Genomic DNA, 115,343 nt, shown 5'->3' with positions numbered 1-115,343 from the left:
TTGTCATTATGGTGTTTCAATTCTATATTCTGTTCCCCCTGTTCTGGACAGGAGCAAAAGCCATTCAGAGACGTATCCAGAACACCTCACGTTTCACGCCCATGCAAGTCATTATAGGACTAATTCTCTTTGCAGCAGCACTATATGCCCTGCTTATGCAATGGTCCTACTATAATATGGGGGGCTGGACAGAATCCATGTCTGAGCCTTGGTCAACGTTGCTGCAATATCGCTCCTATTCATGGGTGATGTACTGGTTTTACTTTTTACTGGGTGCCGTATGTGCCTGGTCAGTGGATAGCTGGAGGAGTTGGACCACGAAGATCCTGCCTTGGACGATCTGTCTGTTTATAGGGATGTATATATGGCTTGGTTACGATGTGCTGCGTGGGTCCGGGGATGTTGTTAATCTGAATATCTCCACCTATCTGAAACCAACCACATTCCTGATCATTATGGCTCAGATGTTTATGATGTATGGTTTCCTTGTACTAATGCAGGGAAAAGATACACGGTTTCAGCGCCTCTTAGCCTGGATTGGCCGCTATTCATTTGGTGGATATCTGGTTCATGCACTGGTGATCTACGCGATCGCTTATGTCACCAGACCGCTTCAACTCAGTGGATGGCATCTGCCTGTAACGTTGCTATCGTTCCTTGTAACCGTTGGTATTGCTCTTGCAATCAGTTGGGCGCTATCCAAGCTTCCTGGCTCACGTTTCACCGTAGGGTTAATGCGTAAACCACGTTCAACTCCCAATCCATCAGCTGCTGTGGACAAAAGAAATTCACCTGAGCGAACTCCGTCACCCGGCTCAACTCGCAGTCCGGGAACGAGTGAGCCGTTTTAGAATAAAGAAGAGCGTCCCCTCACGGAGACGCTCTTCTTTATTTTACTTCGCTCGAAGTTGATCGTCCAGGAACAGGTTCCTGGGGACCCGGGGCTGGATGCACGTTGCCCTTCTGATTCACAAATCTCTTCAGATCACCCGTTAATTGTTCCTTCAGCTTGTCCACCAGCTGCGTTTCACTAATGCCTTTTGCCTGAGCAATCTCAGCCAGGGATTTCCCTCCCTGAAGCTGCTCGTGCAGTTGAGCAGGGGTGACTCCAATAAACCGGGCAATTTCGCCCTTATCTACCATGGAACGTTTGCCATGGTGGGCAAATTCACGCCGCAAATCACGCAGCGGGGTATTAATGACCTTTTTCAACTTGGTATCCATGTCTGCCTTCGTGGCTGCAGCTTGCTCCTTGGTGAGACAACCTTCTTCCACAGCTTGATCCAAACGCTGTGCAAGTGTAGGCTTCAACTTCTGCAATAACTGCTCCTCACTAAGTCCCTTACGCTCTTTCGCAATCTGGGACAACGTCTTGCCAAGTTCCATCTGTTCTTTCAGATCCCGAAGTCCAATGCCAAGCAAGTCTGCCGTCTCACCAATCATGAACAGACCGTGTCCTGCCTGCATGCATGGCTTCGCTGGTTTGCCGGAGGAAGAAGCTTTTGACGCATTGTCATGTTCCTCAGCACGAACGGCTGGATCAGCAAATGCTACATGTCCTGTTGCTGCTGTTATAACTACGGCTGCCAATCCGGCTGCCATCCATGTTTTCCATTTCAAATTCATTTTTCTGCCGCCTTTCCGATGTCGAAATCCTGTGCCTTCCTAGTTTGGGCCTAAAATCCACTTTTTTATGCCATAAAATACAAAAAGTCATCATTTTTCTCACAATTGATCACAAAAAATCCTATTTTTTTCAGTTTATTTCCGCTATAATAAGTGTAACTTCATGATCTAGTCGAACAGTCCTGAATCACCTTATTGCAGGAAGGACGATATGTAATAATGCGGAAAGATTGGTTAGATCCGTTTAGATCCGATCTGGAGGTCGTGTTTGCTTCAGCGGAGCAACTCGTACGGGAATATCCCGAACCCTTGTCAGGACATGCATTAGAGCAGCTTCGTTCGGTTAATCCGCTGTTACGAGATTCGGGACACAGCTACATCGGGTACATCACTCCACTTTGGATGCAACACTCAGATAAACTACCCCCAGAGAAAGCACACCAATTAAGTACAGCCTGTCTCATTCACATGTTATATTTTTTGAATCAGGACGACGTGATGGATGAACAACCGGAGAATGCCACATTGAAGTTATCCCTGGGTAATCTTTATTACATGGATGCACTTCAATCTTACGCGGTATTATTCAATCCTTCCTCCACGTTCTGGGTCTATTTCAGACAATATGTAGTGGATTGGGCCGTGAGTGTTACGGGTGAGCATTCCATTGATTATTTCCAACAGAATCCCTTGTTGATTGCGCAAAAGGCTGCCCCTCTCCTCATTGGAGCTACTGGTGCACTGCTTCTGCTGAATCAGTCCGACCGGATCATCCCGGTGTGTTCTACCATCAACATCACACTCATGACACTCCAGATGACCGATGACTTCACAGACACGCAACAAGATGCTGTGCATGGAAACTACAACAGCTACCTCTCCCACATATCCGCAGCACTGAATCACAACTATCCAGTTCATCCTCTAAGCGAACGTATACATGACAATGTATACAATACACAACTCATGAACTCTTACGTAGACATTGCTTATCACTATAATCGTACACTAACATCGTCTAACTTAGGAAAATCGCATCTTGAGGCGTTTAATTCTTATTTATGCAGCACTTTAGTACAAGCTGTTCAGGACATTACACAACGGAAGAAACAGCTCCTCCAAGGTGGGTTTCATCACTGGATTAGCGAGCAACAATTGGGATTCTGAGCATAAAGACTAAGCTGATTCAGTTTAATTTTAAATATGAAGGGAATGTTGACGATGATGGTATCAGAGAAAACGTTGCATGAGGATATTATTGAAAAGGCTTGGACTGACGAGCACTTCAGACAACAATTGCACTCCAATCCGAAGCAGGCGCTTCGTGAAGCGTTCGGCATCGTAATTCCGGAGAACATTCAGGTACGCACTGTTGAGGAGCAGCAGAATGACTATGTGCTTGTCATACCTCCCAACCCTTCCAAAGTAAATTATGATGTGAATTGTGGGCCTTGGAGAAGTTAATTCGGGTGAGCTAATCTTGTAGTGTAAGAAATTAGGGGTAGGAACAAAAAAAGCCGCTGTATCCTTCTGTGAGTTCGTCAATCGACGAACTCGACAAAAGATACAACCGCTTCTGTTCCTACCCCTTTGGTGCTTGTAAAGCTGATCTGTCCTTGCATCGCTTCAACAATTCGGAATGTCACCATCATGCCGAGGCCCGTGCCTTTGATTTTATTGGAGAAATAAGGCTCGCCCAACCGGGAGAGTGCTTCCTCGTCCATTCCTTCTCCGTTATCCCTGACATGCACCTTAATCATTCCATCCTGCTTGTACGCCCAGATATCAATCTGGCCTTGTCCATGCAGAGCTTCAATACTGTTCTTGATAATATTGATAAAAGCCTGCTTGAACTTCGAGGAATTGCCTCGAATATATAGATCTGGCGGAATGTCGGTGGTGATTTTACCACCTTCCAGATTAGCCATCGGTACAAGAATGCCTTCAATATGATTGAACTCATCCGAGATATTGAGCGAGATAATATGGTCAAACTCAGGTTTGGCAAAGGTAAGAAAATCCGTTATGATGCCCGAAGCCCGATCAAGTTCTTCCAGTGCAATTCGCACGTACCCCTTGTTTTTGTTGTCTTCCTGTTCCGTCATAAGTTGCAAGAACCCTCTTGTCACCTGAAGTGGATTACGTACTTCATGGGCAACGGAAGCGGCCAATTCACTAATAATCTCCATCTTTTCTGATCGCTGCAACTCATTGTTGAACAGCTCCAGTTCCTTGGAATACTCTAGAACTTTAGTATGTTTTTCGGCAAAACGACTTCCGAGAATGGCAATCAACGAGATCACAAATGCAACCATGGACCATTTCCACCATAACAGATGATACGTCCCACTCCGCTGATAATACCACAACAGTTCAGCCACACTGATCAAGGCAAATGTACCGAATCCCGTTGCAAGCAGCATAGCTTCCCGATTTCGTTGCAGCGCTTTGGCGATGGTACCAACCAACAGGATTGTCAGCAGAATGACCAGCACAATGCCAACCACACGCTGTACGAGCAGATTGTAGAGGATCTCCCATTGCCCACCTGAAGTCACATAGATAAATAGAGAGAACACAGCGATAACTGAATATATGAATAGTATTTTTCGCAGTTTGGTGAAGATTCCATGCAGTCCTGGCCCGATTATCTGTTCAAAAAAATAACATAGCGCTGGCATACCCAGCAGCATCGCCAGATCAAAGACTACGGAATACAGGTCACCATATACCTGATAGAACGTATACAAAAATTGCGAGTACGTGATGATCATCGTGCCGATGGAACCCATCACAATGCATAGCGAGATCCATAATCCCTTATGGAATTTGCCAAGGAAGAACGTACAACTCAGCATCGTAATCGCTGTGAACACAAAGGTCGCGCCCAAAATTACATCAATAAGTCCGTTATGAATATATTTCTCCTGTAACGCGGCATAAGGTCCAACCTGAACAGTACCTTGTATCCCCAGACGGCCTTTTTCATTTTGCGACCATACATAGAGCGTGTCACCTGAATTTTCGCTGGATAAGGGCAGCAACACAGCATTATTATCATAATTGTAATGATAATTCTCGTAGACCTTGCGGTCTTCCAGATAAACAACAATATGATTGCCTTTAACGTTCTCAAATCGAATGGCTGAACTTTCCTCACTCAACTCAGGAATGGTCAGGCGAGTCCATAGAGAATTCGATCGATCCGTATTGCTATACTCTAATTTATCGCTGCCCTGCTTTTCCCATATCTCGTCTGCTCCCTTAACCTCACTGATGAACCCTTGATCGTCAACGTTCCCCCATTTTACTTCCCATCCTGTAATGGATACAGGTTGCTGAACCGCTCCTGTAGTTGCAAAGACTATCCCATGTGGCATGCCTAGAATAATCAATACACTCATCCATAAGATGACGATAGCTTTGGGCACATTTTTCATTCACAGCACCTCAAAGTTCTAATTTTCCCTATCTTAGATTCTCTCATTTATCATTCGCCACCGTTTGTCACGTCACCTTCTTGAGATAAAATGAAATTTCACATTTAAGTCGATTTATAGTCTTATTTCCATTTTATTGTTAAAGTTATTCAATTAATCACGCAGGTCTTCGAACTGGTTCACTATCATTTCCCGTTCTTTCTGTTCAACTTGACTGCGAAATTCAAGCCACTGCTCTGTCTCCTCATCATCATAGATGGTCCATATGTCGGAAAAAAGGAAATCCCGTAACTGGACAACTTGCCCGGACCATATACCGCCTACCCAAAACAAACCATCCGGACGACGGATGACGGTACGGGAGAACCCGGGTGTGGACGCCTTTTGCCCGATACGGATGCGTGTGATCATATTACCCAGTGTATACCAGTCCACATGAATCCCTCCCTTACATATTCAAGCTTCATCATAACATAGGCAAAACAGGAAAAGCTGTAAAAACGGTGGCTGCGATTCAATCCTTTGCTCCGGGTGTAATGGTTTCTCAAAGCAAACAAACACGCTAAGGAGATGATTACAATGAATGAGCCCCATCGTACGGTTGAGGTAGAACATAAGGATGTTCAGCATAAATCGGATTCAAGTATGGTCGCTTCCACATTTATTAAATATGCCGCATATATCATTATCTTTTTCGGATTTTTATACTTCTTGGTTAAATATGTATTCCCCAAATTCTAAGGCATTCATATCGTAGTGAACACCCGGAGATAATAACCTGTGCAAGATTACAACACTAGCGCTTTGGGTAACTACGGGTAAGAAGCATTTGGACAACCGACAATGAAAGGAAGTGTTACTCATGTCTGACAAACCAATTAGTAACGAAGAGAGCGACCGCTATTATGACCGTTATCAGAGGTCCCGCGATATTCCGCCAGAGACGGAAGTCCCGGAAGGCGATATGGATACCTTTGATGAAGTTTCCGGCAGACGGATTGTAACGGAAGATTCGGATCTGGCACCCGTAGCCGCAACCGCTGTGGATGAGCCGGAATTGGATTCACGTTTGGCAGAGACACCGCTGGAATCTGTACCGGATGCAGATCTTCTGCAACCAAACAGTCCGGTTGATCCTGCTGCACCCGATCCGGATGCGCTGCATGGTACCGACTTGCTTAATGGTGCTGGTGCAGATGCCAAACCAGAGAACGACATTCCACCGCGACATTAACAGCTGTTATGACATCCTGAATGAGGAGGTGCATACACGATGAAGGAAGATCGCCAAAAGCATGTGCATGAACCGGATAATCTCGTGACCGAACGGGATATTGACCCGGACTTCGGACTGTTCACTGAGGACTCCTTTCCCGAAGCACTTGAGGATGAGGATCAACGTGATGCGGTCGAGCATGCCATTCCCAAAGAGAAGGCTTCTCGTAAGCCCTCTTCGGATGACTAACTTATATAGATCCGTAGTAGACTTAAAAAAGATGACGTCTGTAATTTCACAGCGTCATCTTTTTTGTTACCTGTAAGTTCACTTACTCTTGGTGATTTAGCATCATCGCTTAGCGGAAACCTTACTTGCCACTGGCAGTTTGTGATCCAATCCTGACCACTTCGCTACAATCGCAGTGATGATCAATGCCACTCCATTAATAATAAATATTCAGCGTATCGGCAGCCAGCCCCCAAGTACACCACCAATAATCGGTCCCGCCATCGTCCCGATCTGGGCAGCGGATTGATTCAGACTAAAAGCCCTGCCCCGGAAACTCGATGCGGTAGCCTGCACAATCATGGCGTTAATTGCCGGAAATACAGCGGCAAAGAATAAACCATACACAAATCGTAAAATGCCGAATGCGATATAACCTGTTGTAAAGAACTGCAGAAGATTCCCTACAGCCCCACCAACCAGTCCAATGATCAACACTTTACCGTATCCAATCCTTGAACCAATCTTGCCCCAACGCGGTGCCATAATAACTGTTGCTACCCCCACCGCTGAGAAAATAATACCCGAGCTGAGTGAGGCACGATCCGGCTGAACGCCCATCTCCATCACATAGACCGTCAATAATGGCTCCAGAATCATGACGGAGAACGTACATATGCCCATCATGCCAAGCACCGTCATAAACAAACGATTCGCTCTTGCTTCACGAATGTCATCCATGACGTGGGAACGCGCTTTGTTCCGGTTGAAGTTCTCTTCTTTTACCCAGAAGGTTGCGATGATCGCGGAGACTAACACAACAATAGCCGAAAACAAAAATGCATTCCGGTTGCCATAATAATGACTCACCACGCCACCAATTAACGGTCCAATAATACCACCAGTGGCTCCTGCAGTGGACATAATACCAAGTGCATAACCAGTCTTCTCTTCAGGTGTATTTGTGCCTACCAGGGCAATCGCTGCTGGAACAAACCCTGCAAGCAGACCCTGGAACAATCGAACAACAATCAGCGAATACGGGTCCTGCACGAAATAATTGATTAAATACAAGACGGCAAGGCTGTATCCCGACCGGATCAGCATGGGCTTGCGTCCGTATTTGTCAGCCAGTGATCCCCAGAACGGAGACACGAGTGCACTCGCAAGAAACGTAATGCCAAATGCCAGTCCTGACCATAACTCCAGGTGATCACGAACCCCCAAGTCAGCACTTAGAAACAGAGGCAGAAATGGAATCGAGATCGAATAGGCGGTGCTGCAAAAAAATACACCAATCCACAATATGACCAGATTGCGCTTCCACGAGAAGTTCATATACCCGCACGCCCTTTCCGTTACTGACGCCGGGACTGCCGTGTATTGGAGCGGACGGAACAGACCCGTACGTCCCCGATGCGGAAGCATTTTCCTTATTTTACACCCATCATTCCATGAAGGCCATCCCTTGTTCACCACAAACACATGTATTACATTGCCATCCTGTCCACAAAAACGGTATGATAGTTGGGTAAATATCCAAATATGATTTGGAGAAAATATATAATGCAGAGATGCAAGGAGGAACGTTTTTATGTCTTTACGGTGGAAAAAAACAACCGCAGTATCGCTCGTTCTTGCGATGCTGCTTATCGTCATTAGTGGTTGCGGACGCCCTTCGAGTGGCGCTACAGAAACACCAGCTCCAGTTGAACCAACGGGTCCCAATCCGGTAGCTACTATTGAAATGGCAGATGGACAGAAGATCGTCATTGAGCTATATCCGGAAATTGCGCCCAATACGGTGAACAACTTTATTTCACTAGCGAATCAGGGTTTCTATGATGGCACAATCTTTCACCGTGTTATTCCAGGTTTCATGATTCAGGGCGGAGATCCAGACGGTAATGGTCGAGGTGGCCCAGGGTATGCCATTAAGGGTGAATTTACATCCAACGGTCACAAAAATCACCTGAATCATACCCGCGGAGTCATTTCCATGGCACGCGGAGATAATTTGGATTCGGCTGGTTCTCAGTTCTTCATCATGTTAGCTGACGCGGATCATCTTGATAATGCCTATGCTTCCTTTGGTAAAGTAACCGAAGGTTTAGAAGTCGTTGATGGTATTGCAGCTCAGAAAATAAGCAAAATCAAGGACAAACCCGATACCGATCAGGTCATGAAAAAAGTTACGGTAGACACCCATGGTCTGGAGTATCCAGAGCCGGTAAAAGTGCCTTAATCAGCAGCTTAGCCAAACAGATGAAACCTCATTTTTATATCTCGTTAATGAGTTAATGAACTGCAAAACAAACAAAAGCTCTGTCCTGTGCGTATCTCGCAAGGCAGAGCTTTATTTATTGATTTTAATGATAACGGTTACATATATGACTTTATAAAAAATGACCTCTTCCGGCATCATCCTCAATACATCCATCCCATCAAACGTAACCAGCCGATAATCGCAATCCATAACGGGCAGCTAAAGGCAACGCCCCATGCAAGCCCTTTCAGTAAACCACGGTTTACTTCCACGAACAACGACTCCTTTCTCCAGGGAATAGTCGCAGTATCGGTAATAGTATATGATTTTATACCCGTTTTCATTCGTCACGCAACCCTCGTTTTCCTGCTTTTGTTCCGCAGATTCATGGAATGCTTTACGGGAACCTGATATACTATGACTACTGTACGATAAATGGAACCTGATTCATGTTTGGAAAGGAGATTTTCCTATGGCAAAATCCAAAAAACGCACTCCTGCTCCCAAAGCAGCAGTAGCACAGGATAAACCCACAACACTGAAGGATCTGCTTAGCAGTGATGTGCTGGAGAAGCTGAAAGCTCAGGCGGATGAAGCCAAGGCTGCCGAGGCGGCTCTTAAAGAGCAGGAACGTCAGCAGGCAGAAGAAGCTCGCCAAGCGGAGCAGAAGCGCCGGGATAACGATTTCGAGTATTTGCTCAATAACAGTGCAATGGACTGGAAGAAACATAAGTAAACCAGGGCATGACCTGAGGGTGTTTCCTACCATTCACATGCCAAAATAATATTACAGCAGACAGATCATGAAGATGATCTGCTCACAGAACAGGGCCGCATTGCGGTCCTGTTCTTTTTGATATATACACATATGATTCACGCATCTTGAGCCGGGTATGTTAGAAGTAGAGCGTACAACGATAATCTAACTCATGGAGGGATCAGAGATGACAGAACAACGTTTGGAAGGCAAAGTGGCGATTGTAACCGGAGGTGGATCGGGTATTGGTCAGGCTACTGCTATTCGATTCGCCGAACATGGGGCCAAAGTGTACATGCTGGATCGCACACCCGAAAATGCGGAGGAAACCAAGCAGACGATTGAAAAGGCTGGCGGAGAAGCGTATGTGATCGAATGTGATATCTCCAAACCGGATAATGTGCAGAAGGCAATCAATCAGGCTGCGGCTGAAGCGGGTAAACTGGATATCATATTTGCGAATGCCGGCATTAACGGAACGATGGCCCCGATTGAAACGATGGAAATTGAGGACTGGGACCAGACGATGGAGATCAATATGCGCGGAACCTTCGCAACCGTCAAATATGCTATTCCTCATCTGAAAGAACATGGCGGCAGCATCATTATCACTAGTTCCATCAACGGTAACCGGGTCTTCTCAGGGATTGGTTTCTCTGCATACGCTTCCAGCAAAGCGGGACAAACTGCATTTACCAAGATGGCTGCACTGGAGCTGGCTCGTTATAAGATCCGTGTAAATGCCGTTTGCCCGGGAGCCATCGATACCAACATTGATGATAACACCTACCCGTCGGATGATCTGAAAGAAGTACAGATTCCTGTTGAATTCCCTGAGGGTCACGAACATCCGCTCAAGGGCGAACCTGGAACGTCGAAGCAAGTGGCGAACCTCGTTCTGTTCCTCGCTTCCGATGAAGCCTCTCATGTTACAGGTACACGAATCTACGTGGATGGTGCGGAATCTCTGCTCCGTGGATAAACATATAAAAGCTGGCCCCATTCAGGGACAACGCCCAAACATCCCGCAAGCGACCTGATCCAGTCAGGTTACTGCGGGATATTTTATTTATAAAGAGTTTATAATACGGCGCAGACGCAACTACAAGGATTATCCCTATACCGCGGAGCTTTTACCTTTTTTCACACGATGCTTCAACCGATCTGGAATGGCAAAGAGCAAAATGTACATTAGCGAGAACAAAACTAGCGCAAGTATCTCTTCCCCAAGGATGTACATGGGATACGGACCTAGCATATCCAGCACCGAGGGTGTACTCGGCTTGTGTCTCAAAAACATATAATTCGCGTCAAGCATGACATCTACAATGTATACAATTAGTGCTGCCACATTCACAAATATCATCGAACCTGCTACAGATCTCCAGCTAGGTCGCAGCTGTTCTACCCAGGTCATGTAGAGTAAAGCCAGAATAATGCAGGCATGAGCAACGAAAAATTGAATAAATCGAAAATGTGCATAACCATAACCCAGATTAGGAGTCAGGATCGCCATAAGGGCTCCGGCAATGCCTGCAAACAGCAGTGCAGTATGCAACAGTCGACTGCGTGTCAGTAGTAACAACGCCGATAATAGCAGAGACAGACTGCATAGTTCGAGTGGCAGTGACGTCTGCAGGCTCCATATCCCTCCATACACATACCAGAGCTGCAGCACGATTTCGGAGGCAAACATGATACAAGCCAGAACAATCCGCAGTATGCGGCGTGCCCTCTCTGACCATGATCGAAGATGGTGTCGAAGCAAAAACATCAGTACAATCAATGCTGTAATTACGCTAATTGAAACGATATGTGAAGTGGAGAACAGGATAAACGGCTCTGCATCATAAGGGTCCAGCCATGGTGGATACGCCATGCATCTCTTCTCTCCTTTACAAGAATCTCACCAACATTATCTCTCTTTAATGTTAACTTTTTCATTTTGCCATTGAATGAAAGTACTGTCCAGTTGGAATTCTAAATAAGCATTGTAATTTAAATATCTTTATGTTAAGATAAATTCAGAACCAAAACAAACGAAAAGTTAGTAACTGAAATAAAATATACCGTACTTAACAAACGTTCAACTGAACATTTACACTATCCCATTTCATCTAGGAGGAATTATTTATGCAAATCAAAGGACTTCACCACGTATCCGCTCTAACAGCACATGCCGATCAGAACTATCGTTTCTACACCAACATCATGGGTCTGCGCCTCATTAAAAAAACAGTCAACCAGGACGACGTGTCCGTCTACCATCTCTTCTATGGCGATGAAAAAGGTAATCCGGGTACCGAACTTACCTTCTTCGAGATTCCGATGGCCGGACAGACTCGTGAAGGGGTGAACAGCATATCCGGAACGTCACTGCGCGTTCCAAGTGATGCGGCACTTACGTACTGGCAGCAACGTTTTGACGAATTCGAAGTCCCACATGGAGAGATTGTTGAACGGGGTGGTCGTGCCACGCTTTCGTTCACAGACTTTGAAGGACAACGTCTGATTCTGGTCTCGGATGAAAATAATACAGGTGTCGCTGGTGGTAAACCATGGGATCAGAGCCCTGTGCCTGCCGAGTATGGCATTGTAGGCCTAGGCCCTATCCATCTTACGGTAAAAGATGCTTCCCTTACCGCGCCGGTTCTTACCGAACTGCTCGGTTTCAGAGCTAAAGGAAGTTACCCTGCCTTTACTCCAGGTCAACCTGATGTACTCGTTTTTGAATCCGGTGAAGGTGGCAGCGGCTCCGAGGTGCATGTTGAGGAACGGAATGACCTTGCCCAAGAGCGTCCTGGACGTGGCAGCGTACATCATGTTGCGTTCCGTGTGGATAACGAAGAAGAACTGAAACAGTGGGTGGAACGGGTTCGTAACTTCCAATTCCCTAACTCCGGTTTTGTAGATCGCTTCTACTTCCGCTCCCTGTACTTCCGTGAAGCAAACGGCATTCTGTTCGAACTTGCAACCGATGGTCCGGGATTTGATACAGACGAAGAATTGGAGCATCTGGGTGAATCGCTTGCTTTGCCTCCATTCCTTGAAGGTCGCCGCGCCGAGATTGAAGCCAATCTTAAACCGCTGGATACCGTCATTCGTTAATATTCGTAACAAAAAGAAAATAAAAAACGATGTTCACCAGGCAACTCTGAATACCGGATACGGTTCAGGAATCGCCTAGTGAATCATCGTTTTTTTATGTTTATGCTTGTCTTGCCCCTTCTGTAAGGTCGCAAACTTGCAGATTGTGTTTTACTTCGTCAGATACGATGTTGTGAGCGGTACAAACAGAGCCGAACCCGGATCTTCAGATACAATCTCTACATAGACAGCGTCTGTACCTTTAACATCCACATCTAGACTCATCATACCGCTTTCTGGAGTGATATTGAACTTTTTGAGTGTCGCGAGATCCTGATCATAGATATGAATCTCCTGATTTCCTTTCAGCGCGGCAAGTTCCAAGTGCAGAGAAGAATACTTTTTACCCGTATTAATCTGGATATCATCCCCCTGTTTCGTAGGATCATTATGCAGATAAACATCCTTGTAATCCTTGCCTTTATATGTGGTATCCTTAGGATCTTTGGTGTGCCAAGCGGTAGATCCCAGTACGGATGTTCCAAGTGCACTCAGCGTTACTTTTCCGTTGGTTACGGGCGCAGATCCATTCGTTCCGCCAATCAGGACGGATGAAGTTGCACTGTCATAAGTGATCTCTGTCCCAAGCAAAGATCCCACAGCACGCACAGGCAAATAAGTCGTTCCGTTGTAAGTGATAGGCAACACTGTTTTACCATTGGCATCTTTGGCTGTCACCGTGGCACCATTCATTTTTAGCGTAATCTTGCTGTTCAGATAGGCTTTAATCTGTTCCAGTCCTGTTGCTGCGAGTGCACCTGTGCCGATCCCAAGCGTTAATGTGCCTACCATCAAACCCAGTACAACCTTTTTCTTCATCAAAATCCCTCCTGAATGTTAAAATGATTTGTCCTTTATACATTTAAACGACTAAAGTGATAATGTCAATTGTTTCCTACGTTTTTAGTACACAGTGCCTATTTTCGGGCAGCACAAAACGAGGCTGTATGTCCCCATTTTTTTCAGCCTCGCCCTGTTTCCTACTCTCCGTATACGAAGAAAGGAAATATTCTTGTCAGATGTTCACTTAACTCCACACTTGAGAACTTTCAATTCCCGATGCACTACGATATCAACAGGATGATATCAATCAAAAGATTCATAATATTCTTCTTCATACACTTCCATGCTGTACTTCAAATCTACGGCCTTCCACTCGCCATCTTGATACTCATAAGTGAATGTCAGATCACCCGCATATAAAGCCGCACCGTAAGATCCTGCTGCTGATACGACAAGCTGGCCATCCTCTACACTGTAATAGGTTACTCCACCGAATCCCAACTCTTCGTTATATACGCCGCCACTCGTATCTTCCTCGATCCGTAAAGGTTCTGCTTGAATGCCATCAACGGCGACATCAACATCCACACGGTCTGATCTAACCGTAACTTTCGACTTCACATGTTGTTTCGCAATCTCATCCAGAGATTGCATCTTCATCTCTTCCAGCGTTACCGGATTAATGATACGTGCTTGTCCCAAATAAATACCTGTTCCATGACCTTCCGTATACAGAACAATAATTTCTTTCTGGCCGTCTCCATTCAGATCAAGCTCATGCACTTCGGGTTTGTAAGACCCGCCTTCCCCCTGCCAATCACTAAATTCTTGCACTTTGCCGTCCACTTCCAAAATCATTCCGTTATATATATATCCTGAACCCTCAACTTTCATAGGGTATAATCTGACGTTCTCATTCTCTGGAGCTACCGAAACGTATTCCTCTTTCACAGGAATGGATTCCTGTGTTGTCTTCGCTGTGTCATGCAGTTTATCTATATTGGAAGCCTCGACCTCTGCGGTCTGGCTGGATTGATCATCTATATTAAGCTGTTTTTGCGATTCATTCATGGTTCTGGCAGCCGAAGTTGTACTAATCGTAGCTACCGCCAAAATAATCATCAGCAGGATACCTGTCCAAGTTTTCAATATACTGGGCTCCTTTATCTGTTGTGATAATCCTATTATATCTTCATTTATCGCCTGCAAGTTGCGAATTTGTTAATCTTTCATAAAATAATCTTTACAAATTTTCGTTTTCACGAAAGAACGTTCGGCTTTAACCAGAATAAGCAAATTATCATGCCAAAACTGTGCTCCAAAAACAAAAAAAATCCCGAACACAGCTTAAGGCTGCATCCGGAATGCTTTGGTTTTGTCCAATAACCGATCGGTTAATTGTCTCAGTTCTTCAGCCGAGGATGAAATCTCCTCCATGATGGCTGTCTCTTCGTGTGCGGCATCCATAATTCGTCTCGCCTCATCCGAGAACGATCCAGCTTTCCCTTGGATCTTCTTCACATGACCGTGCGTTTGCTCCACGCGACCGGTCTGTTCTGCAATCTTGGAGCCGATATCATGTGCACCCTTCATAAATACTTCCACTGTACCTGTCAGTTCATGCAACGTCTGATCCACAGAGACGGTCCGCTCCGATTCATTAACCACGAGACCATGCTGCTCATGAGACAGTTGGGCTGTCTCCCTGATCCGCTCTTGCACACGACTAATCAACTCATTAATACGGTGTACCGATTCCTTACTTTCGTCTGCCAGCTTGCGGATCTGCTGCGCCACGACTGCAAAACCAGAACCTTCTTCGCCAGCTCGTGCAGCCTCAATGGAAGCATTCAAGGCAAGTAACCCAGTTTCCTCAGCAATGTTTTTGACAGACTGGGTAATTACCTCGATATCGGAGGCTTCCTTCTCCAGCAACAACATAATATCGCGGGAACGATTGTGCGACTCGGCCAGCTCGTCCATCCCTTTCATCAACGATGAGAAAGTCTGTTTTGTATGATCCACCGATCGTTCCATCTGACCGGACATCTCTGTCATGTCCATGGACTGGCTATGCATACGCTGGAAATCGCTCAGCATCTCATCCGCAGTGATCAGAGATTGATGGGAAGTGACCTTCTGCTCTTCTACGCCTACCGCAATATGATCCACTGCATCCGACATCATCTCGATCTGTTCGGCTGCCTGGGTAATCGCTTCACTCAGAGACTGTGCGTTCTGTGAAGTCGTTCTTGTACTGTCAGCAATATCATTTACAATGCTTCGAAGGTTAGAAACCATTGCGCGAAAAGCATCATATAATACAGTAAGTTCATCCTGCGTGCGTCGCTGCGGAATTTCAGTTGTCAGATCCCCCGCTGAAACCTGCTGTGCAGCCCGGGACAGGTGAACGATTGGACGAGTCAGCCAACGTGAGGCAAACCATCCCAGAATCCCGTTCCAGCATACTCCCATGATCAAAATGATCGATATGTATACCCAATTCGGAATATCTAATGTAATCCAGTCTTTGACAAAAAATATAAAAAAGCCGCTAGTTCCGTAGGTAATAATCGAAATCAGTACCAGACCTGCGACAGTCTTTGCTCCTAAAGTCCATTTCATGTGCACACCCCGTAGTCCTTTTTTCCTATTTTACCAATCAAGTACCAAATTTCATGTGATATACATCACTGAAAACGTTCTATTCCCCCTCATACTTGCCGTTCATGCATGACTTCTCTACCATATAGCGCATAATGTATAAGACAAGCTTGGATATCCCTAATTTTATTTATTATCGGCACAAGAGGCCAAATGATTTAGATTGGCATCCATTTTGCTTAAATGATATACTGAGTGCGCTTCAGCAACGCTGGAGCCGAACTATTTTTATTGATGCCACTGGAGGCGAACGAGATGTCTACTATGTCCACACGGACGGAGAAAGATTTTATCGGTGAAAAAGAAATCCCGGCTTATGCCTATTACGGAATTCAGACGGTACGGGCCGTGGAAAACTTCCCGATTACCGGCGTTCCGGTACACCGGGAGCTGATCACGGCTCTGGCTGCGGTGAAGAAGGCAGCAGCGATTACCAACATGGAGTTGAAGATGCTGCCGAGCAAGATTGGCGATGTGATCGTCATGGCGGCTGAAGAAATGATGAAAGGCCATCATCTGGATCATTTTATTGTAGACTCCATTCAGGGCGGTGCAGGCACCTCCATGAATATGAATATGAACGAAATTTTGGCCAACCGCGGGCTGGAACTGTTAACCAAAAGCAAGGGAGACTACTTCCATTGCAATCCCAATAATCATGTGAACATGTCCCAATCCACTAATGACGTGGTTCCTACAGCACTGCGCATTGCGGCGTACCAACTGTCGGAGACGTTACTCGCTACCATGAGAAGACTACAGGATGCGTTCCGTAAAAAAGAAGTGGAATTCAACGATGTGGTCAAGGTTGGCCGTACCCATCTTCAGGATGCCGTACCTATTCGCCTTGGACAAGAATTCGGAGCTTATGCCCGTGTCATCGGACGGGATATTGAGCGTCTTGAATTCGCCAATCGCCGCTTGCTTACCATTAACATGGGTGCAACTGCGGTAGGTACAGGACTGAATGCCAAACCCGAATATATCGTCAAGGTTACAGAGCACCTGTCAGCTGTTACCGGACTACCACTACAAACAGCTGAGGATCTCGTGGATGCAACGCAGAACACAGATGCCTATCTGGAACTTTCAGCGGCGCTGAAGGTATGTGCGGTTAACCTTTCCAAAATCTGTAATGACATTCGCTTGATGGCTTCAGGCCCGCGTGCAGGATTCAATGAATTGCGCCTGCCACCGCGTCAGCCAGGTTCGTCCATTATGCCGGGCAAAGTCAACCCCGTTATGGCGGAAGTCATTAACCAGGTATCCTTCCAGGTGATGGGGAACGACCATACGATCTGTATGGCGTGTGAAGCTGGTCAATTCGAGCTGAATGTCATGGGCCCAGTTATTGCGTTCAACTTGCTGCAATCGCTGAAAATCATGAATAACGGCATCGATGTTTTCACGCGTTATGCAGTTGAAGAGATGGAAGCTAACCGTGAGCGCTGCGAATTAATTATGAACCAAAGTTTCAGTATGGTTACGGCGTTGAATCCGCACTTAGGTTATAATGTGGCAGCTTCCATCGTGAAGGAAGCACTCAAGACTGGACTTTCCTTGCAAGAGATTATTCTCGAACGCGGATTGCTGACACCGGAAGAACTGGAAGAGATTCTTCATCCGGAACAGATGACTACACCAGGGATTGCCGGAGAACACTTCCTGCGTAATATGGAACGTTTGTAGATAATCAGGAAAACTAATGCAGCAACCCAAACACAAATAATTAACAAGAACCCTCGCAGACCGTTTATCCGGTTTGCGGGGGTTCTTGTATTCAGAGATGATAAGACGCCAGCTATTCGATTAAGCCCACCGTTTACGCTCAAGGGAAGGCAGAATCTGAAGTTCCTCCCTGTACTTGGCAACCGTTCTGCGGGAGATGACAATCCCCTCCTCGGCGAGCAGTGTGGCCAAATGACTATCCGAGTATGGACGCTGAGCCTGTTCCATGCGAATGATTTCTTTTAATCTACGTTTCACCGCTGATGCTGATGTTTTCTCCCCTGATGTTGTACTGATTCCCGAGGCAAAAAAAGCCCTAAGTTCATATACACCATGCGGGGTCTCAATGTATTTGCCGTTCACCGCACGACTTACCGTTGATTCATGCATGCCAATCTTCTCTGCAATAACAGCCAGATTAAGTGGTTTTAGCGCGGATGGCCCTTTGACCAAAAAGTGCTTCTGCTCTTCCATCACTGCCGTCAGCACACGTACTAAAGTCCTGCGCCGCAAGTGTACACTCCGAATGATAGCCCTCGCCTCTGCCACCCGGGTAGACCAGATTGCGTCCGGAGCCTCTTCCCTGATCCAGCGGAAGCACGCTTCATTCATCAATACACGAGGGTTACCTGCTGCATGCAAACTATAATGGACCTCACCGTTACGCAACCCAACAATGGCATCCGGAATAATGTAATGTGGCCGTTCTGTACATCCGATGGATCGACAGGGCTTGGGGTCCAGACGTGTAATATAGTCATAGGCAGTCTGAGCTTCCCGTGAAGTCATACCTAATCGACTCCCTGTTCTACTTGGGTGAAAAGGAACCAGTGCTTCCAATCCCGCTTCCACCATACGTTCAGCGTACTGAACAGCCAATGGATCGCGTCTGATCTGAAGCAATAGACATTCTTGCAGATTCCGCGCACCTACACCAGCAGGGTCCAGCGATTGGAGAAGCTCCAGTCCCGCTGCAATCTTGCTCATCGGAAGCTCAAGTGTTGCTTGCACCTCTGCCAGTTCAACCGTCAGATAACCATCATCATTAACGCACCCTGCCAAATATACGGCCATATTTTCCAATTCGTCTGGAATTGTCATCACTCGAATTTGCGCAATCAGCAATTGTTCCAGAGTAGGTTCGGCACCTTTGGCCTGAAGCAGCGGATCATAGGAACCATACCTGCGCTGATCCATTCGCCGCGGAATCCGGGCGAGGGGCGCAGCTTGTTCTTCCACCTCAAGTACTGGATTTTCCTCCGCCGCGTCCAGCAAATAACGGGTCAGATCCTGACCAGACATGGTTAGCAATTGAAAGGATTGTTTCATCTCCGGCGTGATGGACAGCCGAATACGTTGTTCCTGTACCAACTGAACACCTAACATCCGTTACCCTCCTTATGCCTTAGGCAATAAGCATCTGTGTTTCTTATACGAACAAAAGGATTTGCAGGGATAATAGCATACTATTCAAGTGAATGTAAGAAGTTTTTAGTCGGATCATGGGTTTCTGTCTAGTATTTCTCCGATACCAGCTTCGCCTGGGTAAACAACAGCAGATAGTCTCTTCCACCTGCCTTGGAATCCGTGCCTGACATGTTAAATCCGCCAAATGGATGTGTGCCAACCAGTGCTCCGGTACATTTCCGGTTGAAATACAGATTACCCGCAAAGTATTCGCGTCTTGCCTGTTCCAGATGTTCACGATTACGTGAGATTACCGCGCCGGTCAGACCATAGTCTGTATTATTGGCGATATCCAATGCATTCTGGAATGATTCTGCTTTGATGAACGCAAGCACAGGTCCAAAAATCTCATCCTGAGCAATCCGGGCTTTGGGATCCACATCGGCAATTATGGTTGGTTCAATGAAATAACCTTCAACGTTCCCTGTACCGCCACCGTGCACAAGACGCCCCTCACCCTTGCCGATTTCAATATATTCCGTGATCTTCGCATAGGCCTTGTCATCGATAACGGGCCCAACCTGACTGCCAACTTCAAGCGGACTACCCATCGTCAGTTTCTGTGTCCGTTCAATCACTTTTTGCAATACTTCATCATATACATCCTTATGAATAATGGCACGGGAACACGCCGAACATTTCTGTCCTGAGAAACCAAATGCCGAAGCGGTAATGGACTCTGCCGCGAGTTCCAGATCACTGTCACTGTCTACTACGATGGAATCCTTGCCGCCCATCTCTGCAATAACCCGTTTGATCCACTTCTGACCTGGAGCTGTTCGTGCTGCACGTTCATTAATTCGCAGTCCCACATCTCGGGAACCGGTGAAGCTGATAAAACGGGTAAGCGCATGATCCACGAGATAATCGCCCACTTCACTGCCTGGTCCTGGTAAAAAGTTCACAACGCCATCCGGCAGACCAACTTCTGCGAGCAGCTCCATAAACTTGGCGGCAATCACCGGAGTTGTGCTGGCAGGCTTCAAGACCACTGTGTTGCCAGATACCAGTGCAGCCGAAGTCATGCCTGCCATAATCGCCAGCGGGAAGTTCCAAGGTGGAATAACAACACCAACACCCAGCGGTATATAACTCAGCTCATTATCTTCCCCTGCAATCCGCACGAGAGGCTGCGGTTCACTCAGTCGCTGCATATCCCGTGCATAGAATTCCATAAAATCAATGGCTTCCGCTGTATCCGCATCGGCTTCAGGCCAAGTCTTGCCGGCTTCATAAACCATCCATGCGGAGAATTCATGCTTGCGACGGCGCATAATGGCAGCTGCTTTGTATAGATAACGAGCCCGTTCATTCGGGTCAGTATGTTTCCATGTGTGGAATGTCTCCGCTGCTGTCTGAATGGCCTTTTCGGCCAATTCCTGATCTGCCTGATGGATCGTTCCGACGACTTGATTCTTGGCTGCGGGGTTCACGGAAGTTAACGTGCGGCTGCTTGTTATTTTTTGCCCACCAATAATAATCGGGTATTCCTGCCCAAGTTCAGCTTCTACCTGACGAAGTGCGTCTTCAAATGCTTCCTGGTTCGCCTGGACTGCAAAGGGTGTGAATGGTTCGTTAACAAAAGGGATATTCATCAATGATTCCTCCTTCAGGATGTGGGATTCGCTGGCTGCTCGCCTGAATTATTTTGCATGTTACTCATCACCAAATATATGTAGCAAAATCCGTGCCAACTCCGGTTGGGATTGAAATATTTTTCTCGTTAAATTTAACTAAAGAAAATTCACACGGGCCACTCCGATGACAGAATAACCTTCCGATCGCTGTTATCCCCAGATTTTTTGATTCCTTTTTATAGAGGGAAAATCCGGGGATAAAGGCGAGCGCTCCGCTTCTTCAGGTTCTTTCTGTCCTCTCCGTTTTGTGTAAATGTTTAGTCCAATTTAAATAGATAATTTTCATGAAAAATAGTAGACCATCGCCAAATCTGGCACGTTTCTTGCTTGAATTAAGTTAGCACAATGCTGAAGGAGGAAACGAAAATGAGTGTGGGAACGGAAATATATCGCAAAACCTTATTAACCGTGGCAGGCAACAAAGCTGTAGAGAACCTGTCCATTAGATATGGTAAGAAGCTGGCAGGCAAATTTATTGCAGGAAACACCTTGGAAGAAGCTCTCGAAGAGATCCACATACTCAATAATAAAGGCATTATGGCTACACTCGATCATCTGGGCGAAGGCATCACCCGCCTGAGCGAAGCGGCATTGTACAGGGATGAGTATGTACGCCTGGTAGAAGGCATTGCACGTGAAGGCGTAGACTCCAACGTCTCGCTCAAACCAACCCAGATGGGCCTCGCACTTGACCCGGAAGAGGGTTATCGAAATATCCGTACCGTTGCCACACAAGCCAAATTGCATGATCTATTTGTCCGAATTGATATGGAGGATAGTCCATTTACTCAAGCAACGCTGGATATTGTCCGAAGACTGCACTCGGAAGGACTGCATAATACAGGCACAGTATTGCAAGCCTACCTGCATCGCACCGAAGAAGATACACGTGATATGATTCGGGAAGGCATCCGGCTTCGACTGGTTAAAGGTGCTTACAAAGAACCCGGATCAGTCGCCTATCAGAATACTTCTGAAGTCATTCATCAATTCAAAACGATGATTCGTAATCACCTCGATCAGGGTGTGTACACTGCGGTTGCCTCGCATGATGATCACATCATTAACTGGACGAAACAATACGCCAAGGATCGGGGAATCTCGCCGGATGCCTTTGAATTCCAGATGTTATATGGTCTGCGGATGAGCGAACAGGAACGTCTCGCCAAAGAAGGCTATCGCATTCGCTGTTACGTACCTTATGGCACCATGTGGTATCCGTACTATACCCGCCGTTTGGCCGAAAAACCGGCTAATCTCTGGATGGTCGTTAAGAATATGTTCCGATAGTCATTCTCCAACTGGATCAATATATATGAAAAAAGACAAAAGAAAACCATGTTGCCTCTTTTTTTCTGGGCACATGGTTTTTTCTGTACGAACACTTTAGCAGAGCATCCAACTTGACGAATGGTCTAAACAAAAGTTGACAACTATATAGTTAGGCACCATACTATATGTATGGACAATCAAAACAAATCAACAACTGATATGTACCTCATCCCTTCGTTAGTACAAACGAAGCGTCAGGTTGATCGCTATCAATTAGACGTGGATGCACAAGCCGTGCTTGTCGCATCCAGACTGATGGTAGCAGGAGCCAAACTTGGGCATGCTGCAGAAATCCATTTCTCCAGATTTGGTTTATCGACAGGACGATATCGTCTGTTGGCAGATCTTGAAGATCACGAAGGAGAAGAACTGCCCTCCCAACTGGCGGAAAATCTGGGTGTAACCCGTGCTACCGTAACTGGTCTAATCGAGATTTTAGAACGCGACGGACTGGTTGCTCGTCGGACGAGTTCCGTTGATGGTCGTCAGAAGTCAGTCATTTTGACCGCCAAAGGTGCGAAGAAACTAACGGATATGGCTGCGGAACATTTTGCCAGACTGGAAGCGATGGTTGGATTACTTACGATCGAGGAAAGGAGTGTGTTTCTCAACCTGCTGGGGCGTGTAACACAAGGTATTGCTGCACTTACAGATGAGTCACACGACTTCTCCGAACCAAAATCCTAGGAGCATAACGAAGAAAGGTGAACCGGGCTAGTTCAACTAGCCCATTTCCATCGCCATATAGTTAGGCTCCTAATTACTTATAGATGAAAGCAAATCAGTGATTTCTAAACAAAAAAGGAGTAGTGATATGGTTAACCTTAATGACCCCATTCCTTCCGAGGAAGCTTATCCAAACCGAGCTGCTAATCCTCCCCCAAAACCTTTTGTGCTGTGGCGTGAATTAATCCCGGCCTACTTGTCTCCTGCCATCATGGCAAGCATCGGGGGAATCGTTACCGCTGATGAAGTCCTTCAGTTACGAGCTTTAACAACGATTGGAGGGGCGTCTCTGCTTATGGCTCTATGGGCCGGACTCTGGCTTCGTAACCGTAAGAACCGCACACGGTGGGTGGCAAAAGCCCCCCGAATCATTGTCGTGGGCTGCTTGGCACTTGCAGGCGCAGGGTTTGGCTTGGTGGCGGCGTGGGGGATTTCTAATGTATTGCAGATCGTAAACCCGAGTTCTTCATGGGCTTGGTTGGATCATATTGGGTTCGATTTTCCATTGTCCGGTGCAATAGCTTGTACGATCATGACATGGCGCTGGCGAGCTTACATTATCAAATAAACAAGTTCATTATAAGGAGAGATTGAAACATGATTACTATTATTGGAGCAACAGGCATGATTGGAAATGTACTTTTGAGACGTTTGATGGAAAGAGGTATTCCCGTTCGGGCAGTAAGTAGAAAGCCGGATAAGCTTCGTCAACAAATGGCGGACTTGGCGTTGTCCGGGATTGAAATCTGTGCTGCCGATGCAAATGATTCCGAATCCATGCGCAGAGCTTTGGCGGGTACCAGTCAACTATTTCTAGCGTTATCCAACAACCCTAAACAAGTGGAACTAGAGACATCCATTATTCAGATGGCTGCGCAAGAGGGAGTCAAGCATGTCGTCAAAATATCCAGCCCAGCATATGACGAACGTTCACCAGTAACTGTAGCAGGCTGGCATGAACAAATCGAGCAAGCTCTAGTGAAATCCGGGATGACATATACGATGCTGCGGCCCTATGCTTTTATGCAAAATCTGCTCCGACTCGCACCAACCATTACAACTCAAGATGTATTCTTCGGCTGCATTGGAGATTCCCCGTGCAACTTCATCGATTGCCGAGACATCGCAGATATTGCCACAGAAGTGCTGACTAGAGACAAACCAGTGAACCGCATCTATACGCTTACCGGTTCCGAAGCATTCACTTATGCACAGATTGCAGATAAAATGTCCACCCTGTTCAATCGTCCGATCGTATTCTTCAACCTCAAACCCGAGGAGCTTCGAACGGATCTGATCGAACATGGACAGATGCCTCCTTGGCTTGCAGACCACGTTGTGGAAATTCAGACGATGTCTTCCGTTGTGCCAGAGAAGCCGGCGGATACGGTCCAACGCTTGCTTGGCAGAGCGCCGCGTTCACTTGATGCATTCCTGAGAGAACATCGAGATGCATTTAAACCAAGGCTGTAAACCAAGTTATACAATAACGAAAAGGGGCTCTCTCGCTCCAAGCGCTAACGACCCCACCGCATATTAAAGCGATAAACAAAAATGCTAAGTTTAACGAACTTCAGCGTTCTAGAGGATGGTTATGAGCTCTACAGGAATCCTAGCCGGTAATAATGTTTTTAATGAGAGAACTTAACTATTAATTAAGCTAAAGTCTAGCCACTCAAAAAGAGCGGCTAGACTTTATATTATGACTCTTTTAATGCGAAAATTATTAAAGTGAGAACTTCCCATGATTTGCGACCGAAGACTGTCAACCACTAATTATGAGATAGGACCACAATTTTAAATGTCTATTTTTCTGGACACACCCATTTATTATTTAAAAGTTAACCACTTAACTGTTGAATAAGAATAGAAGCATTAGCATTGGTCTGTGTTCCACCTGCTAGTGTTTGCAGACCAACAGCTGATGCGCTGGAATGATTCCGTAATGTCAGCACATCACCGGGAGCAGCCGTAATAATGACCATGCCTGGATTCGGTTGAGTCCCAGCTCCTGAACCATAGACACTGCCACCTACAGGGGCTCCGTTTTGATAAAGGGTGAATTGGTTTGCCTGCACACCTGCAACGTTGAAAAACACCGCATAGTCCCCGGCATTACCAATAATAATCGCAGCGGTATTGGGCGCATGAGTAATATTAGTAAGATTTTGGTTGCTGTCGAAGATTACATCCGCTTCAATAGCTACAGTTTGAGCTGAAGTATTAAAAATATAGGCATAAGAGGACAACCCTTGCCCTGCTGTACCGGTTGCTCCAGTGACACCTGTTGTTCCGGTAACCCCAGTGCTTCCTGTTACTCCCGTAATACCCGTGGCTCCTGTTACTCCGGTAGCCCCGGTACTTCCCGTTGCTCCTGTAACACCAGTCGCTCCTGTCACTCCAGTAGCTCCAGTGCTTCCCGTTACTCCCGTAATACCCGTGGCTCCTGTTATTCCGGTGGCCCCTGTAACGCCCGTTGCTCCTGTCACTCCAGTAGCCCCGGTGCTTCCCGTTGCTCCCGTAACACCAGTGGCTCCTGTCACTCCAGTAGCCCCGGTGCTTCCCGTTGCTCCCGTAACACCAGTGGCTCCTGTCACTCCGGTAGCCCCGATACTTCCCGTTGCTCCTGTAACACCAGTCGCTCCTGTCACTCCAGTAGCTCCAGTGCTTCCCGTTACTCCCGTAATACCCGTGGCTCCTGTTATTCCGGTGGCCCCTGTAACGCCCGTTGCTCCTGTCACTCCAGTAGCTCCAGTGCTTCCCGTTACTCCCGTAACACCCGTGGCTCCTGTCACTCCGGTGGCCCCGGTGCTTCCCGTTACTCCCGTAACGCCAGTGGCTCCTGTTATTCCGGTGGCCCCTGTGCCTCCTGTTACTCCCGTAACGCCCGTGGTTCCTGTCACTCCGGTGGCCCCGGTGCTTCCCGTTGCTCCCGTAACGCCCGTCGCTCCTGTTACTCCGGTGACCCCGGTGCTTCCCGTTACTCCCGTAACGCCCGTGGCTCCTGTTACTCCGGTGGTCCCAGTGCCTCCCGTTACTCCCGTAGCTCCTGTCACTCCAGTAGCTCCGGTGCCTCCTGTTACTCCCGTAATACCCGTGGCTCCAGTGGCTCCAGTTACACCCGTTGTGCTCAGCGTTTCTCCCAATAACTCCTGGGATACCAATCGGTGAGCCGCGACTAATTCGCCTGCGGCATTTTTACCCCATACGGATATTTGTGCTTCTGGAGCAGCCGTGTCTGAGGTTGAAAATACAAACTCAAAAGCATCAAAATTCCCATTATAAACTTTGGTTATGACCTGATTAGGTGATACATTGAGCAGTTCTTCTACATATAATGTTCTGACTCCATTAAGGTAATAGCCCCGAAGAAGCACTGTGAACACATCTGTCGCATTCCGGTTATCGATTTTGACCGTAACGGATTGAGTTAGTCGGATCCCCGTTATTCCTGAAATATTATTCTCAATGGGCCCAGTTGATAGAATCGCCATTTCATCACCCTCCTTCGATTGAATTCATTCATTTCAGTCCTTGGTATAGTATTATTCAGACGATACTTAATGGTGTGGACAAATTGAGAGTCAACATATAGAATCACTTAACCTGCCCAGTGAATGTGTTGAGATTAACGAACTGATACTGTCATGTTCATGAATGCTTCACTTTCGCTTCAGTTTGAGAGCGTATTCTAGTTGTACAAAACAAAATTAACCACTATTTCCGATTGTCTTATGTATGATTCATGTCAAAAAATCTATACACACTTCACTTTGAAAGCTATAATATGGATAACTATCTCACTCAAATATTTCCATTTACTCCGATCATAAAAGTTCCTTGTAACAGGTACAGTTCTGAAAGTTATGCCCTAACTGAGGTGATATCGATGAAACATTTACTTCCAGAATTAATGTCTTTATTGCGTACGGATATGGATGTTCTGGATACAGACCTCCCCACACTTACCATTCCGTCATCAACATCGTTGGTAGATGCCTTCTGCTTATTCGACACATCTTCTTATTTATTCATTCAGGATGATGGCCCTCTATTGGGATATATCGCCGTATCCGATGTTTTGCATGCCATGATGCATGCGCATCGCCTAATAGAAGCTTATTTTGAGACCACACTGGAGACAGCGGGTTCAGCTCTGACATTAATTAATGAAGATGCCAAGGTGGCCTACTGGACAACTGGCGCGGAGCATGTTTTTTCGATCAGCAAAAAAGACATCATCGGACAACCCGCAGCGGACTTTTTCCCTCCAGATCGGTTACAGTCTCTCAAAACGTTGTATACCGGCGAAACGGTCTATCGCAAACAGCATCAGCCACGGCCCGACCTCTTCGCCCTGATTAATGCTCGTCCTGTCCAACTGGATGGACATATTGTGGGTGCAGTTGCTGCCGAAGTGGATATAACAACCGAAATCCGATTACATCAGGAACTATTACATATGACCTCCAAAGTCCAGCACCTGGAGAAAGCCGTTGCTCGGCTACGTCCCGAATTAGATCCATTTGCCAGAATCAAAGGCAGCAGCCCGGTCATCAAGCAGTGCATGGAGACCATTCGCAAGATCAGTACCACCTCAGCAACCGTACTTATTCTCGGGGAGAGCGGCACAGGCAAGGAGTTATTCGCCAAAGCCATTCACGATCTCCGTGAATTGCAGACTGCACCGTTCATCGCTATTAACTGTGGGGCAATCCCTGCTTCCTTGTTCGAAAGTGAGTTATTCGGCTACGAAAAAGGTGCCTTCTCCGGAGCAGATCCCAAAGGCAAAAAGGGCAAGATTGAGCTTGCCGAAGGGGGTACTCTTTTTCTGGATGAGATCGGTGAGATGCCATTGGAATTGCAAGTGAAACTGCTTCGGGTGTTGCAGGAGAAGAGTTACTTTCCTGTGGGGGGAACGCGTATGAAACAGGCCAACTGCCGGATTATCGCGGCAACCAACCAGAATCTAATGAGTATGATTGCCCGTAATCAATTCCGAGAAGATCTCTACTATCGGCTGAATGTCATTAACCTAGTCATCCCTCCTCTGCGTATGCGCAAGGAAGATATATATGAATTAACCCAGACGTTCCTTCAAGAATTCTCATTGCTCTATAACCGTCATATTGAGTTGGTTCCACCTGAAGTGTTCAAGTTGCTGTTCCAATATGATTGGCCAGGCAACGTACGTGAATTACGAAATGTGATCGAACGCCTGACCATTCTGACGACAGATGGTGAGGTGAAGCAGGAATATCTGCCCGATACCCTCACTTCCCTCACCATGCAAGAACAGTCCGAAATTCAACTGGCATCCGGAATCCATTCACACGCCAACAACGAAAATCAGCAACGTCAGGATTCGGCGGGAGCAGAACAAGAACCTCGATCCGTTGCAAATGTGGACGAATTAGATACCTCGAATGATTCCGAACTTGTCTCAGGTGTTACCTACCAGCAAAAATTGGACACCTATGAGGCGCAACTTCTAATTCAATATCTGAAAGCAGCAGATGGCAACAAACGAACACTCGCCAAGCAACTTGGCATCTCCAGGGCAACGCTCTATAACCGCATGAAGAGGCTTGGTCTATGACCAGCCTCTTCATGTCTTCATTATCGGTATGATGAACGAATAGAACCCTACAAAATCCGCGCCAAGCGAGTCAGCGCTGTTCTGAGATGGCGATAAAATGTCGCCCGACTCATGGAACACGTCTGGGCTGCGGCAGTTGGATTGCCAGCATGCGTCCAGTAGGCCGCGTATAACAGCATCTGATCCTGTGGAGATAGGCCATGTACTCTGCCTTCCAACAGATCCATGACATACAGCTGTAACTGGATTCCATCCTTTACTCCTCTAACCCTGTCAGCATATTCATGTAATTCTCCCGGGGAACGAAGATCCCCCAACATCTTGCGAACATCCTGTTCAGTCCAGATGACACCATCCACTTCTGTTGTTTCCGGCTGTATACGATCTTCTGTTGATTTCGGATCAAGCAGAGACATGACCCACTCTCCGAATTGCCCGCTACGCAAATCCAAATCAAGTATGTCCGCCTGGTCCTCGAATCTGTCACAGACACGAGTGCGGGTTCTTCGCATCTGGAATCCAATACTTTGCAAAAATAGTTTCAGGTGAGGATTCGTTGCAACGAGCATCGCTCTCGCACCATCACCCAGTAGAGATAGTCGATCCAGTGCCATGTATCCCACCAGTTCTTCTCGTGTATAACCAGGCACATCATCTCTTGCCGCAGCCAGCAATGCAAAGTGAGTATCACTCTGATCCGGGTCATTCTCAAGCTCCTGTAGAGTGAAGCATTCATGCATCTCATTCGGAAAATACTTCAGTAGCAGCCCGCTACTTTCCCTATGTACTAGCACTGTAATGAACATGGCGATCGGCTCTCCAAGCTGGTCACGCATCAATACGATCCCTTCGGGATAACGGTGCGCCAGCTCATCCAGGAACGGGCCATAGGACACAGCCTGCCATGGTTCCACGCTGTACTCGCACCATTGCTGTAACAAGCTGTGCAGAGCGGGCAGATCCTCTTTTCTCATCGTCTCAAGAGGGGAGAACAGGGAATCACGAGACACGTCTGCGTACTTGCGGTATTGAAGCATCGATTCCTGACAGAGCAGCAGCATCTTTCGGGCGATTTGACGACGCTCATGAGCCCCTGCGTATTCATGTAGCAGTTTCAACAGCTTCGCAATCTTGATACGCAATGTCTGCAACCGATGTGGCTCACGCTGTCGAAAATCCCGTAGCAGATGTACCCTGGCCATGTCATGCAGTCCAAGACCATTCGGACCGGAACGAATAAACGACATCTGTCTCAGCATGTGGTAGTCTTCTTGCGTCACAGTCATGTCCAGGACAGATGATAACAATTCCTGATTGGCTGTCTCAATCAGTGTCAGTACCTCCACCATGGGATGTAGACGGGAATTCGTCAGTTCCAATAACAATCGTGCACTGATCATATGTGACAGTTCAGCCCATTCGGACTGTGGAAGATTCCTCCTCTGATCCGCAGCTTCTACAGCAAGGGCCAGCCCCAGCGGATGTCCATCGGTCATTCGCGTAATGGTACCTGCCATCCCCTGATTCAGAAAGCCTGCCACCGTGATGTATTCCGTAATCTCATCAACTGTGAAATGTTGAAGCCGCATCTGTATAAATCTCTGATGTAATCGGGGATGTGTCCGCCAGGTGGACGCCAGTTCCGGGCGTGATGCAAGAATGACAAGTATCCCTCTTAACGGAAGTTTGGATACAAAGACCTCCATGAACCAGCTTTCTAACAGAGCAAGCTCTTCATAATTATCCACGGCCAGAACCAATCTCTTCTCGATCGATGTGTCTCTCAGCAGACTCAATGGTCGCGGGTATCCTTCACTATCCATTGTTTCCAAGCCTAATGTAGAGGACAAATAATCCATAAAAACGGAAGGAGTTGCCCCACATGATCGACCATCCATCCATATTGCCGTCGCACCTCGATCCCGAGAGACAGATAACATCTCTGAAAGCAAGGAAGATTTACCAATGCCTCCCATACCCGTAATTGAAAATATGGTGAGTGGCGCTTCCGGATGATTGAACCACCGCTCCAGTGTCGTCAGTTCCTTGGTTCGACCAATGAAACGTTTGCCATCCTCAACATATTTGTCGTATTGAGCCTCACTACTGTTTCCCATATATGTCCTCCGTACTAGATACTGGTACTTTTAATATACTTTTTTCTCTCACAAAATTGAGACTATATTGAGACGCGCAATTGCATGTGAAGTGATAGAATCTTGTTAAAAGCCAATTTAATGGAAATATTCAAAACAGCGGACATGGAAACGTTTTTACAAGGTATACATAGACCCCTCCGCGCTACTTCTTAACATAATGGATCATTCCGCCAATCAAGCACAGCCAACATGTACATGAGCATTTACCGATCTCGAATTCATGCTTCCCTTTCATACCCTACTACCAGCCCGATATTCCAGGAAAGGCGGATTTGTGTGAGAATAAACCTCGATATCTGTAATCTGAGCGGACAACTTGGAATCAATCCTAAACGACTTAATGAATGGCTGCACCAAAGTGGCATTTCAATGGAGGACAATGAAGCAGAACAGGAAGGACGTCCCGACCGGTCGTCACCCCCGTATCGGCTGGCTGCTCCTTCTTCATTATCACTGGCACCTTCCTCCGGTCAAACGAAGCTTTATCGTGGCCGACGCTCCACTTCCACTCTGCAACGCCTGCCTACTTCATTACGACACACCCGGCGGATTAGTAAAAACTGCTAGACTGTGCTCAAGGTAGTGTAAGATCGATGCACAGTCTGTGTTGCATCCCTTTCACCTCATCAAGAGGATTGCCACTGTCCATTCTCAATCATCACGTGGGCGAGCAGCGCCATCTCCAGACAGATTCTTCTCCCTTGATCCATGTAACCTGGACCCATCAGTTCTTCCAGCTTCTCCAGTCTGTTGTACAACGTTTGCCGATGAATAAATAACTGGGCGGCCGCATCCCGTTTGGAACCAAAGTTCTGCAAGTAGGCATCCAACGTCTCTACCAATCGCAGGTGATGCGTTTGGTCATGTTCAATCAACATACCCAGGTGATCCTGGACAAAGGGTTGCAGGAAGGATTGGGGTAATGCCTTTAACATTTGATATATACCCATACGTTCGTAAAAGTGAACATGTTCCATCGAATCTACCGATCTCGAAACTTCGATCACCTGATAGGCCTCCTGAAGGCTCTCCGGCAGACTGGTCAAACGGCTGCGAAACTTGCCAAATCCTACATGAATCATAACCTGGTTCAAGTTACGGCTGGCAAACCGCTTCACATCCAGGGCGATTCCTTCCAGCAATCGCAGCAGTTGATGACGTGCAGCGGCCGTAACCGCTTCCTTCGCACAGCACAGATATACCTGGTTGTTCTTCAGCATAATCAGGCTAGGCAGATTGTTCTTCTTGAGCAGGGAACGAAGCAGGACAAGAACATCCTGATGATTCGCTTCCATCCTCTCCCGGCCCGTACCCTTCAATCGATGCTCAATCTCGATGACCCCTCCCGCAAACCAGTACTGTCCCTTCACCAGCAAACGAAGTCCCATTCGGGTCTGGGCCTGCTCCTCCTGATGGATGTTGCCATTCATCAGATCCTGGATCAGCTCGTTCTGATTGCGGACCATCTTCTCTTCAAGAAACTGGGAACGAAGCGTGAGCGCTGCCGCCGCCTTCGCCGTATAATCGAGCAACAGCTTGAGATATTCCACTGGAGCTGCGGGATGCACAATCATGCCTACAGCCGAAAATACCTGGCCAAAACAAACGACCGGATGACACAACAGAGCCTTCTCTTCGTCTATGTGGAACCATAATTCAGTATCCGAATCATTCAGATCCAGATGTTCTACCTCCTGTTCATACCAGGTATAGATTGCTTGCTCCATCTCCGGAGCAAGTTCGGGCACAAAGCTACCCGGCTCCATAGACGAGATGTACACCACCGGTTTTGCAGCGTATTCATGCAACAGGTTCAGCACAGCAGACATGTCCGTACTCTGTAATGTACGCTGCTGAAGCTGGCGGGAGTAGGCTTCCAGACTTTTCAGCAGTTGGTGCTGATGATTAATGAGTAGAGAGTGAATATCCTGTGTAATCTCGACAAAACGGACCGGTTGCTCAAATACGATTAGCGGAAACTGGTGTCTGTCCGCCAGTTCAATCAGTTCTTCCGGGATTCCGAATATGCTGGTACCAAACTCCACACACAGCCCGGCTGCCTCACTGCCAATGAGCTGAAGCAGATACTCTTCGCGCCCTTCTTCCGATTGAAGCCAAAGTCCAGTGGATAAAATAAGATCATGGGGGCTTACGAATGGAGATACATTGGTAATCTCCAATACATGAACCCAGCCAACCTGACGGTTCACTCCATCCTTCCCTGCCGCTAGTCGTGCTCGGCCAAATACCGGACGTGCAAGGATATCTTTGATCGTAAACACACGGTCATTTCGCAATGGCGATCCCTCTTCGTGTTATTTTTTCTTACATTATAATTCATGGACAAATGTCCTGAACAGTCTTTTTCGACAATATGTTGAGTTCAATTTCTAAAGATTAGACATCAAGTAAGGTGCAAAACGATTATCCAAGTCATAAACTTGTAGTATAAGCTAACAACCAATAAATGGACGAGGTGCATGGTGATGAGAATCGGAATTCCCAAAGAAATCAAGAACAATGAGAATCGTGTAGCAATGACTCCGGCCGGGGCTGCTGATTTCATCAGAGCCGGTCACCAGGTACTGATTGAACAAGGCGCGGGGATTGGCAGTGGATTCACGGATCATGAATATCAAACTGCGGGCGCCGAGATTCGGATGGATGCCAAGTCCGTGTGGAGCGAAGCCGATATGATTATCAAGGTGAAAGAACCGCTTGCCAGTGAATATGGATATTTTCGTCCGGGACTGATTCTGTTCACATACCTGCACCTCGCAGCGGAACCGGAGCTTGCCAAAGCCCTTATTAAAAGTCGGGTAACGGCTATTGCGTATGAGACGTTGGAGGTCAACAGTGCCCTACCCCTGCTCACCCCTATGAGTGAAGTTGCAGGCCGCATGGCCTCCCAGATCGGAGCACAGCTACTGGAGAAAACGGAAGGTGGCAAGGGCATTCTGTTGTCAGGTGTACCCGGCGTCAGTCGGGGGAAAGTAATCATTATTGGTGGCGGAACGGTGGGAACAAATGCAGCCAAAATTGCTATTGGTCTTGGCGCCGATGTGACCATCCTTGACCTGAATCTGAATCGGCTGCGCCAATTGGATGATATCTTCGGCAATCAGATCCACACGCTGGTATCCAGCCCGTCCAACATTGCAACAGCTGTTGCGGCGGCAGATCTGTTGATCTGTGCGGTGCTGATTCCGGGCGCCAAGGCGCCAACGCTTGTCAGCGAGCAAGTAGTTAAGACGATGGCACCGGGTTCGGTCATAGTGGATGTCGCGATTGATCAGGGCGGGATCGTTGAGACCATTGATCATATCACAACCCACGATGAACCGACCTATGTGAAACATGGCGTCGTGCACTACGCGGTGGCGAACATGCCGGGCGCCGTGCCGCGTACTTCCACGGTGGCGCTGACCAACGCCACCATGCCTTATGCGCTGCAGCTGGCCAACCACGGTGCAGCCGCCGCGATTCGCGGCAGTTCGTCCATTCACAGCGCGGTCAACGTGCTGAATGGACACATCACGTATGAGGCGGTTGCCCGGGATCTCGGGCATGCCTATGTTCCTGCGGGTCAGGCGCTGGAGAATACCGCCGCTGTCCAGTAATCTTGATATGATCGTTCCACCCGGCGCCTTGTCGCCAGGCCTGTGGAATGCAATAGAAGCGCAAGTCGGGCAGATGATGTTCCCGGCTTGCGCTTCTTGTTTTTTTTCACATATGAAATAACTCATTAGTTGGTATAAGGCCTTTAGTTTCCTACGGTTTGGGCGCTTCAGACTGCTCGCTCACTGCACACTTCGCGGAAGTTGCAATCCCGGCAGGACCGGTGCGATGGCATCGCTGTGAAGTAGGTGACGTCCTTGGGACGGTTGTAATACTCATCCTCCACGCAGGATCGCATCTCCTCAATGTAACGACCCACGTTCTCCTCCACCTTCCGGATATCCTCTTCTGTCGCTGTAAACTCCCGGTGTTTTCCGGTTAACAAGTACTCCACACGAAGCTCAATCTGCTCCAAAGGAATTCGGTAGTGCTCCCTTACATAGGACGCGTAGAGCATTAGCTGATCCGAGAAGTCATCTTCTTTGCCCGTCTTCCAGTCCACAATAACAATATTGCCGTTACTGCGTCGATACAATAAATCCATCTTCACATACACACGCGTATCGTGCAGCATCATGGTATCCCATTTCTCGATCTCCAGAATGTCCGTACTTGCTCGGGACAAGTCCTCCCACGTAAGCGTCTGGTACAGGTTACCGACACAGGCCGAAGCCCGTTCCTTAATCGTGGCGATCCGGTCATTTAACGTGTCATCCCCGTAATAAATCTCCGACAGCATCGTGCGATTCTTGGGGTTCAGCCGCCACTGATCCGCGTCCATGGATTCCACATACGCCTGATTCAGCAGCTTGCGTATCGTCTGTTCCAGGAAGTGTTCACGCGGTTTATCTTTGCCCTCTTCCCTGCTGCGTACCGCCGACTCACACATCCGATGCGCGAGGTCCCCAAAGACAAGATACAGATTGCTGAGCTGCTTCAGACGGTACAGACGAACCTGCATCTCATCAGCAGAGTCTGTCTTCCAGCCGTTATGGGCACCGTAATAATGATAATAATATTTGCGCAGGCACTCATCGAACATACTCGCCCGCGACTGCGAATAAGACCACTGCGGGTATTGTGCCATAAGTAATCTGCCTTTCTGTATGCCGAATCTGCATGAGATCCCTTAATGCTCACAGTATAAAGCCCGGGCAACCTTGCCGCAAGCGTGCTTCCGTTATTTTCTTCTGACGCAACCGTTTCCGATTCGATCCGTATCGTTTATATAGTAACATCACCAAAAGATGAAATTGCGGAGCAGAACGCATAATATACTCTATAGAGGGCAGCGAATCCGGGACCGGGATGTTAGTACGGTCTAGCCCGAGGCCAGTGCGGGCCCGGCGCTAACGAATCTCACACACCTTATCACGTGGATCATGAGGTTTTACGGAACTTAACGAACCCCAGACAAGCTAATTAGTCTTATTCGGTTGTAGAACATGTTTACTGCAAGCAAATGAGCCAATAGCGTGTCTCTGATTCGTTACATTTTCAGATCTGCCAATTTACGTGAAATAAGACTTACTCAGTTCGTTAGAAAATGATTATATGAAAAAAAATTGTACAGGCATATCCTAAAAGGAGGCACCACCCATGAATCGACCGGATTGGTTCCAGGCGGAAGAAGCATTACAACAGATCCAAGTCATCGGAAGCGACCGGAATGAGCTCGTGAACATCATCGGCGATGTAGAAGGATTGAATTGCATTGGCACAGGTACGGATGCGGCTGTATTTACGTATGACGGCTTGCCGCAGTATGCCTTCAAGATGTACTCGGATCATGCCTTGGACAAACTCGAAAATGAAAAACAGGTATACGAGCAGCTCAAAGGTCTGCCATACTTCCCTACCTATTACGGCAGCGGCCGGAATGTACTCGTGATCAGTTTTGAACCCGGGGATACCTTGCTGGAATGTTTGGAAAAAGGAATCCCCGTCCCCGAGCAGGTGATGCTCGATGTGGACGCAGCGCGAGAAGCCGTTCGCAGTCGCGGGCTGAACCCTCGCGACATTCATCTGAAAAATGTAATACTTCAGGATGGACGTGGGAAAGTGATTGACGTATCCGAGTATATCCAAGACGGCAATGACAATCGCTGGGAGCATCTCGTTTGGGCTTATCACAACATCTATCCACGGATCAAAGGAACGCCCATATCTCCACGCATGCTGCAAACGATCAAATGGGGATATAATCAGTTCGATCATGCCAACGTCAAAATGGACGACCTCGCCAAGAAAGCCAATCGTCTGTTCTCCAGATTTATGAAATGAGTATCCAAATTCACTTCAATTTAACCTAAATTCAGATGTTGCAGCTTATCCGGGTTACGCAAGATATAGATCCGCTCAACACAATCGTTTCTAAAAGCTAGGCTGACCACAGTCGGGAATGCCTCAGAGGGGCTGCTTAATACAAATCCTAGTTGTCCATTGACCTTGACCAGACGTACAATACCAGCGCTGTCCCCTTTAGATAAGAGCCCTTGAATGAACGCTAGCACCCGCTGGCTTGATGTAACGGGTTTAATTGCTGCCACAACTTTACCACCACCATCACTGTACAAGGCGACATCGTGGGAAAGCATTTTTAATAGTCCTCCCATGTCTCCACTCGACGTGGCTTGGAGGAAACGAAGCGCAAGCTGCTCGGACTGAACGCTGGGAGTCAACTCGACTTCCGGCTCGTCCTGGATTTTACGTTTAAGACGACTGTATATTTTCCGGCAGCCGACCTCCGTCTTGTTCAAGAAGTCTGCTATATCGCCATAATCAAATTCAAAAGCTTCTCGCAGAATAAATACCGCGCGCTCAATTGGGGTTAGCCGATCAAGCATGACCAGGAAGGCGTACGAAATCGTATCTTCCAGTTCAATCGTTTGAAGTGGATCATGTTCCACCGCTGAAACGGATTCTCGAGAAGCCTTATAATTTTGCACCAGAGGTTCCGGCAGCCATGTCCCGACGTATAGTTCCCTTTTTTTACGTGTTGATTTCAAGTAATCGAGACAACGGTTAGTTACCATTTTGCATAAGTATGCTTTCAGGTTCCGAACAGAGCTACCCTCTTTATGAATACCCTGCTGCTGTACTGTTACAAATGCGTCCTGAACCACATCCTCAGCATGAATGACAGATCCCAGCATACGATATGCGATAGAAAGAAGAAGGGGTCTATATGTCCTGTATACCAATTCAATCTCCATAATGTATTCCTTCCTTATCTATTCCTCTACCTTCTATTATCATTTGAGCAGCCCGTTTTGCGCTCGCCAGAGAGGCATTAATCAGCATCCCTTCATCCCCTACCCAATCGCCAGCAACATAGAGCCCCGGTCTTCCTGTGATCTCAGATCCAGGTCTACCCGAGAGACCTCCGTTCTCAGCTGTGACACTGCCATGTGAGACAAGCATTCGTGGAAGAAACCGCTGCTTAATGATATGCTCGCGCCACCCCGGCTGAATCAAATCGAGAAAGCCCTTTAGTTCGTCTTCATCCTGCCTTGGATCCGATTTTGATGATTCCGACAAATACTTCATCACATGCACAACTTCATATACAGGGTTCTCTGATAAGGAGGCCGCGGCGGAATGGTTGGAGTAGTACCAAGGATGATTTACGCCTAAAACAAATTTTGTTTTCGGTTGAGGCATCCCGGACACGACGAGATCCAGACATGCGGCTCGAACAGGAGTTAACTTGTGATACAGTTTGGCTTCAATGGGTGAAAGAGCAGGATTAAGCAGAGCTAAAGTATCCAATGGGCCAGCCGTTGATAAGAGGTGGCGAGTCGTCAACTGTGAACCATCTTTTAAGGAAACCATCATCTGAGGATAACTTCCGGCAATTTCTCGTACGACCGAGCTTGTGCGGATGGATACACCCGCCTGCTGAGCTTGTTCTGTGAGCCGACTAACGAGGAATTGCCAACCTCCATCTATATACAATACTTGGTTCTGTTTGAGTTGTTCAATGACGGCGCCAGCACTTACCTGATCAGGAGCATCGCAATAGGTGCTCAAACGAACAAGCGCAAATACGACACTACGTACACGTGGACTGGATACCAGGGTTTCCAGGTAAGTCTGCAAACTAACGTTATGCAAAACGGATGTATCTACCTTTCGGAGAGAACTGTAGAACCGAAGAAGCTGGCACTTCTCTCTCCATTTCAAAAACGATCCGAGCAAGAGCTGCGCTAGGGAAATTGTCTTATTCCCGCCGTTTGTTCCTTCAAACACCAAGGTATCTGGCGGTTTCGGTACTGATCCGATAGGTGTGACGCCTACCTCATGGAGAATGGGTAACGCTGCTTTACTGAGCGCATGAGCCCCCAAGTTTACGCGTGCTCCCGCAATCTCATTTGAGATAGCGCGTCCTCCGAGCTGAGCCCCTTTGTCGAGCAACAGTACAGTCTTTCCTGCACGGGCCAGATAAATCGAGGCGGTTAAACCGGCAATGCCTGCTCCAATGATGATAACATCCCATACTGGTTCATTATGATGCTCTGTCATGTACATCAATCCCCTCCGCTTAATGCATACATGACGATGAGCAGCGGACTTTTGTGACTCAGACTTGTTTCTTCATTCGCCCCCCGGAAGGAGTTACTCCCTTGTACTGTTTATATAACTTCGTAAAATAGTTGGCATTGTCGCAGCCTACTCTGGCGGCGATCTCCGTAATGGTCAGGCTACTGCCTTGCAGCAGTTGCTCTGCCTCACTCATCCTGCACCCGTTCACGTATTCTACAAAGGTACGTCCGGTCAGCTTTTTAAACATTTTGCAGAAGTGATACGCATTTAATCCCACATGACTTGCCGCTTCCGTAACAGACATCTTACCTGTGGGGTCCGCTTCAATCTGTGCAATCAACTGCTTGAAGCGTTCGCGGTTTGGAAAATACGATCCGACCGTTTTATCCGGTAGCTGTTGCGGCATAAAGGTTCGCGCAAGCAGGGTGAACAAGGCATGCAGCTTGGATTTCACCACGAGCTGATAAGCCGGGGGCTGTAACGCCATTTCCTCTACGGCTTCATTCAGCAAAGAATAATAGCCTGTGCAGGCTGTGTTTTCCTCTGCCGGTTTGACTGGAAATCTCACTCTTCCTTCCAGATACGGCGCGACATATTGCTCATGCACAGGATCATGAGTGAAATCATGGAACAGTGCACGGTTAACTACAACGGAATCATAATGCACATCCCCCTCATCCAGAGCATATCCGACATGCAATGTACCTCCAGGAATAATGATGACCTCACCTGCTCGAACCACATAAGGTTTGCTATCAATATGAAACAGCGCACTGCCCTTGCGCATAACAATCAGTTCGAAATGTTCATGCCAATGCAAATACAGAATACATTCTTCCGCTTTCATATCTGAACACCGATTTTGGAACAGCTGAAATGGATGTGATTTATGGTCAATTCGGGTATTTTCGTGAAGCGCTTTCAGATCCAGCACGACTTCTTCCCCCTCTTCACAAGATCCGACTATTATTACACAAGATTGTTTAGAGCCATCCCTTTAATCCACGGCTATAATGAGTGTGTCACGAAGTACTATAAGCCAATATTGGAGTGAAATACAACCATGAATAAATCATTACGAATCGGTACCCTTGTAGGCGGGCAGGACGCCGTCCGCGTTATCCCGCAGATCATGCAACACGGCTTCGAATCATTTAACCTGACCTTCTGGCAAACAACTGGTGATCTGGACCTGGCAGAGACAGCAAAACGTGTCCGTGAAATCGTAGACGAACAAGGTATTGTCATCTCCGCGGTGAGTGTATTTGGTAATCCGCTCACAGGAGCCGGAGACAACGCCGATACACTGGCAAGCTGGGAGCGAGTGATCGATCACGCACAGCTCTTCGGTGCAGATATCGTCTCCGGGTTCACCGGACGTTTGACCGATCAACCCATTAATGAGTCCATCCCCCGGTTCAAGGAAGTATTTGGTGAACTTGCACGCCGGGCAGCAGACCGGGGTGTACGGATTGCTTTTGAAAACTGTGATATGGGTGGAACCTGGCAGACGGGAGACTGGAACATTGCCCATAACCCAACAGCTTGGGAGATGATGTTCGATGCTGTTCCGGATGAAAATGTCGGCTTGGAGTGGGAGCCTTGTCATCAAATGTCCAGCCTGATTGATCCTATTCCACAGCTACGCAAATGGGCTCACAAAGTCTTCCACGTACATGGCAAAGATGCCACGATTGCCTGGGATATTGTCAAGGAATACGGTGTGCATGGCCCACGTGAATTTGTCTGGCACCGCACACCCGGCTTCGGGGATAACAACTGGGCAGACATTATCACCATTCTGCGCCAGAACGGTTATCAGGGCACGATTGATATTGAAGGCTGGCATGATCCCGTCTACAAAGACGAACTCGAAATGACCGGACAGGTGCATGCATTGCGATATTTGAAACAATGCCGCGGCGGCGATTTTGTGCCCAATCCGGTATAGGAAACCATCCGAGCTGTATAACACAATCCATGCAAAGGAGATGAGAACTTGACTCATCCTTATAGGGTAATTATTGCTGGCTGCGGTGCCATGGCAAACACGTGGGCGGACTATGCCTTGCAAAGGCCAGATACAGTAATCGTCGGACTGGTCGATCTGTATGAACAGACAGCCCTTGCTTTTGCTACAAGACATGGCCTCACCTGCCCCGCGTTCACCGATATCCGTGAAGCCATTCAAACAACTGGTGCAAATATCGTATTTGATGTCACGATTCCGGCGAGTCATTACGGCATTGCCATGACGGCCTTGAAGGAAGGATGTCATGTATTTGGCGAGAAACCACTGGCAGAGTCCTTCTCCGACTGCACAGATATTGTGCAAACCGCTCGCAGCACAGGACACATTCAAGCCGTCATGCAGAATCGTCGTTTCGATCCGCGTATCCGCGCCTACCAGCACCTCATTTCCGGCGGAGCTATAGGGCAGGTAGGTTACGCAGGGGCTGACTTTTTCCTCGGGCCACACTTCGGCGGATTCCGTGATCTGATGGATAGTCCACTGCTGCTCGATATGGCGATACATACGTTTGATCAGGCACGGTATATTCTCGGAGCCAACCCGGTATCTGTGTACTGCCATGAGTTCAATCCTCCAGGTTCCTGGTATCAGGGCAATGCGATGGCGTTATGTATATTTGAGATGTCCGACGGGTCCGTATTCAACTATCGCGGGTCCTGGTGCGCAGAAGGTGTACCCACATCATGGGAAGCAAGCTGGCGCGTAATCGGTGAAAAAGGAACCGCCATCTGGGATGGTCATGATGACATCTATGCTGAAGTAGTTACCTCGCAAAGCCTGGATGCTGATGGAAAACCATCCTTTTTCCAGCCAAGTGAGCGGATTGAAGCGGAACTGCCTGTCATGGACAAAACAGGTCATCACGGCTGTCTCGAAGACATGTTCGCCGCACTGGAATCCGGCCGACTGCCTGAGACCGATTGCAGTGATAACCAGTTCAGCATGGCCATGGTCCTCGCTTCCCTGGAAAGCGCCCACACAGGCCAGAAAGTCTTCATCGCCGATCTACTGAAAAACACATAGCAAAGCGCCTGTGTTTTTCATATCAAACAAAGCCCAACTGCAAAGTTCAGCAGTTTGGGCTTTCTTGTTTTTTTACCTACTCACCTATTCTAAAAATGATATCGTTCAAAAACAGTCGCGCTCGATAGTAAAAGTAGTGTAGGGGACGAAATCGATTCTGAAGAAGCAAAGTGTTCGCCTAAAAGCTTTCTGAAAGAAAGCTGCATCGGAAGCATACGCTTATCACCGGATTTCGACTTTACAAAAGTCGATCAGGAAATCCGGGGATAACAGCGATCAAAAGAACGATTCGTAACCGGAACGGCTGCTTCGCGAGCAGAGAGTTTTTTTTGAACTTTCATCATTTTATATAATCCCTTTTTTCATTGCCTTGTACACCAACTGCGAGAACAGGCTGTTGGACCAAGCAAACCATGGTCTAGTGAACGTGTTTGGATCATCGGCGTGGAAACCCTCATGCATATATCCGGTACCCGCATCCGTGTTTTCCAGTAGTTCAATCATCGCCAGCATTTCCTCGTCATTGTCTGCGGTCAGACCCTGCATCGATAGCGCCATGTGCCAAATGTATCCCGGAGGGGTATGGGGGCTGCCAATACCTTTGGCTACCTTCCCTTCATAATAGAACGGATTTTCCTTACTCAGAATAAATCGACGTGTGTTCTGATACACCTTGTCTTCAATCGAAGCATACTCCATATACGGTATGGACATCAGTCCAGGTGTGCCCGCATCATCCATCAGACAAAAGTTGCCGTAACCGTCCGTCTCATAGGCATATATCTGTCCATACTCCGGATGACGGTAAGTACCGTACAGGGAAATGCCATGTCGTATTTCTTCTTCCAAACGAGCCATTTGACTCACCAGCTGCTCATCCCGGAACACCCACTTCGCGATCTCCCCCATCTGGCGCAAGGTTACCGCAGCGAACATGTTCGCCGGAATATTATAATGAAAATCACAGGCATCATCACTCGGACGAAATCCGGACCAAATCATCCCCGTATAATTCACCGGCATACCCAATCCTTCATTACGCAGCGTATCATGGGCAGGACAATTACGGCGCATGAACCGGTAAGGTGATTGCTCTGTGTGATGCTGTTCTATCTCCCACAGGTGTACGATATTCTCCATTACTTTCTTGAAGCGCTCGTCAAATATATCCGTAAGTTCAGTCTCCTGCCAATATGCATAAGCCAACTTCATGGAGAAACAGAGGGAATCCAATTCAAACTTCCGTTCCCACACCCAGGGCGACATCTCCGTCTCATCATTGGCATCCCAATGCCATCCATTCGCTGTTTCATTGAACGCATTGGCATAGATATCCATATCAGCGTAGAACGTATGACGTTTGATCAGCCCTCCAATGATACGTTGCAACTTCTCATCATCCTTCGCAAGTGGAACATAATGCATAACCTGCTCTACCGAATCCCTTAACCACATGGCGGGAATATCCCCTGTAATCACAAAGGTTGTCCCATCCTCCAGTAGCTTCGTGGTCGTTTCCAGTGTATTCGGAAAACAATTGCGAAACTGAGTCAGCAATCTCGGTCGATGTTGCAAACGCTCGTCCGCCTCAGTCAGAATATCCTGCACAGCTTGCGGCAATTCCAGATGCGGCATAGGGATTTTCGGTAATCTGAACTGTTCCATGGATGTCGTCTCCTTATAACTATATTGTTATTTTTGTTATGATAATTTATAATAACATTATTATTTGTAAGTGTACTGTGTCAGAAGATGATCGTCAAATGAAGGAGTAATGATATGTCACGCAAAGTATCCATTCAGACGCTGGCTGACCAGCTCGGATTATCCAAATATGCCGTCTCCCGCGCACTCAGTGGCAAGACGGGTGTCAGTGAAGGAACACGCGCACGGGTTCTGGAACTCGCTCGGGCACTGGGGTATCGCCAAAGTACTCCAGGTACTAGCAATAGTTCTGCTACTGCAAACCATGCAGATCCGTCCGATCCACCGTTTGCTCTCATATGCATGAATCAGCTCAACCGCGGTGAACCCCACTACTGGCAACGTGTTCTGTCAGGCATGATCTCCGCCTGTAATGAGCGTGGTTGGCATCATGCCATTGTATCTCCCTCACTCGGAGTGACGGACGAGAACACCTCACCCGAAAAAGCTATTGCTCCTCACTTGGACTGGGAACGTTGTGCCGGGATTATTGTCATGGGAGCTTTCCCGCATACGGTTCTGCAACGACTCTCTCAGACGGGTCGGCCTATTATTTTGGTAGATCATCAGGAACCCCTGCTGAATTGTGATACGATCAGCCATGATAATCTGGAAGCTGGCATCACCGTGGCTAGATATCTAATGTCTCTGAATTGCCGACGGATCGGCCTCATCACAGATGATGGTCGTGCTGCCAGCTTCGCGCAGCGGAAGATCGGGATTGAGTTGGCCTTGAACCATTTCCATGTGGACACCAGTCATACGACCAGCCTCAGAGAATGGAATATTCCGTATGAGAACGGCGAATGGGTTAACCAATTGGCTACCACCATTCAAAACATGCCAGAGGACGAGCGCCCTGATGCCTGGATTGGTGTTAATGATGATATCGCCTTGCAGTGGATGCACAAATTAAAGGAGATGGGCATCTCCACGCCTAAAGATTGTCTTGTCATCGGTATCGACAATGTACATTCTGCCGTTACGTCCTCCCCGCCCCTGACCACGGTTAACCTGTGCAAAGAGGAACTCGGACAGCGTGCCGTTGAAGCTTTACAACGCCGGATCGAACGCCCGGGAACGCCGAAAGAGACGATTATGTTATCGACTACGTTGATTCCAAGGGAATCGGCATAATTCGGAAAAGGTACTGCTCTTTTCTGAAGATGAATTCGTTAGGTACTTGCTGTCCCATAAGTCTGGTGCATACAAAAGAGGCCCCGCATATTATGCAGGGCCTTTTTCGTATATTAGGCTTATATCCTTATATTCCTGTACATTCACACTTAAATCTGATGATCCATCCACCCATCCTTATATCATCCATTCGAAGCTTCATTTACTTCATGTCTGAGGAATTGTACTAGTGGTTATTTCAGCCAAGGCAGGCTATCGTACGACGGAAGATCCACTTCCCAATTCACATCACGATACTCTCTATTGACTACGGTTCTTTTCAAAGTGAATTTTGTACCCTTTTCTTCGTTAAACCCCCGAATTTTTAATTGCAGATCATCTTCAACGTATTCACCGTTATTATTAGGTTGATCCGGATAACCGTTCACTTCAACAGGATACTCTTTTCCATCCGAATCTACTGCAACCCAGCGATCACCCATGAAAGCATTTCGGAACGTCCCACTCCCCTTCAGAACTAGTGAATACCCTTCCTTTACATCAATCTTCGGAGGATCATACGATTCCATCAGTGGCTCGTACTCAAAATCATAGAATAATATTTTATCTCCAAGCTGTTCAAATTGTGCAAAAGTATAAAAATTCGTGTCCTTACGCCTCTTATTCAGGTCAACTTCCACTGATTTCTCTTCTTTCACCGGCAGGGTGTAACCATCCAGAACAAAGCGAATGTTCTTCGCATCTACCGTTACCAACGCAGGGTCCCATGTCTCTGACAACTTCAACGGCCCACCGTTCCTTAAGTCACTCTGATCTTGGAGCTGGAACTTGGCTTGACGGGCATCTGGTCTTATTCCATTGAAAATTCGATATTCATTTGTTTCAGGAATCTCAAGATGGTAGATGATACTCATATAGCTCGCCCAATTCTCATCAACTTTGGCACGAAGTTCATCATCCAGACTCACATTCAGGTCAAGCCGAGTTCCGTTTGGCGTGCGTACAAGCTGTGTCATATCAAGCTTTAGTCCTTCTGGCGTCGTATATGTGTTATCCATAGAATTTTCAACAGCCAATGATTTGGCTTTGGTCATATCGATCTTGAATTTGAAGCTCCAATCCACCGTAACATCTCTATCTTCGTAGGATTTCTTCTCGTAATCATAATATCTGCCCACATTTAAATTACGCAGTTCACCCCGCACGACCACTTGATCCGGAATTTCATCATGAAACTGGAATAACAATCGTTCAGTTAGAGGGCCCTTTGTTCTTGCATCTCTTGCAAGAGTGGCAACCTGTCGCCCCTCTTCATCCGTAACATGAATTCTCCCCAACTCAGGCAGAAACCGTGATACCCCTAATCCATCAGGTGTTGTTTGTTGCATGGTCATTACCATATGAGATCGGTCTACAAGCACGTCTTCAATTTTAAGCGTGTAGCCCTGGTCATTGATATTGATATCCGGATTAACCACAAGTCCAAGAGGTTTAAGACGTTTATAATCATCCGCAAAATAGGAATATTTCAATTCTTCAGGCACAGGTATGTTAGGCAATGGCAGACGATCTACAGCATTTACCGCGGGTTGCGCTGGCTCTGCTGTGTGATCAAAAGCATACCAGGCCCCTCCGGCAAGAATCACAACTGCCGCTGCGGCGATTCCAGTCCGGCGCATCCAATGTGCTCTCATAGATTTTTTCACGAATGGACTTTTTTCTTCCACACTTTCCATGGACACGCCATCCAGCTTCTGCATGACCTTAAGCGTGAAATCCGCATCCGGCTCCTCACGGAACAGGTGCTCTTCCCACAACCGATCTTCATCCTTTGAAATAGGCTTCATACGTAGCTAAACCTCCTTTGCGTTCCATTTGCTTCCTCAGCGTTTTTTTCCCGCGATAAAGGGCGTTGCGCACTTTGGTTGAACTCATGCCTGTAATGTCTGCAATCTCTTCATAGCTCAACTCGTTTGTGTACTTCAGTAATAACACCAGGCGATACGATTCAGGTAACTGTTCGAGCTGTCGATATATTTCACGCTGCATCTCTTTATGCAGCACACGCTTTTCAGGTGTTTCATTACTGACAGGTTCGATCCCCTGATTGACCGGGAACATGACGGGTTTCTTTTCCCGTATAAAATCCCGCATCCGATTCACCGCAATGGTATACACCCACGACGAGAAACTGCTTCCCTCCCGCCGCGAAGGGAGATAACGATAGATGCGAATAAACGTATCCTGAGCGAGATCCTGTGCATCCGGATGACTCGCGCCCATTCCGCGCATGATGCCGTAGACTTTATTTTTATATCGATCCACTAGCACGGAGAACAACTGCTTATCCCCTGCAACAATACGCTGAATAAGCTCCTCCTCCGGTATCTGTTGATTCATGTAATCCCCCTTCTCCACAGCTTCCATGCATGGTTCTGTACTATATAGACGGAAGCCGTTCCCGAAACCTCTCACTTTATCCAAAAAAAAGAATTCGCCCTTATCGCCAAAGCCGACTGGGTGAACTCTGCGTACCAACATTCTGTAATTGCCGCTGCACATTCTCTACAGGTTTGGTGGTGAACTTTATGGCAACCCGAATCACACATTCCGTGGTAGCCTCTTCCTGCTATCTTACCTTTCCTGCCTTACTTGCCTCCTAATCTTCCCTGTTCTTCTCCGCAACAAAATCAGCAAGCTGTGAATAGATCGCCACAATCTCATCCATCGACATGCGCACGAGTCCACTGGACGACGGAGCGACGAACTCCTGAATCTCCTTGACGACCGGGTCGTCCTGAAATCCCCATTGCACTTTGGCGCGCTTGCTGTACTGGGTGTACACTCCTTTTCCGACAAAACAGGCGATGTCTGGTCGGTATTCCTCCAGCTTTTGTCGTAAAATCTGTCGTCCTTCTGCGTACTCTTCCTTCGTAATATCCTCCATACCTCTGGTGGGACGGGCCACAATATTCGTGAATCCATATCCCAGCTTCAGCAACTCTCCATCCTCCTGTGCATCATATAAACGCGGGGTTAATCCCGACCGTTCAAGGATGCGCCAGAACCGGTTTCCTTTGTAAGCATAATGATGACCCGTCTCTCCAGACGTAATGCTCGGATTGAAACCAATAAACAATATCGATAAACCAACATCCAGATGATCTGGAATCATGATGGGAAGCCCCCTTATCTTTTTTAGCTAATTACATCTTTCGTGTGTGTATAAAATGATATAATAAGCAAAGTATTTTCGAAATCGGATTGAAATTTTCATGAAAAAGGAAGCTGAACTAATGATTGCAGACATCATGCTTGAAGTCGTCCTGCCCGTCTTTCTCCTGATCGCCGTCGGGTCCTGGATGCAAAAGGTGTTCAAGCTGGACTTGTACACCCTCGCCAAAATCAATTTCTATTGTATTACCCCCGCAGCCGTCTTTATGAGCATGTACCACTCGGATATGTCGGGCGAACTGCTTGGGACCGTGACACTCTTTTACGCGATATATGTATTGATTCTCTATATTGTAGGTTCTGTATTTGCGCGCTCACTTCGGATGAATAAAGGCATGAAGGCTGCTTTCAACAACAGTATTATGCTGGATAATGCAGGCAACTATGGACTGCCCATCAATGCACTGGTATTCCGCGGGGATCCACTCGCCTCTTCCATTCAGGCACTGGTCATGTCTTTGCAGGCATTACTGACATTTACCTATGGCGTGTTGTCCATTCAGGGCGCGAAGCTCAAAGGTAATTACCGTGCCGTGATTATTGGATTTCTTAAAATGCCTGTTCCATATGCGCTCTTGCTGGGGATTCTGTTACACATGTGGAAGGTTCCCTTGCCTACGTTCCTATCCATGCCACTGACCTATGCGCAGCAAAGTATGGTTGCCGTGGCGCTTCTGACGCTCGGAGCACAGATTGTAAAATATCCAATTCAACTGTACCGTCTTGATGTGTATATTAGCACATTTTTGCGCCTTCTGATTGGCCCGGCTATCGGGATTTCAATTGTGCTACTGCTTGGGTTGGAAGGTATCGCTGCACAGGCACTTATTATCGCTTCCGGTATGCCGACGGGTGTCAACGCATCCATTCTCGCAGAAGAATACGATAACGAACCAGATTTTGCAGCCCAGACGGTGCTAATCTCAACGTTGCTTAACATCATCACGATAACAGCACTGATTTCTTATGCCAAAACGTTCTGAAATGAAAAATAAGTCCATGACCCATGAGCAGGGTTGTGGACTTATTTTTGCGGTGCTGAAACTATGTTTCAAACGTCGTTCGTTCCGGGAACTTGCCGCCTTCCCTGAATAAACATCGTACCAGTCGCTGCGCGGCTCGGTTAAAGAAAAAACTCGGGCTTACCCCATCCACCTGGACAGGTTCCAGTTCCTTCACACTTTCCTTAATCTTATTCATCTCAATGAGCCCCATCTTTCGCTCATTCGGTCCGAAGCGATAAATAACCTTCTCATCGTCCTCCGTCTGTTTCACCAGCAGAATCACAGATGCCATACAGGTTACCCCCTATCGTTACGTTATGAGATTCCATTAATCACTTGCCTATTATAATTATTACCCAGATTCTAGTGGAAGGATATAGGACTTAAGTTAGTTATACCTAAATTAAATATCCTGATATAAAGATTCTCTGAAATGAGTCGTTAGGCTCACAAACACCGTGTTTACACTATCCCAATGGATAGTCACTGTCATGAAAGTGCGTACTGCCCAAGTCGTTTTTCTCCGTTTATACTAACCATATCTTGAATTTTCAAAGGAGAGAAACTTATGACTACAGCTCAAATATATAGCCACGGGGTCCCGTGGGAAGAGGCATTCAGCGTTGCTCAGGGATACAGCATTAACGGTACGATCTACATTGCAGGTCAATTTTCGCATGATATGCAGGGGACGTTTATTGGTGTCGATGATATTGAAGCACAGGTCCGCCAGACATTGGATAACTTGGATCGCGTGCTCGCAGGATTTAACGTGACCAAGTCGAACATTGCTGAACTGGAGATTTTTTTGGTTCACCCGCAGGAGCATCTTGAGCCATGTGTTGCTGTGTATAAAGAGTACATTGGTACTCATCGTCCGGCTGTTACGATGGTTGGGACATCTTGTCTGGCCTTCCCTCATCAACTGATTGAGATTCGCGCCGTTGCTCATACCGACTGATCCGGGTCATGTCAAAAGTTGCAGCGCCAAGTAAAATGGCCTGATGAGGTTTCGCTTTAACGAAGTTCATATACAAAAAAAAGCAGGTCGGATAAACTCCGAACCTGCTTCTTTATGAATTCTTATTCTTATTATTTGACTTTCACCGTCAGCGTATTACCAGAAGAAGTGAGGGATGCCCCAAGCCCTTCTACCAAAACTCTGAGGGGAATGTACGTCGTTCCCTTAATTTCTTTGGGTGCTGCCTGTAGGGTGACTTCTTTCCCGTTAACCTTCACCTTTTTACTGCCCAAGGTAAAGATTAGCTTGTACTTGTCTTTGGTAACGGTAATGGTCTGAGTCTTACTGTCCCAAGACGTTTTGGCTTTCATTGCTTTGGCCATCTCACGCAGAGGTACGAGATTCGTGTTATTCATTATAATTGGAGACTCGGTGAAAATAACCTTGGAACCATTCACCTTCACCTGAATAGCAGACTTGATATATTCTGGTTTAGGAGTGGCTTTCTTTTGGGTTGCCGTTGAAGACTTATTACTTTTCTTGGTACTTCCTGAACTGGATGAACTTGAAGAGGAAGATTTGGAACTCGAAGAAGAACCTCCGTTGTGATAATGATATTCCCCTTGTTTCAGCCCCCATTTTGCACAGTTGGTTCGACAGGTATGTCCCCCATTTGCATCTGTTCTTCCCGGATGGGCAGATGCAACAGTAGCAAAAATCATAAAAATGGCAAGCAAACTGCTTATTAATTTGATACGCATACGGATAACCTCCAGCAATTAGTTTGGCCAGAGTATCATACCATAATTACCCATACAATATAGGTTAATAACAAAATTTATTTTCACATAACAGTTTACAAACGCGGGTCTACTCGCTCTGATTCTAGCGAAAGCGTCGCCAGCACGCATTCATGAATTCGTTCCACTGGCTCTCTGCGTATAAAGCGCTCGATCCCCTCCATGCCCAAAGCACTCTCCATTAAGGCGTGACGTTCTTTTTTGGACGTTTTGCGTTTACGAAGCCGGGACAGATTGTCGGGTGCCAGGTAATCCATACCATAGATGATGTGCAAATATGCACGTCCTCGTACTTTTATCGCAGGCTGGATGATTTTGTTGCTATTCCAGGCGCGGAATGTTTCGGGTTTGATCACAATCCCCTCATGTCCTTCCGCCGTAATCTCATCCCACCAACGAATGACATCCGCTTCATCTGCCTCACTTGCGATCACGCGATATTCCGTCTCCATCATCAAGGTCGACATCCGGGCGAACTCACGGTTTTGTTCCATATGCCATTCATGTGTTTGCTCCCAAAATGCTCCCGTGCTATGTGCAAGTGTATGGAACGGCGCAATCCGAATGTCCCCGATATCATCCACATCCCAGCAGTATTTCTGGAATACATCGCGGAACGTTTCGGCATTAGTGAGTTTACCTACTGTTTCCTGCAACCACTCCTCTACGTTACGACCTGCTGCTTGAGCTTCGCGCAGTTTGTCCAGCACCGTAGAGCGATCCATCATGGAGGCTTCAGCCACATGTGCATATTGTGAAGCAATCAGCTCACGCGCCTTTAGATTCCAAGGTACAATCTCCGCATCGAGCAATACAAACTCCGTCTGATGACGATCAAAATAACCGTCTACGGTCAAGTCCGCATGTAATCTGGAAAGCACATCTTGCTCTGTCGAAGGGTCAAAAAAGGATCGGCCCGTCCGGGTCACAATGTTCCCCAACATCGGCCTACCCACTCGCTGCACCGCAGCTTGCTCATCCCGGAAAAGAAGCAAAATGGCCCGGCTGCCCATGTGTTTCTTCTCGGCAACCATACGGGTAACGCCCTGTGAGCGATAATAATGGAACGCATCCTGTGGATGCTCCAGATATCCCTCTACAGAACAGACACCCGGCGGCGGACTCATCGTAGGCGGGATGTAAATCAGTTCTTCCAGCGGTACAGTATAATGGGAAAACGTATCAATTGCCGTCTTCGCCACCTCACCGTGCACAGACACATCAAGTTTGGATGCTGTCTGAACCGTGAAACCCTCCTTGAACTTACGTATGTTGGGCGGAGCAAAACGCCGCTGTTCCCAGCGCTTTAATGGACTATCCGGATCTCCAGCATAATCCTGCTTCGCCGGAACACTGACTGCCTCACGTTCTGGCATTCGCCAAGCAGTGAGCATGCCACCAAAAACGACACCTTGATCAATGTTGACCGTATCATTCACAATCGTAGGATATGGACGGGGATCATGTCCCCAGACGATGCATTCACCCGAATTGTGATCCACGTACCAATCCTTGCGCACAGGCCGACCCTGCTCATCCGTACCCTCCACATCGCCATATCGGCAGTAATCCTGAATGCGTTTGGACTGTTTTCCGATAAAATGATCTCGAATTCCCGCGTGTGCTACAACCACCTGTCTTACCCCGTTCCGGGAAAAGACCAGATGAGATGGTGCATCAAGCAGAAATGCCCTAAGCTCTGCACGTACTCGCTTTGCTGTCTCTTGGCCTTGCTCCCGCTCAAACTGTAGCAGTTCCATCTCCACCCGTTCGTCACCATGACTCAACGTAACGTCACGACCATCCAGATAACGCGCGATCTTCCAACCGTGATTACTGTCAATCATGTAGGCGAGCTCGGCGGCACAATGCCGTTGCCAGAACAACAGACAATTTAATGATTCTGGCCCACGGCTCGTTACGTCACCAACGGAAACCAATTTCCTTCCTTCAGGGTGACGGTACAGACCACTTCCATCCTCGTCCACATACCCGAGACGCACGATTATTTCCATCATTTCATCGTAACAGCCATGAATATCTCCGATGATATCAATACCTGTACCCATGTCGGTCACCAGTGGATTGGATGTGCGGACAAACGTAATCTCATCCGGCTGCTTCAGCACATAACTGGCATCGAAGCCATCCTCACGGATCGAGCGTAATGTACGCTTGAACTGCTGTACCTGTTGCTTCACCCGTTGACGTCCACGCGGATACTCCCGCCGGGCATCACGTTCCAGTAGCTCTTTTTCAGGGATATCCAGCACCACAGCAATTACCGGCACATGAGCTTTCCTTGCCAGCTGAATCAGGCGCTCGCGATCCTCGGGATACAGATGTGTCGCATCCACCCAGGTCAGCTTGTTCAGACGGCAGCGGGTTGCCAGCATCGCCTCCATCGCCTCAAATGCTTTGGCCGATACTTGCTGATACTCCGCATAGATCACATTCGCTTCGCTGCGGGGACGTTGTTTCCAATCCACATACTCATCATCTCCAACCAGCATGCGGAATTGATCTGACGAGATGGCTTCTGTACGGCGAATGACACTTTCTGCAACGAGACGATCCAGCAGTGTACTTTTTCCACTGTTGGACGGGCCGACAAGAACAACGATACCTGCATGAGGCAGACGAATCTCGCGTTGTCTTTCCTCTGTCCCACTTTCCCGATCCAGCTGTCCTCTGCCCACACCAGCTGTTTCGCTAGAACCCGTTTTTCCACTCATGATAGACTCTCCTTTCTCCGTTCAAAAATGACCAGTTGGGTAGGTTGTCCATAGCCCTCTACATGCTCACCGATACCCTTAATTTCATAGCCATAGTTCCCGTGCTGCGTCCATTCCTCACACCGGGAAGCCAGCTCCGCACGAGTCCATTCAAAGCGATGATCATGGTGACGGAATCTTTCCTGCTCCATTGCATACACTTCGTTATATTCTTTGTTTGGTGTAGTGACCAGCAGCACTTCTGGCTGATAATCGTTCATGATTGTATCCATAATTCCGTTCAGACGATATTCCTCGATATGCTCAACCACTTCGCACAGAATCATAACGTCCTGGTTTTGCATCTGCTCGTCAAAATAAAACAGTGAACCGATGATTGGCTCCGGCATAGCCACCACTCCAGAACGACCCTCCAGCTTCGCGAAGCGCTCCATAGCCCGGAGCCGCGACTGACCGGAAGGTTCAACGGCCAGAATTGCCTCCACACCGGGAATGTACGCCAAACGGGCAGACAGCTTGCCTTCACCCGCTCCCATATCAACAATCTTCCGTTTGACTGGCAACGCTGCAATCACATCTGTAATCGCACGATAACGCAACTCGTTTAACCGCACAAGAGGTTCAGATTGTTCAGATTGCCCGCCATCTCCTCCAGCTGTACCTGTATCTACATCAGCAATCTTGGGATCACCATCTTCTATCTCTGTATCTGCATCCGTACCTTCACCTGGACCTCTAGAATCTGCATTCAGTTGCTTCTCATCGCTATCGGACTCGGACCCCAGGTGCTCTTGTTCTCCTTCTTCCTGATGCCCTGCTTTATTCTCCTGAATAACCGTATCCAAGACTTGAGATATTCCTCTCTCCTGTCCAAGAGACGCAGACAAAGCACCCTCTTGTCGCTCATACTGCCGAATCAGTTCGGCAAATCGTAGCGTACGCTTCACAATGAGTTCTTTCAGTGGGTGAGCATCCAGCCACCCTTCACCATACCGTTTGATTTTATCGATCTCATCTTCACTGATGAAATAATGTTTGTAATTATCCAGCACTGGAATCAGTAGAAAAAGCTGACGCAGTGCATGTTGTACCGTATTACGTCCACGCAGGATGATATGGCGAACCGTGCTTTTATTTTTCAGATCAAATGAATACGATAGTTCTCCACGCTCCACCGAAACGGCGTATCCTAATGGCGAGAATAATTCTTCCACAACTCGATCCGGCAGATCGGAAGCCACTGGGCCAAAGGTCAGTTCCAACTCGAAAGCATGCCCTACCCATTGCACATAGTCTTCCTTGGGCTTACCATTCAAGGCCGTCCCTAGCGCCCCACGTATGTAGGAGCAGAACAAGCTGCTGGTCACGAACTCACGATCATTGATATATTGCGTTATGTCATATCCATCAGGTGTACCTCTGACCAGATCCACAGGATCAGGCTCGGCATGAATTAGTACTTCTGTTTCGTTCTCTGTAGCCGTGGTGTACACCATTCTTACACGCACGCCTTTGTCTACGCGGTCATATATATTCAGCGGGTTCTTCGCTAATAAATGGGATACAACCCCCGCGTCAGCGCCGCTTGCTTTCAAGATCAGATGCATCAGTTCTCCTCCTTATATATGAAAAATGTTGTCACGCACTAGATAGTGTCTTCAAACCTGCTGAAAGCCCAAGCGTACTTAAACGTCCCTGAGCCAAAGCAGCACAAGTGCATGATGGAGCGCTAACGAATCGCTGGCGTCTTATTTCATGATGAGAAGCCCCCTTGAAACCTAACGAACCCAAGTCACGCTATATGGGGCTAAACCGCCATTTTCCAGCCTTTTATCCGACTTTTTCGGACAATAACGTGTCCCATGTTCCTTACATTTTAAAAAGGCACCCTGGAGGCCATATAAGACGTCCTGTGTTCCTTAGAACATACTCTCCCTAGCAATTGCAATTCGTCACAATCAGCCAGCCGACCTGGACTATAAAACGTTCGGACGCGGACATTCATCATCGAATCGCTTGCCTGGGTGAGAAGAAACGTCCTAATTGTTCCCCCACACCTCTTGTAATGCAAAACGGAAAATCCGGTCCAATTCTTCAAATTGAATAATCCGCTCATTCTCCATCTGGCCAGCCAGTCGTTCAAAATGCTCGATCTTCTCCGCCAAAAAAGCTTGTATTGCTGGCAACTGCGGCTCCAGATCCAGTTCCTCACCCGCCTTTTTCCGGCGCAGCAATTCATGAATCTCCGTATATAGCGGTGTAGTCGCAGGTACAAGTTCTTGTACAAGCTCTTCAAATGCCATAGGTGGCATCGCATCATAACGTTCAATCCAGCCACAAGCCAGTAAGGGGCGAAGAACATAGAAATACTTTTTAATCCTCACCTGGTCCACTTGTAAATAATCGCGGAAGTTCCCCTTTGCCATATTCAGATAATGATACATGCAGGACTTGGGCGAGAAGGTCAAAGGCGACAGTGCACGGATATGCTGTGCCACGTTATACTGTTCATCATACTGAATGGGGGATTGCAGCCACTCCAGTAACGGTGGATTTGATTTGCGAAACAGCTTCAACGCCTTGCGTAGATCCCAACCATTGATATCGAGCTGGTCACTGATCGGACGTTCAATAACATCCCTTTTATCCTCAATCGACAAGTACCATTCCAGCGGTCTCACATACAGAAAACGCACATCATAATCACTGTCCTGTGAAGGAAATCCCCACGCCCGGCTACCTGATTCACAGGCATAGATGATCCTTACCTGCTCCTCCTGTTCAATCTGCTTCAGCTGTTGTCTGATCGTATCTCTCATTTCTTCATGAACGTAGGTCATGGTCCGTCCCCTCCAAATTCCCCAATTTAAATCTCTATCTCTCTCACCCGGTTCGCGAGTGTATCATATCCTGCCACAGTCTCGGCAATATACGTCAATACCGTTTCACTCCAACCGTAGATGTAAAAGGTTTTGCCATCCCGTGGCGGTACCATGGCCTGTTGATAAGGTGCTATATCCACAATAAATGCCTTCAACTCCGGATTCATCATCCGGCGATATCGCTCAAGCTCAGCATATAACGGGCTGCCTTCATTCTGCTGTTCATCGGTGATCATAATGATCTGATCCACTTTTTCTCCGATATCCCGAAGTTCCCGCACTGGTCGACCCGTGTCTGTTCCACCTTGTGCGCGAATACGGTGAGCTTGGGAAAGGATGCTCTCATCCATCTTGGGACGAGCATCTTCAACCATATGGTCGAATAACCAGAACAGCGCGTTACCTCTTGTTTGTTTATATAGTGCCAGTGCCAGCACCGAACCAATCCGCAAATAGTCACCTTGCATGGAACCGGAGCGATCTAGGAAAATGGCCGTTCTTCCCGGCAGCGTTGGCAGGTTGCCAATGGATAGCTCCACCGCTTGCCGCAAAGCATCCCGCAACTCTTCTCTCGCAATCATTTCATATGCACTGGCGAATCGGAAAGGCAAGATGCGCGACTTACGCAGGGCTTCTGCATCCGTTAAACGACGTGTTACATAATCGATATTTTTCGATTTTTCAAAAACACCTGCCCGATCCATTGCATTCAGATGGCGCAACAATGCAAAGGTCGGCATCTGAGACATTAACGCCTCCCACACCGTACGTGTCGGTTGCATGATCGAGGTGACCACCGAATACGGGAGTTTACCTTTCTCGATCAGATGCATCCGACTTGCCGGGTTTGGGATAGCTTTCAGCTTTTCCAGCGCCTGCAACTGCGGAAGTTCCGTAAGATCCACCTCATGCCCGCGCAAATAACGGAATAAGGCTTTTTGCTTCAGATCTATCGGCTTGGGATGTGCTGTAGCGATCATATCGCCCAGACTGTATCCACGCCCACGCCCGTTGTATTTGATCGCCCAATATTCAGTAATGCCGTTCAAAAATTGACTCACCTGACGCTTAACCGCTCGCCCGCCCTGTCCCCGACCAGTTCCTCTTAGAATCGTCAGAAAATCGGCCAAGTCAGCCGGTGTCTGTACCACCTTGGAGAATATCTTCGCAAACTGATCTGGGTCCACTTTGGACAGCAGTGCCAGCCCGTATAGAGGCTGTAACCGCATCAAACCTTCATTACGAGCATAGACCAGCGCCCGCACCATAAACCCTGCATCGACCTCAGCCATCTCCTGATGACTGACCATCGCATCGTCCATCAGTTGCTGGGTATCTGCATAAAAAGTATTGTTCAATGTATTGGTCATCAACATCTGTATATATTGTTCCTCCACCAATCGCTCATAGGCTCCGTAGCCCCCATGATTACGTGTCGTTGGCTGAGGTTGATTAAATAATTGTTTCGCTCTGCTCATCACTCATGACCTCCCGGTGTGAGTCTATTTGCTGTTCTTTCATAATAAAATGGTCCGAGGAAAAAGGTGGGAAGGTATAATACCCGCTCTACCGCTGAGCTACACCGCCATGAACGGCGGCGATTGGATTCGAACCAACGACCTGGTCGATTAACAGTCGAAGTAACCCTCCCTGGCGCCTCGGAACCTTGATCCACAGCGCTTGTTGCTGCCCCGCTTCACAACCTTATTATGCCTCACACATTTGCACGCGAACATGGCGAAAGTATGGCGACGAATCATTTTCTGAAATGGAGTCAATCTTCATAAGTTTAAAATGAAACCTTCCGCTCATCCTGCTACAATGAAGGGATAACGAGGAGTGAATGTTCATGGCAAGAGAGAGTTTTGACAAAGAAATTCAGTTCTTACGCATGTTATCCCTAACAAGCGGTGCATATAACCGCAAACAATATGCCGAGCGGCTTGGCATATCCGTACATACCTTTGATAAAACCAATCGCAGATTAAAAGAAATCATGCAGACCGTCGCCGACCAACGCCCAGGTGCCGAAGCAAGCCGGGAAATGGCAGATCTCGTCCGCTTCCAATACGGGGAGTCGGCAGAGCCTATGTTGCTCTTCCTCTTCCGCGCCAAGTCGATGAAAGAGACTGAAGTTCAGCGGCTTTCTGTCCTTTTGCATACCTTACAACATAAAACCCTGACCGCGATGGAACTGCTGGACGCCTGCTGTGCTGATCTGCCGGAGGATCTGGCGTTACCTGACGAGAAAACCATTCGTTCCGATCTGAAGTATCTGGAAGAGGTTGGGGTTATCCGAAAAGAGCCGGGTGGCAGACCGTATCGATATGCTTTACAACAGGACGTCCTTACCGAATTAACAGTGGAGGAACAGCTGGAGTTGTATGATTTTGTGGATATGATGGCGAACACCCAGGTTCCTTCCGTACAGGGGTACTTATTGCGCGACAGTTTAAAAAAAGCCATTACGGCAAGTTTCCCGCAAGAAGAAGCTACCGAGCCCTATATCTATAAGTATCACTATTATTCTCGTATCCTGGACGAAGCTCATCTCTACACGCTGCTTAGTGCGATTCGTCAGCGTAAACGTGTGCAGTTCCTATACTATTCACCGAAAAAACCATCCAGCTACAGTTCACAGAATACGAATCCACGCTTTGAACGGGAAGCAGGTGGTCGATCCAACCGGATCGTGCCCCTTGAAGTGATCTATGACCATCAGTATGGTCGTTGGTATGTAATTGGATATCAGGGCCGCCGTGGCTTTGTGAAATTCCGCATGGAAGGCATAACACAGTTGGAGGAACAAGATTCAGTAGAAGAGCAATACATGCTTGAACTGAAGCAGCAGTGGACCGACATTAGTCGCTACAGTTGGCTCGTGGATACGGGAAATACCGTGACGGTTCAAGCTCGCTTTTTCCACCCGGAGCGTGGTCAGCGCAACTTTATTCTGGATCGGGTTCGTCTGCAAGGTCAATGGGGCAAAATTATACCCGAAACGGATCATACCTTTCTCTACGAAATCCAGGTCAACGGTACCACTGAGATCAAACCGTGGTTGCGGAGTTTTGGCTCAAGCTGTGAAGTAATCGCACCTCAGAGACTACGCCAAGAGATGATCAAGGAATGGAAGGAGATTGCGGAATATTATGAACCTGTTCGAGAAGATGTTCAATTACCAGATGATGACACGACTGAATGAAACAGGACTGTTCACCTGGACCTCACAGGAACGGGCCTGGCTTCGCATGATGCTGAATCACCCTGCTGCGAGAGAAGCGCTGAGCGCTGTAACGTTGGATAAAATGTACAACATGCTGAATGGTGAGCAGGACCTGAACCTTCAGGATTACCTGACTGAAAAAGCCAAAAGCGAAGAAAATAATGTCTCTCACCCACTGCTTCGACAGTTACGGCTAATCATTCTGCATCATCAGGGATTTCGCATGACGGGTCGCGTCCGCAATGGACGCACGAGCCATGATGAATTTGGTTTCCCGTACAAACTGGAGTATTCCATGGTCAAAAAAGAATGGTACGTGCTCTGGTATGCGCCTCGCTTCGACAAACTAATGTCGACCAAGCTGCACAGCATCGTTACCGTGGAAGCCCAACCGGTTGAACCGGATACCGCTTCTGGCTACACTGCCCGAATTGCTGTGATAACAGAGAAGCGTAAAACGACCATCACCATCGACGTACTGCCCGAGTTCAATCAGGAACTGTCCCGAATCCTCTATGCATTCTCCTGCTTCGAAAAACAGGTCGAGTACCTGGAAGCCAAGCAGACATATCGGATCGAGCTGACCGTTCCGCGCAATGAGATGGATTACGTCTTATCCAAAATGCGTTTTCTCGGCAAACGGGTTCGAATTGCTGACCACACAGTGCTGCGGGAGCGAATGTCGGAAACAGCTGCGAAGGCATTAGCCCGTTATGCGGAAAAAGATCCTGATACGCATTCCGAACACTCCAATGAAGTTCAGCACCGCCAACGTGAGGAAGGCTCCCTTGCGAAAGCCGATGGTCAATGATTTTGTAAGATTGGGTTAACCATAACTATTGCTCAAAAGCAAACCCATATACCAAAAAGGTTTGGATAATCTCATCCAAACCTTTTTGGTATACCTGTTTGCTCGTAAAAATATCGTGAAGTGGCAACCAGCTTTACTCCGTTCCACTTAAAATCGTTTCCAGTGTCCAACACATTGCTATGAACAAGGTTAAGCGAGTCTTGAAGGGACTGCCTTTGCTAAGATGACGGTTAATGCGCTCATGTACTACGTTCCACCACTGCTAGCTGCCGAGTTCCTTCTTTTGTTAATCGCGTGCACGCCCATGACCACTGCAATTAATTCATACGTGTCCAGTTGTTCAGACTGGTTATCTAATACAAATGCGCCTGAACTAAACCAGCCGCTGGTGCGACGGAAACTGGCCACGATGCGGCCACCACTGCCACTTATATCATATTCCTGCGAAAATGCTGGGGCAGACACATCATATGTACCTCGTGATCCTGCGTCATATTCATACTTTTTACTAAAAAAACTAAATCTGGGCCGAAGCACACCCAGATGTCTCCCATCTGCTGCAGTGATATCCCAACGATTCGTTAACATGCGAAATTTGCCGCTGCAGACCAATCCCGTGTTATCCGATACATCGAGCGAAGAACCAAAGACACTTTTCAAATCCAGATGCCCGGCCTGTTCCTGATTCGGATTCATAATCTCGGTGTAACCCGCGTTAAAAAAGTTATCCCTGAAGTATAGTTCCATAACGCTTCCTCCTTTCGCTTACATATCCTTTTGTTCTCTTTAAACTAATCTCGCATCAAGCACACAATATATTTATATATACGTATAATTAATGGTAATGGATTCAAAAAGTGGATTATTACTGGATGCAAAAAACGAGCAACTCTGGTTGCTCGCATCACGTTCAAATTATCCTGTCATCAAACTTCGACTTTTTTGTTGTTCAAGTAAATGGTAGCCCATACCAAGATGACCGCCACAATGACTTCAAATACAATGCTTCCCCACATGCCGTCCGACCATAGTACACCATTGGCTGTGATTGCAATACCTGTACTTTCTTCCGTATACCGGAACATCTCATTTGGACTGAAGCGTCCTGTCGTAATGATATTTTCCAACCAGCCAAGCAGATTAACGAGGACAAAGAATGCAACGATTCCAATCCATGGCCCCGTTCTCCAACGGAAGCTGCCTGCAATCGAGATCGAAAGGAAGATAATGACGGTCATGAATACCATAACCCATGCGCTAAACAGCAACAAACTAATATAATCCGAAACATGCAGACCCGAAAGATCAATATTGGTAGCCATGTTCATTCGTAGCTTCATTGAGATATAGATGTAGGCATGAGTCGCGAATATAATGACTAACCCCAACCCGCAAAGTAGTCCAAAGATCAAAGGAGACAACACATGTGATAGGCCCGTTACGGGTAACAGACGGCGATTATAAGAGCGGATATTGGACGTATATGTTTTGATCATTTTCACATAAATAGCCACACCAACTCCAACATAACCCATAATGCCAAGCACAATCCCTGTGACCTCAGATACGAAAAGGGAAAGCCCCACTTGAGCGATAATCAAAATAACTAGCCCAGCCAGCAGTGTATTCCAGTTCCTTCTAAAGTCATACTTCAATAATGTCATCATTCCGCATAGACCTCCTTGAACATCTCATCCACACTTTTCCCATATTTCAGACGGAGCGTTTCCACTTCTTCCCGCATCACCAGCTCACCCTCGCGAATAAAGACAACTTCATCAAAAATCCGTTCGATATCATTCACAAGATGCGTGGAGATAATCAGACTGCTGTCTTCATCATAGAATTTGACGATCGCATCCAGAATCTTGCCACGCGCGACCGGATCTACTCCGCCAATCGGTTCATCCAGCAAATACAGACGAGCCTTACGAGAAAGTGCCAGTGTTAGTTGTAGTCGTTCATTCATCCCTTTCGACAGATGTCGTACCCGGTCACTCTCGACAAGGTTCATGAAGTCCAGCATCTCCCGCGCCTTCTCCTCATCAAAATCAGCATAGAAATCGCGATAATACGCAATCGCATCCCGCACTCTCATCCACTTCTCGGTTAATGGACGATCCGGCATAAATGAAACCAGCGCCTTTGTCTCCAGCCCAACAGGCTTACCTGTGACTTGAATCGTTCCGCTGCTCGGATGTAACAACCCTGCAACCAGCTTCATGAGCGTACTTTTTCCACTACCGTTGCTACCCAGCAGACCTACGATTCGTCCTGGAGCAATATCCAATGTAATATTACTGAGCGCTTTCTTATTGCCATATGTCTTATTGATCTGGTTCAGTTCAAGGATGTTACTCATGCGTTGTTCCTCCCTTTCCTTCCGCAACGGCATCGGCTACGATGGATAAGATATCCTGCTCTTCGATCCCCAGTTCCTGCATTCCGGTCAGAAAGCGTTCCAGCAATTCACCGGCCATCTCTTTTTTGATCGTCATAATCTTCCGCTCCTCACTGGTCACATATCTGCCCAAGCCCCGTTTGGTTTCGACCACTTCTTCCCGCTCAAGCTCCTGAAATGTCCGTTGTACTGTATTTGGATTGATCTGTAGTTCAGCCGCCAGTTCACGAACCGAAGGAATTTTGTCACCTGCCTGAAGTGTCCCGGTTACAATCTGTCTCTTGATGTACTGCATGATCTGCAGATAGATTGGTAAATTGTTATCAAATTCTATAGTCACAAAGCTCTCGCTCCTCTCTGTACTGGTGTGTTAGTTACATAGTACACTAGTGAAATAGTGTTGTAAAGCCCATTTGTTTAAATATATATTCGCTCAATTGATGGGCCAGCTTCGACTATTGATATCCATACAAAAAAAAGAGCAGATCGTGAAGATCTGCTCTGCATAACTTTATTAATCGTATTGTTACCTTATTCATATGCTTATCCAATAAAAAAGAGCCAGCTACACGATATCTAGAGGTACTTTGCCTTTAGGTGCAGGGAATGCCTCATCCAAACGGGCGAGTTCCTCTTGTGTCAAAACGATATTCACTGCTGCTGCATTGTCTGCCACATGATTCAGCTGTACCGCCTTGGGAATCGCCAGCACATCTCCATCCCTGATCACCCAGGCTAATGCGATCTGCGAAGTCGCAACTCCTCGATCCTGTGCAATCTCCTGAATGACTGGATGCTCCAACAATTCACTTCGAAGTCTGCCACCCTGAGCCAGGGGACAATACGCCATTACAGGAACGCTCCGTTCCCGCATCCAAGGAAGTAGATCATGTTCGATACCACGCGAAGCTGCATGGTAGAGCACCTGATTCACCATGCACTGAGACCCCTCCGGCAGACTCCATAACTCCTGCATATCCCTTGTATCCAGGTTTGATACACCCCAGCGAAGAATTTTACCAGATTGCTTTAATTGTTCCAAAGCCTCAACCGTCTCTTCGAGTGGTACTCCCCCTCGCCAGTGGAGCAGATACAGATCCAGGCGATCTGTTCCTAAGCGCTTAAGACTACGTTCACAGGCCGTAATCATCTGCTTGCGATCCGCATGATGGGGATACACTTTGGATACGAGAAAAACTTCATCACGATAGCCCGCGATGGCCTTTCCCGTAACAACTTCTGCCCCGCCTTCTGCATACATCTCCGCCGTATCAATCACGGTCATTCCCAGTTCAATGCCGGAACGCAGTGCGCGTACTTCTTCTTGCTGGCTGGATTGTTTCTCTCCCATGTTCCATGTGCCTTGTCCTATCGCAGGCAGTGCAGTTCCATCCGGAAGTAGAATCGTGCGTGTTTGATTACCATGCATCATCTATATTCCTCCATTCTGAAGACTCTATGGACATTGTGACCTCTCTAACGACGACTATACGAATCATAAATCATATTATCACTCACATGTCTCCAGTGGCTCATCATCATGATATACAATTGATCCAGTGGCACTGTGAGGCTACTCTGGGCAACGCTGATGGTCGCATCGACCATATTGCTGTTGACCGTCATCAATTTGCGTTTCATCCCGTTCTGGCGATCCAGAAAGGCTTTCTCGTCCCGCAATTTGACCCCGATCATTTTCTGTCCCATCAATTCATACATAAAAATATTCTCAACGTCGTTCCAAGCCACGGCTCCTCCTGCGGTATAAGAAGATGCATCCACAAACCCATCCTCATCGATTACAAAAGAAGGTTCCTTCTTAATCATCTTTACCAGACTGTAACAGAAACATAGCCCAAAAAACAAAATGGATAGAAGTCCAATCACATCCGAAAGGATGGAATCATTCGTAACTGAAGAACGATCAAAAATCAAAAAAAATCCGGCTGCCACAAAGAGTGCCGCCCCTGCCGTAAGCCACGCCATTCGTTTCCGGTTTGGATATTCCACATGTTGCTCATAGGATGTGCTCAACGTGACGTTCCTCCTCCATTGCGACTGAATCATACGAGTTCTATATAAACGAATGGCTAAGAACCAAATACCTGAAATGTAGAACAGGAATTGCATTGTACATTAAACCAAATTCACCAATGTTAAACATTAAAATTAGACCGTTTTTCGTCATTTCTGCGCTTATTCAACATTAGGATTCGTCATCCTTCGAGCAAATCCTTTTAACACACCTATATGAATTGAACTAAAGAATGTTTGCACCGGCCACTCCGATGACAGAACAACCTTCCGATCGCTGTTATCCCCAGATTTTTCGATTCCACTTTTTCAAAGTGAAAATCCGGGGATAGCCTATGCTTCCGATGCAGCTTTCTTTCAGAAAGCTTTTAGGCGAACGCTCCGCTTCTTCAGGTTATTTCTGTCCTCTACGTTACGTGCAAATATTTAATTCAATGAATATACATTGTTAAATGTCTTCCCCCTCCCTCATTACACTTATTGTCCTGTCCCTTGCTTTCCGTTAATATAAATGGAAAGGTTAGGAAATTAACCAATTCTAATTCATGGTGGGAGGACAAACAATGATGAGTCAGCGCGGCATAACATCGGAAGATCTTTATCAGATTACATGGGTTAATGATCCAACTCCGTCCCCTCAAGGCGGACAACTGGTATATGTAAGCCGGAAAACGAATGAAGCACGTGACGGTTATTGTTCTCACCTAAGACTGCTGCATCTGGGGAGTCAGAAGGACAGGCCCTTTACCTCTGGTGAGAAGGATCATTCCCCTGCCTGGTCGCCCGATGGGTCTCAGCTTGCCTTTTTAAGAGAGGTTGATGGGAAATCCCAAGTGTGGATTATCGCATCAGATGGCGGGGAAGCACAGCAAATCAGTCACCTGAAACATGGCGTCAGTTCCCTACTCTGGTCACCAGATGGTCATACTTTGCTTGTGAAATCATCCGTGGATATGAGCGGAAATGAAGAATCAGAACATACAGATCCTATAGACGATAAACCCAAACTGCTGCAAGAACATGTCGTAGACCGGATTCGCATGAAGTCAGATGCCAGTGGATTGTGGAACGGTCGACGTTCCCACCTTTTCGCTCTCGCACCGATCGATGCGGAAGCAATTCCTGTAACTACAGGTCATTATGACGTCGGAGACTACGCCTGGTCCCCGGACGGAACATCCATCGCTTGGATTGCGCAGATGCCTGAAGAAGGCGAGGACCATAATGATTACACCCTGACTAATCATGTGTACCTTGCCAAAGCAGACGGATCGGATGTGCAACAGTTGACCCCGGAAGGGTATACGTTCAGCCGACTGGCCTTTGCACCGGATGGACAATCTCTTGCACTGCTCGCCAGTGACCGTTCCTATGGAAATGCCACGCTTGTGAAGTTGTACACCCTTCAGATATCAGGTGGTGAACTCGTATGTCTGAGCACGGATTGGGACGTACAGTTGAATCACAGCATTGTTGGCGACATGCGTTCACATCTGACAACCACGGGGCCAGTATTCAGCAGGGATGGTTCTTCAATCTTCTGTCTGGCGACCATCCATGGTAGTGTACGCATCGCCAAATTCGCTCGAGACGGCAGCAGTGCCGACTATATATGGCCTGACGAACGGGAGATTTATCAATTTGCCGAGTTGGAAAACGGGCAGATCGTTGCCGCTGTAGCCGATACACTAAATCCTGGTGATCTATATATATATGAACAACCGGAAGATCCTGAGGTAGAACCGATTCAGCTCACCCGCAGCAATCCACAGCTTGAGGATGAGATCCACCTTAGTACACCTGAGACCTTCTGGTTTAATTCCTCAGATGGCCTGCGACTGCAAGGATGGATCATGAAACCTCATGGCATGGTCGACGGGGTCAAAATCCCGACCATTCTGGAGATTCATGGCGGCCCGCACATGATGTATGGTTTTACATTTATGCACGAGTTCCAAATTCTCGCCGCACAAGGCTACGCTGTTGTGTATATCAATCCACGCGGTGGCCTCGGATACGGGCAGCAGTTTGTAGACGCCTGTCGCGGAGATTATGGCGGTGGCGATTATCGCGATCTCATGGAGAGTGTGGATTATGCCCTGTCCCAGTATGAGTTTATCGATGAATCACGATTGGGCGTAACCGGGGGCAGTTATGGTGGCTTCATGACCAACTGGATTGTTGGACACACGGACCGCTTTAAGGCGGCTGTTACCCAGCGTTCCATCTCCAATTGGCTATCCTTCTACGGTGTAAGTGACATTGGATATTTCTTCACGGAAGACCAGATTGGCGGTAACGCGTGGGATGACACGGAAAAGCTGTGGAAACATTCCCCACTCGCTTATGTGGGCAACGTGAGTACTCCCCTGCTCATTTTGCATGGCGAACAGGATCTGCGGTGTCCAATTGAACAAGCCGAGCAGTTGTTCATTGCATTGAAACGGCGCAAGCAGACCACAAGACTTGTTCGTTTCCCAGGGGCAAACCACGAGTTGTCCCGCGGAGGTCACCCTCACTTGAGGGTACGCCGTTTGGAGCATATTGCCGGATGGTTCAACGAGTACCTGTAACGGACTAATATTTAGACTATTAATTCAGAGTATAGAACCAGATATGGATTCAACCCTAAAAGCCGTCCAATGAAATCTGTTATGATTTCAACGGGCGGCTTTGGCTGTTCACTTTTTATAGAAGGAAAGATTACTCTTCGCCCCACACTACGGTGATTTCATTCAGATCCTTGTTGGTTGCAGACACCGAACCTGTGATCGTTACGGCATATTTGCCATCTTCACGACCCACAATGCTGAAGCCATCTGCCTGGATATCCTGAGTGTTCTGACTCAAGTTTTTGGTCTGGTAGTAGTCTTTGTAGGATGTTCCAACGGTTAGCAATGATTCTTTGGTTGTGTACGTGAGCACTACTTTTTTGTCACCATCCATTATGTTCTCAATGAGACTTGTCGCCTTTGCGTCCTTAGGTAATGGGAAATCTGCAGGCAGATACTTCGACTTCACACCTGCCGCCTGTGAGTTCGTGCCTGTAGATGGTGATGTCGATCCGCTGTTGCCGCTGGATGTTGACCCACCGGAGGAGCTTGAAGAGCCAATGCTTACTTTATTGTTTTGGGAATCATACTTCACTTCGGTCTTTAACGCATCGGCAATCGAACGAACCGGGAGATATGTACTGCCTCGATATGTAATTGGCGCAAGCTTTTTGCCCTGGTCACCTGTCGGTGTAAATTTCTGTCCGTTCACTTCGATGGCGAGCCCATGGTTTAGATAAGCTTTGATTGTCTCCAGTTGTGTACCTGCATATACACCTGCCGATCCGGTTAACACCATGCCAAACACACCTGCAGCAATCAACCACTTTTTGCTTTTCATCCCTAAACGCCTCCTGAGTTCAAATGTCAGCCTTATGCATAATACGATTCAAGCGATCGCTCGATGTACGCGAAAGACTCATGTAGTTATGCTCATCATGTATGGGTACGAGCTTATTCGGATAACAGCCCGTTGTTCCACCGAATGTTAGCAATATAATAGCATCTGACAAGAGGTTGTAAACGATAAATGTACAAAACAGGACCAAGGACATACAAAAATAGTCTTTGTCGTATGCCCGCTGTTCTCTGGCTCGTTAAGTTGTTTTTATATGAATAAAGTCCTGAAATCCGGACCATACATATGAAGCTAATCATACATGCACAATAGTTGCGAAATTAACCAATGTATTAGATAATTATTTGTCGATTTGTGGTCGAAGGAACGGAAATCAAGGGGGATTAAATACGATGAATAACAATAACAGTACATTTGACCAGCCTATTAACCGGATCTCTACCGGATCAGAAAAATGGGATGCGCTTGAGGATATCTTCGGTGCTGCTGATGCGCTTCCGATGTGGGTGGCCGATATGGATTTTGCTGCTCCACCATCCGTCATTCAGGCCCTGCAAACACGGATGGAACACGGGATTTTTGGTTATACAGTACGGACTGAGGCGTATCATGCAGCTGTTGCAGGCTGGATGGAACGGCGCCACAACTGGAAAATTAACGATGACTGGATTGTATTCACTCCAGGTATTGTGCCTGCACTCAGCATTGCTGTACAACGATTCACTCAACCGGGAGATGCAGTGGTCATCCAAACTCCGGTGTATGCTCCCTTCTATGAAGTAGTGCGTGGTCAGGGCCGTGAACTGATCACCAATCCTTTGGTAGAGAATAATGGTCATTACACGATGGATCTGGAACAACTGGAATCCAGCTTGCAGACCGGTCGGGTCAAAATGCTGATTCTGTGCAGTCCTCATAACCCGGTTGGACGGGTATGGACTCGTGAGGAGCTTGAAGGGCTTACGTCACTGTGTCTGCAATACAACGTACTGATGGTTTCAGATGAAATCCATGCCGATCTTGTTCATCAGCGCGGAACTCATACACCACTGACCCTGATCTCAGACGCCGTCTCTGATCTAAGTATCATCTGTACGGCTCCAAGCAAAACGTTCAACATTCCTGGCCTCAGCACATCCAACATCATCATCCCCAATGCCAAGTTGCGAGAATCGTTCGCGCAGGGTGTAAAAACGATGGGACTTGCCAATATCAGCACACTGGGGGCTGTTGCAACCGAAGCTGCTTACAATGATGCCGAGGAATGGCTGGATGAGTGCCTTGCCTATATCCGTGGAAATATGGCGTATGTACAGCAATATGTTGCGGAACATATGCCTCAGATTAAAATGCATCTGCCCGAAGCAACCTATCTGTTGTGGATGGATTTCCGGGAACTGAATATTCCACATACACAACTATGCAACAGGCTTCTTCATGAAGCAGGGCTTGCTTTCAATGACGGGAGCTTCTTTGGAACAGAGGGTACAGGGTTCATGCGCATTAATGTAGCCTGTCCACGTTCCACGGTTGAAGAGGCGATGCGCAGGTTATCTGTGTTATTAAGCAATGTGTCGGGCAAATAAGCTGTCCAGTTACATCTATGTACGTTGCGAACAAAACGTGTACTGTTCGTTAAATGGTGAATATTTGTCAAAATAGAAAAAGGGGTGCCTCGTAGTCAAGTCCATGACTCATATTCATGGTCAATGACTTCACAAGGGTCACCCTTTTTGCATTCAATCATTTTATTTATTCGAACATAATTAAAATTACAGTGACATCGATATCGGCATCGGTGTAATTCTGTCGCACAACCTGTTCAACAAATCTCGATCATGGCTTATGATCAGTAATCCCAGATCACGCTGGCGAGCCACTTCCATCACGGTATGCCAGATCTGTGCCTGAGTAATCGCATCCAGCATCGTTGTCATCTCATCTGCGATCACGTAACGTGTCGCTGTACCAAGCGCCCGTGCCACACAGAAACGTTGCAGTTCTCCACCGGATAATTCACTCGGCCTACGGTCCAACCAGGTCTGCTGAATACCCAAAGCTTCGAGCAACTGTTCATCCTGCACAGACGCCTCCTGAAGTACACGACGCATCCGCCAGCGTGGATTCACAGCCTTCTCCGGGTGCTGGAATACCAGCTGAACCGGACATACTCCTGTACGTGGGAGTGGGTTCCCATCCAGAAGCACTTGTCCTGCCACAGGTTCGGCATATCCTGCAAGGATGCGTCCAAGGCTTGTTTTTCCACAGCCACTTGGTCCCCACAAGCCAACGACTTCGCCTTGTTTCACCTGCATATTCATCTGCTGGAACACCCACGATTTCGGATCATAACGGTAACTCACGTCCCGTGCTTCAAGTGACATGGAAACACCTCACTTCTCCGCCCCGTACCTTACGAAGTTCTGGACGTTCGCGGGTACATACAGCGGTTACTGCATTACATCGGGGAGCAAATGAACAGCCTGTGGTGATCTCTTGACCTGCCAACGGTTGGGAGCCTGGGAGTGGCTGAAATCCGTTCTGCGGCAACGCATTCCAGAGCGCTTTTGTATATGGATGACGCAGACGTTCTCCATTCCCTTTAAAATCATCCACCTGCGCCGCCTCTACATTGGTCCCCGCATAAAATACAGCGATACGATCGGCTGCCATCAGGGCTGTCGTGACATCATGGGTGATCCACAGGATACCTACGCCTTGATTTGCAAGCTCGCGAAATTGCTTCATCGTCTCGGCCAGCACTTCGGGATGAATGCCTGGTGTCGGCTCATCTGCAATGATCAGCTTGGGCTGACCTGAGGTCGCTGTCGCCATCAACACCCGCCTTGCCATACCTCCAGACAACTCAAACGGGTATTTCCCGGCTGTTCCTTGAGGAAGATGATAACGATCCGTCAGCTCCTGCTCCGTCTTTTTCATATGGGATCGAGCTATGAAGCGGCTCTTCCGTCCCAAATCCAGGGTTACCGGCTGAACTTGTCTTCCCACCTTCATCAGCGGGTCCAAATAACTGACGGATTGTGGGATTAACACCAGTTCGTCTCCACGCAGATGAAGCTGTCGCTCTGGGGTTAAAGGCTCACCATTATAGCTAATTCTACCTTCCAACTTGGCGTTGGCAGGCAGAATGCCCATAATGGCTTGCGCCAGCACACTTTTACCCGATCCACTTGCGCCTACAACAGCCACGATCTCGCCCTCGTTTATGGAAAGATCCAGATTCTGAATGACATAAGTCTGCTCGTGCCCAAACCAACCGCGAGCGCGCCGAAATGACACCGACACTCCCTCAATATCAAGAAGAGCCATATTACCTCACCTCCCTTGAAGTACCTGTACCCGTCAATGTCTTCAGACTGTTGCCCAATACATCAAACGCACGAACAACCAGCAACAATGACAGTCCCGGGAAAAAGGCGAGCCACCACATGCCAGCAGATAAATATCTCATCGACTCTGACAAAATAATTCCAATTGCCGGTTGTTGCGGGGACAACCCCAGCCCTAGAAACGTAATAGCTGCCTCATGCAGAATCGCATGGGGAAAGATTAGCAATACGCCCACGAACAGCTGCGGGACCAGATGTGGCAGCATATGTTGCATCGCAATCTGTAACCGCGATTGACCCAACTTGTGTGAAATCTGAATGTACTCTGCGGATTTCAGTTGAATCATCTCCGCTCGTACAATCCGGGCCAGATTCGGCCAATGCGTCAGCGCAATCGCTGCCGCCACTCCTGCCAGACCTCCACCGAATACAAAGGCCAGCATAACTAGCGATACCAGATGAGGTACACTCAGGAACAGGTCGATAATCCATGAGATTATCCGGTCAGCAACCTTGCTTGAAGCGGCAGTCAAACCCAACAGCAGTGCGATCAATCCGCCACCACATGCAGCAAGCAATCCCACTTGAATGCTGGTTGCCAATCCTTTTAACGTACGCATGAACATATCTCTTCCGAGCCAATCTGTGCCAAATGGATGCGCCCAGGTTGGAGCCAAATTTCGATCCATTAGTGAAGTCAGCGTAGAACCAGCGGGAAGCAGTCTGCCCGTCAACCACACGATGACAATCCAGATCACCGAGAGGCTTCCCCAGATCACCGCTCTTTGGCGAGGATTGCGGAAACGTTGATTGCTGGCAGCCGTATAATCTTTTCTCGTTTGGCCTGTTGTTCCTGTTCCTTTTCCAGTCTCAGCTTGTAGTAACCCCGGATTAATGCTGTACCTTACCTCTTGAGTCGCAGTTTTCACTTTCTGTACTTCGGTTGTTTCTGCCGTCTGTTCGGAGGAGCGTTCTACCGTCTGCTTCATGACATCAGCTCCTCCTTCATCCGTGGATCGATCATACGATACAGAATGTCGGCAACCATATTACCTGTAAAAACAAAAATTGCACTGCACATCACAAGCCCAAGCAGCAGTGGAACATCTCCACGCAACCCAGCCTGAACCGTTGCCTGACCCAGCCCGGGATATGAAAATACCTGTTCTGCAAGCACGGCCCCACCAAACAGTTCACTGAACGAAGCAAACTGTAGCGTTATGGCTGGCAAAACAACATGTCTGAACCCATGTCGACGGAACAGCTGAAATCCACGCTCACCTCGCGCTCTCGCAAACAGAATATAATCTGACTCGAGCACATCTGTGAGCTTCTGCCGGGTATGCAAAGCAATGGAAGCTACCCCAGTCAAGCTGAGGGTCAACGCTGGCAGAATCATATGAATAGCCCGATCTCCCCAGGTCACCTGATCAGCCGATATCCCTGCGGGTACCCCAAGGCCAACTGGGAGCCATCCGAGCCACACCCCAAATACCATCAGCAGCAACAGCGCAATCCAGAATACCGGCGTGGAGGCCAGCGTATAACAATACCAGCAGATCAGGCGATCCAGCTTCGAATCCCGTCTCATGGCAGCAACTACACCAAGAGTGAAACCAATAATGCCGGATAATATCCAAGCTACAGCCATAAGCGCGACAGAATTCATGAATCGTTCCTGGATAATATCCGCTACAGGCTGTCTGTAGATCATTGATGTCCCCAGATCTCCCTGAATAAGCGCTTGTCCCCAGGTCAGCAATCGTTCCATGGGAGATTCATTCAATCCCCAACGTTCTTCGATTAAACTGCGCTGTTCGGCACTTACCCTGATCATGTCTCCACCAATGTAGGCTTCGATCGGATCAACAGGAGAGAATTGCATTAATATAAAAGACAACACACTGACTCCAACCAATAGAGATACAAGTCGCAACATTTTAAAACCAACAAATCTGGCCCATCCATTCCTGCCTGTCATCCAATCTCTCCCCAATTCAGGCTAAAGCTACCGGTACGTTTCCTACTTTGTACTGTTATCCCAGGACCATTCCTCCAGATTGGTTGTCACCGGCCAGCCGTGACCATGGGGGTGGATCTGCTGCTCGCCAATGTTCAGTCCATTCGTAACCAGATACAGATGATCTATATTTACGAGCCATGCCCATGGCGCATCACCCTGATAACTGAAACCTGTTGTTCCATCCCATTCCGCTTTCTGCCAGAATGGTAATGCCTCTTCTTCACTGGTGGCCTGAAGGGCTTTGTCCATCCAAGAATCCACGACAGGATTACTGTACAGCCCCACATTGTAATACCCTTCTCCCTTATGAGTACTGCTATAGAGGTTATAGGTTTCCAAAGGGTCATGACTGCCCCAACCAAATAATACAGCGTTGGAGTAAGCCATCTTTTTCGTCTCTTCACGGCTTTTGCCTTCAACATTGATTTTGATTCCCGCCTGGGCTACCATATCCGCAGCAGCCAGTGCCAGAGATTGTCTTGTTAAATCACCTGCAAAATAAAGCAGATTGAACTCGGCCTTAACGCCGTTTTTCTCGACGATACCATCACCATCCGCATCCACCCAGCCACCAGACGCTAGAATGCGCTTCGCTTCTTCTAGATTGGCATCTGTAAATACAGCTTCTGCATTGCTCCAAGGCAGATCATCACTGACGGAATACGCTGGACGACCGTACCCTTCCAGTACACCCTCAACCAAAGCCTTACGATCAATCACAACATTCACCGCTTGGCGAATCGCCAGATCAGATGTCACATCATTCCCTGCGGGAAGACCATCGCCCGACTTGGCACCAGCAGGTTGCATGGGGAACATGATGCCCCGGTTATCTACGGTTTTCACGGCCTCCAAAGTCATACCATTCACCTGTTGTTTGCTAAACGCTGCCGGGATAGCAGCGATATCCACCGTACCTGCCTGCGCAGCGGCGTAGGCCGCATCTTCATCCAGATAGAGGAAGGTGAGTTTGTGGAATGCAGACTTGTTACCGTAATATTCTTCATTGGCCTCAACGATAGCCTGTTGTCCTTTGTCCCACTGAACCAGCTTGTACGGCCCTGATCCGACCGGATGTTCTGCATAATCGGCACCATAGGCGTGTTCAGGCACAATGCCAAGTGTCGTCAGCAGACTGATGAATGTAGACTGCGGCGACTTCAGTGTAAATAAGACCGTGCTATCATCAGGTGCCTTCACATCAGCCATATTCGTCAAATCAATGACAGACCCACTCTGAGCAGCCGTGTCAAACGTAAATTTCACATCTTCAGCCGTAAGTGGCTCCCCATCAGAGAATTTTACATCGTTCCGAAGCGTAACCGTCCAGGTCAGCCCATCTTCACTAACTGAATATGCGGTAGCCAGATCGTTAACCAGTTGTAACTTGGCATCCCTCTTCAGCAAGGTACTCTGGAAAAGTGGTGACCCATATTGCCCCCATCCGGTTGTTGGATCAAACCCACCTTCCGGCTCGGCGCCTACGGCCAGCACCAATTCGTCTTTGGTTGAGGTTGTTCCTGATTGTCCATTCTCTGCTGATGAAGCTGTTGGCGCTGTGCTCTGTGCACAACCAGATAAACCAATGGAACATACAAGCAAAATGCCTAATCCTGTTCTACCTTTTCGTTTTCCCCATCTCCATGAAAATCTGCCCATTCTGGTCGTTCCCCCTCTAAATATGTGCTGCACTCACTTGTTTCGTGTTACTTATTAGAGAAATTGTAGCACAAAAACTAAAAATCATATCAATAAAGTTGACTTCATAATCCATATTTTTTCATATTTTAGAATTAATAATTAAAAAGTTATATAATCGAGCATTTGTAGCGTTCTATAAAGTCAGGTATTATAACAAACAAAAAAACAGACGGTTGGCATCTTGAACTGCTCCCTTTAAATAGACAGTTTAAAAGGATTTGTTCATTGAGATGTCATAGCTCGGATGATGCACTAAGGTTTCGGAACCAAAAAGAAAAAGAATTTTCATAAAAAAATTAATTAATTATAAAACTTTCGTTACTCTTTTTTTGTTATATATTATAATAGTTGGAAAAAGATAGAATGTTCAATATATTACACACTATTATTTTCCTGCTCATAAAAAACCATGGTGAAAAAATGTCTAAGAGTAAGGTGAAATTATTTGGATTAAGATTGGCTGCATCTCTTATGTTTTCTAAGTGACTAGCTCATCTTTATATGAGCTCCTGTTTCTGTCGAACCAAAAGAAAGTTTGTTTTTTGCTACAACAGAAGAAATTAGCAAATACGTAGCACGGTCAAACATTGTAATAGAGAACCCTAGTTCTGATTTACCTGACCTTAATGATTACAGCTCTTTCGCATATGATGTAAAGGAAGTTGCAATCAACCCTGAACTGAGATCATTCTTACAAAAAGCACTTCAAGGCGGGAAAAAGGTTTACTTATATGGTGGGCTGACTTCGGGGAAATATGAAGAGCTTTTAAACCAACCGTTAGAGTTTAAAGTAAGTAATGAAGCTGAGGGGGAAGTAAGATCGCTCGTCATTAATGATGTTCAACAAAACGAAGGTGAACTAAAAAGGCACCTAAAAGAAACAACCGAACAAGAGATTGTGGGTTATAATCTCGAGGATAAAAACTATAAATTGTTGTTGCTTAACTATCAAAACATGAATGAAAACGGAAACGAAATACCTACGGATGCATCAATTATTTTAAATCAAATCCTCAATCACGAAGAAAGAGCGAATCAAATTATTCCTTCTGCTACTATTATAAAAAGTAATGCAACTGATATTAGGACTGTTGTCGGCCTTTATGGACAATATAGTGGTGAAATGGTTACTCAATGGTTTCTGTACAAAGAAAATAATGAGTCAGATCCAAAATTTGATTATTTCGCAATCAAAGATATTATTCGAATAAACAAACTTGGCGGCTCTACCAATTCCAAGAAGTTAACAGTTACTCATGATGTCATTTACGCAAAAGATGATTTATATAACACAAGTGCAGATACAGCAAAGTGGATAATCACACCTGGTTTCTTAAAGAATCTCCAAGGATCAGATAGACTTGAATTAGGTAGCAGCTGGAAAGCAAATCCTGCATACACTTACACCGGAGTACAGGTCAGTCATGTTTCGGAATGGCACAGTGCCATTGAACACATGTTCGATTTAAGTAACACATTCAATGTGGGGGTATAATTGGTAATGAGTAAATTCCAAAAAATTGTGTCTGTTCTGCTGGTGCTAATAATTGTCTTACTGTGTCTTAACTATTTTGAGATACGGTACAGCAATAAATTACAAAATATTATCATTGAGCATTTGTACAATCATAAATCCTAAAACAAATTTAATTACAAAAGGCCACCTACATCTTAAATTGTTCCCTGTAAAGTAAACAGTAAAAAAACAAAAAATGAGTTCATTTAGATGCCTTAGTTCGGATGACGTGCTAAGGCATCTTGTTTATGCAGCTCGTCCGTATTCGTTCGGAGATACACAGCTCAAATGCTCTGTGTAACGGTAGTTTCTTAGTAGCACAATATACCTGTGAATCACGCTGTGAAGATCTTAGTAGTGCCCTAGATATAATAATTTTTAACTTATACGTTCCCCAAAATCGTTCAATCGGTTGGTTATCCAGACAGCGACTTACACGAAACTTCCTCTTCGTTTATCCGTACTTCAACTGAAGATGGTTCTACTCACGAGACATGTGCTGAAAGCCTCTGTCACTCTGGATCATAGGCAGCACACCTGAATGTTTGACATACGCCTTTTTCAAGGTATCCATCACGAGTTTATTATCTGCGTGGGATGAGTACCTATGAAACAAGACGCTTCACTTTCTAGCATGCACACTTTACATTTTTTTGGAAGAAGTTAAATTGTGCACTCCCTATTCGTTCTTGAGCTGTTTTTTTACGTCCCTTAATCACAGGAGACCGTTTTTTTCCCTTTATGAGCAGGTTTACATTCGATCCCCTGAGTATCGGTTTTCGGTACCTTTAACCCGTCCAATCCATGTACTCTGTATCCTGGACTGAATTCTTGCTTACCCCAAAGTGTTTAGCTTCTACATTCGGATTGAATTGGAGCTCAAGACAGCGTTGTACGATGTGTAATTTGATTTCTAAAGAAACCGGACTTAGTTAAGGCATAAGAAAACTCCCCTCATCGTAGACGTAGAAGTTTGTTTTCTCTGCTGTCTACGATGAAGGGAGCATATCACATCTAACCAATGGTCTGTTTTAATTACATTCGCTATTTTTTAAAAACTTCACTCGTATTTGTCTTACTCCGTAGAGCGATGATGATGATGGCTGTGACCATGCTGACCCGCACTTTGATTGTGGTCCAGACTTTGATTCAGATTGCCATCCTGACCGCTACTCTGAGCATGAGCCAGTTTATTAAGTTCATCCACATAAGTCACAGACAGCTCCGCATACAATACCCCTTTTTGTACCTGGATCTGTTGATGCAAATGACGCAATCGTCCCAGGTTACCCCGTACGGCAATTACCTCCAGGCATTGGTCATGGTTCAGGTGCACGTGCATATTGGAAATGATGTCATGATGCGCCTCATGCTGGAGCTCCATCAAACGAATGGGAAGATCACTGATATGGTGATCGTAGACCATAACAATGGTGCCGGCCACATCCTGATCGGATTGTAATGCAGAAGGTTGCAGTAATGTTTTGCGAACAAGATCACGGAAAGCCTCAGATCGGTTTTTGTATCCCTGTTCCTCAATATACTGGTCAAACTGCTCAATTAGAGGTGTAGGAAACGCCACCCCGAACCGGGTCAAATCTTCTTTATCTGCCATACTTCTCCTCCTGCGCCCTCATTTGCTTCGAGTGTACCACAGACTTGTCTGCTCATCGACTATACTGTTGCATGAATCGTACTGCCGAATGTATCGCCTGTTGTCCAGCGTCACTCCCCAGATCAAATTGATAATCATGTCCCAGCTTCTCTGATGAGTTTGAGAAAAACAAGGTTTCCACCTCAACATCAAGGCGCTTCAATACTTGTGCCAGCTCAATCGATTGACTGGTCAACGGGTCATCATTGCCTGAGGTAATGAATGCAGGCGGGTACTCTGCTGTGGCCTGAAGCACGGTCGACATTTCATGCAGACGTGGATAGTCTTCGAATGTTTTGACTCCCGTATATGACCAGAGAAATGTCCGTATGAGTGGAAAGCCTGTATTGGCTACCGTGCTTAGATTGTATGGACCACAGAATAGCAGAACCCCACGCAACTCTTCCGGCTGGGCGGCTGGTGTTATGTTCATCAGCTTGGCGAGAGATGGATTGGTCACCACTGCCGCAGTCTGACTTGCAATCTGGGCACCTGCCGAATTGCCTGCGAGAAATATGTTCTCCGGGTCACCGTGATACTCACTGACATGGTTCTTCACGTAAGTCAAAGCCTGATTCGCCTGGATCACGGGAATGGGATATTTCGTAACCGGTGCGAGCGCATAATTCATACTGACCACAACGTAACCCTGTTTGGCTAATTGTACGGCATAATCTGCGATATCCTTTTTGTCACCCAAGACCCATCCACCACCATGAACCCACAACACAACAGGCAAAGGTTCCGATGTTACGGAAGGATAATAGATATCCAGCGTACTGTCATTACGCCCTTCGTCTGCATAGGGTACATCCGCAACACGAGTTATCCCATCCGAGAACGTAGTGTCCTTGCTATTTGTGTCTGGATTAGCAGTTTCAATTAATGATTTTAATAAAAATACCGTTATTTTGGGTGTCCATTGTGTACCAATCCCAATAAAACCTATGATCAAAATTAGTACAACGCTGGGAATCCAGTAACGTTTACGTTTAAAACCTTTTGCCCCCGTACGTTTCGTTTCCAACTTGGACTGCAATAGCTCCACCTCGTTCCATCATCATCGAAGCGTCTTTACATCTAAAGTTGTGTACGTTGCAGAGAGGACCGGGTTTCCTCTTATTTGGGTCTCTTGGCGATTTCCTGCCTGACTTTCATATACGCAGTGGATACGTTTTGCTCCAGTGTATGAATACTTTGTTTTGTTCCTGCCCACTTCTCTGCTGCAGACGCCAAGGTGTTCAATGAGCTGAGTACACGTGACGTTTGGCTTTGTTTTGTACTCTGTTTGAACTGTTGTAGAGCGTTGGAATATCGTTCTTTTGCCAGACTCGCCTGTTTTTTAGCCGTTTGAATCTGTTTCTTCGCGGAGTCGGCCCCTGCTAGCATAGCTCGTAAACGTTTTATTTCAGCGCTCTTCCGTTTACGTGATTCAGCAAGTTCCTTTTTCTTGATCCGGATGTCTTCTCTGGCAATTTTCACAACGGGTCTCAACGTCTCTGCCTGTGTGCGGATCGCTGCACTCCATTCCTTATTTTTGATGGCTTTGGCTGCATCCAACTGTCGATTGACTGAACTGTATAGGGCGAATAGCGGTTCATATCGGGCCTGTGTTTGCTTTACCTTTTCAGCTAGAGCTGCGACCTTCGCATCATCGATTTGTCTTATTTCTACACGTAATCGCTCCAATTCCGCGGTATTGGCGGCATGAAGTGTCTTTATTTTTTGTTCCCAAACCTGCTCTTGAGCCTTCCAGTTCCCCACTTTCTCGTACGCTTGCTTCAACGTTAACTTGGTTTGTGCATCAGCTTTGTTCAAAACAGAATCCCATGCTTTTTGCGCGGTTACGCCAAGATCTATGCCCGCAGCCTCCACTGAAGAAGCAAAATACATCGTGCCTGCGCTGAACAGAATCACAAGCCCTATAAGCAGGCGTGATCCGAAAATAAGATGAGTCAACAATGGCAATTGACGACGCCGGACGTTACTTTGTTCCTTCATGTGACTATGGCTACCTGCTACTGGAGAAGGGAATAGTATGTCACTCGTCTCCATTAAAGCTATTTCTTCTGTAGATATATCTTCGATATGCTGTCGCCCCTTCTTCTCTTCTACTAAACCGTGATGTTCTATGAAGTTATGAGAGCTTGATCGTTCCAATAGGGAACAACATACCATGGCCTCCTGTTCATTTATCGTTTCCTTCCATGCTTCTGTTTGCATGCGTCTCTACACCCTTTCTTCTAAAATATTTAGCAGAATAGCCAACGAAATCAGCGAACGACAAAAAAGCACCCGCAAGTCAGGCATTTGCCTGCTCTTACGGGTGCTTCCCTCATAAGCCGTTCCATATGAGATTCGATTGAACGAGTCGCTCAAACCTTTCCTTTTTCTAATATATTCCATTCACTGTGTCTGGTCAAGTAAATCTGGTTTCACTGGTTGAATAAAACTTTCGATCAACGGGAGAACCCTTCCCGCTTATAGTTAACAACTGATACAACTCAGCTTATTGATTGACCAAAATAGCTTTCATTTCCTTGGTCAGATCCTCTTCTTTCAACATCATATAGATGTTCTCGCCACGAATAACATTCAACTTGATCTGATAAATGGTATCTTTCTCTGTTAGATAACCCGACCGTTGACGATTGAGTAGATCGCTAATGATTTCTTTGTTTTGAGTCGCGACCTGCTTCTTGATGCTAAGACTCCCATCGATATATTCTGACTGCGGAGTGGCCCACTGAAACGAACCCGGACTGTTGATCTCTTGCTTCACAAACTGAGCGGAGACAATCTCGTCTGCCTGGACAAGCAACTGATCGTATAATTTGTTCTCCTTCAGCCAAGCCAACACCCGATCATAGCTAGGTTTGATCTCAAAATTCCACATCTCTTTCGGTTGAAATGGATCTTTTGAAGACGAATCCTGATTCATCTCCGCGTAGGCAAACGACTGCCACGGGGAGCGCTGTTCTTCATAGGTCTGATCCAAAATGTCCTGTCTCAACAATGCTTTGAACTCACGGACTTGCTCCGGATTGCTAATATAAACCTTCCGGTATGAACTTATGGCAGAGCGAATGCCGAAACTTAATGCATCTTCATCCAGCTTATACGTTTCAAAGGCGACTCTTTTGTAATCTTGGGACTGTTTCAGAGCCATTAATTCTTGATGGAATTCGGCTTCTGGAATATAGTATTTACGTTTCATCACTTTGCCGTTATCCAGCTTGTAGTTAATTAATATAGACTCATCATTACGCATACCTGTATTAATCGGATCATCCAGTAAAGGAAGATCGGAATTCACAATTTTTTGATGAAGAGCGATAACTGCCCCCATGTATTCCGGATCATTAGAATAGAGGTGAGCATCGTCCTTTTTCTGACTGACACCGTTACTGTAGGTATAACTCTCCCCACCAAGCTTGATACTGTTCACCTTGCTCATTTCAGGCACTCGAGCGGCGTATCCATTCCAGTCGGCAATAGGTACGTACAGTATCAGACCAGCGATGATACCATATAGAATCAGCTTGGGTAGCAGCCTGCTGCTCCAGATCAGCCATGTTTTGCGAATAATCATCTCGGCAACGATATAACCTACAATTCCGCCGAGGATATATCCGAAGATTCCCCATCCAGCTGATCCTCTTGGAGCAATCATTGTAAAGTAACCTCCGCCAATCAGAACCAATGTAAACATCAATCCAAAGCGAAATATAGGTTTTATAAGCTTAAACGTAACTGCTTGGGTAGCAGATTCAACCTGTCTTTTCGCATAAAGTACATAGGTTAGAGGAATAAACAGGATTGCAAATATCGCATAGATAATTAACTCCTGACGGATTACAGGGAGGTTACTGATCGAACCCACACGCAGGACAAGTGAGAGTTTCTCCGCATTAAAGCCCACTTCTTCAAAAGCATATCCGAGCAAATAATGCTGGAGATGAAGTGACATAATGAACCATACGACAACAGGTAACAAGACGAGTGCGTACACGGTGAGTCCCTGCAATACAGATTGACCAATACACATGCCCACCGCCACAGTTAGCATGAACATAAACAGCGAGTAGATACTCATGCTCAAGCCCCACATCCAGATTGTACTGCCATCGAACAGAAACGCAGGTTGATCCAGTACCGCCCATACCCAGCCGGTAATCGCAGTTGTAATCCAGATTGGAATCAGGATCATGACAAATCCGGTCAACAGATTCACCGTTAATAGATGTTTACGACGTAACGGCAAACTATGGAACAGATCCGAAGGTGCACCAGACTGAATATACCGAAAAAGAAAAATACCAGCTGCTACGGGCAGTGTGATAGCGAACAGAATCTGCACTTCACCATTGGCCTGAAACAAACTTATAATCTGCTGTGGCACATCCCTGTACTCGGTAGCGATATATAACGGAAGTGAGAACAACAATGTGATGAGATATAAAATGCCTATCCATCCATGCTGTCTGAAATTTTGGATCAGGATGCCCCGGTTACAGAACAATCGGTTGAATATCATATCCTGCGTCCTCCATTTCATAGATAAAGATTTCTTCGAGCGTCAAAGGCAGTACATCCAGCAGATATGGATCATGTATACGGAATTTATCCGTTACCTGTTGTCGGCTGCCTTTGACAATGTACAGGGATACACTTCCCCGTTTCTCTTCATGCAAAATATCAATCTGCTCATCCATGGCTTTGGCATGGTCCGGGTGGCGGAAAGCAACCTGGATTTTATGCGTATCCGCCTTCAGATCATCGAGATCCTTCTCTACAATAATTCGGCCTTTGTGCATAATCGCCACATGGTCACACAAATCTTCGATCTCACGCAAGTTGTGCGACGAGATGACAATGGTTACCTGACGCTCAGCTGCTTCCTGGAACAGCAAGTTTTTGATCTGCTGGCGCATGACCGGGTCAAGGCCGTCAATAGGCTCATCCATCAGCAGCACTTCAGGCATGCAGCTAAGTCCCAGCCATACGGCTGCCTGACGGCGCATGCCTTTGGACATACGATGCAGCTTGCGTTTTACATCCAGTTTGAACACGGTGGCCAGTTGCTTGAACCGTTCCTCATTCCAGCGCGGATATACCGAACGATAAAATGCAGCCATCTGAGTTATTGAAGATTGCGGGAAAAAGTATGGCGAATCGGCCATAAAAATTGTGCGGCCTTTGAGATCCATATTTTCATAAATCTCATTATCTTCGATACGAACAGTTCCGCTGTCCTGACGGTAAATACCAGCCATCATTTTGAGCAGCGATGTCTTGCCTGCCCCGTTGGAACCGAGCAAACCATAGATCGACCCCTTATGTATGTGCATCGTTACGCCATCCACTGCCTTTTCCTGTTCAAATGCTTTGACGACTTGATTCAGCTCAATCATGAGGCTCCTCCTTCTCTATACGGGCCATCGCTTCCTCAAACAAAAGCGTCATATCCGCTTTGGTCAAACCGGAATACGAAGCTTCTGCAATCAACTTCACCAGAGACTCTCTGATCTCATCTCTCATGGCTTCATTCGGATGTTCCACTGACGATGATACGAAGCTCCCTTTTCCCTGCAAAGAATAAATGTAACCTTCACGTTCAAGCTCACGATACGCTTTCTGAATCGTATTTGGATTCACGGTCAGCTGCGTGGATAACGCACGAACGGAAGGAAGCTGCTCGTCGGGCTTTAGAATACCGTATACGATCATTTCTTTGACTTTGTCCACTAGTTGCTCGTAGATCGCCTTACGGCTGCGTACATCTAATTCGAACATCCCGCACCTCCTTTCTGTAAATGTGTGAAATAACCTATGGGTTTTAAATATGACTGTATCTGAGGTGTATGTGTAGTTATCTGGGTGTAAAAAGGCATTACCTAAGCTGTACAGCTGTACGTATTCAACTCTTAGGTGTATTAACTGTATTACTATTATTAATACAGTTAAATCGAATTGTCAACCGTTGACTTTGACTTCTTGTTTTATTGGGAGTACGTTAATAAAGATAGGTTATATGGTTTAAATGACATATATAATTTGGGGAAGCAGGTTCATTCTGGCTTACGACGGGGCTCGATCAGGGTGGCGTTCACATGAAGTGAAGCAAAACCACTATCTGAAGCGATGTGGCTAGATGTGGCTACTTGAAGTGATACGGCTACCCGCAACCTTTGCTTGACCGCTTTTGACAGAATTACATGCAAAGGTTGTTCAGATCTTTCCCCTTCCGTTATGATGGAGATGAAATATTGTTCAATAATCACTGTATCTTTGTTACTTTTTTGTGCGCGTTTAATCTGATTGATTGTTAGGTCTGTTATGCGTTAGTTGTGTTGTTTTGTGTTGTTTTGTGTTGTGTTGTGTTGTTTTGTGTTGTGTTGTGTTGTCTCGCGTTATAGATCTATTGTCTGCACAAACGGTAGGCCGTAAAGTGGGCAGCTATATCAGAGTTAGCAAAACTGTGTATTTGCTTAAAATTCGGGTTTGCACAAATAAGCTACTATGCAGTGGTCGAGTGTAGACTGGACCGTTATTCATTTGGCTTGTTGGTCTAAAATCCTAAGGCTATATATGATTCGCGTTGGATGGGTCGGGCAGACTCCAGCCTTTTGAATCGTTTATCTGTTCGTTTGGAGGGCCAACTCGTGCTGTCCGCACTGAGCATACATATTGTAGATATGTCTTTCAAAGGGTGGACACGGACATGAGAAAGCACCTCGGAATTGATATTCTACATATAGATTATTTTTAATTTTATATCTGAAAACATCTATATGTAGTGTTTCATATTCATGGATGGATATAGTATCTTTTTAGAAAAAGTGTCCACTCTTTGAAAGACAAAATCAAGATAAATGTCCTTTTGTAGTGGACAAATATATGCCCGAATTCCATTTATATAAGCTGAACTATACATTTACACGAAAATATAGAAGTAAGTAGTAACCCTAAGAAGTGTAACTAGAAACTTGCTGTAAGAAAGATACTATGGAGGCATATGTTACACTTCTAATACCTCATAAGGAGAATCCGAGATGAATGAACATAGACAGGATAAAGATCAGAATAATAAAGCGAACGCCTCATTCGAGACTAGTGACCAACAGGGAGAATTAAGCGAGGCAACAACGACTTCAGATACTAGTCCGGTACAAGCAAATTCATCACAACGTGTGTTAATTGTAACCGCGGTTGATGCGGAGAAAGATGCGGTCCTCCGTGGTTTGGGAGACATGGCCGCGGAACGATTTGACGTCATCGCTGCTGGCGTTGGCCCAGCCTCGGCCGCAGCAGGAACAGCCGCTACATTGGCATATGCCGTAGCGGCTGCGAGCACTAGGGCGTTGGCGCAGGGTTCCACCGCGCCAAGCCCATCCGATGTGGCACAGGCATCTGCCACATCTTCAAGGCCGGGCCCCCTTGCCGGAGCCGGATCACCAGCCTACATGCTGGTGATCAGTGCCGGCATCGGCGGCGGGTTCCCCGGCCGGGCAGACGTCGGCTCCCTCGTGGTAGCCGACGCCATGGTTGCTGCCGATCTGGGCTCGCAGACGCCAGACGGCTTCCTTAGTGTGGACGAGCTTGGATTCGGCTCGTCCATTGTGGCGGCGGACGCGGAGCTTGCCGCTCGCCTGCGCCATGAGCTGCAGCGGGCCGGGCTCGCTGTCAGCGGAGGCACTGCGGTCACCGTGTCCACGGCGACCGGAACAGCGGAGACAGCCGCGGAGCTATTGCGCCGCGTGCCGGATGCCGCCGCCGAAGGCATGGAAGGCTTCGGCGTGGCAACAGCTGCCCAGCAGTTCGGCGTGCCAGCACTCGAACTGCGGGCCATATCCAACGCGGTCGGTCCACGCGACCGCGACGCTTGGCGCATCAAGGACGCCCTCGATGCGCTCCAGGCCGCAAGTTCCATTTTACGGGAGGTTATTACATCATGAAAATTGCATTTTCCCCTTGTCCAAACGATACATTTATCTTTCACGCGTGGGTGCACGGGTTAATCCCGGGCGCACCTAAGCTGGATGTCCGTTATGCTGATATTGATATTACCAATGGTCTGGCAGCAAATCCGGATGGACCCGACACACCTGAAGTGATGAAAATATCTTATGCAGCACTGCCATACGTGTTATCTGACTATGCTCTGCTTCCTGCTGGAGGCGCACTTGGCAGAGGCTGTGGTCCTTTGGTTCTGACCGCAAATGGCACGACCGATCCAGCATATCTGTCTGGACGACGGGTTGCTGTGCCAAGTGAACGCTCGACAGCATATCTATTATTCCGTCTGTGGGCAGCGCAAAATGTTCCTGGCGGTGTAGGCGAGATTGTTGTCATGCCATTCGACCAGATCATGCCTGCTGTTCGTGACGGCAAGATCGATGCCGGACTTGTCATCCATGAAGCACGCTTCACGTACCAGAATTATGATCTCAAACTAATGACAGATCTCGGGAACTGGTGGGAAAGCGACACAGGCCTTCCGATCCCGCTTGGAGCGATCATCGCACGTCGCAACATGGATGCTCATGCCCTCGCCGGATGGGCACGCGCCTCCGTTGAATATGCATGGGCGCACCCGGATGAGTCGAGAGCATACGTTATGGAACATGCCCAAGAAATGGACCCTGACGTAGCTGCACAACATATCGGCCTGTACGTTAACGAGTTCAGCGCCAACCTGGGTGATGATGGTTACGGTGCAATCACTGCACTGCTTGGCCGCGCCATGAAAGAAGGACTCGTTCCCGAGTTCGACCTTGATCTGTTGCGAATCTAACTTTGATTTAATTTGAGTTAGTTTCACTTCGCTCTATATCTAAAGAACCTAGCGCATCTTATTTAGCCGAATAACGTGGTATGAGAATTCTAAAGAATCTCAGACACCGTATTCGGCTAAATCTCGTTCATATCACCGACAAACTCGCATAATTTCGCACAACAACGATCCTACGATTCGTTAGAAATTGGTATGTGCGGATTTTCGGCGAATAGCGTGTGCTCGGTTCGTTAGAGTCCGTTCCAAGACGCTCTGAGGAGCAAGCTTTGTAGAAGCCTATTCGGGGATTCGAAATTTAAGTGGTTTGTAAAAGTAGACTTAGGGTGCTACAAATTCGCAGTTTTTTTCTCTTACGAACCCAGTGCACCTTATTTAGCCAAATATCATGCTACGAAAATTCTAACGAATCCCAGACACTCTATTCAGTTAGCAATCGGTCATATCACCAACAAATTCGCTTCATTCCACCCAATAACGATCCTACGATTCGTTAGAAATTGGTATGTGCAGATTTTCCTAGAATAGCGTGTGCTCGGTTCGTTTGAGTCCGTTCCAAGGTGTTCTGAGGAGTAAGCTTCGTAGAAGTCTATTCGGGGTTTTCGTGGATACAAACCACTTAGCTAGCCAAGGTAATGGTGGTGTCCTTGCGTCTTGTTTCTTAAGAGCTTAGTTACTTAGGGTTAGTAAAGGTCGTATTCAGGAGGGCACGAATCGGAGTCCGTCTTTTAAACTCCCCTGTACCTATTTAGCTGATTCCCTACTTTCCAGCAAAAGTTATATAAGCCTTACCGGGTTTCGGGTTTGCGGTTTGCGGTTTGCGGTTTTAGAGTCTAATTTTTAACTAGGCAAAAAACTTTCATCAAGGTTCTTTGCTGCAAACTAGTGACCTCACTAACCATGTTGGACTACACTACCCATGACACATGACACACGAAATAGAAAGAGCTGTCCCCTAACGTCAGACTTATGACGATGGGACAGCTCTTTTTTTACTCTCTATTCAACTTCATATTTATACTCATATCTAACACTCTGCTCAACCCAAGATCGAAGCAGACAAAAACCATGCAACTACACGCTCTCCACGTCATCTTGAACCCTACTGTACCTCCATCACCCCAACTCACTACTCTCCCTCTCACAACTACGGTCTACGAATCCAACCAACCGTCACCTACGATCTGCTGCAACCGCAGCCGAACGATCGTAACCATCCCCTACGAATCAGCCACAACCGTGTGGATCATGATCCGCAGCGCATCCAGCATCATGGGAATAGGAAGCGATGGAACGGAAGGTTGCAACACAGCCATCTCTGTGGAGGCAGGAAAGTGTACAAATCCTGCACGGATCGGAAGATGCCCTATACGAATGTGATCCAGTACCCGATACATCGTGTTGTTGCAGATATATGTACCTGCTGTATTGGACACGGTAGCTGGAATACCTGCTGCGGACATGTCATTCACCATGGCACGTATGGGCAACGTGGAGAACAAAGCGTCCGGGCTGCCGTCTACAATTGGCTCGTCCACAGGACGCTGTCCTTGGTTATCCGCGTAGGAGCCTGGCGGAATGTCTTTGACATTCACGGCGATCCGCTCCGGTGTGATGGATGTTCTGCCCTTGGCCAGCCCACAGGCGATGACGACATCTGGCCGATAGGCTTCCATCTCTGCGATTAGCAGGTCTGCACATTCATCAAAGTGCACGGGCAACAGTACTGTTTTTAGCTCAGCACCCTCAATCACTTCGTTTGCAAGAGCATCCATTAATGCCCCCGTCGGATTCACCGCATCCCCGCCAAAAGGTTCAAACCCGGATATCAGAATCTTCACCATCACACGTCAGCTCCTGTCTGTTTACTCCGATTTGTAACGTAATCCCCACTGGCCCCGAATCGTGTCCATCAGTTTCATGATTTCCAAGGATTCGTCCAGTTTAATGGTGTTGCTCTCCGTCCGACCTTCGAGGATACAACGTCCCGCTTCTTCTGCCTCAAAAGCATAACCAATACATGTTCGATCATCCGTGAACTTCTCCGGCTCGTCCTGACCATTCACATGCAGATAGGCTTCTTTACCCGCCAAGAATAAAGGAAGACGAATCTTGCCTTCCGTACCGTATATGACCGCTTCATTGCTAAGGTTCAGACGAATGGCAGCACTCAGTGATGCAGAACGTCCCTCGGAATAGGACAACAACACGGAAAATTGCTCGTCCACACCCGTCTCACCGATATTGGCTGTACTCCATACATGCTGGGGCTGTTCACCAAAGATCATCGATGCAAAGGAGATCGGGTACACCCCTGCATCCAGCAAAGCGCCCCCACCCAGATCGGGATTAAGCAATCTTCCTTCCGGCTCCCAGCCGACACGGAATCCAAAGTCTGCCTGGAGCAAACGTACTTCACCGATTCGTCCTTCTGCAATCCATGCTCTGGCTTGAGCGATCGGTGGCAAAAAGCGTGTCCACATCCCTTCCATCAGGAAAAGGTTACGCTCCCGTGCCGTCTCCACCAGTTGCTCCAACTGACGTGCATTCATCGTAAATGGCTTTTCACAGAGCACCGCTTTACCTGCCTCCAGACAAGCCACTACATTCTCCTTATGCACAGGGTGAGGTGTTGCCACATAGATAATATCTACCTCAGGATCTTGCAGCATCTCTTCATAAGAACCGTAAGCGCGTGCAAAACCATATTCAGCTGCAAACTTCTCCGCACTTCCCGCTGTCCGTGAACCTACCGCTGCTTTCACAGCGTTTCCCGCATGCTCCAGATCCCTTGCAAACTGGGATGCAATCCATCCCGTGCCCATAATGCCCCAGCGTACTTTGTCCCGTCCCACTACTTCTGTCATATTAAAGCCTCCCTACTGCAATTTGAGTTGAAAAGGTTCATGATTCATATCAGGCCAACATGTTATCCCCTTTATTTTACCAAAAAGAAACGCTTACGTCAGAAAACGATTTCGATTATGTGCTTTCAATAGACTTCAAGCTCATCAGGGCCTCGAACATATCTGTGTACATTTCAATTCTCCAGTAGATTTGCTAAGATTATCAGCAGACTAGGGCCAAGAAGTCTTGTCCGTAAACATACTTGTAACTAGCGGCAATCTGTTTAAACTATCGATCACATCTGATAACGGGATCATATACCCTGTGCTATTCATAAAACATCTGGCTATACTGCAAACGTGCTTTTGACAAGGCAGCCAGTATTCACTACATCATGCAAAACGCATCAATAGATGAGACGTTCAAGAAAGACGCTCAGGTCCGAGAAAATATGGTGTGTTCCATATTCAATCATTACCTAAACTGTTCAAAAGAGAGGAGGACGCATAACACCATGACTACCATCCCGGGTACCGCCCACAGCGGCATGAATCCACACACGTTGCACCAGCAGACAAGTCCCAATGCAGAAAAGGAATCCTCAACTCGAGCAGACCTGGATGCATTCTTGAATGATACCCTGATCGAACTTCGTCAGGCAGAACATATTATAACCCGTGAGAAATGGCGCTGGTCCACAACTGAGTTAGCTCATCATACCTTCATATACATGCACAAATTCACAGGCCAACTGATCATGAATGGAATCATATCTCACGTGGTTCGCAAATCAGCTTGTCTATCCCTACCAGGAACTGCAATTGAACTGTTTAGTGATGAAGACCATGATATTGAACTGTATATCATTCACTTTGATATGTATCGGGCTACGGAGAAAACAAAAGCCAGACGAATCTACGAACGTGAGCTCAGTTCACCTGTTACAGGCTGGATTCAGGGCCCATTTTACGGTATACAGCGCATTGCCGCACAGCTTACACAATTAAGCAATGAAGGTTTGGAAAGGGGCTTGAAAGCACAGCTCTTCCTGACGGAACTGTTACATATGCTCTGGCCTCAAGAAGACCAGACTGACGTGGGGGCTGGGCAGGATGAACCCGAACAGTGGCTCAGGTCCACCCTGCAATACATGCGCGAAAACTATATGCACGAGATCAAGCTGGAGAAGCTGGCTGAACTGGCTGACATGCACCCGTCCTATTACTCGCAGCTATTCAAGAGCCGCATGCAGAAAAATCCGATTGAGTACATCACTCATCTGCGTATGAACCGAGCCAAGGAATTGCTGCTTACTTCAGATCTGCGTATCCGTGATGTGGCTCGTGAAGTGGGTTACCGTGACGAATTTTATTTCAGCCGACGTTTCCGAAACCATGCCGGTTATGCGCCAACTTCCTATTCGAAGCAGGTCCACCGAAATATCGTGTCGCTCTCCTATCCATACACGGACCACCTGATGACACTTGGCATCACGCCATGCGCAGCTCAGATCCAAGGCCATCTTCCTCATATGCCCAAATCGCTGACGCTGCCCTTCCACGCCTATGAACCTTGGGAACAGGGACGTCAGGCTTTCCTGGATGTGAATCCTGAATTGATTCTGACCAAGGACAATGCAGCTGCCAAAGCGATGGAGCATATTGGCGATGTCGCGCCCATCATCACGATTCCCTGGAACCAGACAGACGTCTTCGGTCATCTGCATCAGATTGCATCCATTGTGGATCGTACCCAAGCAGCGACAGATTGGCTGGATCGACATGAACGCAAGGCAGAGCGTGCACGCAAAAAAATCAAGGAATTCGTCGGGGACATCACCGTTGCCGTTGGCACGTTAACACCTAAAGGTCCACGGATGTACAGCCATCGGAACTTTGGACATGTCTTTTATCGAACCTTGCAATTGGCCGCTCCTCAGCGCATTCAGACCGAACTGGCTGGCAAATCTCCCGGCGTTGGATTCAACTGGCTGCCCTTCACACCAGGAGAATGGGACGGACTTGAGGCAGATGTGCTGGTACTGGCGATTAATTCTATGCATGAAAAGGCAACACTGTTGAAAGAGATGGCTTCGAATCCACTGTGGAACAGCCATCCTGCGGTAAAAAACGGACGTGTACATCTCATCGACTGGAACTCATGGGTCGTATATGCTCCATATTCCATCAACATCCAGCTCGATGAAGCGATCTCTATGTTGACGAACAAACCTTCACTTTTGTAATCTAAAAAATGTCCATCTCCAGAATCTTAATTTATGCCATGTACGGGCCTGAATTAAGATTCTATAATGATCACTAATTGATAATGATAATCAATAACAATGAAATACGTTGTTGGTACCAAAGGAGTGACCCGTATTCAACATCCGGGACTGCCACATCGTCCGTCTAATTCAAGAAAATCTGCAGTGACCGTTGGGCTGACGTTTTTGTCTGCCATAGCCATACTGCTGCTAAGTATGTTTGTCGCAATCTCTTTAGGTGCCAAAGGGTTAACGCTGGAAACCGTATGGGCTGCCATATTTCAGTACAACCCAGCTTTGACACCACACCAGATTATTCATGAGCTGCGGCTGCCTCGTGTCCTTGCCGCAGTTATTATCGGCGCTGCCTTTGCCGTTGCAGGAGCTTTAATGCAAGGCATTACGCGTAATCCGCTGGCAGACACGGGCATTCTGGGCATTAATGCTGGAGCCACTTTTGTCGTAGCACTGAGCTTTGCCTTTTGGCCCGGACTGCCATACGGCTGGATTATGTTTTTATCATTCGTGGGAGCTGTTCTGGGCACACTGCTTATCTTCCTGCTTGGAATGGCAGCACCTGGTGGTCTGAATTCCATCAGACTGACCGTTGCCGGAGCGGTTATTGCAGCCATGTTAACCTCGCTCAGCACAGGTGTTGCCATTTATTTTGACCTGAGTCAGGATCTGGCCTTCTGGTATGCGGGAGGTTTTGGCGGAATAGAATGGCGGCATCTGAAGTTAATCCTTCCCGTGCTGCTCGTGACGCTGGTACTGATCATGCCACTCGCCCGGCGTGTATCCCTTATGTCACTCGGTGAAGAAGTAGCGATTAATCTCGGGATTAACTTGCGCTGGACGAGGTTTCTCGCCCTCGCAGCGGTTGTTGTGCTGGCTGGTGTGTCCGTGTCGGCAGTAGGCTCGATTGGATTTGTCGGACTTGTCATCCCTCATATCTCACGCAAACTGGTGGGTGTGGATTATCGACTCATCATTCCGATGTCTTCTCTGCTTGGAGCGATATTACTGGTGCTCGCTGATCTGGGCTCACGCATCGTGAACCCGCCCGAGGAGCTCGCGGTAGGCATTATGGTCGCTTTTGTCGGTGTACCTTTCTTCCTCTATCTGGCCCGTAAAGAAAGGAGGGCCTTGTAGCGATGAATTTTAATACACCTTCACGAGGTAAACGTTCGATAGTCGTCAGTATCACGCTGCTCTGCATCGCCATTGCCGTTATTGTGATCAGCCTGAACACGGGAACCATTCGTCTCTCCCCAGCGGCTGTGTTACAGACTTTGTTTGGTAATGGCAGTTCGGATGATCAGATTGTACTGTTTGATTACCGACTGCCTCGCATCCTGGTAACTGTACTGGCCGGAGCGGGACTTGGTATTGCCGGAGCAGCCTTGCAAGGGATCACCCGCAATCCATTGGCGGACCCGGGCATTCTGGGATTACATGCAGGGGCTGCATTTGGACTAATGGTGTTTGTTAGTCTCTCCTTTACGATGGATGGCTCTGTGGCCTTGCTGATCCCGTTGTTTGCTTTTGCAGGCAGTGTGGCCGCTGCCCTGATCATCATGCTGTTATCTTATGATCGCCATAACGGCGTATCACCCATTAAGCTGATTCTGGTGGGAATCGCGGTAGCGGCCGGGTTCCATGCCTTGACACTCTACCTATCCCTGCGTCTGGATGAAGACACCTATTCCTTTGCCGCTCGCTGGTTGGCAGGAAACGTCTGGGGCCGGGATTGGATTCATGTGCAAGCGTTGCTTCCTTGGGTGGTGTTATGTATCTCGTACATTTGGAGTCGATCCAAAACGCTCGATGCCTTCAATCTTGGAGATGCTGCCGCAACCAGTATCGGGACACCTGTCCGATCCCAGCGTATTATTTTGCTGCTCTGTGCCGTGGCCTTGTCTGCCGTTAGTGTATCCATGGCTGGTGGGATCGGCTTTATCGGTCTGGCGGCGCCACATCTGGCGCGCAGACTTGTTGGTCCGATGCATCGGCATCTGATTCCTGCTGCCGGGCTCATCGGTATGGTTATTCTGGTGACCGCTGATACGATCGGGCGAACCATCTTTCAGCCTAATGCCATTCCGGCAGGCGTGGTGGTTGCTGCGATTGGTGCACCTTACTTTTTGTACCTGTTAGTACGAAGCAAGTGATCTTTTTTTCAAAAAAACAATTAAGACATCCAAGAGATGTTCAAGGAGAATGTGACTACCCATGTTAAAGAAAAATCTTATGCTTGTCATGAGTATCTGTATGGTACTTGTACTCGCAGCCTGTGGAACGGCCAATAATTCACCATCTGCTTCTGGTGGTTCGTCTACGGATACTTCAACCAAGAATCAAGACAACAGTGCAAGTTCGGGAGAGCAACGTATTGCCTCCATGTCGATCCATCTGACCAATGATCTGCTGTCTCTCGGCATTACTCCGGTTGGTTCCGTTATCGGTGGCGAAGCCAAAGGTTTCCTGTCCCATGTTGCTGATCAACTTCAAAATACAACGCCACTTGGTCCGGTTAAAGACCCGGATATGGAAGCTTTGCTTGCCCTGAAACCCGATGTGATCTATCTGGACGAAGAATTCTCCGGTGGTGATATTGCCAAATTCGAAAAAATTGCTCCGGTGCATGTCTTCAATCTGGATGACGGTACATGGCGCGACCATCTGAAAGACATTGGCAAACTCGTGAATCGCGAGAAGGAAGCCGAGCAATACATTCAGGACTACGCAACCGAAACGGAAGAAGTGAAGTCCCTCATTAACGACACCATTGGTGATGGTACTGTGATGGCGATCCGTGTTACTGCCAAAGAATTACGTGTGTTCAGTACACGCCGTCCCATGGGTCCCATTTTATATGAGGATCTCGGTCTGACTCCTGCCAAAGGGATCACAGATATCGATTCGACTAAACCGTATCAAGTCGTCTCCCGTGAAATATTGCCAGACTATGATGCAGATGCGATCTTTGTGGTTGTGAATTCGGATGATGAAGCCCAGACCATGTTCAAGGAGCTGCAAAACAATCCGATCTGGCAAGGCCTGAAAGCAGTCAAAGCCGGCCATGTCTACCCGATTGGTGCACAACCTTGGCTGGATTACTCATCGATCGGTAATAAAATGGCCATGGATGAAGCCAAAGAAATGTTCTCCAAAAAATAATTTTCCTTACACTCCACACTTAACGTGTCACAATACCAAAAAACCTCTCTTAGAGACCGGAACAGAGTTAGTTATCATACTCTCTTCCGCTCAAAACAGAGGTTTTTTTCTTATCTATTTTACTTGTTTACTTTCCAGCCAATCGACCTGGAGATACCTTTAATCCAAAATTAACGACTTGTATTCACTTGACGATATGTCAAATCAAACTTAAGATTTATTTAGTCGACTAACTAAAAGGATAGGAGTAGATGATATGAACCCAGTCCAAAATGATCGGTTAATGGGACAGCTATCCGAACTCGTGAAACTGAAACGCTACAAGGTTCATGAGAAACTTGTGAACCACCCCGAGTTATACCCGGGGCAGCCCCCTTTGCTGTTCCAGCTTGAACGGGAAGATGGCCAATCCCAGAAAAACCTGGCCGAACAACTTCAGCGCAGTCCCGCAACGGTAACCGTGATGCTCAAGCGCATGGAATCATCCGGTTATGTGAGACGTGAAGCAGACCCGAAAGATATGCGCAGTTTGCGGGTATACCTGACGGATCAAGGGCGCTCTGCGCTACAAGAATTGAGAGAAGTGATTCAGGAGTTGGAACAGCAAGCCCAGAAAGATTTTACACCGGAAGAATCCGAGATCATGTCTGAACTTGCACAGCGTATGCTTCAAAACCTGCGTGAAGCTTGAGGTAATAAAGATTCGCGATTGAAGCAGCTAAAGGTATTATGAAATTGATTCACTTATGCTGTGAAGATTGAGGTGATTCCCTATTGTGGACGTTAAAACGATTCTTGACCCCGTATAAGTCGGCGGCAATCGTCGCCCCGCTGCTCATGGTACTTGAGGTTACCATGGACCTGCTCCAGCCCAAGCTGATGTCCAGCATCGTAGATGATGGTGTACTTGCAGGGAATCTGCCCCATATCGTGACTACAGGTCTGATCATGCTACTTGTTGCGTTAATCGGCTGGGTTGGCGGCGCAGGCTGTACACTCTATTCAAGTAAAGCTGCCGTTGGATACGGCACAGATCTGCGCCAGGAACTGTTTGACCATATTCAAACCTTCTCCTTCCGCAATCTGGATACGTTTCAGGAAGGATCTCTGATCACTCGTCTGACCAGTGACATTACCCAGATGCAGACCTTTGTACAGATGCTGCTACGGATGTTTATCCGTTCACCAATGCTAATCATCGGTAGTATCATCATGGCGTTTACGATCAGTGTAAAGCTGGCTTTAATTCTTATTGCAACTGTACCGGTGCTGTTTATTATTTTATTTATTCTGATAAAAGCTTCCTATCCGCTGTTCGCCAGTGTGCAGAGCAAGCTTGATCAGGTCAACGCTGTGCTTCAGGAGAATCTTGCCGGCATTCGTGTCGTCAAGGCGTTTGCACGTGCGCGTCTGGAGAAAAAGCGGTTCAAACAATCCAATGAAGATTACACCTCAACTGCCGTCAAAGCCTGGCGTATTGTCACACTGAATGCACCCGTACTCAGCCTGATGCTGAACGCTACCATTGTAGCGGTGCTGTGGTTTGGAGGTTTCCAGGTAGTCGGAGGCGATATTGCTGCCGGAGATCTGATTGCTTTTATCAACTATGTCACGGTTGTACTCTCGTCCCTCACGTCGATCGGCATGATGATGATGAGTTTCTCCCGCGCCAAGGTATCAGCTGCACGGATCAACGAGGTGTTACATACACAGCCGGATATTCAATCGGGAACCGATAACTCCGGGAATGTACAGTCATCCCCGTCTACTCGTGATCAGTCCCGAAAACAAACGTCTTCTCTTCCCTCCCACACAGGCGGTCAAGTGGAGTTCAGAGACGTATCTTTCCGTTATGACGGAGACCATGCACTCACTGACATTAACCTGAAGGCTCGCCCGGGTGAGAAAGTGGCCCTGATCGGTTCAACAGGTTCAGGCAAAACCTCGCTGGTGCAGCTGATTCCCCGTCTATACGATGCTTCGCAGGGTGAAGTGCTCGTGAATGGAGTGAACGTTCGCCACTGGGATCTTCAGGATCTTCGCAGCCGTGTGTCCATTGTGCTACAGGAATCCATCCTGTTCAGCGGCAGCATCCGGGATAACATTTGTTTCGGCCGGCCCGGTGCAACGGATGCTGAATTGCGTGCTGCGGCACAAGCTGCGGCAGCGGATGATTTTATTATGAAACTGAAAGATGGGTATGACACGGAGCTGGGTCAACGCGGGGTCAATCTGTCCGGTGGACAGAAACAGCGGATATCCATTGCACGCGCCCTGCTCATGCGACCGGAAGTACTGATTCTGGATGATAGCACAAGTGCCGTGGATCTGCGTACGGAAGCGAGCATTCAGAAGGCTTTGCAGTCCTTGATGAAAGACAGCACGACCTTTTTGATTGCACAGCGGATCTCCTCCGTGAAGGATGCAGACTGTATATATGTCATTGATGAAGGACAGATCGTTGCCAGAGGCACACATGATGACCTTATGGCTCATTCATCACATTATCAAGCCATCTATTATTCGCAGCAATGGAAGGAGGATGTTCAATTTGGCTAAACCTGCATCTTCCTCCATACAACAAACGGTCGTGCCTCCCATCGGAAGACCCGGACCAGCGGGCAGAGGACCTGTTCCCAAAGTCAGAGCCAAAAATGCTCGGCACGCCCTGATTCGGGTATGGTCGTACATGGGGCGTCATCGCAAAGGAGTTATCGCTGCATTGGTGCTGACGGCTCTTGGAACACTGCTCAATCTGGCAGGACCCTATCTTCTCGGCCGCGCCGTTAACGAACATATCGTGCCCAAGGTAACCGCGGGTTTACTGAAGGAATGTCTCCTCTTGCTGAGTGTTTATGTCCTTGGCTCACTCCTGATGTGGGCTCAATCCTATGTCATGATTGGTGTGTCCCAACTGACCGTTAAAGATCTGCGACATGCGCTGTTCTCCCGACTACAAGAGCTGCCTATCCATTTTTTTGATAAAAATCAAAGCGGGGATCTGATGAGCCGGGCGACCAATGATATCGATAACGTATCTACAACGCTGAACCAAAGCGTAACCCAATTGATGTCCAGTGCCATCCTGCTCGTTGGTTCCTTATCGATCATGTTTGCACTCGATGTTCGTCTAACATTGCTTAGTCTGGTAACGGTACCGTTGATTACCATCGCCACTCGCCTGATCGCGTCAAGAACACGCAAACACTTCACCGCCCAGCAGAAATTGCTTGGTGAGCTTAACGGGTATGCTCAAGAAACCATTGCTGGACAAAAAGTCGTAGCGGCTTATAACCGTCAGGATCAGGCACATCAACATTTTGAGAATTTGAACGAGAAACTGCGCACATCCAGCACACAGGCCCAGACCGTTTCGGGTTTGGTTGGACCTACGATGAACGTGATGAACAATATCGGGTTTGCCATACTGGCTTCTGTAGGTGGATGGATGGCTTATCATGAAATGACGTCCATCGGACTGATCGTCAGCTTTCTCGCTTACTCCCGCCAGATTGAGCGGCCGCTCAACGATCTGGCCAATCAGTACAATCTGATTCAGGCTGCAATCGCAGGTGCTGAACGAGTGTTCCACATCATGGATACACCTAGCGAATACGTAGAGGAACAGAAGAAACAACTGGATCAGATTCAAGGTAAAGTGGTATTTGAAGACGTCTCCTTCGGGTACAGTGCGGAGCGAGACATTCTTAAGAAAGTTAGTTTTACTGCAAAACCTGGTGAGATGATTGCACTTGTTGGACCCACCGGCGCAGGCAAAACGACCATTATCAACCTGTTGCCCCGTTTCTACGAGATTACAGGCGGACGGATTACCATTGATGGATGTGACATCTCGGAACTGGAGAAGGATCAACTCCGTCGACAACTCGGCATTGTACTTCAGGATGCCTACCTGTTCTCGGGTACCATTCGCGACAATCTCGCCTACGGCAAGCCGGACGCAACCGATGAACAGATCAGGCAAGCGGCTGAGCTGGCGAATGCACATTCGTTCATCCGCAAACTGCCACAGGGTTACGATACCCCCATCATTTCCGGGGGAAGCAACCTGAGTCAGGGACAACGACAACTGCTGACCATTGCCCGGGCAATTCTGGCTGATCCGGCCATTCTTATTCTGGATGAAGCAACAAGCAGCATTGATACGCGTACAGAGATGAAGATCCAGGAAGCGATGCGCACTTTAATGAAAGACCGCACCAGCTTTGTCATCGCCCACAGACTGAGCACGATTCGTGAAGCCGATCAGATTCTCGTCATTGATGATGGACAGATCGCTGAATGGGGCAGCCATGACGAGTTGATGCAGCAACAAGGATTCTACTATCAGTTACATCAGGGACAGCTCAATAAGTCGAACTAAAGCGACTCTGCAAACTTACTCCATGCCGAAGCGGACCTTAGCGCGTACGGAGCAAGCGAATGCTCTGTATCCTGAATGTGCGAGGACATGTCCTTCGTGTGCGAACAAGTGATCAATACGCCACAAAAGCGGATATTCTCCATTCCACATGAAAAACTCCACTTCGCACCAAGCGGGATTGGAGGAATCTCCCCGCTTGGTGCGGGCCGGAGGAATCCTTCCGCTTGGTGCAGGCCGGAGGAGTCTTCTCGCTCGCTGTTGGAGCAGAGTATGCGCGAGCTCTAACGAATCTGAGGCGTCTTATTCAAGCTTTTGAAGCTCTCTCAGAAATCTAAGGAACCTGAGCCACGTTATATCCAAATAAACAGCCATTTTCAGCGTTTTTTCATGGGATGTTGGGAAATAACGTGTCTGAAGTTTCTTACAAATTAAAGTAAGGACTTGAAGGCCAAATAAGACGTCCTATGTTCCTTAGAAAATCGACTACCCATTCGCCAGGATCAACCGGCTTGAACTTCAGACTTTTATACGCTGACCTCCATCATCATATCGCTTACTTGAATTTGCAGACACACTCTTATATAGCTAAAATGATCTGAACCAATGTAGTCTCCACACATCAACTTATTAATCGAAATATTAAACGCCGCACGGGGTTCTTCTGGACCCATGCGGCGTTTTTATGTTTTTGTCTAATGACTACTTAATTGCTATCTTTGGATCCCTTATATGATTTAAGTCTCCATTGGCAGATGAAGCGTGAAGGTGGAGCCAACCCCCATTTCACTATGGACGGTAATTTTACCATTGTGGTCCTGAACAATTTTCTGGCAGAGTGCAAGTCCCAGTCCCGTACCTTCTTCTTTGGTTGTATAAAATGGATTAAAGATGGTGGATAGCGAATTTTCCGGAATGCCGCTTCCTGTATCTGTAATTGAAATGAGTACTGCGTCTCCGTCCTGCAACAAATCCATATGGACTTCACCAGGGTCTGTCATTGCTTCAAAAGCATTACGAATCAGATTGATCAATACCTGCACAATTTTATCTCGATCCATGATGATCACAACTGGCTCATTAGTCATTTCAAGCGTAATTTGATGCCCTCGGGATGCCGCATCTGACTCGGTCAAAGACATCACTCGTTCAAGGCAGTGACCCAAATGTTCAGGCTTCATGTGATTGGCATGTGGTTTGGAAAACTGCAAAAATTCAGCCGTCAGATCGGTTACTCTTGTCACCTCACCCATAATCACTTCATACCATGGCGCGATATTAAAGGCTTGTCCACGGGACAGTTGCAGGAATCCCCGAATTGCGGTAAGCGGGTTCCGAATTTCGTGAGCCATACCCGCGGCCAGTTCACCTACAGCCCTTAGTCTCTCGGAACGAAATACTTCTTCTTCATTTTTCAGCCATTTGCTGCGCTGTTGTTGAAGCAGCCTATCCTCGGCTACCGTCATAAAGTGCTGCAACGAATCCGACATTTCCGGGTACAGGGAGATGCTGTAGCTTACCTGGAGTCCTTGAAGCTGCACGGATAGTAGTGACGACATTCGTTCTTCCACATCCTGTATCTCTGGCAAAACGACCGCAAATCGGTCTCCTGCATACCGGGATATGCCATAGGCCTCGGTGAAATGATTGCTGATCATCTGGCCTGTACCTGTGATTACCGTACACCAAGGATCTTCTGACTCTTTTTTAAAGCCGCTAAAGTTATTGACGTTCAAAAGGACAAGCAAAAAAGACCGTTGCTCTTCTACTGTCTTATGTAACACCTCCATGTAACCTTCGTAATTCAACAGTCCGGTAAGCGGATCATGCAGGGTCAGGAACCGATTTTTTTCCCGAAGCCTGCGCTTCTCGACCTCACTGTTGATTAAGGTATGATACAAAAAAATGATAACAACCGAGGTTAACAGGTCAAATAACGAAACCAGCAAAGCATATGTATCTACAGGCACATACGAAAGCCGAATCAACGTATATTGCAGCATAAGCAGCAACGAAATCGGCAAGGTCTGCGTCAACCTTGGTTTGTCCTGGATCATTGAAATAATGAGCATATAATACAGCATGTTGCACCAGTTCAGTTCACTGAAATAGTGGAATATCCCTAGAAAAATCCACTGAAATTTTCGCAGCACAGGATATCGTCTCTCCCCATAAATACTTGCTACCAATAATGTCGCCGAAAGTGACATTATTGCCATATTAGGGGTAAGCCTGAGAACATAAGAGGACAGAATGACAAGCAGACAACCTAGCGGGAATATCACCATTTTCATCGTGTAACTAAGCAAACAGCCTCGCCCCCTTTGACATAAAACTCACATCAAATAACTTATGTACATGTATTATATCGATTATGATTAGCTGATGTTGTCGATTAGTGGAGGCTCGCCAAATTCGCACGAATGTATAAATTATGAAGGCAATAGGACATATGATGTAATTGTAATCAACAAAAGTGAAACAATTCCTCTTCGCATAAATCATTATTGTGGTACAATACATTAATGGATTAATTTAGGATAAATACTTTCTTATGGAGGATATCACATGACAACACAACGAAAACCTTTCGGTCTGGGTACTCTATCTCTACTCGTACTATTGATGGGTCTCGCCTTTAATTTCCAATGGGGCAAAACAAATTTTATGATCAGTCATTATCTTTTTAACTTAATAAACATACCGATTTATAGCAACGGAACTCAAGGACTTCACATTCCTTTTGTAGTAGCAGCCCTCTTCTGGATTCCTGCCTTCTTGATCGCCAAAAAAAATCGTTCGCATTATGGCACAAGTGTATCTTATAACGTCGCCGGATTCATGTTGCTCTTATGCATCATTGGACCAGTTATCCCCGTTATCGATTGGATGGTCAATGGTTAAACAATTAAAGCCAGCTCTCTATATCCCGAGGGCTGGCTTCTTTGCTGCTTTACCATATAAGATGAATGGAATTTTTACACCATAACGTAGAGTGCAGAACCAATCTGAAGAAGCGATAGCGTTCGCCTAAAGCTTTCTAGGAGAAAGCTACATCGGAAGCATACGCTTATCACCGGATTTTCCCCTATAATATAGGGAATCAAGAAAATCAGGGGATAAGGGCGATCGGAAGATGGTACTGCACTCGGAGTACAACGGTGTAACTCTTGAGGCTCATCTTATTTCTTCGCCATATACTTACGGATATCAAAAGCCACCGCAGCAACAATGATCAATCCTTTGATAATCAACTGCCAGTATGGACTTACACCGATAAACGTCAGACCATAGTTAATGACCCCGAAGATCAGCACACCCGCCATAACCCCGGGTACCGTTCCAATACCACCTGCCGTTGATACGCCGCCTACCACACATGCGGCAATTGCATCCAGCTCATACATGTTACCGTAATTGTTTGTTGCTCCACCTGTGCGCGCTGCCTCAAGCACACCACCCAGACCATACAGTGCACCTGCAATGGCATACAGCGTCACCAGGTTGCGAGCCACATGAATTCCGGATACATGCGCCGCCTGAATGTTGCCACCGATCGCGTACATATTTTTGCCGAGACGTGTTTTGTTAAAAATCACCCAGCAGATTAATGCCACCGCAATAGCAATGAGGACAATATACGGGATGGAATAACCCCCGCCCAGATCAATGTATCCAGAGCCAATGACGGTAAAATCGGGTCTCAATCCTCCGATCGGCTGTGACTGGTTGGGTTCCGTATCAAAATAAATGGAGTTCAGTCCATACACGGCAACCATGGTACCCAGCGTTGCGATAAAAGGTGGCACATGTAATTTGGCTACAATAAGTCCATTGACCAAACCCACGAATAGACCTGCAGTGATTCCAACCAGAATCGGCAACAACACCGGCAAATGGGGCAGATCGGGGAAGAACCGGTTCGCATACTCGTCAATTTGCAGCATCGATGCCGATACAACCGCTGTCAGACCAACCACCCGTCCAGCGGATAGATCGACCCCGCCCGTGACAAGGATAAAGGCTGCACCGAGCGCAATAATGCCCCGTGTGGAGGACTGCTGTAAGATGTCCCGCAGTGTGGAGAAGGCCAGAAAATTCGGATCAGCAATCGCAATACCAATAATGAGCAGGATCAGTACGATAAAGATGGCGCGTTGTGTTACATATTGTTTCACTTGATTGATCATCTGTGTGTTCATCTGTTTCCCTCCTGACTAAGCCATCCGCTGCTGCGCGGCCAGCCTCATAATATCCTGCTCTGTTGCCTCGGCTCCGTCCACGATTCCGGTGAGACGCCCTTCGCTCATCACCATAATGCGATCCGACATACCCAAAAGCTCAGGCATCTCTGAGCTAATCATGATAATGCTTTTGCCCTGACGAGCCAGTTCCGTAATAATGGTGTAAATCTCAAACTTGGCTCCTACATCGATTCCACGTGTCGGTTCATCCAGTAGCAGAATCTCTGGGTCGGTCAATAACCAACGGGCCAGCAGAACTTTCTGCTGATTACCGCCAGACAGGTTTCGAATCAGCGTGTTAACTGAAGGCGTTTTGGTTCTGAACTTCTGCGTCTGCTCACGTGCCTCTTCGCGGCCCTTTTTCTCGTCCAGCAAGCCCACGCGATTTCGGTAGCGCCCCAGACTGGCAATGATCGTGTTCTCATACACTGACAATACAGGGAATATCCCTGTAACCCTTCTTTCTTCCGTGAGCAACGCGATGTTATGACGCTTCGCTGCTGCGGGGGAGTTAATCTTCACCTTGCGCCCATGAATCGAAATTGTACCTGAAACGAGTCCACGCAGTCCAAACAAGGACTCAATCAGTTCTGTCCGCTGTGCTCCAACCAGGCCGCCAATGCCAAGCACTTCACCTTTTCGCAGCTCAAAGGATACATCACAAAACGATTTGGACTGGTTTGATGTCAGACCCTCGGCTTTTAATATCACTTCACCGGGTACGTTCGTCCGTTCCGGGAAACGTTCGTCCAGATCACGGCCAACCATACGTGTAATGATCAGATCTGTTGTTAGATCAGCAGCATCCCATGTCCCGACAACGAAACCATCACGCATGATTGTCACTTCATCCGAGATCGTCAGGATCTCCTCCATCTTGTGTGAAATATAGATAATGGATACACCGCGACTGCGCAGTTCATTAATAATGGTAAAGAGCTGATCCACTTCCTTGCCTGTCAGGGAAGAAGTTGGCTCATCCATGACGATGACTTTGGATTGAAAAGAGACCGCCTTGGCAATTTCCATGGATTGAATCTTGGAGACAGACAGTGTTCCAGCTTGAGCCTTCGGATCAATATCCAGGTTCAAGTCCTTGAACAGCGCCAGCGTATCGGTATACATCCGTTTCTCGTCCACCAGTATTCCCCTCATCGGAAAACGACCCAGCCATATATTCTCCATCACCGGACGATGCGGGACCGGATTCAGCTCCTGATGAATCATGGATATGCCTTGCTGAAGTGCCGCTTTGGAATTCGGAATATCCACATCCTTTCCTTCGATACGTATCGTTCCTTCATCCGGGTGATACATGCCGAACAGACATTTCATAAGTGTGGATTTCCCCGCTCCATTCTCTCCCATCAAGGCGTGAACCGTCCCCGGTTTCACTTTCAATGTGACCTGACTTAGTGCCTGCACACCCGGAAATGCTTTGGAAACTCCATTCATCTCCAGCAGGTAAGGTGACTCCATCTTGGTTCCTCCCTTCCATATGACCGGCAAAAAAGGGACGCTACCCGAATGTCGGACGTCCCTGTCTCGTGCTGTTATTGGGCGTCGGCGATGTTGTCTTTTGTAATCTTTTTGTATGCAATCCAGACGTATTTACCATCTGTAATATCGTATTTGGTATTTTCCTTTGTTGGTGTCTCACCTTTGGCAAGTACGGAAGCCAGTGCCACCGTGGCTGCACCCTGATTCTTGGCATCATTAAGCACCGTGCCCAGCATTGTGCCATCCTGGAGAGCCTGAATGGCTGGAGCTGTTGCATCCACACCTACAACCGGCATGGATTTGCCGTCCTTGAAGTATCCGGCTGCTTTCAATGCCTCAATGGCTCCCAAGGCCATGTCATCATTGTTTGCGAGAACGGCTTCAATCTTGTCACCATGGGAAGCCAGGAACGCCTGCATTTTCTCCTGACCTTTTACCCGATCCCACATCGCCGTGTCTTCCGCCAGTGCTTCCACTTCGATACCGGCATCCTGAATCGCCTGAACCGAATATTTGGTCCGAAGCTCTGCATCCTGGTGACCCGGTTCCCCTTTCAGCATGACGTATTGCAGTTTGCCATCGCCGTTTTTGTCCGCTTCCGGATGTGCTTTCCAGTAATCCACAATCAGCTGACCGGAGATCGTACCGGACTCCTCCGCTTTTGCTCCTACGTAGTACACTTTATCCCATTTGTTCATATCTTCAGCCACTGGCTCACGGTTGAGGAATACCACTGGAATGTTCGCTGCCTTAGCCTTGTCAATGATGACACCTGCCGCCGTCCGGTCCACCGGGTTCACGGCCATTGCATTGTATTTCTTGGACACAAACAGATCCACTTTCTCATTCTGGGTCGGCTGTGCATTCTGGCTATCCACGATATCCAAAGTCGCGACACCTTCCGCTGCTGCGGTCATGGCATTACGTACACCCGTCATGAATGTATCGTCAAATTTGTAGATGGCAACACCAATCTTGGGCGTTTCCGTACCGGCTGTTGTCTGGCCTCCTGTATCTGTTCCCGTACTTCCACCTGCGCTGTCTCCGCCGCTGCTACACCCCGCCGCCACAACCATACATGCCGTAATCAACAGTGTCATCCATGTTTTCTTCATATCCTAATGACCTCCCCCAAGTTCATTCGGCTTCACCGATGTCTTTATTATGAAAGGGTTTACATTAAATTCGAATACAATATCTTCACCTGTTCTATCGAAATCTTCCTCAAGTTAACAAACACCTTAATTTCTTCATTCAGTATTCGTTCCGGCACTCGTTCCAGCATTGGTTCATTGTACAAAAGGAAACAACAGCTTCTGGTTATCCATCCAGAACATATTGTCTGTACTAACCAGCTTGGTCTCAAGTAACACTCTCGCTTGCACCTGTTGATTGTTCAGCCGCGCAACGGCTTGATTCAATCCCAGATAACCTGCACTGTATCCATTCTGGACAATGAGATGATCAAAGACCCCTTCTTGCAATTGCTCCAGTTGCTGTTGTTCACTTCCAAATCCAACAATCCTTACCTTTTCCGCAGATTTGCGTCGATTCAGTTCATCGGCTGCTCCCAGAGAAGCAAGTTCCTGAAGAGTAATGAAGCCATCCACCTCCTGCTGGTCCAGCAATTGCTTCGCAGTCTGCCAACATCCATCCCGTGTATTACATATCGATTTGGGTTCCACTTGAATATTAGGATACTGTCCCAAGGCTTCCATAACTCCCTGCTCTCTCTGAATAAGACCAGAATTAAGAGGATCGGGGCCTAATAAAGCCACATGCCCTTTCCCTTCCAGAAGCTCCGCCATAGCCTGGCCGGCCTGTCTTCCCGCCTCAACATTATCCATCGAGATGAAACTGGTGATGCCTTTCACGGGAAATTCATCGTTAAGCACAATGACAGGAACAATGGTTCCATCGGAATTTGTTGTCTGTGCCTCCTGAATGATGTCACTAAGGGCCTTCTCACTTAGGGGATCAACCAATAGAGCTGATGCCCCCTGCTTCAGAGCCGATGCGGCGGCCTCCACTTGAGCCTGCTCTCGCGCACTGCGAGACAACGTTCCACGGCCTGCATTGGCCTGCTTAACCTGCATATGACTTCCAGCAGAGTCCAGAATGGCAGGCGTGTACACATCACCATCGGAAGGGTATGCTTCCACAGTAATCAGTTCGGCTCCGTTCTCTTTGGCAGCCGCTTCGGCGCCAAGCCGGATAGCTTCCGCAAGTTCCCCTGTCCCAGCTGGCGTAATGAGCGCAATACGTGGCGGTACTGCCGTAGCATCGGGACTCGATAAGCCACAGGCGCTGCATATGAGCAGACAGCAGCTTGCAACTGTCAGGGTTACTAACCGACGTTTCCGGATTCCAGGGAAGCTCGCAGCAACCTTTTTCCAAAACGTACGAATGTATGACCCTACAACTCTGTGGCTGTGGATATCGTTCCTATTCTCCTTATTGTCTGTCATCAGGCTCGCCCTCCTTCTGCTGCCATTGAATGGGAATCCGAACCCAGACCGTGGTGCCTTCTTCCAACTCACTTGCAAATTCAAGTCCGAAGCCCTCCCCATAATAGAGCCGGATTCGGTCATGCACATTGCGCACCGCTACGCCGGAGCCTGCACCACTTTTGACCACAGGACGACCACTTAATAATCCCGACATCTGTTCTTCCGTCATGCCGACCCCATTATCTGTAATGCGAAACACCAGCTTGTTGTCCTCACGATAAACATCGACCTCAATACTTCCTTCGTCCATGTGGTACTCGATGCCATGAACAATGGCGTTCTCAATCAGAGGCTGGAGCACCAGCTTTAATGTCAGGCAATCCAGAAGCGTATCATCTACCTTAATCGTAAAGTTGAATTTGCGCTTGAACCTCATCTGCTGAATCGTCAAATAATGCTGCGCATGCTCCAGCTCTTCCCTGATCGTGATAATCGTTTTGCCTTGACTAAGACTGATGCGGAATAGGCGAGAGAGAGACGTGATCATCGTAATCACTTCTTCATTGCGACTCATGCCTACCATGCGCACTACTGAATTCAGAGTATTATATAAAAAATGTGGATTGATCTGGGCCTGCAAGGCTTCCAGCTCCAGACGCCGCTTCTGTTCCTGCTCATGGATGATCTCATCCATCAGGGTGCGAATTTTATTGACCATCAGATTAAAGCGACGAGATAGACGTTCCACCTCCAGCGGCCCTTCAATCGGCAACTCCACGTTGAAATCCCCGCGCTCTACGGCCTTCATTTTACGTTCCATTCGCCGAATCGGGCGAGTCAGACTGGAGGATAAGAACAGCGAGACAAGAATGACCAGTACCAGTACAACGACCAATACACGAATGAGATATCCGTTCACTTCCTGACGCGTTGTCATAATCTCATCCAAATAAGCAACACCGACGATTTTCCACCCGATATTGGCAACGGACTTTACGGTATTCAGCCTTTTCTGCCCATCTGCTTCATCTTCGTAACTGCCGGAAGCCACCAAAGCCTGTTCGATATTCTCGCTTTTGAGTCCCATATACATCAATTGTTGCTGCGGATGGTACACGATATTGCCCGCACTCTCATCGATGATATACACGTATCCTCGTTGCCCCAGACTGACCCGACGGCTCAGTTCATCCATCTGTTTGAAATTGATATCGACCAGCAGGATAACCTGCCGATCCTGACCATTTTGCCGTATCGTTATGCCTTTGCTCATGGAAACGACCCATTTATATGGGCCTGTGTACATGTTCTGAATATGAGGTAACGAGAAACTCAGGTGATCCGGCACACGAAGCGCAGACTGAAACCACCCTTGCTGTGTCACATGGGCGCTGGTTTTTAATTCGGCTGTAGGTCGGTTCTTGAGCAATTTCCCCGTGGAATCAAGCAGAGTAATCGAGATGATATCTTCACGACTGCTGAGCAGTGTGTCAAGCTGTTTGTCCACCAGTTCCCCTTCCCATGTCCCGTCACGCAGCATGTGTTCCTCAATGGCACGGTACAGATGAGACATACTACGGACGTAATCCTCCAGGTTATAACTGACCTGATCCACAATCTGTCTCGTCGTGAGTTCCGCACTTCGCTCGGCAGCCTGCGTGAACTTGTCATGCAGAAGCATCGCCATGATAGTTAGCACCAAGACGATGAAGACGGAAAAGGACCACGTAATAATAAACCGGATACTGCTGACTCTGGACGAACGCAGACGAGAGCGTAATTGAGGTCCCATGGACTTCACCCATCTGGACAAGAAATTCATCGGATCGAACCTTCACTTGCCGCCTGGGAAGCCTGTTTACGATATTCTTTGGGCGAGATGCCAATATGTTTTTTGAAACAAAAACTGAAGTAATTGGGTTCGGCAAAGCCAACCTGCTCCGCAATCTCAAACGACTTCAGCTCGGTCGAGCGAAGCAGCTCACGCGCTGCCTCCATTCGGATCTGCATCAGGTACTGCAGGAAGGTAAGTTGTACTTCTTTTTTGAAAATGCCACAAAAATAACCGGAGCTGATATGCAAATGTCCGCACACCTTCTGAATAGATAGGTCCGGGTCGGCATAATGCTCTTTCGTGAAGACCAACGCCTGCTCGACAATATCCTTGTATACATGCTGCCGTCCGCTCGCAATGCGATGTTGCACGAGTAGACAGACCTCCTGTACCTTCTTCTGTGCCTCAGTGAGTCCCGGCAGTCGGAACAAATCCGCATACAACTGGAACCCTGTACCAAAGATGTCCTCCATCGCTTCCCCTGATGCCTGTGCTGCCTTCCACACTGTTGTTAATACTTCAATTAAATAGAGCTGAATATCACTTCGCCCGTGTTCCACTGTAATTTCCCGGAAAATGATCGCAAGTGCTTCCTCCAGCTCCGCTTGTGTACCCGCCTTAAGGCAACGTGTCAGCGTCTGCTGCTTCAACTCGTCGAACCGCAGTTTGCCCGCTGTCTGTCGCTCCACGTCCGCGATGTATATAATTGAATCCGTCCCGGGCACAAGTCGATAATCCAATGCCAGCAGGGCATCTTCATAGGCATGATTCACATCCGCGAGTGTATCCACAATCTGACCAGAGCCCACCGTAGCCGGGATACGTAAATAGTGGTTGATGCTGCGCATCACATTTTCCAATGCCTTCTGTTGCCGCTTCGCTCCATCTGTACCGCCCGTACGATCCACATAGAGCAGAACAATCGTCTCCTGATGCATAAAGGCATGACCAGCCCCATGCTCCGCCCAAACTTCTGCCGCAATGTTAAGTGCCGCAAAGCGTTTCAGTTCAGCATCCTCAGATTGACGCAAGGAACCTCCGGGAACGAATATCTCAGACTGGTCCGCTACCTCGGATGTTGTTTTGTTATGTCGCTGTGGGGGCTCGCTGAATCCTCCCTCAGGTTTCTCCTTCTGCACATCTCCATCCATATGCAGTGTCAATACAGACACCCCATAGCGTTCCCCTGTCAGATCCAATCCGCATTGTTTGGCTTTACTATGAATATATGTTGAGGATTTCTGTCGATGGAGCAAGGTCGCCATCAGATCTGCCTGTAATAAAGGCAAACTGGTATGATAGTGCTCACGCAGCTGCTGTACATCTTCACGCTCAGCCACTTCAGACGCCATCTGGGCGCGCAATCTTGTGAGCAGTTCGGTGAGATGCCCTGCCGAGAACGGCTTCAGCAGATATTCATCCACACTTAACGAGATGGCTTGCCTCGCATAATCAAATTCATCATATCCAGTCAAAATGACCACCTTCACGAGTGGATTACGTTTCCTCAATCTTTGAGCGAGTTCCAGACCATTCATGAATGGCATGCTGATATCCGTCACCACAATGTCCGGCTCTACCCTCTCCGCCATCTCCAATGCTTCCCGCCCATTCTCAGCCAAACCGACAATCCGCAGATCGAGCGCTTCCCAATCGACCTCTACAACAAGTCCTTCACGCACATCTTCTTCATCATCCACCAGCAGTACCCGGTACACGTTTGGATTCCTCCCTTTTAATGACGGCCTTAGCCCTATCAACGAATATATATGTAGCATTGTGAATCATTGATTTCTTATTGCTCACCGAATTGAAGCAAAATGCAAAGGCTCATGTTGATCTGTTCCAAGGTTGCCATCATAATATACAATATTATCAGGGATATGTAATCGCTTTCTTCAATAGAGGTAAGGCAACCCTGTCGGGCAGTGCCTAAGTGAAATGTGAAGGATCGTATATGAATGCTAAAGGTAGGTTAAAGTAATACAAACACGGAAAATTTCGAAGTACTTCTAATAAGAGGTGTTTTGATTCTGACTATAATTCAGTCTTCATTCTTGTTCTTTACGATGATTCGTACTTAATGCTTTAAAATAAATCATTGTTGTATCTGGGTTGGTGTGTCCCATTATCTCGGCCAAACGGTGCAGTGGCGTATGCTCAGCCATGGCGTAGCCAAAACGATGACGCAGGTCGTGTGAACTCAGTCCTTCCAGCCCTGCTGTTATCATTACTTTTTTAATCAGGTGGCGCAGTGCTCTCTCCGTTAAACGATCATTTGTCTTCTCTGAAGGAAAAAGGTACGCACGATCGGTAGCAAGATCAGATAAGTACTGATTCAACATGACAACACACTGCATATTCAAAGGGATCTTACGTTGCACGTTGCGTTTATCGGCGCTCACTGTCAGGTGACCGCTTCGTCTACCAAGTTCGATATCATGAGGCTTGAGGTTGCATACCTCCATCGTTCGCAAGCCTGTGTGAAACATAAGGGTGAGGATGGTCTGATCACGAAGGGAATTACCATACTCCACTGCCGCGAGGAATGCCTGCTCTTCTTCCAATGTCATTCGGCGTGGACTTACTTTGTCTTCCGGGATGAATTTTAATGGTTTGGAAGGATCATGACTGAGCCTGGATTCCAAGACAGCCCATTTGAAAAAACGCTTCAGCGTAATCAATCTCCGGTTAATGGTGGCTGGTTTCAATAACATAACTTGGTGAGCATCTTCACGATAACTGACTAAAGTGGATGTATCCACATCTTCAATTCGCAGTGAGAACTCTTCGCTGAGCATGGTGCTTTCCTTGTACCATTCGATAAAGTGCTTCAGATCACTTGCATATTCCTTCACGGTTTTGGGATGCAATTCCCCCTCTTTAGCAAGCATATGTATGAATTCCTCTACTGTCGGTTCCCGCTGCACCGAAACCCCTGATGACTGATTCATTAGAAAATACCTCCAAATCTTGACTTATATTAGCGGACATGGTATTATCATATTAATCGATACATTAGCGGACATCAAGTTCGTGGTTTAAATGCACCAGGTGAGTGTCAATTTTAAATTATACTCGTCATAATGATCGGCTAAAAACTTATTTTTTGGAGGAATCACATGCAAACAGGTACAGTGAAATGGTTCAACGCGGATAAAGGATTCGGCTTTATCGAAACTGAAGAAGGAACAGATGTATTCGTTCATTTCAGTGCAATTCAAGGTGAAGGTTACAAATCTTTGGACGAAGGTCAACGCGTTCAATTTGAAGTAACTCAAGGTAACCGTGGACCACAAGCTGAGAACGTTACTAAACTTTAATTATATGAAAGCTGCCTTATTAATAAGGCAGCTTTTTATTTACACATATGTGTCACAGCAAAGTTTCCACATCCCAAGAATGAAAGCGAGGTATTCCCCATGGATAAAGAACAATTGATCACAGAAGTAGCCAAGGCTGGCGGTTTTTCCAAGAAGAATGCTGAAAAAGCTGTAACCGTTGTATTGGATTCGATTCTCGAAGCTCTCAAAGAAGGCAAAGAAGTTCAACTGGTCGGATTCGGGAAATTTGAAGTGCAGAAGCGTGAGGCAAGAACGGGAAGAAGCCGGAAAACAGGCAAAGAAATTCAACTACCTGCAGGTAAAGTTCCTGTATTCACAGCAGGCTTAAGCATGAAAGAAGCTTTAAATTAAACAACGCAACAACTTATTGAAAAGAGGTTTTTATTCAAACACACAATGATAATATGGATTTAAATGTCGTGTTTACTACCGTTGATGATATCATTAACTTTTATTCAGGCAAACAGACAAACTCGGATCATACAGAAAATCACACTCATTTGAAGCCCCCATCAACAAAGTCTGATTGTACCCTACGACCACCCACCCGTTAAATTAACATTTCATCTTGGACAACAAGAGGCCCTGATCCGCTCAAAACGGTCCAGGGCCTGATTTGCTTGGAAGCCGGCTCTGTCAGGAACCAGCTTTTTTTGTCTTTTATGCACAACCATCCTATTTGCTGTTCAGAAGTTCGCGCAAGATCTGTAGCCCATATGTGGAGACAAGACGTTCCAAATGCGTATCCAGCCATTCCTCATCCTGATCCCACCACTTCAATTCCAGCAGCAGTGCAATCGTCTCTTCGTCAAAACGCTTTTTAACAGTCTTGGCTGGATTGCCACCAACAATCGTATAGGGTTCAATGTCCTTAACAACGGTTGAATTGGAGGCAACGATTGCCCCGTCTCCAATCGTGATACCAGGCATGATCGTCACATTTTGTCCAAGCCATACATCGTTCCCCAGTACCGTGTCACCCTTATATGGAAGTTGTTCCAGTGTAGGTGTCACACGCTCCCATCCTCCACCAAAAATGTTGAACGGATACGTGGTCATACCCTCCATCCGATGATTCGCGCCATTCATAATGAATGTCACACCTTCCGCAATTGCACAGAAATTTCCAATGACTAGGCGATCACCAATAAAGTCATAATGATGCTGTATCCGGTCATAGAATTGCTCTGGCGGATTTGTGTTATCACTATAATACGTATAATCACCGATGTCCACGTTGGAACGCGGCGGCAGGTTTTGAATGTAACATACCGTACGGATATTCTCATTCGGGAAAAGTTTTGTTTTATCAGGGGCCATATGAAGTCCCTCCTTTTCCCTATTGTAACAGATATTAAATCTTAAACGGACTAAGTGAGGTCTGCAGCTCTGTCGACACATCAGACAAAATAGCCGCAGATGCCTTGATCTGCTCTACCGACTTGAGCTGTTCATGGACAGAATCGGCAGCCTGTTGTGAATTGGTACTGGCCGTCTGCGCATGGCGAGCGATCTCATGCACAGAAGCCACGATCTGTTCCACGCCTGCGGACATCTCTTCACTTGTCGCAGCCATGTCCTCAATCTCTGTAGCAATACGTAGGTTTGTATCCCGGATCAGGCTGAAGTTTTGCTCCGTTTCCCGGGTCAAGCGCAGTCCTTCCTGTACTTCGTCCTTCACTCTCGACATGGCCGATAGCGATTGCTGCATATCTTGTTCCATGGCTTCGACCAGTTCTTCAATACGATCTGAAGAGTCTCCGGCTTGTTCAGCCAGTTTACGAACCTCGGTAGATACGACGGCAAATCCTCTGCCATGCTCCCCTGCTCTTGCTGCTTCAATGGATGCATTGAGGGCAAGCAGATTCGTTTGATTTGCAATCTCATGAATGGCGGAAACCATCTGGCTAATCTGTGCCGACTTCC

Annotated in this window: 97 protein-coding genes and 1 pseudogene (2 of these 98 running past the window's edge); 41 read left to right on the top strand and 57 right to left on the bottom strand. The window is 47.3% G+C overall.

Features of this window, described 5'->3' with window-relative positions; genetic code table 11:
* Positions 1–851: the 3' portion of an acyltransferase gene (locus MHI48_RS06115; RefSeq protein ID WP_405143412.1), read on the top strand. Its footprint begins 403 nt before the window's first position; the window shows 851 of its 1,254 coding nt (coding positions 404–1,254); its start codon lies beyond the left edge, outside the window; it ends in the stop codon at positions 849–851.
* 37 nt (positions 852–888) lie between these two features.
* Here the strand turns inward: MHI48_RS06115 and MHI48_RS06110 are convergent, their stop codons facing one another.
* Positions 889–1,626 carry a hypothetical protein gene (locus MHI48_RS06110; protein ID WP_405143410.1) on the bottom strand — a complete coding sequence of 246 codons (738 nt, stop codon included), beginning with the start codon at positions 1,624–1,626 and terminating at the stop codon, positions 889–891.
* A gap of 219 nt (positions 1,627–1,845) precedes the next feature.
* Here MHI48_RS06110 and MHI48_RS06105 point away from each other — a divergent pair, with 219 nt between their 5' ends.
* Positions 1,846–2,793 (top strand): hypothetical protein, encoded by a 948-nt coding sequence (locus MHI48_RS06105; RefSeq protein ID WP_339197609.1) that lies wholly within the window; start codon positions 1,846–1,848, stop codon positions 2,791–2,793.
* A gap of 36 nt (positions 2,794–2,829) precedes the next feature.
* Positions 2,830–3,090: an NHLP leader peptide family RiPP precursor gene (locus tag MHI48_RS06100; protein WP_339197607.1), complete on the top strand. Its 261-nt coding sequence runs from the start codon at positions 2,830–2,832 to the stop codon at positions 3,088–3,090.
* Positions 3,091–3,167: 77 nt separating this feature from the next.
* On the opposite strand, the gene MHI48_RS06095 is transcribed toward MHI48_RS06100, so the two are convergent.
* Positions 3,168–5,066, bottom strand: a complete 1,899-nt coding sequence (locus tag MHI48_RS06095; RefSeq protein ID WP_339197604.1) for a HAMP domain-containing sensor histidine kinase — start codon at positions 5,064–5,066, stop codon at positions 3,168–3,170.
* A gap of 153 nt (positions 5,067–5,219) precedes the next feature.
* Positions 5,220–5,501, bottom strand: coding sequence for a hypothetical protein (locus tag MHI48_RS06090; protein WP_036611533.1), 282 nt, complete (start codon positions 5,499–5,501; stop codon positions 5,220–5,222).
* Between the two features lie 144 nt (positions 5,502–5,645).
* Here MHI48_RS06090 and MHI48_RS06085 point away from each other — a divergent pair, with 144 nt between their 5' ends.
* The 3 genes from MHI48_RS06085 (at position 5,646) to MHI48_RS06075 (ending at position 6,531) form a co-directional block, all read left to right on the top strand.
* Positions 5,646–5,807, top strand: coding sequence for a hypothetical protein (locus MHI48_RS06085; protein ID WP_017690239.1), 162 nt, complete (start codon positions 5,646–5,648; stop codon positions 5,805–5,807).
* A gap of 121 nt (positions 5,808–5,928) precedes the next feature.
* Complete coding sequence (locus MHI48_RS06080; protein WP_036611534.1) at positions 5,929–6,300, top strand: hypothetical protein; 372 nt, start codon at positions 5,929–5,931, stop codon at positions 6,298–6,300.
* Between the two features lie 39 nt (positions 6,301–6,339).
* Positions 6,340–6,531, top strand: coding sequence for a hypothetical protein (locus MHI48_RS06075; protein WP_036611535.1), 192 nt, complete (start codon positions 6,340–6,342; stop codon positions 6,529–6,531).
* 213 nt (positions 6,532–6,744) lie between these two features.
* On the opposite strand, the pseudogene MHI48_RS06070 reads toward MHI48_RS06075, so the two are convergent.
* Positions 6,745–7,848 (bottom strand): annotated as a pseudogene (locus tag MHI48_RS06070) (MFS transporter); the annotation flags it as partial.
* A 256-nt stretch (positions 7,849–8,104) separates the two neighbouring features.
* Between MHI48_RS06070 and MHI48_RS06065 the strand changes: the two are divergent.
* The 3 genes from MHI48_RS06065 to MHI48_RS06055 all read left to right on the top strand — a co-directional run bounded on the left by MHI48_RS06065 (position 8,105) and on the right by MHI48_RS06055 (position 10,515).
* Positions 8,105–8,755: a peptidylprolyl isomerase gene (locus tag MHI48_RS06065; protein ID WP_339197601.1), complete on the top strand. Its 651-nt coding sequence runs from the start codon at positions 8,105–8,107 to the stop codon at positions 8,753–8,755.
* Positions 8,756–9,248: 493 nt separating this feature from the next.
* Entirely contained in the window at positions 9,249–9,512 is a 264-nt protein-coding gene (locus tag MHI48_RS06060) for a YqkE family protein (RefSeq protein WP_036612099.1), read from the top strand.
* Positions 9,513–9,720: 208 nt separating this feature from the next.
* A complete protein-coding gene (locus tag MHI48_RS06055) occupies positions 9,721–10,515 on the top strand; it encodes an SDR family NAD(P)-dependent oxidoreductase (protein ID WP_036612094.1) in 795 nt (264 codons plus the stop codon).
* A gap of 135 nt (positions 10,516–10,650) precedes the next feature.
* On the opposite strand, the gene MHI48_RS06050 is transcribed toward MHI48_RS06055, so the two are convergent.
* Positions 10,651–11,412: a TIGR02206 family membrane protein gene (locus tag MHI48_RS06050; protein WP_076251317.1), complete on the bottom strand. Its 762-nt coding sequence runs from the start codon at positions 11,410–11,412 to the stop codon at positions 10,651–10,653.
* A gap of 254 nt (positions 11,413–11,666) precedes the next feature.
* On the opposite strand from MHI48_RS06050, the gene MHI48_RS06045 reads away from it, so the two are divergent.
* The gene (locus tag MHI48_RS06045; protein WP_076251315.1) at positions 11,667–12,641 is read left to right on the top strand and encodes a ring-cleaving dioxygenase; all 975 of its coding nucleotides are present in this window, start codon (positions 11,667–11,669) and stop codon (positions 12,639–12,641) included.
* A gap of 150 nt (positions 12,642–12,791) precedes the next feature.
* Here MHI48_RS06045 and MHI48_RS06040 read toward each other — a convergent pair whose 3' ends face one another.
* From MHI48_RS06040 to MHI48_RS06030, 3 genes are all read right to left on the bottom strand, one after another.
* Positions 12,792–13,499, bottom strand: coding sequence for a stalk domain-containing protein (locus MHI48_RS06040; RefSeq protein ID WP_339189336.1), 708 nt, complete (start codon positions 13,497–13,499; stop codon positions 12,792–12,794).
* A gap of 267 nt (positions 13,500–13,766) precedes the next feature.
* Entirely contained in the window at positions 13,767–14,612 is an 846-nt protein-coding gene (locus MHI48_RS06035; protein WP_405143404.1) for a hypothetical protein, read from the bottom strand.
* 198 nt (positions 14,613–14,810) lie between these two features.
* Positions 14,811–16,088: a methyl-accepting chemotaxis protein gene (locus tag MHI48_RS06030; protein ID WP_405143402.1), complete on the bottom strand. Its 1,278-nt coding sequence runs from the start codon at positions 16,086–16,088 to the stop codon at positions 14,811–14,813.
* A 294-nt stretch (positions 16,089–16,382) separates the two neighbouring features.
* On the opposite strand from MHI48_RS06030, the gene MHI48_RS06025 reads away from it, so the two are divergent.
* Positions 16,383–17,816 carry an aspartate ammonia-lyase gene (locus MHI48_RS06025; RefSeq protein WP_405143400.1) on the top strand — a complete coding sequence of 478 codons (1,434 nt, stop codon included), beginning with the start codon at positions 16,383–16,385 and terminating at the stop codon, positions 17,814–17,816.
* A gap of 120 nt (positions 17,817–17,936) precedes the next feature.
* On the opposite strand, the gene rpoN is transcribed toward MHI48_RS06025, so the two are convergent.
* Both rpoN and pruA read right to left on the bottom strand, forming a co-directional pair.
* Complete coding sequence (gene rpoN / locus MHI48_RS06020) at positions 17,937–19,241, bottom strand: RNA polymerase factor sigma-54 (RefSeq protein ID WP_405143398.1); 1,305 nt, start codon at positions 19,239–19,241, stop codon at positions 17,937–17,939.
* Positions 19,242–19,369: 128 nt separating this feature from the next.
* The gene (gene pruA, locus MHI48_RS06015) at positions 19,370–20,917 is read right to left on the bottom strand and encodes an L-glutamate gamma-semialdehyde dehydrogenase (protein ID WP_405143396.1); all 1,548 of its coding nucleotides are present in this window, start codon (positions 20,915–20,917) and stop codon (positions 19,370–19,372) included.
* 408 nt (positions 20,918–21,325) lie between these two features.
* On the opposite strand from pruA, the gene MHI48_RS06010 reads away from it, so the two are divergent.
* The 4 genes from MHI48_RS06010 to MHI48_RS05995 all read left to right on the top strand — a co-directional run bounded on the left by MHI48_RS06010 (position 21,326) and on the right by MHI48_RS05995 (position 24,490).
* Positions 21,326–22,249 (top strand): proline dehydrogenase family protein, encoded by a 924-nt coding sequence (locus MHI48_RS06010; protein WP_076251307.1) that lies wholly within the window; start codon positions 21,326–21,328, stop codon positions 22,247–22,249.
* A gap of 171 nt (positions 22,250–22,420) precedes the next feature.
* Entirely contained in the window at positions 22,421–22,978 is a 558-nt protein-coding gene (locus MHI48_RS06005; protein WP_047841886.1) for a MarR family winged helix-turn-helix transcriptional regulator, read from the top strand.
* A 127-nt stretch (positions 22,979–23,105) separates the two neighbouring features.
* Complete coding sequence (locus MHI48_RS06000) at positions 23,106–23,585, top strand: hypothetical protein (RefSeq protein ID WP_339197583.1); 480 nt, start codon at positions 23,106–23,108, stop codon at positions 23,583–23,585.
* 29 nt (positions 23,586–23,614) lie between these two features.
* On the top strand, positions 23,615–24,490 hold the full coding sequence (locus tag MHI48_RS05995) for an SDR family oxidoreductase (protein WP_339197579.1): 876 nt from the start codon (positions 23,615–23,617) through the stop codon (positions 24,488–24,490).
* Between the two features lie 368 nt (positions 24,491–24,858).
* On the opposite strand, the gene MHI48_RS05990 is transcribed toward MHI48_RS05995, so the two are convergent.
* Positions 24,859–26,511, bottom strand: a complete 1,653-nt coding sequence (locus MHI48_RS05990; protein WP_405143393.1) for a beta strand repeat-containing protein — start codon at positions 26,509–26,511, stop codon at positions 24,859–24,861.
* A gap of 395 nt (positions 26,512–26,906) precedes the next feature.
* On the opposite strand from MHI48_RS05990, the gene MHI48_RS05985 reads away from it, so the two are divergent.
* Positions 26,907–28,616 (top strand): sigma-54 interaction domain-containing protein, encoded by a 1,710-nt coding sequence (locus MHI48_RS05985; protein WP_405143391.1) that lies wholly within the window; start codon positions 26,907–26,909, stop codon positions 28,614–28,616.
* A gap of 47 nt (positions 28,617–28,663) precedes the next feature.
* On the opposite strand, the gene MHI48_RS05980 is transcribed toward MHI48_RS05985, so the two are convergent.
* Positions 28,664–30,733: an ATP-binding protein gene (locus MHI48_RS05980; protein WP_076329471.1), complete on the bottom strand. Its 2,070-nt coding sequence runs from the start codon at positions 30,731–30,733 to the stop codon at positions 28,664–28,666.
* Between the two features lie 318 nt (positions 30,734–31,051).
* Between MHI48_RS05980 and MHI48_RS05975 the strand changes: the two genes are divergently transcribed.
* Positions 31,052–31,342: a hypothetical protein gene (locus MHI48_RS05975; RefSeq protein ID WP_143781504.1), complete on the top strand. Its 291-nt coding sequence runs from the start codon at positions 31,052–31,054 to the stop codon at positions 31,340–31,342.
* 59 nt (positions 31,343–31,401) lie between these two features.
* On the opposite strand, the gene MHI48_RS05970 is transcribed toward MHI48_RS05975, so the two are convergent.
* On the bottom strand, positions 31,402–33,072 hold the full coding sequence (locus MHI48_RS05970; protein ID WP_076329470.1) for a PucR family transcriptional regulator ligand-binding domain-containing protein: 1,671 nt from the start codon (positions 33,070–33,072) through the stop codon (positions 31,402–31,404).
* Between the two features lie 189 nt (positions 33,073–33,261).
* Here MHI48_RS05970 and ald point away from each other — a divergent pair, with 189 nt between their 5' ends.
* Positions 33,262–34,395 carry an alanine dehydrogenase gene (gene ald / locus MHI48_RS05965; RefSeq protein WP_076329469.1) on the top strand — a complete coding sequence of 378 codons (1,134 nt, stop codon included), beginning with the start codon at positions 33,262–33,264 and terminating at the stop codon, positions 34,393–34,395.
* Between the two features lie 167 nt (positions 34,396–34,562).
* Here ald and MHI48_RS05960 read toward each other — a convergent pair whose 3' ends face one another.
* Positions 34,563–35,480, bottom strand: coding sequence for a PD-(D/E)XK nuclease family protein (locus MHI48_RS05960; RefSeq protein WP_076329468.1), 918 nt, complete (start codon positions 35,478–35,480; stop codon positions 34,563–34,565).
* Between the two features lie 512 nt (positions 35,481–35,992).
* On the opposite strand from MHI48_RS05960, the gene MHI48_RS05955 reads away from it, so the two are divergent.
* The gene (locus MHI48_RS05955) at positions 35,993–36,676 is read left to right on the top strand and encodes a serine/threonine protein kinase (RefSeq protein ID WP_076329467.1); all 684 of its coding nucleotides are present in this window, start codon (positions 35,993–35,995) and stop codon (positions 36,674–36,676) included.
* A gap of 20 nt (positions 36,677–36,696) precedes the next feature.
* Here MHI48_RS05955 and sigJ read toward each other — a convergent pair whose 3' ends face one another.
* From sigJ to MHI48_RS05940, 3 genes are read right to left on the bottom strand one after another with little or no spacing between them, the layout of a single operon-like run.
* Positions 36,697–37,608 (bottom strand): RNA polymerase sigma factor SigJ, encoded by a 912-nt coding sequence (gene sigJ / locus MHI48_RS05950; protein ID WP_076329466.1) that lies wholly within the window; start codon positions 37,606–37,608, stop codon positions 36,697–36,699.
* Positions 37,598–38,917: an NAD(P)/FAD-dependent oxidoreductase gene (locus MHI48_RS05945; protein WP_076329487.1), complete on the bottom strand. Its 1,320-nt coding sequence runs from the start codon at positions 38,915–38,917 to the stop codon at positions 37,598–37,600. The genes sigJ and MHI48_RS05945 overlap by 11 nt, the downstream gene beginning before the upstream one ends.
* Before the next feature lie 58 nt (positions 38,918–38,975).
* Positions 38,976–39,872 carry an AraC family transcriptional regulator gene (locus MHI48_RS05940; protein ID WP_076329465.1) on the bottom strand — a complete coding sequence of 299 codons (897 nt, stop codon included), beginning with the start codon at positions 39,870–39,872 and terminating at the stop codon, positions 38,976–38,978.
* Positions 39,873–40,001: 129 nt separating this feature from the next.
* On the opposite strand from MHI48_RS05940, the gene MHI48_RS05935 reads away from it, so the two are divergent.
* Both MHI48_RS05935 and MHI48_RS05930 read left to right on the top strand, forming a co-directional pair.
* A complete protein-coding gene (locus MHI48_RS05935) occupies positions 40,002–40,889 on the top strand; it encodes a sugar phosphate isomerase/epimerase (protein WP_076214488.1) in 888 nt (295 codons plus the stop codon).
* A 48-nt stretch (positions 40,890–40,937) separates the two neighbouring features.
* Complete coding sequence (locus MHI48_RS05930; RefSeq protein ID WP_076329464.1) at positions 40,938–41,993, top strand: Gfo/Idh/MocA family protein; 1,056 nt, start codon at positions 40,938–40,940, stop codon at positions 41,991–41,993.
* A gap of 345 nt (positions 41,994–42,338) precedes the next feature.
* On the opposite strand, the gene MHI48_RS05925 is transcribed toward MHI48_RS05930, so the two are convergent.
* Positions 42,339–43,658, bottom strand: coding sequence for a glycoside hydrolase family 125 protein (locus tag MHI48_RS05925; RefSeq protein WP_076329463.1), 1,320 nt, complete (start codon positions 43,656–43,658; stop codon positions 42,339–42,341).
* A 114-nt stretch (positions 43,659–43,772) separates the two neighbouring features.
* Between MHI48_RS05925 and MHI48_RS05920 the strand changes: the two genes are divergently transcribed.
* Positions 43,773–44,834, top strand: coding sequence for a LacI family DNA-binding transcriptional regulator (locus tag MHI48_RS05920; protein ID WP_076329462.1), 1,062 nt, complete (start codon positions 43,773–43,775; stop codon positions 44,832–44,834).
* A 233-nt stretch (positions 44,835–45,067) separates the two neighbouring features.
* On the opposite strand, the gene MHI48_RS05915 is transcribed toward MHI48_RS05920, so the two are convergent.
* From MHI48_RS05915 to MHI48_RS05905, 3 genes are all read right to left on the bottom strand, one after another.
* Positions 45,068–46,681, bottom strand: coding sequence for a hypothetical protein (locus MHI48_RS05915; protein ID WP_076329461.1), 1,614 nt, complete (start codon positions 46,679–46,681; stop codon positions 45,068–45,070).
* Positions 46,659–47,234 (bottom strand): RNA polymerase sigma factor, encoded by a 576-nt coding sequence (locus MHI48_RS05910; RefSeq protein ID WP_076329460.1) that lies wholly within the window; start codon positions 47,232–47,234, stop codon positions 46,659–46,661. The genes MHI48_RS05915 and MHI48_RS05910 overlap by 23 nt, the downstream gene beginning before the upstream one ends.
* A 259-nt stretch (positions 47,235–47,493) precedes the next feature.
* Positions 47,494–48,009, bottom strand: coding sequence for a mismatch-specific DNA-glycosylase (locus MHI48_RS05905; RefSeq protein ID WP_074093801.1), 516 nt, complete (start codon positions 48,007–48,009; stop codon positions 47,494–47,496).
* 121 nt (positions 48,010–48,130) lie between these two features.
* Between MHI48_RS05905 and MHI48_RS05900 the strand changes: the two genes are divergently transcribed.
* Positions 48,131–49,051 carry an AEC family transporter gene (locus MHI48_RS05900; RefSeq protein ID WP_017690279.1) on the top strand — a complete coding sequence of 307 codons (921 nt, stop codon included), beginning with the start codon at positions 48,131–48,133 and terminating at the stop codon, positions 49,049–49,051.
* A gap of 61 nt (positions 49,052–49,112) precedes the next feature.
* Here MHI48_RS05900 and MHI48_RS05895 read toward each other — a convergent pair whose 3' ends face one another.
* Complete coding sequence (locus MHI48_RS05895) at positions 49,113–49,364, bottom strand: hypothetical protein (RefSeq protein WP_036606446.1); 252 nt, start codon at positions 49,362–49,364, stop codon at positions 49,113–49,115.
* Between the two features lie 276 nt (positions 49,365–49,640).
* Here MHI48_RS05895 and MHI48_RS05890 point away from each other — a divergent pair, with 276 nt between their 5' ends.
* Positions 49,641–50,033, top strand: a complete 393-nt coding sequence (locus MHI48_RS05890; RefSeq protein WP_076251277.1) for a RidA family protein — start codon at positions 49,641–49,643, stop codon at positions 50,031–50,033.
* 131 nt (positions 50,034–50,164) lie between these two features.
* On the opposite strand, the gene MHI48_RS05885 is transcribed toward MHI48_RS05890, so the two are convergent.
* The 5 genes from MHI48_RS05885 to MHI48_RS05865 all read right to left on the bottom strand — a co-directional run bounded on the left by MHI48_RS05885 (position 50,165) and on the right by MHI48_RS05865 (position 57,928).
* Positions 50,165–50,794, bottom strand: coding sequence for a copper amine oxidase N-terminal domain-containing protein (locus tag MHI48_RS05885; protein WP_036606441.1), 630 nt, complete (start codon positions 50,792–50,794; stop codon positions 50,165–50,167).
* 95 nt (positions 50,795–50,889) lie between these two features.
* Positions 50,890–53,568 carry a polynucleotide kinase-phosphatase gene (locus MHI48_RS05880; protein WP_083677550.1) on the bottom strand — a complete coding sequence of 893 codons (2,679 nt, stop codon included), beginning with the start codon at positions 53,566–53,568 and terminating at the stop codon, positions 50,890–50,892.
* Positions 53,565–55,175: a 3' terminal RNA ribose 2'-O-methyltransferase Hen1 gene (locus MHI48_RS05875; RefSeq protein ID WP_405143382.1), complete on the bottom strand. Its 1,611-nt coding sequence runs from the start codon at positions 55,173–55,175 to the stop codon at positions 53,565–53,567. Before MHI48_RS05875 ends, MHI48_RS05880 begins: the two co-directional genes overlap by 4 nt.
* Positions 55,176–55,607: 432 nt before the next feature.
* Entirely contained in the window at positions 55,608–56,408 is an 801-nt protein-coding gene (locus MHI48_RS05870; protein WP_076329458.1) for a nucleotidyltransferase domain-containing protein, read from the bottom strand.
* 26 nt (positions 56,409–56,434) lie between these two features.
* Positions 56,435–57,928, bottom strand: a complete 1,494-nt coding sequence (locus MHI48_RS05865) for a TROVE domain-containing protein (RefSeq protein WP_076329457.1) — start codon at positions 57,926–57,928, stop codon at positions 56,435–56,437.
* A gap of 371 nt (positions 57,929–58,299) precedes the next feature.
* On the opposite strand from MHI48_RS05865, the gene MHI48_RS05860 reads away from it, so the two are divergent.
* Positions 58,300–59,655: a YafY family protein gene (locus MHI48_RS05860; RefSeq protein ID WP_076329456.1), complete on the top strand. Its 1,356-nt coding sequence runs from the start codon at positions 58,300–58,302 to the stop codon at positions 59,653–59,655.
* Positions 59,603–60,487: a WYL domain-containing protein gene (locus MHI48_RS05855; protein WP_076329455.1), complete on the top strand. Its 885-nt coding sequence runs from the start codon at positions 59,603–59,605 to the stop codon at positions 60,485–60,487. Before MHI48_RS05860 ends, MHI48_RS05855 begins: the two co-directional genes overlap by 53 nt.
* A gap of 246 nt (positions 60,488–60,733) precedes the next feature.
* Here the strand turns inward: MHI48_RS05855 and MHI48_RS05850 are convergent, their stop codons facing one another.
* The 6 genes from MHI48_RS05850 to MHI48_RS05825 all read right to left on the bottom strand — a co-directional run bounded on the left by MHI48_RS05850 (position 60,734) and on the right by MHI48_RS05825 (position 64,922).
* Complete coding sequence (locus tag MHI48_RS05850; RefSeq protein WP_076329454.1) at positions 60,734–61,234, bottom strand: hypothetical protein; 501 nt, start codon at positions 61,232–61,234, stop codon at positions 60,734–60,736.
* A gap of 179 nt (positions 61,235–61,413) precedes the next feature.
* Positions 61,414–62,154, bottom strand: coding sequence for a hypothetical protein (locus MHI48_RS05845; protein WP_036672426.1), 741 nt, complete (start codon positions 62,152–62,154; stop codon positions 61,414–61,416).
* Complete coding sequence (locus tag MHI48_RS05840) at positions 62,151–62,849, bottom strand: ABC transporter ATP-binding protein (protein ID WP_017690291.1); 699 nt, start codon at positions 62,847–62,849, stop codon at positions 62,151–62,153. Before MHI48_RS05840 ends, MHI48_RS05845 begins: the two co-directional genes overlap by 4 nt.
* Complete coding sequence (locus MHI48_RS05835) at positions 62,842–63,228, bottom strand: GntR family transcriptional regulator (RefSeq protein ID WP_036606428.1); 387 nt, start codon at positions 63,226–63,228, stop codon at positions 62,842–62,844. Before MHI48_RS05835 ends, MHI48_RS05840 begins: the two co-directional genes overlap by 8 nt.
* Positions 63,229–63,453: 225 nt before the next feature.
* Positions 63,454–64,317, bottom strand: coding sequence for an aldo/keto reductase (locus MHI48_RS05830; protein ID WP_076329485.1), 864 nt, complete (start codon positions 64,315–64,317; stop codon positions 63,454–63,456).
* A gap of 47 nt (positions 64,318–64,364) precedes the next feature.
* On the bottom strand, positions 64,365–64,922 hold the full coding sequence (locus MHI48_RS05825) for an STM3941 family protein (RefSeq protein WP_076329453.1): 558 nt from the start codon (positions 64,920–64,922) through the stop codon (positions 64,365–64,367).
* A gap of 563 nt (positions 64,923–65,485) precedes the next feature.
* Here MHI48_RS05825 and MHI48_RS05820 point away from each other — a divergent pair.
* A complete protein-coding gene (locus MHI48_RS05820; RefSeq protein WP_076329452.1) occupies positions 65,486–67,495 on the top strand; it encodes a S9 family peptidase in 2,010 nt (669 codons plus the stop codon).
* Positions 67,496–67,625: 130 nt separating this feature from the next.
* Here the strand turns inward: MHI48_RS05820 and MHI48_RS05815 are convergent, their stop codons facing one another.
* Complete coding sequence (locus MHI48_RS05815) at positions 67,626–68,315, bottom strand: stalk domain-containing protein (RefSeq protein WP_076329451.1); 690 nt, start codon at positions 68,313–68,315, stop codon at positions 67,626–67,628.
* Positions 68,316–68,725: 410 nt separating this feature from the next.
* Between MHI48_RS05815 and MHI48_RS05810 the strand changes: the two genes are divergently transcribed.
* Positions 68,726–69,919 carry a MalY/PatB family protein gene (locus MHI48_RS05810; RefSeq protein ID WP_076329450.1) on the top strand — a complete coding sequence of 398 codons (1,194 nt, stop codon included), beginning with the start codon at positions 68,726–68,728 and terminating at the stop codon, positions 69,917–69,919.
* A 186-nt stretch (positions 69,920–70,105) separates the two neighbouring features.
* On the opposite strand, the gene MHI48_RS05805 is transcribed toward MHI48_RS05810, so the two are convergent.
* The 5 genes from MHI48_RS05805 to MHI48_RS05785 are packed head-to-tail and all read right to left on the bottom strand — an operon-like array spanning position 70,106 to position 75,365.
* Entirely contained in the window at positions 70,106–70,717 is a 612-nt protein-coding gene (locus tag MHI48_RS05805; RefSeq protein WP_076329449.1) for an ABC transporter ATP-binding protein, read from the bottom strand.
* Entirely contained in the window at positions 70,707–71,663 is a 957-nt protein-coding gene (locus MHI48_RS05800; protein WP_076329448.1) for an ABC transporter ATP-binding protein, read from the bottom strand. The genes MHI48_RS05805 and MHI48_RS05800 overlap by 11 nt, the downstream gene beginning before the upstream one ends.
* Position 71,664: 1 nt before the next feature.
* Positions 71,665–72,672: an ABC transporter permease gene (locus MHI48_RS05795; RefSeq protein ID WP_405143375.1), complete on the bottom strand. Its 1,008-nt coding sequence runs from the start codon at positions 72,670–72,672 to the stop codon at positions 71,665–71,667.
* Positions 72,669–73,664 (bottom strand): ABC transporter permease, encoded by a 996-nt coding sequence (locus MHI48_RS05790; protein WP_405143373.1) that lies wholly within the window; start codon positions 73,662–73,664, stop codon positions 72,669–72,671. The genes MHI48_RS05795 and MHI48_RS05790 overlap by 4 nt, the downstream gene beginning before the upstream one ends.
* A gap of 42 nt (positions 73,665–73,706) precedes the next feature.
* The gene (locus MHI48_RS05785; protein WP_405143371.1) at positions 73,707–75,365 is read right to left on the bottom strand and encodes an ABC transporter substrate-binding protein; all 1,659 of its coding nucleotides are present in this window, start codon (positions 75,363–75,365) and stop codon (positions 73,707–73,709) included.
* Positions 75,366–75,942: 577 nt separating this feature from the next.
* Between MHI48_RS05785 and MHI48_RS05780 the strand changes: the two genes are divergently transcribed.
* Positions 75,943–76,902 (top strand): hypothetical protein, encoded by a 960-nt coding sequence (locus MHI48_RS05780; protein WP_076319426.1) that lies wholly within the window; start codon positions 75,943–75,945, stop codon positions 76,900–76,902.
* A 1,096-nt stretch (positions 76,903–77,998) separates the two neighbouring features.
* Here the strand turns inward: MHI48_RS05780 and nikR are convergent.
* The 6 genes from nikR to MHI48_RS05750 form a co-directional block, all read right to left on the bottom strand.
* Positions 77,999–78,538 (bottom strand): nickel-responsive transcriptional regulator NikR, encoded by a 540-nt coding sequence (nikR, locus tag MHI48_RS05775; protein WP_076319425.1) that lies wholly within the window; start codon positions 78,536–78,538, stop codon positions 77,999–78,001.
* A gap of 52 nt (positions 78,539–78,590) precedes the next feature.
* On the bottom strand, positions 78,591–79,616 hold the full coding sequence (locus tag MHI48_RS05770) for an alpha/beta hydrolase (RefSeq protein WP_179086586.1): 1,026 nt from the start codon (positions 79,614–79,616) through the stop codon (positions 78,591–78,593).
* An 80-nt stretch (positions 79,617–79,696) separates the two neighbouring features.
* Positions 79,697–80,800, bottom strand: coding sequence for a hypothetical protein (locus MHI48_RS05765; protein WP_076329445.1), 1,104 nt, complete (start codon positions 80,798–80,800; stop codon positions 79,697–79,699).
* A gap of 286 nt (positions 80,801–81,086) precedes the next feature.
* Positions 81,087–83,135: a hypothetical protein gene (locus tag MHI48_RS05760; RefSeq protein ID WP_405143367.1), complete on the bottom strand. Its 2,049-nt coding sequence runs from the start codon at positions 83,133–83,135 to the stop codon at positions 81,087–81,089.
* Complete coding sequence (locus MHI48_RS05755) at positions 83,089–83,991, bottom strand: ABC transporter ATP-binding protein (protein WP_076329443.1); 903 nt, start codon at positions 83,989–83,991, stop codon at positions 83,089–83,091. The genes MHI48_RS05760 and MHI48_RS05755 overlap by 47 nt, the downstream gene beginning before the upstream one ends.
* Complete coding sequence (locus MHI48_RS05750) at positions 83,984–84,373, bottom strand: GntR family transcriptional regulator (RefSeq protein WP_036606399.1); 390 nt, start codon at positions 84,371–84,373, stop codon at positions 83,984–83,986. Before MHI48_RS05750 ends, MHI48_RS05755 begins: the two co-directional genes overlap by 8 nt.
* Before the next feature lie 1,259 nt (positions 84,374–85,632).
* Between MHI48_RS05750 and MHI48_RS05745 the strand changes: the two genes are divergently transcribed.
* Positions 85,633–86,535, top strand: coding sequence for a futalosine hydrolase (locus MHI48_RS05745; protein ID WP_076329442.1), 903 nt, complete (start codon positions 85,633–85,635; stop codon positions 86,533–86,535).
* Positions 86,532–87,374 (top strand): 1,4-dihydroxy-6-naphthoate synthase, encoded by an 843-nt coding sequence (locus MHI48_RS05740; protein ID WP_017690309.1) that lies wholly within the window; start codon positions 86,532–86,534, stop codon positions 87,372–87,374. The genes MHI48_RS05745 and MHI48_RS05740 overlap by 4 nt, the downstream gene beginning before the upstream one ends.
* A gap of 1,217 nt (positions 87,375–88,591) precedes the next feature.
* Here MHI48_RS05740 and pcp read toward each other — a convergent pair.
* On the bottom strand, positions 88,592–89,215 hold the full coding sequence (gene pcp / locus MHI48_RS05735) for a pyroglutamyl-peptidase I (protein ID WP_076329441.1): 624 nt from the start codon (positions 89,213–89,215) through the stop codon (positions 88,592–88,594).
* Positions 89,216–89,236: 21 nt separating this feature from the next.
* Positions 89,237–90,238 carry a Gfo/Idh/MocA family protein gene (locus MHI48_RS05730; protein ID WP_076329440.1) on the bottom strand — a complete coding sequence of 334 codons (1,002 nt, stop codon included), beginning with the start codon at positions 90,236–90,238 and terminating at the stop codon, positions 89,237–89,239.
* 494 nt (positions 90,239–90,732) lie between these two features.
* Between MHI48_RS05730 and MHI48_RS05725 the strand changes: the two genes are divergently transcribed.
* The 7 genes from MHI48_RS05725 to MHI48_RS05695 all read left to right on the top strand — a co-directional run bounded on the left by MHI48_RS05725 (position 90,733) and on the right by MHI48_RS05695 (position 100,048).
* Complete coding sequence (locus tag MHI48_RS05725; protein ID WP_076329439.1) at positions 90,733–92,463, top strand: AraC family transcriptional regulator; 1,731 nt, start codon at positions 90,733–90,735, stop codon at positions 92,461–92,463.
* A 99-nt stretch (positions 92,464–92,562) separates the two neighbouring features.
* Positions 92,563–93,636 carry an iron ABC transporter permease gene (locus MHI48_RS05720; RefSeq protein ID WP_081745833.1) on the top strand — a complete coding sequence of 358 codons (1,074 nt, stop codon included), beginning with the start codon at positions 92,563–92,565 and terminating at the stop codon, positions 93,634–93,636.
* A 2-nt stretch (positions 93,637–93,638) separates the two neighbouring features.
* The gene (locus tag MHI48_RS05715; protein ID WP_076329438.1) at positions 93,639–94,655 is read left to right on the top strand and encodes an iron ABC transporter permease; all 1,017 of its coding nucleotides are present in this window, start codon (positions 93,639–93,641) and stop codon (positions 94,653–94,655) included.
* Positions 94,656–94,716: 61 nt separating this feature from the next.
* Complete coding sequence (locus MHI48_RS05710; RefSeq protein ID WP_076329437.1) at positions 94,717–95,664, top strand: iron-hydroxamate ABC transporter substrate-binding protein; 948 nt, start codon at positions 94,717–94,719, stop codon at positions 95,662–95,664.
* Between the two features lie 256 nt (positions 95,665–95,920).
* On the top strand, positions 95,921–96,355 hold the full coding sequence (locus MHI48_RS05705; protein ID WP_076253351.1) for a MarR family winged helix-turn-helix transcriptional regulator: 435 nt from the start codon (positions 95,921–95,923) through the stop codon (positions 96,353–96,355).
* 83 nt (positions 96,356–96,438) lie between these two features.
* Positions 96,439–98,223: an ABC transporter ATP-binding protein gene (locus MHI48_RS05700; RefSeq protein ID WP_076329436.1), complete on the top strand. Its 1,785-nt coding sequence runs from the start codon at positions 96,439–96,441 to the stop codon at positions 98,221–98,223.
* A complete protein-coding gene (locus tag MHI48_RS05695; RefSeq protein WP_143781500.1) occupies positions 98,216–100,048 on the top strand; it encodes an ABC transporter ATP-binding protein in 1,833 nt (610 codons plus the stop codon). The genes MHI48_RS05700 and MHI48_RS05695 overlap by 8 nt, the downstream gene beginning before the upstream one ends.
* A 734-nt stretch (positions 100,049–100,782) precedes the next feature.
* On the opposite strand, the gene MHI48_RS05690 is transcribed toward MHI48_RS05695, so the two are convergent.
* Positions 100,783–102,339 carry an ATP-binding protein gene (locus MHI48_RS05690; RefSeq protein WP_036606550.1) on the bottom strand — a complete coding sequence of 519 codons (1,557 nt, stop codon included), beginning with the start codon at positions 102,337–102,339 and terminating at the stop codon, positions 100,783–100,785.
* 274 nt (positions 102,340–102,613) lie between these two features.
* Here MHI48_RS05690 and MHI48_RS05685 point away from each other — a divergent pair, with 274 nt between their 5' ends.
* Positions 102,614–102,949 (top strand): hypothetical protein, encoded by a 336-nt coding sequence (locus MHI48_RS05685; RefSeq protein WP_338707904.1) that lies wholly within the window; start codon positions 102,614–102,616, stop codon positions 102,947–102,949.
* A gap of 278 nt (positions 102,950–103,227) precedes the next feature.
* Here MHI48_RS05685 and mglC read toward each other — a convergent pair whose 3' ends face one another.
* The 7 genes from mglC to MHI48_RS05650 form a co-directional block, all read right to left on the bottom strand.
* Positions 103,228–104,247, bottom strand: a complete 1,020-nt coding sequence (gene mglC, locus MHI48_RS05680; RefSeq protein WP_405143360.1) for a galactose/methyl galactoside ABC transporter permease MglC — start codon at positions 104,245–104,247, stop codon at positions 103,228–103,230.
* A 15-nt stretch (positions 104,248–104,262) separates the two neighbouring features.
* Positions 104,263–105,768, bottom strand: a complete 1,506-nt coding sequence (locus tag MHI48_RS05675; protein WP_338707902.1) for a sugar ABC transporter ATP-binding protein — start codon at positions 105,766–105,768, stop codon at positions 104,263–104,265.
* Between the two features lie 74 nt (positions 105,769–105,842).
* On the bottom strand, positions 105,843–106,904 hold the full coding sequence (locus tag MHI48_RS05670) for a galactose ABC transporter substrate-binding protein (RefSeq protein ID WP_338707901.1): 1,062 nt from the start codon (positions 106,902–106,904) through the stop codon (positions 105,843–105,845).
* A gap of 174 nt (positions 106,905–107,078) precedes the next feature.
* A complete protein-coding gene (locus MHI48_RS05665) occupies positions 107,079–108,257 on the bottom strand; it encodes a substrate-binding domain-containing protein (RefSeq protein WP_405143357.1) in 1,179 nt (392 codons plus the stop codon).
* Positions 108,244–110,031, bottom strand: coding sequence for a sensor histidine kinase (locus MHI48_RS05660; RefSeq protein WP_076253497.1), 1,788 nt, complete (start codon positions 110,029–110,031; stop codon positions 108,244–108,246). Before MHI48_RS05660 ends, MHI48_RS05665 begins: the two co-directional genes overlap by 14 nt.
* Before the next feature lie 26 nt (positions 110,032–110,057).
* A complete protein-coding gene (locus tag MHI48_RS05655) occupies positions 110,058–111,791 on the bottom strand; it encodes a response regulator (protein WP_405143355.1) in 1,734 nt (577 codons plus the stop codon).
* A gap of 333 nt (positions 111,792–112,124) precedes the next feature.
* Entirely contained in the window at positions 112,125–113,027 is a 903-nt protein-coding gene (locus tag MHI48_RS05650) for a tyrosine-type recombinase/integrase (RefSeq protein ID WP_405143353.1), read from the bottom strand.
* 168 nt (positions 113,028–113,195) lie between these two features.
* On the opposite strand from MHI48_RS05650, the gene MHI48_RS05645 reads away from it, so the two are divergent.
* Together MHI48_RS05645 and MHI48_RS05640 are read left to right on the top strand one after the other, a co-directional pair.
* Positions 113,196–113,396, top strand: a complete 201-nt coding sequence (locus MHI48_RS05645) for a cold-shock protein (protein WP_017690333.1) — start codon at positions 113,196–113,198, stop codon at positions 113,394–113,396.
* A 99-nt stretch (positions 113,397–113,495) separates the two neighbouring features.
* On the top strand, positions 113,496–113,768 hold the full coding sequence (locus MHI48_RS05640) for an HU family DNA-binding protein (protein WP_036606368.1): 273 nt from the start codon (positions 113,496–113,498) through the stop codon (positions 113,766–113,768).
* 324 nt (positions 113,769–114,092) lie between these two features.
* On the opposite strand, the gene MHI48_RS05635 is transcribed toward MHI48_RS05640, so the two are convergent.
* Both MHI48_RS05635 and MHI48_RS05630 read right to left on the bottom strand, forming a co-directional pair.
* Positions 114,093–114,737 carry a Vat family streptogramin A O-acetyltransferase gene (locus MHI48_RS05635; RefSeq protein WP_405143351.1) on the bottom strand — a complete coding sequence of 215 codons (645 nt, stop codon included), beginning with the start codon at positions 114,735–114,737 and terminating at the stop codon, positions 114,093–114,095.
* A gap of 34 nt (positions 114,738–114,771) precedes the next feature.
* Positions 114,772–115,343 carry the 3' portion of a methyl-accepting chemotaxis protein gene (locus tag MHI48_RS05630; RefSeq protein ID WP_083677547.1) on the bottom strand. Its footprint extends 184 nt past the window's final position, so the window shows 572 of its 756 coding nt (coding positions 185–756); the start codon falls outside the window, past its right edge — the gene reads right to left on this strand; its stop codon occupies positions 114,772–114,774.

The sequence above is a fragment of the Paenibacillus sp. FSL H7-0942 genome (genome assembly GCF_045040715.1).
Taxonomy (GTDB): Bacteria; Bacillota; Bacilli; order Paenibacillales; family Paenibacillaceae; genus Paenibacillus; species Paenibacillus amylolyticus.
The sequence above is the reverse complement of the archived record's forward strand: the minus strand, read 5'-3'. Positions and strand labels throughout refer to the sequence as shown.

Coding starts and splice junctions, on each gene's coding strand:
- MHI48_RS06065 (WP_339197601.1), top strand. CDS start 8,105: ATGTCTTTACGGTGGAAAAAAACAACCGCAGTATCGCTCGTTCTTGCG.
- MHI48_RS06060 (WP_036612099.1), top strand. CDS start 9,249: ATGGCAAAATCCAAAAAACGCACTCCTGCTCCCAAAGCAGCAGTAGCA.
- MHI48_RS05640 (WP_036606368.1), top strand. CDS start 113,496: ATGGATAAAGAACAATTGATCACAGAAGTAGCCAAGGCTGGCGGTTTT.
- MHI48_RS05935 (WP_076214488.1), top strand. CDS start 40,002: ATGAATAAATCATTACGAATCGGTACCCTTGTAGGCGGGCAGGACGCC.
- MHI48_RS05925 (WP_076329463.1), bottom strand. CDS start 43,658: ATGGAACAGTTCAGATTACCGAAAATCCCTATGCCGCATCTGGAATTG.
- MHI48_RS05730 (WP_076329440.1), bottom strand. CDS start 90,238: ATGACAGAAGTAGTGGGACGGGACAAAGTACGCTGGGGCATTATGGGC.
- rpoN (WP_405143398.1), bottom strand. CDS start 19,241: ATGTTAGGTGTTCAGTTGGTACAGGAACAACGTATTCGGCTGTCCATC.
- MHI48_RS06010 (WP_076251307.1), top strand. CDS start 21,326: ATGAGTGTGGGAACGGAAATATATCGCAAAACCTTATTAACCGTGGCA.
- sigJ (WP_076329466.1), bottom strand. CDS start 37,608: ATGGAGATTGAATTGGTATACAGGACATATAGACCCCTTCTTCTTTCT.
- MHI48_RS05675 (WP_338707902.1), bottom strand. CDS start 105,768: ATGGAGTCACCTTACCTGCTGGAGATGAATGGAGTTTCCAAAGCATTT.
- MHI48_RS05665 (WP_405143357.1), bottom strand. CDS start 108,257: ATGACAGACAATAAGGAGAATAGGAACGATATCCACAGCCACAGAGTT.
- MHI48_RS05795 (WP_405143375.1), bottom strand. CDS start 72,672: ATGAAGCAGACGGTAGAACGCTCCTCCGAACAGACGGCAGAAACAACC.
- MHI48_RS05810 (WP_076329450.1), top strand. CDS start 68,726: ATGAATAACAATAACAGTACATTTGACCAGCCTATTAACCGGATCTCT.
- MHI48_RS05645 (WP_017690333.1), top strand. CDS start 113,196: ATGCAAACAGGTACAGTGAAATGGTTCAACGCGGATAAAGGATTCGGC.
- MHI48_RS05920 (WP_076329462.1), top strand. CDS start 43,773: ATGTCACGCAAAGTATCCATTCAGACGCTGGCTGACCAGCTCGGATTA.
- MHI48_RS06050 (WP_076251317.1), bottom strand. CDS start 11,412: ATGGCGTATCCACCATGGCTGGACCCTTATGATGCAGAGCCGTTTATC.
- MHI48_RS05960 (WP_076329468.1), bottom strand. CDS start 35,480: ATGGCACAATACCCGCAGTGGTCTTATTCGCAGTCGCGGGCGAGTATG.
- MHI48_RS05805 (WP_076329449.1), bottom strand. CDS start 70,717: ATGTCACTTGAAGCACGGGACGTGAGTTACCGTTATGATCCGAAATCG.
- pruA (WP_405143396.1), bottom strand. CDS start 20,917: ATGAATATCCCTTTTGTTAACGAACCATTCACACCCTTTGCAGTCCAG.
- MHI48_RS05830 (WP_076329485.1), bottom strand. CDS start 64,317: ATGCATGGTAATCAAACACGCACGATTCTACTTCCGGATGGAACTGCA.
- MHI48_RS05915 (WP_076329461.1), bottom strand. CDS start 46,681: ATGAAGCCTATTTCAAAGGATGAAGATCGGTTGTGGGAAGAGCACCTG.
- MHI48_RS05745 (WP_076329442.1), top strand. CDS start 85,633: ATGAATGAACATAGACAGGATAAAGATCAGAATAATAAAGCGAACGCC.
- nikR (WP_076319425.1), bottom strand. CDS start 78,538: ATGGCAGATAAAGAAGATTTGACCCGGTTCGGGGTGGCGTTTCCTACA.
- pcp (WP_076329441.1), bottom strand. CDS start 89,215: ATGGTGAAGATTCTGATATCCGGGTTTGAACCTTTTGGCGGGGATGCG.
- MHI48_RS05870 (WP_076329458.1), bottom strand. CDS start 56,408: ATGACCTACGTTCATGAAGAAATGAGAGATACGATCAGACAACAGCTG.
- MHI48_RS06045 (WP_076251315.1), top strand. CDS start 11,667: ATGCAAATCAAAGGACTTCACCACGTATCCGCTCTAACAGCACATGCC.
- MHI48_RS06030 (WP_405143402.1), bottom strand. CDS start 16,088: ATGAAATGGACTTTAGGAGCAAAGACTGTCGCAGGTCTGGTACTGATT.
- MHI48_RS06110 (WP_405143410.1), bottom strand. CDS start 1,626: ATGAATTTGAAATGGAAAACATGGATGGCAGCCGGATTGGCAGCCGTA.
- MHI48_RS06055 (WP_036612094.1), top strand. CDS start 9,721: ATGACAGAACAACGTTTGGAAGGCAAAGTGGCGATTGTAACCGGAGGT.
- MHI48_RS05885 (WP_036606441.1), bottom strand. CDS start 50,794: ATGCGTATCAAATTAATAAGCAGTTTGCTTGCCATTTTTATGATTTTT.
- MHI48_RS05840 (WP_017690291.1), bottom strand. CDS start 62,849: ATGAGTAACATCCTTGAACTGAACCAGATCAATAAGACATATGGCAAT.
- MHI48_RS05710 (WP_076329437.1), top strand. CDS start 94,717: ATGTTAAAGAAAAATCTTATGCTTGTCATGAGTATCTGTATGGTACTT.
- MHI48_RS06095 (WP_339197604.1), bottom strand. CDS start 5,066: ATGAAAAATGTGCCCAAAGCTATCGTCATCTTATGGATGAGTGTATTG.
- mglC (WP_405143360.1), bottom strand. CDS start 104,247: ATGAACACACAGATGATCAATCAAGTGAAACAATATGTAACACAACGC.
- MHI48_RS05905 (WP_074093801.1), bottom strand. CDS start 48,009: ATGATTCCAGATCATCTGGATGTTGGTTTATCGATATTGTTTATTGGT.
- MHI48_RS05715 (WP_076329438.1), top strand. CDS start 93,639: ATGAATTTTAATACACCTTCACGAGGTAAACGTTCGATAGTCGTCAGT.
- MHI48_RS05800 (WP_076329448.1), bottom strand. CDS start 71,663: ATGGCTCTTCTTGATATTGAGGGAGTGTCGGTGTCATTTCGGCGCGCT.
- MHI48_RS05760 (WP_405143367.1), bottom strand. CDS start 83,135: ATGAAATGGAGGACGCAGGATATGATATTCAACCGATTGTTCTGTAAC.
- MHI48_RS05880 (WP_083677550.1), bottom strand. CDS start 53,568: ATGAGTGGAAAAACGGGTTCTAGCGAAACAGCTGGTGTGGGCAGAGGA.
- MHI48_RS05690 (WP_036606550.1), bottom strand. CDS start 102,339: ATGAAAATGGTGATATTCCCGCTAGGTTGTCTGCTTGTCATTCTGTCC.
- ald (WP_076329469.1), top strand. CDS start 33,262: ATGAGAATCGGAATTCCCAAAGAAATCAAGAACAATGAGAATCGTGTA.
- MHI48_RS05635 (WP_405143351.1), bottom strand. CDS start 114,737: ATGGCCCCTGATAAAACAAAACTTTTCCCGAATGAGAATATCCGTACG.
- MHI48_RS05765 (WP_076329445.1), bottom strand. CDS start 80,800: ATGCAAACAGAAGCATGGAAGGAAACGATAAATGAACAGGAGGCCATG.
- MHI48_RS05980 (WP_076329471.1), bottom strand. CDS start 30,733: ATGGGAAACAGTAGTGAGGCTCAATACGACAAATATGTTGAGGATGGC.
- MHI48_RS05685 (WP_338707904.1), top strand. CDS start 102,614: ATGACAACACAACGAAAACCTTTCGGTCTGGGTACTCTATCTCTACTC.
- MHI48_RS06100 (WP_339197607.1), top strand. CDS start 2,830: ATGAAGGGAATGTTGACGATGATGGTATCAGAGAAAACGTTGCATGAG.
- MHI48_RS05895 (WP_036606446.1), bottom strand. CDS start 49,364: ATGGCATCTGTGATTCTGCTGGTGAAACAGACGGAGGACGATGAGAAG.
- MHI48_RS05875 (WP_405143382.1), bottom strand. CDS start 55,175: ATGCATCTGATCTTGAAAGCAAGCGGCGCTGACGCGGGGGTTGTATCC.
- MHI48_RS06000 (WP_339197583.1), top strand. CDS start 23,106: ATGGTTAACCTTAATGACCCCATTCCTTCCGAGGAAGCTTATCCAAAC.
- MHI48_RS05650 (WP_405143353.1), bottom strand. CDS start 113,027: ATGAATCAGTCATCAGGGGTTTCGGTGCAGCGGGAACCGACAGTAGAG.
- MHI48_RS05705 (WP_076253351.1), top strand. CDS start 95,921: ATGAACCCAGTCCAAAATGATCGGTTAATGGGACAGCTATCCGAACTC.
- MHI48_RS05670 (WP_338707901.1), bottom strand. CDS start 106,904: ATGAAGAAAACATGGATGACACTGTTGATTACGGCATGTATGGTTGTG.
- MHI48_RS05850 (WP_076329454.1), bottom strand. CDS start 61,234: ATGGAACTATACTTCAGGGATAACTTTTTTAACGCGGGTTACACCGAG.
- MHI48_RS05720 (WP_081745833.1), top strand. CDS start 92,563: ATGAAATACGTTGTTGGTACCAAAGGAGTGACCCGTATTCAACATCCG.
- MHI48_RS05750 (WP_036606399.1), bottom strand. CDS start 84,373: ATGTTCGAATTAGATGTACGCAGCCGTAAGGCGATCTACGAGCAACTA.
- MHI48_RS05740 (WP_017690309.1), top strand. CDS start 86,532: ATGAAAATTGCATTTTCCCCTTGTCCAAACGATACATTTATCTTTCAC.
- MHI48_RS05790 (WP_405143373.1), bottom strand. CDS start 73,664: ATGACAGGCAGGAATGGATGGGCCAGATTTGTTGGTTTTAAAATGTTG.
- MHI48_RS06080 (WP_036611534.1), top strand. CDS start 5,929: ATGTCTGACAAACCAATTAGTAACGAAGAGAGCGACCGCTATTATGAC.
- MHI48_RS05990 (WP_405143393.1), bottom strand. CDS start 26,511: ATGGCGATTCTATCAACTGGGCCCATTGAGAATAATATTTCAGGAATA.
- MHI48_RS05815 (WP_076329451.1), bottom strand. CDS start 68,315: ATGAAAAGCAAAAAGTGGTTGATTGCTGCAGGTGTGTTTGGCATGGTG.
- MHI48_RS05855 (WP_076329455.1), top strand. CDS start 59,603: ATGAACCTGTTCGAGAAGATGTTCAATTACCAGATGATGACACGACTG.
- MHI48_RS06005 (WP_047841886.1), top strand. CDS start 22,421: ATGGACAATCAAAACAAATCAACAACTGATATGTACCTCATCCCTTCG.
- MHI48_RS05985 (WP_405143391.1), top strand. CDS start 26,907: ATGAAACATTTACTTCCAGAATTAATGTCTTTATTGCGTACGGATATG.
- MHI48_RS05725 (WP_076329439.1), top strand. CDS start 90,733: ATGACTACCATCCCGGGTACCGCCCACAGCGGCATGAATCCACACACG.
- MHI48_RS05860 (WP_076329456.1), top strand. CDS start 58,300: ATGGCAAGAGAGAGTTTTGACAAAGAAATTCAGTTCTTACGCATGTTA.
- MHI48_RS05820 (WP_076329452.1), top strand. CDS start 65,486: ATGATGAGTCAGCGCGGCATAACATCGGAAGATCTTTATCAGATTACA.
- MHI48_RS06025 (WP_405143400.1), top strand. CDS start 16,383: ATGTCTACTATGTCCACACGGACGGAGAAAGATTTTATCGGTGAAAAA.
- MHI48_RS05755 (WP_076329443.1), bottom strand. CDS start 83,991: ATGATTGAGCTGAATCAAGTCGTCAAAGCATTTGAACAGGAAAAGGCA.
- MHI48_RS05945 (WP_076329487.1), bottom strand. CDS start 38,917: ATGACAGAGCATCATAATGAACCAGTATGGGATGTTATCATCATTGGA.
- MHI48_RS05865 (WP_076329457.1), bottom strand. CDS start 57,928: ATGAGCAGAGCGAAACAATTATTTAATCAACCTCAGCCAACGACACGT.
- MHI48_RS05845 (WP_036672426.1), bottom strand. CDS start 62,154: ATGATGACATTATTGAAGTATGACTTTAGAAGGAACTGGAATACACTG.
- MHI48_RS05995 (WP_339197579.1), top strand. CDS start 23,615: ATGATTACTATTATTGGAGCAACAGGCATGATTGGAAATGTACTTTTG.
- MHI48_RS06085 (WP_017690239.1), top strand. CDS start 5,646: ATGAATGAGCCCCATCGTACGGTTGAGGTAGAACATAAGGATGTTCAG.
- MHI48_RS06075 (WP_036611535.1), top strand. CDS start 6,340: ATGAAGGAAGATCGCCAAAAGCATGTGCATGAACCGGATAATCTCGTG.
- MHI48_RS05900 (WP_017690279.1), top strand. CDS start 48,131: ATGATTGCAGACATCATGCTTGAAGTCGTCCTGCCCGTCTTTCTCCTG.
- MHI48_RS06105 (WP_339197609.1), top strand. CDS start 1,846: ATGCGGAAAGATTGGTTAGATCCGTTTAGATCCGATCTGGAGGTCGTG.
- MHI48_RS05955 (WP_076329467.1), top strand. CDS start 35,993: ATGAATCGACCGGATTGGTTCCAGGCGGAAGAAGCATTACAACAGATC.
- MHI48_RS05910 (WP_076329460.1), bottom strand. CDS start 47,234: ATGAATCAACAGATACCGGAGGAGGAGCTTATTCAGCGTATTGTTGCA.
- MHI48_RS06040 (WP_339189336.1), bottom strand. CDS start 13,499: ATGAAGAAAAAGGTTGTACTGGGTTTGATGGTAGGCACATTAACGCTT.
- MHI48_RS05785 (WP_405143371.1), bottom strand. CDS start 75,365: ATGGGCAGATTTTCATGGAGATGGGGAAAACGAAAAGGTAGAACAGGA.
- MHI48_RS05890 (WP_076251277.1), top strand. CDS start 49,641: ATGACTACAGCTCAAATATATAGCCACGGGGTCCCGTGGGAAGAGGCA.
- MHI48_RS05660 (WP_076253497.1), bottom strand. CDS start 110,031: ATGGGACCTCAATTACGCTCTCGTCTGCGTTCGTCCAGAGTCAGCAGT.